Annotated in this window: 75 protein-coding genes, 3 pseudogenes and 1 riboswitch; of the genes and pseudogenes, 40 read left to right on the top strand and 38 right to left on the bottom strand. The window is 72.6% G+C overall.

Features of this window, described 5'->3' with window-relative positions; all coding sequences use genetic code 11:
* The first annotated feature begins 282 nt into the window (after nt 1-282).
* Nucleotides 283-747, top strand: coding sequence for an Asp23/Gls24 family envelope stress response protein (locus V6U90_RS15020; protein ID WP_334435993.1), 465 nt, complete (start codon nt 283-285; stop codon nt 745-747).
* Nucleotides 748-780: 33 nt separating this feature from the next.
* On the opposite strand, the gene V6U90_RS15025 is transcribed toward V6U90_RS15020, so the two are convergent.
* Nucleotides 781-1,485: a CBS domain-containing protein gene (locus V6U90_RS15025; protein ID WP_334435996.1), complete on the bottom strand. Its 705-nt coding sequence runs from the start codon at nt 1,483-1,485 to the stop codon at nt 781-783.
* A gap of 225 nt (nt 1,486-1,710) precedes the next feature.
* Here V6U90_RS15025 and V6U90_RS15030 point away from each other — a divergent pair, with 225 nt between their 5' ends.
* The 3 genes from V6U90_RS15030 (at nt 1,711) to V6U90_RS15040 (ending at nt 4,037) form a co-directional block, all read left to right on the top strand.
* Nucleotides 1,711-2,343, top strand: coding sequence for a hypothetical protein (locus V6U90_RS15030; RefSeq protein ID WP_442933588.1), 633 nt, complete (start codon nt 1,711-1,713; stop codon nt 2,341-2,343).
* A 157-nt stretch (nt 2,344-2,500) separates the two neighbouring features.
* Nucleotides 2,501-2,869: an FKBP-type peptidyl-prolyl cis-trans isomerase gene (locus V6U90_RS15035; protein WP_334436001.1), complete on the top strand. Its 369-nt coding sequence runs from the start codon at nt 2,501-2,503 to the stop codon at nt 2,867-2,869.
* A 136-nt stretch (nt 2,870-3,005) separates the two neighbouring features.
* Nucleotides 3,006-4,037, top strand: a complete 1,032-nt coding sequence (locus V6U90_RS15040) for an SMP-30/gluconolactonase/LRE family protein (protein ID WP_334436003.1) — start codon at nt 3,006-3,008, stop codon at nt 4,035-4,037.
* Between the two features lie 20 nt (nt 4,038-4,057).
* On the opposite strand, the gene V6U90_RS15045 is transcribed toward V6U90_RS15040, so the two are convergent.
* From V6U90_RS15045 to pdhA, 5 genes are all read right to left on the bottom strand, one after another.
* Nucleotides 4,058-5,344, bottom strand: coding sequence for a L,D-transpeptidase (locus V6U90_RS15045; protein ID WP_334436005.1), 1,287 nt, complete (start codon nt 5,342-5,344; stop codon nt 4,058-4,060).
* 184 nt (nt 5,345-5,528) lie between these two features.
* Entirely contained in the window at nt 5,529-7,178 is a 1,650-nt protein-coding gene (locus tag V6U90_RS15050) for a right-handed parallel beta-helix repeat-containing protein (RefSeq protein ID WP_334436171.1), read from the bottom strand.
* A 207-nt stretch (nt 7,179-7,385) separates the two neighbouring features.
* A complete protein-coding gene (locus V6U90_RS15055; RefSeq protein ID WP_334436008.1) occupies nt 7,386-8,831 on the bottom strand; it encodes a dihydrolipoamide acetyltransferase family protein in 1,446 nt (481 codons plus the stop codon).
* Entirely contained in the window at nt 8,828-9,862 is a 1,035-nt protein-coding gene (locus V6U90_RS15060; RefSeq protein WP_334436011.1) for an alpha-ketoacid dehydrogenase subunit beta, read from the bottom strand. Before V6U90_RS15060 ends, V6U90_RS15055 begins: the two co-directional genes overlap by 4 nt.
* Nucleotides 9,862-11,028 carry a pyruvate dehydrogenase (acetyl-transferring) E1 component subunit alpha gene (gene pdhA / locus V6U90_RS15065; RefSeq protein ID WP_334436014.1) on the bottom strand — a complete coding sequence of 389 codons (1,167 nt, stop codon included), beginning with the start codon at nt 11,026-11,028 and terminating at the stop codon, nt 9,862-9,864. The genes V6U90_RS15060 and pdhA overlap by 1 nt, the downstream gene beginning before the upstream one ends.
* A gap of 104 nt (nt 11,029-11,132) precedes the next feature.
* Here pdhA and V6U90_RS15070 point away from each other — a divergent pair, with 104 nt between their 5' ends.
* From V6U90_RS15070 to V6U90_RS15125, 12 genes are all read left to right on the top strand, one after another.
* Nucleotides 11,133-11,639, top strand: coding sequence for an Lrp/AsnC family transcriptional regulator (locus V6U90_RS15070; RefSeq protein ID WP_334436016.1), 507 nt, complete (start codon nt 11,133-11,135; stop codon nt 11,637-11,639).
* 108 nt (nt 11,640-11,747) lie between these two features.
* Complete coding sequence (locus V6U90_RS15075) at nt 11,748-13,025, top strand: MFS transporter (RefSeq protein ID WP_334436018.1); 1,278 nt, start codon at nt 11,748-11,750, stop codon at nt 13,023-13,025.
* A complete protein-coding gene (locus tag V6U90_RS15080) occupies nt 13,022-14,161 on the top strand; it encodes a hypothetical protein (protein ID WP_334436020.1) in 1,140 nt (379 codons plus the stop codon). Before V6U90_RS15075 ends, V6U90_RS15080 begins: the two co-directional genes overlap by 4 nt.
* A gap of 130 nt (nt 14,162-14,291) precedes the next feature.
* The gene (locus V6U90_RS15085; protein WP_334436022.1) at nt 14,292-15,854 is read left to right on the top strand and encodes an MFS transporter; all 1,563 of its coding nucleotides are present in this window, start codon (nt 14,292-14,294) and stop codon (nt 15,852-15,854) included.
* Nucleotides 15,851-18,097 carry an MMPL family transporter gene (locus V6U90_RS15090; protein WP_334436025.1) on the top strand — a complete coding sequence of 749 codons (2,247 nt, stop codon included), beginning with the start codon at nt 15,851-15,853 and terminating at the stop codon, nt 18,095-18,097. Before V6U90_RS15085 ends, V6U90_RS15090 begins: the two co-directional genes overlap by 4 nt.
* A 378-nt stretch (nt 18,098-18,475) precedes the next feature.
* Entirely contained in the window at nt 18,476-20,443 is a 1,968-nt protein-coding gene (locus V6U90_RS15095; RefSeq protein WP_334436027.1) for a CoA transferase, read from the top strand.
* The gene (locus V6U90_RS15100) at nt 20,440-22,152 is read left to right on the top strand and encodes a class I adenylate-forming enzyme family protein (protein WP_334436029.1); all 1,713 of its coding nucleotides are present in this window, start codon (nt 20,440-20,442) and stop codon (nt 22,150-22,152) included. Before V6U90_RS15095 ends, V6U90_RS15100 begins: the two co-directional genes overlap by 4 nt.
* Before the next feature lie 19 nt (nt 22,153-22,171).
* Nucleotides 22,172-23,383 carry an acyl-CoA dehydrogenase family protein gene (locus V6U90_RS15105; protein WP_334436032.1) on the top strand — a complete coding sequence of 404 codons (1,212 nt, stop codon included), beginning with the start codon at nt 22,172-22,174 and terminating at the stop codon, nt 23,381-23,383.
* 104 nt (nt 23,384-23,487) lie between these two features.
* A complete protein-coding gene (locus tag V6U90_RS15110) occupies nt 23,488-25,953 on the top strand; it encodes a hypothetical protein (RefSeq protein WP_334436034.1) in 2,466 nt (821 codons plus the stop codon).
* On the top strand, nt 25,950-28,475 hold the full coding sequence (locus V6U90_RS15115; RefSeq protein ID WP_334436036.1) for an aminotransferase class III-fold pyridoxal phosphate-dependent enzyme: 2,526 nt from the start codon (nt 25,950-25,952) through the stop codon (nt 28,473-28,475). Before V6U90_RS15110 ends, V6U90_RS15115 begins: the two co-directional genes overlap by 4 nt.
* Nucleotides 28,476-28,591: 116 nt before the next feature.
* Complete coding sequence (locus V6U90_RS15120; protein WP_208813523.1) at nt 28,592-28,849, top strand: acyl carrier protein; 258 nt, start codon at nt 28,592-28,594, stop codon at nt 28,847-28,849.
* Nucleotides 28,846-30,081, top strand: coding sequence for a beta-ketoacyl-[acyl-carrier-protein] synthase family protein (locus V6U90_RS15125; RefSeq protein ID WP_334436041.1), 1,236 nt, complete (start codon nt 28,846-28,848; stop codon nt 30,079-30,081). Before V6U90_RS15120 ends, V6U90_RS15125 begins: the two co-directional genes overlap by 4 nt.
* A gap of 13 nt (nt 30,082-30,094) precedes the next feature.
* Here V6U90_RS15125 and V6U90_RS15130 read toward each other — a convergent pair whose 3' ends face one another.
* The 3 genes from V6U90_RS15130 to V6U90_RS15140 all read right to left on the bottom strand — a co-directional run bounded on the left by V6U90_RS15130 (nt 30,095) and on the right by V6U90_RS15140 (nt 33,428).
* Nucleotides 30,095-30,769 carry a TetR/AcrR family transcriptional regulator gene (locus tag V6U90_RS15130; protein WP_334436044.1) on the bottom strand — a complete coding sequence of 225 codons (675 nt, stop codon included), beginning with the start codon at nt 30,767-30,769 and terminating at the stop codon, nt 30,095-30,097.
* Nucleotides 30,770-30,918: 149 nt separating this feature from the next.
* The gene (locus V6U90_RS15135; protein ID WP_334436047.1) at nt 30,919-31,107 is read right to left on the bottom strand and encodes a hypothetical protein; all 189 of its coding nucleotides are present in this window, start codon (nt 31,105-31,107) and stop codon (nt 30,919-30,921) included.
* 347 nt (nt 31,108-31,454) lie between these two features.
* Nucleotides 31,455-33,428 carry a Xaa-Pro dipeptidyl-peptidase gene (locus tag V6U90_RS15140; protein ID WP_334436050.1) on the bottom strand — a complete coding sequence of 658 codons (1,974 nt, stop codon included), beginning with the start codon at nt 33,426-33,428 and terminating at the stop codon, nt 31,455-31,457.
* A gap of 85 nt (nt 33,429-33,513) precedes the next feature.
* On the opposite strand from V6U90_RS15140, the gene V6U90_RS15145 reads away from it, so the two are divergent.
* Nucleotides 33,514-35,766 (top strand): WD40/YVTN/BNR-like repeat-containing protein, encoded by a 2,253-nt coding sequence (locus V6U90_RS15145; protein ID WP_334436053.1) that lies wholly within the window; start codon nt 33,514-33,516, stop codon nt 35,764-35,766.
* Nucleotides 35,767-35,860: 94 nt separating this feature from the next.
* Here the strand turns inward: V6U90_RS15145 and V6U90_RS15150 are convergent, their stop codons facing one another.
* Entirely contained in the window at nt 35,861-36,082 is a 222-nt protein-coding gene (locus tag V6U90_RS15150) for a hypothetical protein (protein ID WP_334436056.1), read from the bottom strand.
* Between the two features lie 80 nt (nt 36,083-36,162).
* Entirely contained in the window at nt 36,163-36,822 is a 660-nt protein-coding gene (locus V6U90_RS15155; protein ID WP_334436059.1) for an AAA family ATPase, read from the bottom strand.
* Between the two features lie 509 nt (nt 36,823-37,331).
* On the opposite strand from V6U90_RS15155, the gene V6U90_RS15160 reads away from it, so the two are divergent.
* The 3 genes and pseudogenes from V6U90_RS15160 (at nt 37,332) to V6U90_RS15170 (ending at nt 40,553) form a co-directional block, all read left to right on the top strand.
* Nucleotides 37,332-38,240: a DUF6891 domain-containing protein gene (locus V6U90_RS15160; protein ID WP_334436061.1), complete on the top strand. Its 909-nt coding sequence runs from the start codon at nt 37,332-37,334 to the stop codon at nt 38,238-38,240.
* A gap of 77 nt (nt 38,241-38,317) precedes the next feature.
* Entirely contained in the window at nt 38,318-38,902 is a 585-nt protein-coding gene (locus tag V6U90_RS15165; RefSeq protein WP_334436063.1) for a histidine phosphatase family protein, read from the top strand.
* Between the two features lie 578 nt (nt 38,903-39,480).
* Nucleotides 39,481-40,553 (top strand): annotated as a pseudogene (locus V6U90_RS15170) (S8 family peptidase).
* Nucleotides 40,554-40,638: 85 nt separating this feature from the next.
* Here V6U90_RS15170 and V6U90_RS15175 read toward each other — a convergent pair.
* The gene (locus V6U90_RS15175; RefSeq protein ID WP_334436066.1) at nt 40,639-41,490 is read right to left on the bottom strand and encodes a metallophosphoesterase family protein; all 852 of its coding nucleotides are present in this window, start codon (nt 41,488-41,490) and stop codon (nt 40,639-40,641) included.
* A gap of 162 nt (nt 41,491-41,652) precedes the next feature.
* A riboswitch (ZMP/ZTP riboswitch) is annotated at nt 41,653-41,742 on the top strand.
* A gap of 18 nt (nt 41,743-41,760) precedes the next feature.
* On the opposite strand from V6U90_RS15175, the gene V6U90_RS15180 reads away from it, so the two are divergent.
* Complete coding sequence (locus tag V6U90_RS15180; RefSeq protein WP_334436068.1) at nt 41,761-43,200, top strand: glycine hydroxymethyltransferase; 1,440 nt, start codon at nt 41,761-41,763, stop codon at nt 43,198-43,200.
* Between the two features lie 68 nt (nt 43,201-43,268).
* Here the strand turns inward: V6U90_RS15180 and V6U90_RS15185 are convergent, their stop codons facing one another.
* The 3 genes from V6U90_RS15185 to V6U90_RS15195 form a co-directional block, all read right to left on the bottom strand.
* Nucleotides 43,269-43,832, bottom strand: coding sequence for a GNAT family N-acetyltransferase (locus V6U90_RS15185; protein WP_334436070.1), 564 nt, complete (start codon nt 43,830-43,832; stop codon nt 43,269-43,271).
* A 112-nt stretch (nt 43,833-43,944) separates the two neighbouring features.
* Nucleotides 43,945-44,460, bottom strand: a complete 516-nt coding sequence (locus V6U90_RS15190) for a serine acetyltransferase (RefSeq protein WP_334436073.1) — start codon at nt 44,458-44,460, stop codon at nt 43,945-43,947.
* An 88-nt stretch (nt 44,461-44,548) separates the two neighbouring features.
* Nucleotides 44,549-45,481: an ADP-ribosylglycohydrolase family protein gene (locus V6U90_RS15195; RefSeq protein WP_334436075.1), complete on the bottom strand. Its 933-nt coding sequence runs from the start codon at nt 45,479-45,481 to the stop codon at nt 44,549-44,551.
* Between the two features lie 158 nt (nt 45,482-45,639).
* On the opposite strand from V6U90_RS15195, the gene V6U90_RS15200 reads away from it, so the two are divergent.
* The gene (locus tag V6U90_RS15200; RefSeq protein ID WP_334436077.1) at nt 45,640-46,749 is read left to right on the top strand and encodes an NAD(P)/FAD-dependent oxidoreductase; all 1,110 of its coding nucleotides are present in this window, start codon (nt 45,640-45,642) and stop codon (nt 46,747-46,749) included.
* Between the two features lie 29 nt (nt 46,750-46,778).
* Here the strand turns inward: V6U90_RS15200 and V6U90_RS15205 are convergent, their stop codons facing one another.
* From V6U90_RS15205 to V6U90_RS15225, 5 genes are all read right to left on the bottom strand, one after another.
* Nucleotides 46,779-47,954: an MFS transporter gene (locus V6U90_RS15205; RefSeq protein ID WP_334436080.1), complete on the bottom strand. Its 1,176-nt coding sequence runs from the start codon at nt 47,952-47,954 to the stop codon at nt 46,779-46,781.
* Nucleotides 47,954-48,823 (bottom strand): family 3 encapsulin nanocompartment shell protein, encoded by an 870-nt coding sequence (locus V6U90_RS15210; RefSeq protein ID WP_334436083.1) that lies wholly within the window; start codon nt 48,821-48,823, stop codon nt 47,954-47,956. The genes V6U90_RS15205 and V6U90_RS15210 overlap by 1 nt, the downstream gene beginning before the upstream one ends.
* Nucleotides 48,820-49,557 carry a hypothetical protein gene (locus tag V6U90_RS15215; protein ID WP_334436086.1) on the bottom strand — a complete coding sequence of 246 codons (738 nt, stop codon included), beginning with the start codon at nt 49,555-49,557 and terminating at the stop codon, nt 48,820-48,822. Before V6U90_RS15215 ends, V6U90_RS15210 begins: the two co-directional genes overlap by 4 nt.
* A gap of 64 nt (nt 49,558-49,621) precedes the next feature.
* Nucleotides 49,622-50,605 (bottom strand): aldo/keto reductase, encoded by a 984-nt coding sequence (locus tag V6U90_RS15220; RefSeq protein ID WP_334436088.1) that lies wholly within the window; start codon nt 50,603-50,605, stop codon nt 49,622-49,624.
* A gap of 29 nt (nt 50,606-50,634) precedes the next feature.
* On the bottom strand, nt 50,635-54,237 hold the full coding sequence (locus tag V6U90_RS15225; RefSeq protein ID WP_334436090.1) for a non-ribosomal peptide synthetase: 3,603 nt from the start codon (nt 54,235-54,237) through the stop codon (nt 50,635-50,637).
* 964 nt (nt 54,238-55,201) lie between these two features.
* On the opposite strand from V6U90_RS15225, the gene V6U90_RS15230 reads away from it, so the two are divergent.
* Nucleotides 55,202-55,408, top strand: a complete 207-nt coding sequence (locus V6U90_RS15230; RefSeq protein WP_334436092.1) for a hypothetical protein — start codon at nt 55,202-55,204, stop codon at nt 55,406-55,408.
* Between the two features lie 54 nt (nt 55,409-55,462).
* Here V6U90_RS15230 and V6U90_RS15235 read toward each other — a convergent pair whose 3' ends face one another.
* From V6U90_RS15235 to V6U90_RS15250, 4 genes and pseudogenes are all read right to left on the bottom strand, one after another.
* Nucleotides 55,463-58,135 (bottom strand): DNA topoisomerase (ATP-hydrolyzing), encoded by a 2,673-nt coding sequence (locus V6U90_RS15235; protein WP_334436174.1) that lies wholly within the window; start codon nt 58,133-58,135, stop codon nt 55,463-55,465.
* 105 nt (nt 58,136-58,240) lie between these two features.
* Nucleotides 58,241-58,861: pseudogene (locus V6U90_RS15240) on the bottom strand (LAGLIDADG family homing endonuclease); the annotation flags it as partial.
* Between the two features lie 121 nt (nt 58,862-58,982).
* Nucleotides 58,983-59,293, bottom strand: a pseudogene (locus V6U90_RS15245) (DNA gyrase subunit A); the annotation flags it as partial.
* A gap of 68 nt (nt 59,294-59,361) precedes the next feature.
* Complete coding sequence (locus V6U90_RS15250; protein WP_442933589.1) at nt 59,362-61,674, bottom strand: DNA gyrase/topoisomerase IV subunit B; 2,313 nt, start codon at nt 61,672-61,674, stop codon at nt 59,362-59,364.
* Between V6U90_RS15250 and V6U90_RS15255 the strand changes: the two genes are divergently transcribed.
* Together V6U90_RS15255 and V6U90_RS15260 are read left to right on the top strand one after the other, a co-directional pair.
* A complete protein-coding gene (locus tag V6U90_RS15255) occupies nt 61,630-62,262 on the top strand; it encodes a class I SAM-dependent methyltransferase (protein ID WP_334436097.1) in 633 nt (210 codons plus the stop codon). The genes V6U90_RS15250 and V6U90_RS15255 overlap by 45 nt on opposite strands.
* A 187-nt stretch (nt 62,263-62,449) precedes the next feature.
* Nucleotides 62,450-63,667 carry a cellulose-binding domain-containing protein gene (locus V6U90_RS15260; RefSeq protein WP_334436100.1) on the top strand — a complete coding sequence of 406 codons (1,218 nt, stop codon included), beginning with the start codon at nt 62,450-62,452 and terminating at the stop codon, nt 63,665-63,667.
* Nucleotides 63,668-63,704: 37 nt separating this feature from the next.
* Here the strand turns inward: V6U90_RS15260 and V6U90_RS15265 are convergent, their stop codons facing one another.
* Nucleotides 63,705-64,469: a thioesterase II family protein gene (locus tag V6U90_RS15265; RefSeq protein ID WP_334436103.1), complete on the bottom strand. Its 765-nt coding sequence runs from the start codon at nt 64,467-64,469 to the stop codon at nt 63,705-63,707.
* A gap of 126 nt (nt 64,470-64,595) precedes the next feature.
* On the opposite strand from V6U90_RS15265, the gene V6U90_RS15270 reads away from it, so the two are divergent.
* Nucleotides 64,596-65,843: a cytochrome P450 gene (locus tag V6U90_RS15270; RefSeq protein WP_334436106.1), complete on the top strand. Its 1,248-nt coding sequence runs from the start codon at nt 64,596-64,598 to the stop codon at nt 65,841-65,843.
* A gap of 47 nt (nt 65,844-65,890) precedes the next feature.
* Here V6U90_RS15270 and V6U90_RS15275 read toward each other — a convergent pair whose 3' ends face one another.
* Nucleotides 65,891-67,072 carry a glycosyltransferase gene (locus tag V6U90_RS15275; RefSeq protein ID WP_334436108.1) on the bottom strand — a complete coding sequence of 394 codons (1,182 nt, stop codon included), beginning with the start codon at nt 67,070-67,072 and terminating at the stop codon, nt 65,891-65,893.
* 13 nt (nt 67,073-67,085) lie between these two features.
* The gene (locus V6U90_RS15280) at nt 67,086-67,958 is read right to left on the bottom strand and encodes a TauD/TfdA dioxygenase family protein (RefSeq protein ID WP_334436110.1); all 873 of its coding nucleotides are present in this window, start codon (nt 67,956-67,958) and stop codon (nt 67,086-67,088) included.
* Between the two features lie 255 nt (nt 67,959-68,213).
* Here V6U90_RS15280 and V6U90_RS15285 point away from each other — a divergent pair, with 255 nt between their 5' ends.
* Nucleotides 68,214-69,236: a methyltransferase gene (locus V6U90_RS15285; protein WP_334436112.1), complete on the top strand. Its 1,023-nt coding sequence runs from the start codon at nt 68,214-68,216 to the stop codon at nt 69,234-69,236.
* A gap of 7 nt (nt 69,237-69,243) precedes the next feature.
* The gene (locus V6U90_RS15290) at nt 69,244-70,449 is read left to right on the top strand and encodes a glycosyltransferase (protein WP_334436115.1); all 1,206 of its coding nucleotides are present in this window, start codon (nt 69,244-69,246) and stop codon (nt 70,447-70,449) included.
* A gap of 376 nt (nt 70,450-70,825) precedes the next feature.
* On the opposite strand, the gene V6U90_RS15295 is transcribed toward V6U90_RS15290, so the two are convergent.
* Nucleotides 70,826-74,806, bottom strand: coding sequence for an amino acid adenylation domain-containing protein (locus V6U90_RS15295; protein WP_334436117.1), 3,981 nt, complete (start codon nt 74,804-74,806; stop codon nt 70,826-70,828).
* A gap of 454 nt (nt 74,807-75,260) precedes the next feature.
* On the opposite strand from V6U90_RS15295, the gene V6U90_RS15300 reads away from it, so the two are divergent.
* The 8 genes from V6U90_RS15300 to V6U90_RS15335 are packed head-to-tail and all read left to right on the top strand — an operon-like array spanning nt 75,261 to nt 85,062.
* Entirely contained in the window at nt 75,261-76,283 is a 1,023-nt protein-coding gene (locus V6U90_RS15300; RefSeq protein WP_334436120.1) for a polyprenyl synthetase family protein, read from the top strand.
* The gene (locus V6U90_RS15305; RefSeq protein ID WP_334436123.1) at nt 76,259-77,317 is read left to right on the top strand and encodes a UbiA family prenyltransferase; all 1,059 of its coding nucleotides are present in this window, start codon (nt 76,259-76,261) and stop codon (nt 77,315-77,317) included. Before V6U90_RS15300 ends, V6U90_RS15305 begins: the two co-directional genes overlap by 25 nt.
* Nucleotides 77,318-77,331: 14 nt before the next feature.
* Nucleotides 77,332-79,005, top strand: a complete 1,674-nt coding sequence (locus V6U90_RS15310; RefSeq protein WP_334436126.1) for a prenyltransferase/squalene oxidase repeat-containing protein — start codon at nt 77,332-77,334, stop codon at nt 79,003-79,005.
* Nucleotides 79,002-80,285, top strand: coding sequence for an NAD(P)/FAD-dependent oxidoreductase (locus V6U90_RS15315; RefSeq protein WP_334436129.1), 1,284 nt, complete (start codon nt 79,002-79,004; stop codon nt 80,283-80,285). Before V6U90_RS15310 ends, V6U90_RS15315 begins: the two co-directional genes overlap by 4 nt.
* The gene (locus tag V6U90_RS15320; protein ID WP_334436132.1) at nt 80,282-81,325 is read left to right on the top strand and encodes a histidinol-phosphate transaminase; all 1,044 of its coding nucleotides are present in this window, start codon (nt 80,282-80,284) and stop codon (nt 81,323-81,325) included. The genes V6U90_RS15315 and V6U90_RS15320 overlap by 4 nt, the downstream gene beginning before the upstream one ends.
* The gene (locus V6U90_RS15325; RefSeq protein WP_334436135.1) at nt 81,322-82,668 is read left to right on the top strand and encodes a glycosyltransferase family 2 protein; all 1,347 of its coding nucleotides are present in this window, start codon (nt 81,322-81,324) and stop codon (nt 82,666-82,668) included. Before V6U90_RS15320 ends, V6U90_RS15325 begins: the two co-directional genes overlap by 4 nt.
* A 25-nt stretch (nt 82,669-82,693) precedes the next feature.
* On the top strand, nt 82,694-83,869 hold the full coding sequence (locus tag V6U90_RS15330; RefSeq protein ID WP_334436137.1) for a nucleotide disphospho-sugar-binding domain-containing protein: 1,176 nt from the start codon (nt 82,694-82,696) through the stop codon (nt 83,867-83,869).
* Nucleotides 83,866-85,062, top strand: coding sequence for a cytochrome P450 (locus tag V6U90_RS15335; protein ID WP_334436140.1), 1,197 nt, complete (start codon nt 83,866-83,868; stop codon nt 85,060-85,062). The genes V6U90_RS15330 and V6U90_RS15335 overlap by 4 nt, the downstream gene beginning before the upstream one ends.
* A 101-nt stretch (nt 85,063-85,163) precedes the next feature.
* Here the strand turns inward: V6U90_RS15335 and V6U90_RS15340 are convergent, their stop codons facing one another.
* Nucleotides 85,164-85,934, bottom strand: coding sequence for a TetR/AcrR family transcriptional regulator (locus tag V6U90_RS15340; RefSeq protein WP_334436142.1), 771 nt, complete (start codon nt 85,932-85,934; stop codon nt 85,164-85,166).
* 202 nt (nt 85,935-86,136) lie between these two features.
* On the opposite strand from V6U90_RS15340, the gene V6U90_RS15345 reads away from it, so the two are divergent.
* From V6U90_RS15345 to V6U90_RS15355, 3 genes are all read left to right on the top strand, one after another.
* Complete coding sequence (locus V6U90_RS15345) at nt 86,137-88,458, top strand: excinuclease ABC subunit UvrA (RefSeq protein ID WP_334436177.1); 2,322 nt, start codon at nt 86,137-86,139, stop codon at nt 88,456-88,458.
* Between the two features lie 44 nt (nt 88,459-88,502).
* Nucleotides 88,503-89,363, top strand: coding sequence for a septum formation family protein (locus V6U90_RS15350; RefSeq protein WP_334436145.1), 861 nt, complete (start codon nt 88,503-88,505; stop codon nt 89,361-89,363).
* A 557-nt stretch (nt 89,364-89,920) separates the two neighbouring features.
* Complete coding sequence (locus V6U90_RS15355; protein ID WP_334436180.1) at nt 89,921-90,355, top strand: DoxX family protein; 435 nt, start codon at nt 89,921-89,923, stop codon at nt 90,353-90,355.
* Between the two features lie 118 nt (nt 90,356-90,473).
* On the opposite strand, the gene V6U90_RS15360 is transcribed toward V6U90_RS15355, so the two are convergent.
* Nucleotides 90,474-91,379 carry an adenosine kinase gene (locus tag V6U90_RS15360; protein ID WP_334436148.1) on the bottom strand — a complete coding sequence of 302 codons (906 nt, stop codon included), beginning with the start codon at nt 91,377-91,379 and terminating at the stop codon, nt 90,474-90,476.
* 168 nt (nt 91,380-91,547) lie between these two features.
* Here V6U90_RS15360 and V6U90_RS15365 point away from each other — a divergent pair, with 168 nt between their 5' ends.
* Nucleotides 91,548-92,771, top strand: a complete 1,224-nt coding sequence (locus V6U90_RS15365; protein ID WP_334436183.1) for a multidrug effflux MFS transporter — start codon at nt 91,548-91,550, stop codon at nt 92,769-92,771.
* A 140-nt stretch (nt 92,772-92,911) separates the two neighbouring features.
* On the opposite strand, the gene V6U90_RS15370 is transcribed toward V6U90_RS15365, so the two are convergent.
* The 8 genes from V6U90_RS15370 to V6U90_RS15405 all read right to left on the bottom strand — a co-directional run.
* Nucleotides 92,912-93,838 (bottom strand): ornithine carbamoyltransferase, encoded by a 927-nt coding sequence (locus V6U90_RS15370; RefSeq protein ID WP_334436151.1) that lies wholly within the window; start codon nt 93,836-93,838, stop codon nt 92,912-92,914.
* A 92-nt stretch (nt 93,839-93,930) separates the two neighbouring features.
* A complete protein-coding gene (locus tag V6U90_RS15375; protein WP_334436153.1) occupies nt 93,931-94,959 on the bottom strand; it encodes an isocitrate/isopropylmalate dehydrogenase family protein in 1,029 nt (342 codons plus the stop codon).
* Between the two features lie 14 nt (nt 94,960-94,973).
* The gene (locus V6U90_RS15380) at nt 94,974-96,161 is read right to left on the bottom strand and encodes a pyridoxal phosphate-dependent aminotransferase (RefSeq protein WP_334436155.1); all 1,188 of its coding nucleotides are present in this window, start codon (nt 96,159-96,161) and stop codon (nt 94,974-94,976) included.
* A complete protein-coding gene (gene leuD, locus V6U90_RS15385) occupies nt 96,158-96,787 on the bottom strand; it encodes a 3-isopropylmalate dehydratase small subunit (protein ID WP_334436157.1) in 630 nt (209 codons plus the stop codon). The genes V6U90_RS15380 and leuD overlap by 4 nt, the downstream gene beginning before the upstream one ends.
* Before the next feature lie 9 nt (nt 96,788-96,796).
* Entirely contained in the window at nt 96,797-98,191 is a 1,395-nt protein-coding gene (gene leuC / locus V6U90_RS15390; protein ID WP_334436159.1) for a 3-isopropylmalate dehydratase large subunit, read from the bottom strand.
* A complete protein-coding gene (locus tag V6U90_RS15395; RefSeq protein WP_334436162.1) occupies nt 98,191-99,402 on the bottom strand; it encodes a LeuA family protein in 1,212 nt (403 codons plus the stop codon). The genes leuC and V6U90_RS15395 overlap by 1 nt, the downstream gene beginning before the upstream one ends.
* 36 nt (nt 99,403-99,438) lie before the next feature.
* Nucleotides 99,439-100,734 carry a diaminobutyrate--2-oxoglutarate transaminase gene (gene ectB, locus V6U90_RS15400; RefSeq protein WP_334436165.1) on the bottom strand — a complete coding sequence of 432 codons (1,296 nt, stop codon included), beginning with the start codon at nt 100,732-100,734 and terminating at the stop codon, nt 99,439-99,441.
* Nucleotides 100,731-104,942: non-ribosomal peptide synthetase (locus tag V6U90_RS15405; RefSeq protein WP_334436168.1), on the bottom strand; the 4,212-nt coding region annotated here is incomplete at its 5' end. The genes V6U90_RS15405 and ectB, both read right to left, overlap by 4 nt.

The raw sequence follows: 104,942 nt of genomic DNA on the forward strand, positions 1-104,942 counted from the left end.
ACGACCCGGCCCGGCCGGTCATTCCCACCGGCCATCGGCCCGCACCGCACCCCGGTGTAGGGGGTTTGTTGGTGCTGCGGTCGTACGGGGGTTACAACGATCCCACCCCGCCGGCCATTCCAGCCGGCGGCCCGGTGGCCCGGCGCACCGGGGACGTCCGGGGACGGAACCGGACATCACACCGACCCACCGCCCCGTGATGTGACCCAGGTCACCTGAGTGGCGAGGTTCCGGGTGCGCCGACGGGTGTATTCAGAGCGGACCCGGCATCTGGAGGGCGCGATGACCGACACCGGCACGGCGATCCGCGACGAGGACCGGCGGGCGACGGGCAGCGAGCTGGCCGAGTACGACCCGACCAGCACCCAGCTGCTCGGCGAGCAGGGGCGGACCCGGATCACCGGTACGGTGGTGGCCAAGATCGCCGGTCATGCCGCCCGCGAGGTGCCGGGCGTATGGGCGATCGGGGAGGTACCGCCCGAGCCGACGGGTACCCCCCGGGGTGCGGTACGGGCGGTGGAGCCCGGGGTGGCGGTGGAGGTCGGCGAGCAGGAGACCACCGTCGACCTGGAGATCGTCACCCGTTACGGGGAGAGCATCGTCGACGTCTCGGACGCCGTCCGGCAGCACGTCATCGACCGGGTGCGGGAGATGACCGGTCTGACCGTCTCCGAGGTCAACATCACCGTCGACGACGTCCACGTCGATGGCATGGATCTCGACATGGACGTCGTCGACGCCGCCTAGACCGCCTCCCCGCCGTCCCGCCCGGCGCAGCGGTCACGCCACCGGGGTGGGGTACGACGGCCAGGCATCGAGCCCGACGACCGGCAGGTCGTCCACGTCGTACCCGATCCCGTTGACCACCGACACCACACCACTGACCTGCCCGGCGAGTTGGCCGGCGGCCTCGGTGGCGGTGCGGTGCGCCAGTTGCCCGCTGAGGGTCACCACCCCGTCGCGCACCTCGACGCGCACCTTGCCGTCCTGGATGGACAGGATCCGGCGCAGCACCTCGTGCACCACGTCGTCGCGGATCTCCGCGTCCGGCCGCAGGTGCACCTTGAGCAGGTCGCTGCGGGTGACGATGCCAACCAGCCGGCCGAGGTCGTCGAGGACCGGGAGCCGCTTGACCTGTTCGGCGTCCATCGTCCGGGCGGCGACGACCAGCGGTGTCGAGGCGTAGGTGGTGACGGCCGGGCTGGTCATCAGGTCGGCCGCCATCGCCGCGTCGGCCTTGCGCCGGGCGGTGCGACGTCGACGACCCTCGAACATCCGCCGTTCCTGTGGCTGACCGGCGGCCTCCACCTTGTGCAGCAGGTCGGCCTCGGAGACCACGCCGAGTACCCGGTCGAAGTCGTCCACCACCGGCACCGCACTCACGCCCCGCTTCATGATCACATTCACGATCTCCCGGTACGGGGTGTCAGCGGCGACCGCCTCCACCTCGGTGGTCATCACGTCGCCCACCTGCCAGGTACGCATCGTCCTCACTCCCTCTCGCTCGCGTACCCACGCTATGGCGGCAGCCTGCGGCCGGGCAGGGGCACAGGACCGGCAGATCCCGGGACCTGTGTCCCCTCCCGGACCCGGACAGGACGGGCCGAAGGTCCCCCGCCCGGCGGGACCGACCGGCCCTGCCCGTCGGCGGGCCGACGGCGTGCAATGGCGTTGTCCCCGGAAGACCCAGGCAGGACACGACGAGAGGACGTGGAGACCATGACCGCCACGACCGAGCGAAACAACACCGCCCGCACCCCCGCCCCGGCGGCCAGGAAGATCCCCGCCCCGGTGGCCAGGAAGACCCCGACCCCGGCAGCCGCACCCGTCCCCGTTCCGACGGCCGAGACCACCCGCGCCCGGGCCACCCGGTACGTCTTCGCCGCGGTCCGGATCGCGCTGGGCTGGACGTTCCTCTGGGCCTTCCTGGACAAGGCCTTCGGTTTCGGTTACGCCACCGAGGCGAAGAACGCCTGGATCAACGGTGGCAGCCCCACCAAGGGCTTCCTCACCTTCGGCGCGGCCGGCCCGTTCAAGGAGCTCTACAACGGGATCGCCGGCGCGGCCTGGGCGGACTGGCTCTTCATGGCCGGCCTCGCCGGCCTCGCGATCGCCCTGCTCCTCGGTATCGGAATGCGGATCGCGGCGGTCGCCGGTGGCCTGCTCTACGTGCTCATGTGGACGGCCGTCCTCCCTCCGGAGAACAACCCCGTCATCGACGAGCACCTGATCAACGCCGCGCTGCTGACCGGACTGGCCCTGATCGGCGCCGGGAACACCCTCGGCCTCGGCCGGGTCTGGGCGAAGCTCCCCATCGTCCAGCGGCTCCCCTGGCTCCGGTAACCCCTCCCCTCCCCGGGGGCACCACCATCCGGTGGTGCCCCCGGGCTCTGTTGCAGGTCCCACCCGGCGTCCCACGGGCGCCGGGTATCGGCGTACCACGATGCGGCAGGATCAACGGTGATCCGTACACGTTCCGCCGCGACAGGAGGGCACCGACATGCAGAAGCCCGAGGTTGGCCCGATCGAGGGCGCCCCGCCCGCCGATCTCGTCATCGAGGACATCACCGTCGGCGAGGGACCGGAGGCCCAGCCGGGACAGCTGGCCAGCGTGCACTACGTCGGGGTCGCGCACTCCACCGGCCGGGAGTTCGACGCCTCGTGGAACCGGGGCCAGGCGTTCGAGTTCTCCCTCGGTGGCGGCCAGGTCATCCAGGGCTGGGACCAGGGCGTGGTGGGCATGCGGGTCGGCGGGCGACGCAGGCTGACCATCCCCCCGCACCTGGGCTACGGCAGCCGGGGTGCCGGTGGGGTCATCAAGCCGGGCGAGACGCTGATCTTCGTGGTGGACCTGCTGGGCGTGCGCTGAACCGTACGGTGCCGGCCGGCCCCACCGGCCGGCACCGTACCGGGTCCACCATGGAGAAGCTGTCGTCACACCTTCTTTGTTGCGGACCTGGCCAGGCCTCATCGGCAGAGCCGTTCCGATCGACCAGAATGAAACCATGTCGATCGGCAGCCGTCCCGCACCCCGTCTGATCCGCCCCGTCCGGGAGCCGGCGACCGTGCCCCCGCCGTTGAGCGGCGCGTGGGCGCCCGATGACCAGCGGCTCGACCGGGCGGACCTCTTCCCCCTCCCCGTCGGATACCGGGGCCCGGAGGACGTGCTGGTGGACCGGGCGGGACGGGTGGTCACCGGCACCGAGGACGGGCGGCTGTGGCGCTGGCCCGCCGACCCGGCACCCGGTACCCCGCCGTCCGTGCTGGCCGACACCGGTGGCCGGCCGCTCGGCATCGAACTCGACCCCACCGACGGCAGCCTGCTGGTCTGCGACGCCGAGCGCGGCCTGCTCCGGGTGACCGACGACGGGCGGGTCAGCGAGTTGACCGGCGCGGGTGCCGGTACCCCGGTCCGGCTGGCCAACAACGCGGCCGTCGCCCGGGACGGCACCGTCTTCTTCTCCGACAGCTCCGACCGGTTCCCGCTGTCGCAGTGGAAGCGGGACATGCTGGAGCACCGGCCCAACGGGCGGCTGCTGGCCTACCAGCCGGGCAGTGGACGGACCACCGAGGTCGCGGGCGGCCTCTACTTCCCCAACGGGGTCGGCCTGTCCCCCGACGAGTCCGCGTTGCTGGTGGCCGAGACCACCACCCACCGGTTGCTGCGGATCAGCCTGCCGGACGGCCGGGTCGAGGTGCTGACCGATCTGCCCGCCTACCCGGACAACCTCTCCGCAGTCGGCGACGGGACGTACTGGGTGGCCCTGCCCAGCCCTCGACTGCCGATCGCCGAGCGGCTGCTGCCGTACCCCCGGTTGCGGCAGGTAGCCGCGCTGCTGCCGGACGCCCTGCGCCCGCAGCCGCGCCGCTACGGCCTGGTCGCGCTGGTCGACGGCGACGGCCGGGTGCTGCGCACGCTGCACGGTCCGCGCGGCACCTACCCGATGGTCACCGGGGTACGTCAGCACGGCGACCTGCTCTGGCTGGGCAGCCTCACCGCGACCGGGCTGAGCCGGGTGCCCCGGGACCGGTCGTGACCGGGGCACCCGGCAGGTAGTCAGCCGCCGCTGCCGGAGGAGGCCGGCGCCGGGGTACGGCCGGTGGGCGGCGCGACAGCGGCCGGGGCCGACGGCGCGGCGCTCGGCGTGGGTGCCGGCTTCAGGTTCGCCGGCACCGGCAGGGCGCTGCCCCGGATGAACTCCTCCCAGCTGATGTTCCAGGCGGTCCAGCCGTTGCCGTGGGTCAGCGGCACCTCGGTACCCCGGACGGTGACCAGGTCACCGACCTGGGTGACCCCCATCAGCCAGTCGGCGCTGGCGCTGGAGACGTTGGCACAGCCGTGTGAGACGTTGGTGTTGCCCTGGTCCCCCTCCGACCAGGGTGCGGCGTGGATGAACTCGCCACCCCAGGTGATGCGCTGGGCGTCCTCGACGTCCACCACGTACCCGCCGTCCGGCTCGCCCCGGGTGTCGAAGGTGGTGAAATCGTGCTTCTCCATGATCACCATCTTGCCGCTGGAGCTGGGTGTGCTCGGCTTGCCCAGGCTGACCGGGATCCGGCGGACCAGCCGACCGTCGCGGAACACCGACATCTGCTTGGTCGCGTTGTCGATGTCCAGGGACACCTGGTTGCCGATCCGGGAGGTGGCGGTCCGCTCCGCGTCACCCAGCCGGTCCTTGCCGATCGGCAACCCCTCCAGCGCCGCCCGCACGCTGATCATGGTGCCCGGCTTCCAGAAGTCCGGCGCCCGGTAGTACGCCTGGGTGCCGTCGTCGAGCCAGTGCCAGGTACCCGGCTGCTTCGGCTCGGTTTTGACAAACAACCGTCGCTGTACGGCGGCCCGGGCCTCCTTGGGAATTCCGGGATCGAATGCGACGGTGACGGGCATGGCCGTTCCGTACGTCCGGTTACCGGCGAAGTAGAGCGTACTGGTTATCGTCTGCCGGGTGGACTTCGCCATTGTGGTGAACGTTGTGTTCTGCGTCGCCGTCTGTCCGGAATCGTTTTTCACGGTCACTTCCGCCCGGTACGACCGCTGATTCTGGAGGGGTTTCGCCGGCACCCAGCCGGTACCGTCCTCCCGCATCGCACCGTCGACCGTCCGTCCCTTGTCGTCACGGACCTTGACCTCGGTGACCTTGCCGTTCTTCGCCTCCGTACCGATCTCGGCACTGATCGGCACGTCCCGCGTGCCGGATGCCGGAGTGAGCGCCAGAGTCGGTGGCACGGATCGGGCCACCGACCGGCCGGCCGACTTCGGACCCGATCCGGTGCAGCCGCCGAGGGCGACCGGCGCAAGCGCCAGAGTCGTCACCAGCAATGCGATTCGGCGCCTGGTATCCATATACTGCCCCCCATTCAGTATCCCCTGCGGCACATTCTGTATCGGCCCGGACAGGTCGGTTCGGGATTCGTGGAACAACGGCTCTCGGCCAGTGGTGGATGACGTTTACTCGCGGCGAACATCCCGATAAACGGAATTGCGGGCGGTGGCGCCCCCGCCGGGCGGCAACCGCCCCGGCGTCCGGTCAGGGCTGGTCCGGTTCGTCCTGGTTACCCGCCCACCGGCCACCGACCGGCGGAGTGTCCAGGCGCCACGCGGCCCGGGCGTTGCCGACCAGGTCGTTGTCCACCACCCGGCAGCCCACGCACCGGCCCCGGTCGCTGATCCAGATGCCGTGACTCTGCGTCCGCTCGTGCTGGTTGTCCCAGATCCGGTTGCCCCGGATGGTGGCCGAGTCGACCGGCGCGGCGATGGTGATGCCGGCCCGCACATCCGGTGCCGCCGGCAACCGGTAGCCGGTCCCCGGGGCGGGCACCGCTCCGCTCCACGCGGTGGTCGCCCCCGGCCGTACCGGGGCCAGGGCGAGAGCCGTGGCGGTGTTGGCGGTCACCACGGCGGTCCGGTCCCCGACCCGCAGGATCTTGCCCCGGTGCCCGTCCGGTGCCCAGTCCGCCGCGGTGTCCACCAGCGTCGTGGCGGTGTAGGCGACGGTGGCTCCGGCGCCCGACGCGGCCGGCTCCCTCCGCCGTCCGTTGTTGCGGATCCGGTTGCCGACCAGCGCGGCGTCGGTCAGGGCCCGGTCCACGCGTACCCCGTCCAGGCTGTTGCCCCAGATCTCGTTGCCGTCGAGGACGATGTCCAGCGCCGGCTCCTGGTAACCCCGGCCGAGGTTGTGCTCCCGGTAGCCGTAGCCGCCGTTACCGCTGATCCGGTTACCCCGGATGACGTACGGACCGGGGGTGTTCCCCACGCTGATCCCGTCGCGGACGTTGCCGTCGATGACGCAGTCCGCGACGATGCCGCCCCGACCGGCGACTCCGGCCCGGCTCTGCGCCGACACGTCGAAGCCGGCCTCCAGGTTGCCGATCACCGTGCAGGCGGAGACGATCAGCCCGTCGGCACCCCAGTCGGAGATGCCGAACCGGTTGCCCTCGGCGTGGCAGCCGACGATCCGGATCCCCCGCGGTGGCGGCCACCAGTCCTTCTGCAACTCGACGAAGATGCCGTTGGTGCCGTTGCCGACCGTGCTGCACCCGGTGATGCAGAGCCGCTCGCTGGCCCCCCAGCCGCCGATGCCGACACCGATACCGGCACCACCCAGGTCGCGGCCGTTGTCCAGCCGTCCGCAGCCGTTGGCGACCACCCCCGAGATGATCGTGTCCTGGAGGAAGTCGCAGCCCAGCCCGGTGGCCGCGGTGTCGTGGATGTAGAGGTCCTGGAACCGGCCCCGGAGCACGTACTGCAGGCCCAGGCCCTTGGCCCGGTGGTCGTACCGGGTCAGGGCGACCCCGGAACCGTCGATCTCGAAGCCGGCGAAGACGCAGTCGGCGAGGTGGTTGTCCCGGCCGGCGCCGTGCTGATCGGTGGTGAAGTGGGCCAGCGGGACCGGATCGGCCCGGTTGTTCGGGTTGCCCAGCACGAACCGGGTGATCCCCGGGCCGGCACCGACCAGCGAGACCCCGCTGCGCCACGCCGTGCCGGCGTCCTGGATCGCGTACACCCCGGGCGGACACCAGATCATCCTCGGGTGCCGGTCGGCGGCGTAACCGCCGCCCAGTTCGTCGACGAGCGCCGCCAGTGCCGGCTGGTCGTTGGTGACCCCGTCGCCGCGCAACCCGCACCGGCGGGCGTCCCGGACCAGGTGGTCGGGCGAGAGCCGGATGGCGTGCGCCAGCCCGGACAGCGGGCCGTGACGGACCTCGTACGGCAGCACCGGCACCTCCTCCACGACGGGTCACCCGACGGGCCGGGTTTCCCGCCGGCCGGAGCGGGAAACGGCCGGTGTCGGGGCGGGGAGGCACGGGGACACCCCGGCCCCGGCCCCGGGCGGGGTCGGGACCGGGGCGACCACCACCGGCGGGTCAGCCGCCGGGCGGCCGGTTCAGAGGTTCGCGATCAGCAGGGCCGGTCGTTCGACGCAGTCGGCGACGTACCGCAGGAAGCCGCCGGCCACCCCTCCGTCGCAGACCCGGTGGTCGAAGGTGAGGCTCAGCTGGGTCACCTTGCGGACCGCCAACTGCCCGTCGACCACCCAGGGCTTGTCCACGATCCGACCCACCCCGAGCAGCGCCGCCTCCGGGTGGTTGATGATCGGCGTGGATCCGTCCACCCCGAAGACCCCGTAGTTGTTGAGGGTGAAGGTGCCGCCGGTCAGCCCGGACGGCGGGAGCGTACCGGCCCGGGCCGCCGCCGTGGTGGCGGCCAGTTCGGCGGCCAGTTCGGTGGCGGTGAGCCGCTGCGCGTCCCGGATGACCGGGACGAGCAGGCCCCGGTCGGTCTGCGCGGCGATGCCCAGATGCACTCCGGCGGACTGGACGATCCGCTGGTTGTCGGTGTCGACCCGGGCGTTGAGCTGCGGGTAGCGGCGCAACGCGGACAGGCAGATCCGGGCCAGCAGGGCGAGGATGCTGACCGGCTGGTCGGGCCGGGCGGCGTTGATCTCGGCGCGGGTGGCCAGCAGGGCGGTCGCGTCCACGTCGACCCAGACGGTCACCTCGGGGATCTCCCGGCGGCTGCGGGAGAGCTTGTCGGCGATCGCCCGGCGGATCCCGGTCAACGGGATGACCAGGTCCTCCCCCGCTGCGGCGACCGGCGCCGGCTCGACCGGCCTTCCGGCCGGCGGGGGCACCGTGGCGGGGGCCGGGGCGAGCGCCGCCTCGACGTCCGCCCGGCGGATCACCCCACCCGGCCCGGTACCGCGCACCGACGCCAGGTCGACGCCGTGGTCACGGGCGAGCCGGCGCACGATCGGTGAGATGACCAGCCCGACCGTCGACGGCGCCGGGGCCGTGGGCGGGGGCGGGACGACCGACGCCGGGGACGGCGGGGCGGCCGGGACCGGCTGCGCCTCGCGCGGGGCCGCTGCCCCGGTCGGCGGAGCCAATCGGGGGCGACGGCGCCGCCGGCCGGAGGTGGCGTGCCCGGTGCCGTACCCGATCAGCACGTTGCCCGAGCCGGCCCGCTCCTCCTCGCGGTAGGTGGCGTGGCCGGCCGGCTCGGTGGTGCCGACGGTGGCTGCCGGCTCGGTGGTGCCGACGGTGGCTGCCGGGTCGGCGGCGGCGGTGGTGGACGTCGGGTCGACCGGGGCGACGGTGATCAGCGGCTGACCCACCGGTCGTACCTCGCCGGGCGCCCCGTGCAGGGCCACCACCCGCCCGGCGTACGGGCAGGGCACGTCGACCACCGCCTTGGCGGTCTCCACCTCGACGACCGTCTGGTCCACGGTCACCAGGTCGCCGACCGCGACCCGCCACTGCACGATCTCCGCCTCGCTGAGCCCTTCGCCGAGGTCGGGCAGGAGGAAGACCCGGGTGGTCGCGGTGCTCATGCCGCCCCCTCCAGCCGGGGCAGCCAGCGCGGGTCCGGCTGGTCGTCCCACTGGAGCCGGGCCACGGTGTCGAGCACCCGGTCCACGCTGGGCAGATGGGTGTGTTCCAGCATCGGCGGCGGGTAGGGGACGTCCAGCCCGCTGACCCGCAGGACCGGGGCGTGCAGCGCGTGGAAGCAGCGTTCCTGTACCCGGGCGGCGATCTCCGCGCCGACCCCGGCGAAGCCCTGTGCCTCGGTGATCACCACGGCCCGCCCGGTCCGGCGTACCTCGGCGGTGACCGTGGCGTCGTCGAACGGCACGATGCTGCGGCAGTCGACCACGCCCAGGTCCCAGCCCTCCTCGCGGCCGGCCTCGGCGGCCTCCAGGGCCACCGGTACGGCCGGGCCGTAGGCAATCAGGGTGGCGTCCCGGCCGGCCCGGCGGACCACCGCCCGGCCGATCGGCTCGGTCCGCGCCGGCAGGACCGCCTCCGCGCTGGAGAAGTAGAGCTTCTTGGGCTCCAGGAAGACCACCGGGTCGTCGTCGTCGATCGCGTCGCGCAGCAACGAGTACGCATCGGCCACGGTCGCCGGGGTGACCACCTTCAGGCCCGGGGTGTGCGCGTAGTACGCCTCGCTGGAGTCGCAGTGGTGCTCGACGCCACCGATGCCCCCGGCGTACGGCACCCGGATCACCATGGGCACGCTCAGTTTGCCCCGGGTCCGGTTGCGCAGCTTCGCCACGTGCGAGGCGATCTGCTCGAAGGCCGGGTAGGCGAACGCGTCGAACTGCATCTCGACCACGGGCCGCAGGCCGGACATGGCCAGCCCGACGGCGAACCCGACGATGCCGGCCTCGGCCAGGGGGGTGTCGAAGCAGCGGCGGTCGCCGAACCGGGCGAGCAGCCCGTCGGTGATCCGGAAGACGCCGCCGAGCTGACCGACGTCCTCCCCGAAGACGACCACCCGGTCGTCGGCGGCGAGCGCGTCGGCCAGTGCCGCGTTGAGCGCCTTGGCCATGGTGGTCTTGACTGCCGGTGTGTCGGCCATCAGGCGTCCCCTTCGGTGTCCCGGGCGGCGGCCAGTTCGGCGCGGACCTGCTCGCGTTGCTCGCGAAGCTGCGGGGTGGGCTCGGCGTAGACGTGGTCGAAGAGGCTGAGCGGGTCGACGGCGGGGGCGAGGTTCATCCGCTCCCGCAGGTCGGCCGCGTACGCCTCGGCCTCGGCCGCGATCGCGGCGACCGCCGCGTCGTCGAGCTCCCCCGCCCCGCGCAGGTACGTCTCCAGCCGGGTGACCGGGTCGCGGTCGCGCCACGCCTCGACCTCGGCGCCGTCGCGGTAGCGGCTGGCGTCGTCGGCGTTGGTGTGCGGTTCCATCCGGTAGGTGTGTGCCTCGACCAGGTAGGGGCCGTTGCCGGCGCGGGCGTGCGCGACCGCTCGGGTCAGCACGGCGAGTACCGCCATCGGGTCGTTGCCGTCGACCTGCTCGGCCGGTACGCCGTAGCCGACGCCCTTGTAGGCCAGCGACGGGGCGGCGGTCTGCCGGGACAGCGGCACGCTGATCGCGTACTTGTTGTTCTGCACGAAGAAGACCACCGGGGCCTTGAACACGGCGGCGAAGTTGACCCCCTCGTGGAAGTCGCCCTCGCTGGTGGCGCCGTCACCGATGAAGACCAGCGCCACGGTGTCCCGGCCCTGGTACGCCTCGCCGTAGGCGAGTCCGGCGGCGTGCACGGTCTGGGTGGCCAGCGGCGTGCACTGCGGCGCGGTGTGCCGGGCAGCGGGGTCGTACCCGCAGTGCCAGTCGCCGCGCAGCAGGGTGAGCACCTCGACCGGGTCGATGCCCCGGGCGGTCAGCGCCATCGACTCCCGGTAGGTCGGGAAGACCCAGTCGGTGTCCCGGACCGCGAGCACCGCGCCGACCTGGCACGCCTCCTGCCCCCGGGAGGACGGGTAGACCGCCAGCCGGCCCTGCTTGGTCAGGGCGGTGGCCTGGACGTCGAACCGCCGGCCGATGACCATGCGCCGGTACAGCTCACGCAGGGCGGCGGTGGGCGGCTCGGGGTGGTCGGGGTGGGCCGGCAGCCGGGTGCCGGTCTCGTCGAGCATGCGGACCGGTTCGGCGGCGGGCAGCAGTGCGTGGGCCGGGTCGGTCGGGGTGGCCGACCGGCGGCTGCGGGGGGCTGCTCTGCGGACCGCCCGGGGTGTGGTGGTCACGGCGGTACCTCCTGGACGTGTGGTGGCCCTATGCTCACGGCTGCGAATAGTTGACTCAAGATCAACGAAAAACGCGGGACGATTGGACGACCGAGGGGGCCGATGTGAACCAGGAAGCCCAACCGGAAGGGGGCGCCCCCGGCGAGCCGGGACGATCGGCCCGACCGCTGGACGAGGTGGATCGGCGGATCCTGGAGGCACTGGTCCACGACGGCCGGCTGTCGATCCGGGCCCTGGCGGAACGGGTGCACGTCTCGCGCACCAACGCGTACGCCCGGGTGGAGCGCCTACTTCGGGAGGGTGTGATCACCGGCTTCCGGGCCCAGGTCGCACCGGAGTCGGCTGGGCTCGGTACATCGGCGTACATCGCATTGAAGATAGAGCAGAACACCTGGCGGGAGGTATCCGCCGAACTGGCCCGGGTGCGCTACATCGAGCACGCCGCACTGCTCGGCGGGGACCACGACGTGCTGGCCCTGGTCCGCGCGCCGGACAACGCGGCGCTGCGCGACGTGGTGCTCGGTCAGGTGCAGAGCATCGCCGGGGTGCTGTCGACCCGGACCTGGCTGGTCTTCGAGGAGTTCGACGGGACACAGAACCCCTGGTTGTGACGGGTACCGGTTACCCCTACCAGGTTAGGGGCCGCCGAAACTAGAGTGCGACACTAGACCGTCACTACGATCAGTGACGCTGGGACACGACGATCGATGGGTGGCACGGTGGCGGAGACAGACGGCCGGCAGACCCGGCGCAGGACCATCGTCGGCCTGCTGACCCTGGGCATGGCGTTCCCGATGCTGGTGCTGTACGCCCTGGGCGTACTCGGGCCGCAGCTCGTCGACGACCTCACGGTGTCCCGTTCCACGCTCGGTTCGCTGGTCTCCGCGTCGTTCGGGGTCGCCGCGGTCGGCTCCCTCTGGGCCGGCGCGGTGGTCGACCGGATCGGCGTACGGGCCGCCCTGGCGTTGCTCTTCGTGGTCTCCGGTACCGCCTCCCTGCTGATGTTCGCCAGCACCGGGGTGGCCCTGCTGGCCGTCGCCGTGTCGGTCTCCGGGCTGGCCCAGGCACTGGCCAACCCGGCCACCAACCGCACCATCGTGGTACAGCTCCCCGCCCCGCACCGGGCGGCGGCCACCGGGCTCAAGCAGTCCGGGGTACAGCTCGCCGCCCTGGCCGCCGGCCTCTGCCTGCCACCCCTGGCGCTGGCCACCAACTGGCGGGTGGCGCTCGGCGCCGCCGCACCGCTGGCCCTGGCCGCCGCCGTGGGCAGCCTGCTGATCCTGCGCCGGCCCGACCGGGACCAGGGCGGGTCCGGCCCGGCGACGAAACCCCCGCCGGCCCGCCTGCTCCCGAAGGCGCCCGGCGCCTTCCTGGCCTGGATCATGGTCGGTCAGCTCTTCCTCGGGTGCGGCCTGGCCACCCTCAACGTCTTCCTCCCGCTCTACGTGCACAGCGATCTCGGCGTCCCCGTCTCCCGCGCGGCGCTGCTGGTCGCCGCGTTCGGCGTGGCCGGCATCATCGCCCGGATCGGCTGGACCCGGCTGGCCGGACGGCAGAAGCTGCTGAGCCCGCTGCTGGCCGGTCTCGGCTCGGCTGCCGCCGCCTCCGCCGTACTGCTGTGGTCCAGCCGGTACGGCGGGATCTGGCTGGCCGTGCTCGGCACGGTCGGCATCGCGGCCACCGCGGTGGCCGCGAACGCGGTGGCCATGCTGCTGGTGGTCCGGGACCGGCGCACCGGCCCGGTCGGGCACGCGTCCGCGCTGGCCTCGCTCGGCTTCTTCGCCGGCTTCGCGATCAGCCCGCCGCTGCTCGGTCTGGTCGCCGACGTCGCCGGGTTCGGCACCATGTGGCTGCTGCTGGCCGCGCAGTTCGCCCTGGCCGGGGTCGCCGCACTGCGGCTGCGGTCGCTGGAGGCCACGCCCGGTCCGGCCGATGCCCCGACAACGCCGACCGCCGTACCGGCCGGGGCGGGCGCGGGCAGCCGGGGCGCGTCGTGACCACCGGTCACCCGCTGCCGGCACCGGCCGCCGGACCGGCGAGCGTGCTCTCCACGGGCGAGATCGGGACCGCGCTGGCGCACCTGACCACCCGGGTGGACCTGATCCACCGGAACGCCCCGGAGCAGGTACCCCTCTTCGCCGACCCGTCGACCGGCGAGTGGACCACCAGCCGTCGGGGTTCCTGGGTCGGTGGGTTCTGGGTGGGCCTGCTCTGGCTGCGGGCCACCCTCACCGACGACCCGTCCGCCGGACCGACCGCGGCGCAGTGGACGGCCCGGCTGCGCGACCGGCTCGACGACGACACGGTGACCCGGGCGATGACCTGCTGGTACGGTGCGGCGCTCGGCGCCCGGCTGCACGACGACCCGGCCGCCACCGGGCTGGCCCGGCTCGGCGCCCGGGTGGTGGCCCGCTGCTACGACCCGGAACTCGACGCGGTGCCCGTGGGTACCGCGTTCGGACTCGGCGAGGTGGGACGGCACCGGATCTCGGTGGACAGCGTCGGTGCGCTGGTCCGGTTGCTCTGCTGGGCCTCGGACGACGGCGCCGACCCGGAGCTGCGCACCGTCGCCGCCCGTCAGGTGGACCGGTTCACCGCCGCCGACCCGACCGGACCGGTGCCGGTGGAGCTGGACCGGGACCCGACGACCGGCACCCTGGTGGACCGGCATCCCGGCGGGTCCTGGGCGCGCGGCGAGGCCTGGGCGCTGCTGGCCACGATCGACGCCCACCTGGCGCTGGGCGAGCGGTACCGGCCGGTGGCACAGGCGGCTGCGGACCGCTGGCTGGCCCGGCACGGCGACCGGGTACCCGCCGACCGACCGGACCAGCCGGACGGTCACCTCGACACGGCTGCGGCGGCCATCGCCGGGTGCGCCCTGCAGAAGCTCGGCACCCTCCGGCTGCCGGACGCCGAGCGGTACACCACGGCTGCGGACCTGCTCCTGGCCCGGCTGGTCCGGGACCACCTGGGCGGTTCCCCCGGCGTACCGGCACCGCCCGGGATGCTGCGCGGCGGCTGTTACGAGGTCCGGCCGGGGCAGCGGCGTGAGGTGGAGACGGTCTGGGGGACGTTCTTCCTCACCGCCGCGCTGGCCGCCGCCGCCGGACGGATCCGCCCGACCGTGTGTTGACCCCGGTCCGGGTCACCACCCGGACCGCACCCCACAAACACCCATCCGGGCCCCGGTCCGGCCACTTTTACTAGAGTGAAGCTCTAGTGTTCGACTACACTGAGAGTTCCACAGACGAGCGGGAGTGCCCGTGCACGAAAAACGTGACCGCTGGCTGATCCTTGGCCTACTGACCGCGGTCGAGTTCCTGGTCTTCCTCGACATCGCGATCGTCAACATCGCGTTGCCGTCGATGCGGTCCGACCTGGGTATGACAGAGGGACAACTGGCCTGGGTGGTCACCGCCTACCAGTTGGTCTTCGGCGGCTTCCTGGTCCTCGGCGGCCGGGCCAGCGACACCCGGGGCCGACGCCGGGTGTACCTGACCGGCCTGGTGCTGTTCACCGTGGGATCGCTGGTCGCCGCGCTGGCCACCGGCCCGCTGGTGCTGATCGCGGCCCGCGGTGTGCAGGGGCTCGGCGCCGCCGCGCTGGTGCCGACCGCGCTGGCCATGATGCAGACGGTCTTCGGTGGCACACCCGAGTACAACCGCGCCTTCGGTATCTGGGGCGCGATGCGCTCCGCCGGGGCGTCCTCCGGCGTTGCCCTGGGCGGCATCCTCACCCAACTGGCCGGCTGGCCCTCGGTCTTCCTCATCAACGTGCCGCTCTGCCTGCTGGTGCTGGTGCTCGGCTGGCGGGTACTGCCCCGGGACGAACCAGGGACCGGACGCCGGCTCGACGCCGGGGGCGCCACCCTGATCACCCTCGGCATGCTGCTGGTGGTGGCCGCGTTCGGCGAGGGCGGCGGCGGTTTCACCTGGCTGCACGCCGGTGCGCTCATCGGCGGTCTGGCCCTGCTCGCGCTCTTCCCGATGGTCGAGTCCCGGGTGGCCGACCCGCTGGTACCGCTGCGGCTGTTCCGCTCCCGGGCGGTCAACGGATCGCTGCTGGCCAGCTTCCTGGTCGGCATCTCCCACCTGGCGCTGTTCTACTTCCTCTCCCTGCACCTGCAACAGGTCGCCGGGTACAACGCCCTGGAGGCCGGGCTGGCCATCCTGCCGATCGGCCTGATGGTGGTCACGGTGGCCACCGTCGTGCTGCCGAGGATGCTGGACCGGTTCGGCCCACGCGGGGTCCTGCTGATCGGGCTGACCAGCCTCACCCTCGCGCTGCTCTACTACGCCCGGGTGCCGGACGACCCGAACTTCCTCATCGACGTCCTGCCCGGTGGCATCCTGGTGGCCTTCGGCATCCCGGCGGCCTTCGTCGGGGTGACCGTCCCGGCCATGCGGGCCGTGCAACCGGCGGACAGCGGTGTCACCTCGGCGCTGGTCAACACGGTGCAGCGGCTCGGCGGCGGGGTCGGGGTGGTGGTGCTGACCGCCCTGGGTACCGCGCTCGCCGGCCAGTCCACCGCACCCGGCGCCCCGATCGACCACGACACGTTCCGGATCGGCCTGGTCGGTGCCGCCGTGGTGAACCTGCTGGCCCTCGTCGCCGCCGCACTGCTGCTGCCCAAGCCGGCGCCGCAGCCGGCCACCGGGCCGGCGGGCGGTACCGACGGGGACGCCACGACCGACCGGGACGCCACACCCCCGGGTGACACCGGGCCCGACGCCACCGTGACCGGCACCGGGGACCCGGCCGACGACGACCACGACCATGCCGCCACGACGGTTCCGGCGGCCCAGCAGACGGGAGGACGGCCGTGACCGCCGTCAGTGAACTCACCCGGCCGGCACCCGACCGCCCGACCGGCGACGACCTTCCGCCGATCCCCGGCGGGCTGCTCGCCCGTCTCGGCGCCACGGTCGTCCGGTACCGCCGCGCCACCCTGGTCCTGTCGTTGCTGTTCACCCTGCTCGCCGCCGGGCTGAGCTGGACCGTCTCGGACCGGTTGGTCAACGGCGGCTACATCCCCCAGGACGCCGAGTCGCAGCGGGCCGCGCGGTTCCTCGCCGACTCGTTCGGCGCCGGCACCGCGGACCTCGTCCTCGTGCTCACCGCCGACCGGCCCGCCGACGACCCCACGGTGGCCGATGCCGGCACCCGACTGACCAGCGAGCTGGACGCCCGCTCCGACACCGCCGCGGTGCAGTCGTGGTGGAACACCGGGGAACCGGCGCTGCGCTCCACCGACGGCCGGTCCGCGCTGATCCTGGTCCGCCTGGTCGGCGCCGAGGACGAACGGCAGGGGCACGCCAAGGAACTGATGGCCGAACTCGACCACCGGGACCTGCCGTTCACCGTGCAGGCCACCGGGGAGAGCCAGGTCAACCGGGAGATCATCGAGCAGAGCGAGCGGGACCTGATCCGCGCCGAACTGATCGTCACCCCGCTGACCCTGGTCATCCTGCTGCTGGTCTTCGGCTCGGTGGTCGCGGCCAGCCTGCCCGCCGTGGTCGGCGCGATCGCCGTGCTGGGCAGCCTGGCTGTGCTCACCCCCCTGGCCGAGATCACCAACGTGTCGGTCTTCGCGCTGAACGTGGCCACGGCGCTCGGCTTCGGCCTCGCCGTCGACTACAGCCTGTTCATCGTCACCCGCTACCGGGAGGAACTGGCCCTGGGTCGGGACAGTCACCAGGCGGTCGTGGTGGCGGTGGCCACCGCCGGGCGGACCGTGCTCTTCTCCGCCTGCACCGTCGCGCTGTCCATGTGCGGGCTGCTGGTCTACCCGCTGTTCTTCCTGCGCTCCCTGGCGTACTCGGGGATCCTGGTCGTCGGGTTCGGCGCGGTCGCCGCGGTCGTGGTGCTGCCGGCCGTGCTCGCCGTGCTCGGCCCGAAGGCGTTCCGCTGGTCGCTGCCGTGGGCCCGGGCGGACCGGGACCTCCGCGCGGCCGGCTTCTGGTCGACGCTGGCCCGGATGGTGATGCGCCGTCCGGTGTTGACCGCCGGTCCGGTGATGCTGCTGCTGGTCGCCCTGGCGCTGCCGTTCACGCAGGTCCGGTTCGGCCTCGCCGACGCCAACGTGCTGCCCGCCGACGCCCCGGCCGCCCGGGCCGCCAACGCGGTGGAGCGCGACTTCGACTCGCACGCCATCGACGCGCTCACCGTCGCCCTGCCCGGCGGTACCGCCGACGCCCGGCTGGACAGCTACGTCCAGCGGATCTCGGCGCTGCCGCACGTGACCCACGTGGACGGACCGACCGGCCGGTACGCCGACGGAACGCAGGCCATGCCGGCCACCCCGGCGCACACCGCGATGGTCAACCCGGACGGCGTACGGCTCAACGTCGTGCTGGACGTGGCCCCGTTCTCCTCCGCCGGTGAGCGGGTCGTCGAACAGGTACGGGACCTGTCCGGCCCGGTACCCGCGCTGGTCGGCGGTCCCAGTGCCACCCTGGTCGACACCAAGGGCGTGGTCGGCGGCATGCTGCCCTGGGCGCTGGCGATCGTCGGCATCAGCACCTTCATCCTGCTGTTCCTGTTCACCGGCGGGCTGCTGGTACCGGTCAAGGCGCTGGTGCTCAACCTGCTCAGCCTGACCGCGACCTTCGGCGTGATGGTCTACGTCTTCCAGGACGGGCACCTGAAGTGGCTGGTCGGGGACTTCACCGCCACCGGCTACCTGGAGGTCACCATCCCGGTGCTGGCCTTCTGCATCGCCTTCGGTCTCTCCATGGACTACGAGGTCTTCATGCTCTCCCGGATGCGGGAGGAGTACGTCCGCCACGGTGACAACGAGCGGGCCGTGGCGGTCGGCCTGGCCCGTACCGGCCGCCTGATCAGCGCGGCGGCGGTCATCGTGGCCAGCGTGATGGTGTCCCTGGCAACCTCCCAGCTCTCCCTGCTGAAACTGCTCGGGGTGGCGCTGGCGCTGGCCGTCATCACCGACGCCCTGCTGGTCCGGGCGGTGCTGGTACCCGCGTTCATGCGGCTGGCCGGTCGGGCGAACTGGTGGGCCCCCGGTCCGCTCGCCCGGCTGCACCGCCGGATCGGTCTTCGCGACTCCTGACCCGTCCCGCGTGACCGCCCGCCCGCTACGGCCTCCCTGCCGGCCGCAGCGGGCGGGCACCCGCATGGTGACGGCCCGTCGGCTGACAACCCTTAACCCGCCACAGAAAAACCCGTGCCGACCACCTCCGGTTAAGGGGTTCCCCGCCCCGCACCCCACATCCGGCTCCGGGACCGTCCACCGGCGTCAGTGAGGGGTGTTCACCTACGGTGGCAACCGATTCACTGCTTCCGAGGCGAGGAGTGACGCCGGTCGCACCAGCACCGGCACGCACCGGCGCGACGTGCCGTCATCCGGCACGTCGACCCTCCACCGGCCGGTGGACCGGGACACGCCGGTGCCTCTTCAGTCGATTCCTGCGAGCGAACGGGTGCGGTGATGATGGGTAGAAACGACCATCGGGGCGTACCGGAAGCGGACGACCCCGACTGTCGGGAAACGGCGCTGACTGGGCACGGCGGCACGACCGCCCCGGATGACGCCACTGTCCCGGGTACACCCCGGCTGCTGGACGGGATGGTCGTCTCCGGTGGCGCCTCGCTGACCGCGACAGCGACACTGATCGGGCACCTGGAGCTGCTCGGCGCGACCCGCAAGCCCGACGAGACCGACGGCATCACCGCCGGCGGGGGCGACGAGCTCCGGCTGACCGGTGAGACCGGCGGAACCGAGCTGGGCTGCGCGGTCTCCTGGGCCGGACCGGTCGACCGGGACCTCACCGACGAGGTGGGCGTCCAGGCAGCCTGCGGCCTGATGGCCGTCCACGGTCGGGCCGAGGGCGGGCCGAGCCGGATCGCGGTCGACTACGCCTCGGTGGCCGCCGGAATCGTCGCCGGTCAGGCGGTCCTGGCCACCGTGCACGCCAACCGGGCCGGAGCGGACATCCGGCGGGTCGAGACCTCGGTGGCGCAGACCGCCCTGCTGACGGTCAGCCAGTACCTCGCGGTGGCCACCACCGACGGCGACGACGACGCCCCACCCGCCTCACCGCTGGCCGGACGGCGTCCGCCGTTCCTCAGCGCCGACGGTGTCCGGTTCGAACTGGAAACCCTCGACGCGGGCCCGTGGCAGCGGTTCTGGTCGCTGCTGGAGGCGCCGGAGTCGGCGATCCGGCGCGGCTGGCGGCCGATGCTGCTGCGCTACGCCAACGCCACCTCGGCAGTACCCCTGGAGCTGCACGACACCCTGCGCCGGTACCCCTGGACCCGGATCGTGGCCGTCGCCGCGGAGTCCGGGGTGAGTCTCTGCCCCATCCGCAGCGAGGCGGACCGTCGCGCCGAGGTCGCCCGGCGGCCGCTGCCACCGTGGTCGGTCCGGCCGCACCCGGGGGTCGCCGCCACCGGCCTGCCGCCCCGTCCGGGTACCCCGACCGCGCACGCCCCGCTGGCCGGGCTCTGCGTGGTGGAGGCCACCCGCCGGGTACAGGGCCCACTCGCCGCGCACCTGCTCGGACTCCTCGGTGCCCGGGTGATCCGGATCGAGCCGCCGGGCGGTGACCCGCTGCGCGGCATGCCCCCCATGCTCGGTGACGTCTCCTCCCGGTTCCTCGCCCTGAACCGGACGAAGGAGACCGTCGAGATCGACATCAAGGATCCCGCCGACCGGGACCGGCTGCGTGACCTGGTCGCCGACGCCGACGTGTTCCTGCACAACTGGCTGCCCGGCCGGGCCGAACGGCTCGGGCTCGGCGCCGCCGACTTCGCCCGGGTCAACCCGGGCATCGTCTACGCGTACGCCTCCGCCTGGGGCGACGAGGTGACCGGCGAACCGCCGCTGGGCACCGACTTCATGGTGCAGGCCTACTCCGGTCTGGCCACCCAGGTCTTCGCCGACGACAACCCGCCCCGGCCGTCGCTGATGACCCTGCTCGACGTGCTCGGCGGGCTGCTCTGCACCGAGGGCGTGCTGGTGGGCCTGCTGGCCCGGCAGCGCGACGGGGTCGGGCAGCTCGTCGACACCTCGCTGCTCGGCGCGGCCACCCAGCTCCAGTCGTACACCGGCCGGCGGGCCGCGGTGGGCGACGAACCGCCGCCCTGGCAGGTCTGGGACCGGCCGTTGACCACGACCGACGGCGCGGTCGCCGTCCGGATCGGTACCAACGCCGACGTGACCGCCCTGTTCACCGCGCTGGGGCTCGACGCGACCCGTCGGGACCCGGCACACCTGGTCAACCGCACCGCCGGGCAGCACAGCGCCGACCTGGCGGCCCGGCTCCGGGCCGCCGGCCTGTCCGCCACCGAGGTCACCACCGAACTCGACCACCTCGGCACCGACCCCCGTTTCACCGCCGCCCTGACCAACGAGGGCGCCTGCTTCGTCCGCGCACCGTGGAGGTTCCTGCCGTGAGTGGTTCCCTCAGCACCCACGACCTCGTCCCGTCGGACCTGCGCCGCGAGTGGGCGGCTCTGGGCCTGTACCCCGACCGGACGCTGTTCGACCTGTTCCGCGAGCGGGTCGCCGCCCACCCGGACCGGGCCGCGGTGATCTGCGACGACGGCACCACCACGTACGCCGAACTGTACGGCGCGGTGCTCTCCTTCGCGGCGGCCCTGCACTCCGCCGGGGTACGCCCCGGTGACGTGGTGGGCAGCCAGCAGCCGAACGGCTGGCGGTCCTGCGTGGTGGACCTGGCGGTCGCCGCGATCGGCGCGGTGGTGCTGCCGTACCCGCCGGGCCGGGGCCGCCGGGAGACCCTCGCCCTGCTCGGCCGGTCCCGGGCCACCGCCACGGTGACCCCGGTGCACTGGGACAACTTCGACTACGCCGCGACCCTCGACTCGCTGCGCGGCGAACTGCCCGCGCTGCGCTCGGTCTTCGTGATCGGCGGCGAGCACCCGGGCTGCCTGCCCGCCGACCCGGTGATGGACCGGGGCAACCGGGTCGACCCGGCCGCCCCGCTGCCGGAGTGGATCGTCGACGGCGACCCGGACGGTCCGGTACGCATCCTGGTCTCCTCCGGCTCCGAGGCCGAGCCCAAGATGATCCTCTACTCGCACAACGCCCTCGCCGGGGGCCGGGGTGCGTTCATGAACGGCATCTCCGGTGGCGTGTCGCCGCTGCGCAACCTGTTCCTGCCGCCGTTGGGCACCTCGTACGGATCGCTCGGCTCGTTCATCACCATCGCCTGTCACGGCGGCACGCTCATCCTGGTCCGCAAGTTCTCCCCGGCCGCTGCGGCCCGGGCGGTCCGGGAGCACCGGCCCACCCACGTCTTCGGGGTACCGGCGGTGTTCCAGCTGATGCTGGGCAGCGCCGAGTTCGCCGAAGTGGACACCGGCAGCATCCGGGCCGTGGTGAGCGGCGGCTCCAAGATCGACACGAGCGCCATCGAGGAGTGCATCGCGCGCTTCGACTGCAACTTCGTCAACCTGTACGGCTCCGCCGACGGGGTCAACTGCTACACCGACCTGGACGACCCGCAGGCCAAGGTACACACCACGGTCGGCAGGCCCGATCCGAGGATCGCCCGGTTCCGGATCGTCGACGGCGACGGCAACGACGTCCCGCAGGGCGAGGAGGGTGAGATGATCTGCCGGGGGCCGCTCTCCCCGATGTGCTACGTCAACGCTCCCGAACTGGACGCCCGCTACCGCACCCAGGGCGGTTGGGTCCGCACCGGTGACCTCGGGTTCATCGACACCGACGGCTACCTGAACGTGGTCCGCCGGATGAAGGACATCATCATCCGGGGCGGCAAGAACATCAGCCCGGTGGAGGTGGAACTGCTCGCCACCCGGCACCCGGCCGTGCGGGCCGCGATCTGTCTCGGCGTACCCGACCCGGTGCTCGGCGAGCGGATCGGCCTGATCGTGGTGCCGGAGGCCGGGAGCACCCCGGCCCTCACCGAGCTGACCACGTTCCTCACCGGACTCGGCCTGGAGCAGGGCAAGCTGCCCGAACGCCTGGTCGTCGTCGACGACCTACCGCTCGGTGCGGCCGGCAAGGTCGACAAACCGAAGCTGGCCCAGCTCTTCACCGACCAGCGGGAGACCGTGCTCAGCCAGCCGGGCGCCCCGGCGGGCGGACCGGCCCACGACGTGCCGGTACCGGCCTGAACCGGCGGGAGGGACACCGATGGACGCCATCATCTCCGACGAGATCCGGACGCTCCGCGACGAGGTGCGCGGATTCCTCGACGAACACCTGCGGCCGGTCGAGCCGGCCCTGCGCACCGCCGGGCCGGACGAGCGCCGCAAGCTCGTCGCCGAGCTGCGGGACCTGGCCGCCGAACACGGCCTCTGGGGCGCCGCCCGGCCGGTCGAACTGGGCGGTCGGGGCCTGCCGTGGGCCGGCTGGGCACACATCGCCGAGGTGGAGGGGAGCTACCTGGAGGGCCCGGCCGTGCTGGGCTCGGCCAGCCTGCTCGACCTGACCATGCTGCACCGGCACGCCGGGCCGTGGCTGCGCGAGCAGTACCTGCAACCACTGCTCACCGGGGCGATCACCCCCTGCTACGGGATGACCGAACCGGGTGTCTCCGGCTCGGACCTGCTCCAGATGCGCACCAACGCCCGCCGGCAGGGCGACGAGTGGGTGATCAACGGCCGGAAGTGGTTCTGCAAGGTCCGGGGCGCCGACTTCATGACGGTGTTCTGCCGGACCGGTCCGGCCGGGGCGTCCAACCGGACCGCCTTCTCGATGATCCTGGTGCCCACCGACGCGCCCGGCTTCGAGATCGTCCGGGATCTGCCGCTGCTCGGGGACACCGGCGGGCACGCCGAGGTCCGGCTGCACGACGTGCGGGTACCCGTCAGCCACCTGCTGGGTCCGGAGGGCGGCGGGTTCGGCATGGCCATGGAACGGCTCTCCCTGGGCCGGCTGCTGCGGGCCCTGACCTGGGTCGGGCAGGCACAGCGGGCGTACGACCTGATGTGCGCCCGGCTGCGCACCCGGCGGACCTCGACGGACCTGCTGGGTGACAAGCAGCTCATGCAGCTACACGTCTTCGACAGCTACACCGAGATCACCTCGGCCCGGCTGATGCTGCACCACGCCGCCGCCCTGCTCGACGCCGACGACCCGCAGGTGGCCACCGCGGTCAGCGCCGCGAAGGTGGTCGCCTCCCGGATGTTCCAGCACGTCACCGACCGGGCGATCCAGGTCTACGGCGCCGAGGGGCTCAGCGACGACACACCGCTGAGCGGGCTGTTCCGCGAGGCGCGGACCACCCGGATCTACGACGGCCCGGACGAGGTGCACATCCAGGCCGTCGCCCGCCGTCTGCTGGCCCGGCCCGAGCCGACGCCGCCGCGCCCGCGCACGGGCCAGGCACCACCCACGTCGTGACCGGGGCCGCGTCGCGGACGCGGTCCACCCACTGACCCCGACCGCTGGTGCCGGCTCAGTGTCGCGCCGGCACCAGCGATGGGAACGCTTCCAGGGGAAGAGCCATGCACAACGAGAACAGCCCGCCCGGACCCGCGTCCGGCCCCCCGGCCCTGCTGGTGGTGACCGTCGGCGGTCGGCCCGGGTTTCTCGCCGGGGTCCGGCAGGGGCTGACCGACCTGACCGTCGGCAGCCCGGTACGCCTGCACCCGCCGGTCCCCGCCGACCCGCCCACACCCGTCACCGACGGTCACACCCCCGCCGAGTACGCCGACATCGTCGGCCGGGCCGGGGACTTCGTCGCCGACGTCCTCGGCGCCGCCGAACTGCACCTGCTGGCCGCGCCGACCCTGGATGACGTGCCGGCGGTGGTGGACGCGGCGCACCGGCGGCAGCCGTGCCGCCTGGCGCTGCTGCTGGTCGACGCCGAGGGCGCCGGCCTGGCCTGCGACGCCTTCCGGGGCGAGGCCGACCGGGCCGTCGAGCGGGTCGTCGCCGCCCTGCCCACCGCCGTCGCGGCGGAGTGCGCGCCCTGCACGGTCCACGTCTACGACGAGCCGGCCAAGCACCACGTCCAGCCGGTCGCCCGGTACACCCTGCGGCAGCTACCCACCGAGACCTGGATCCTGGCCGCAGACACCGCCTGCGCGCTCGCCGACCTGGTGGAGACCCGCTACGCCCGACCGGCGCCGACGGTCGGCGGGACCGCCGAACGCACCCTCGGCGCCGCCCTGCACGCCTTCCTCACCGACCGGGCGGGCAACCGCTGGGGACTGCACTACTACACCGGTTCGGTGGTGGCCGCGCTGATCGAGGACCTCGAACGGCGGGCCCGGGACACCGGCAACCCGGTGCTGCGCGGGCCGAGCGAGCACAGTCTCGCCGCCGGGGCGATGGCCCGCTGGACACTGGACGGCGCGCCGTACCTGATCGTCGTGACCAGCGGCATGGTCGACGAGTTCCGGGGCACCCTGGCCAACCTTCGGCAGGCCGGGGCGCGCGGGTTCATCGTGGTCGCCGACTCCTTCCCGGACCGCTGGTACCCGTTCCAGGGCACCGTGCACACCGACGAGGACACCCGGGAGGTGCTGCGGGCCCGCCGCATCCCGGCGGTCTACCTCAACCGCACCGCCGACCTGGCCACCGATCTCGCCGAGGCGTTCGCCGCGTACGACGCCGCCGAGGGACCGGTCGTCCTGCTGGCCACCCCGTCGGTGCTGGAGAGCAGCGCTCCCCCGCCGCCCGTACCGCCCCGACCGGCACCGGTCACCCGGCCGGTGACCGTGGTCGCCGACGATGCGCTGACCCCGGTGGTCCGGCTGCTCAACGAGACCCCGGCGACCCTGTTCTGGCAGGTCGGAGCGGCCGACCCGGACGAGGTGGAGCTGGTGCACGCGGTCGCCCGTGAGGTCGGCGCGGCACTCGGTGACTCGCTGGCCCGCCCCGGCACCGTGTCGGCGTACCGGGACGGCCGTCCGGTCGAGGAGTACCTGGGCACCCTGGGCATGTACGGCTTCAGCGGCCGGGTCTTCGACTACCTGCACCGCGACGGCCGGCTCAGGCCCCGCGACGAGCAGTACCTGTTCTTCCTCGGCAGCCGGATCTCGGAGGTCTGCTCGCCGTTCTCCGAGCGGGCCCTGACCCGGCAGCTACGTACCGTGCAGGTGACCGCGAACCCGGCGCACCTGGCGCCGTTCGCCACCCACGCGGTACCGGCCCGGGTCGGTGACTTCCTGCGCGCGGTCCGGGACCGGCTCGACGTGGACCCGCAGGTCCTCGCCCTGCGCCGGCAGGCGATCCGGGCGGCGACGGACGTGCCGGACCCGCTGGCCCTGCTGCCCAGCCGGCCGATGTCGGTCAACTACTTCCTGCACCGGCTGAACGCGGTGATCGAGCAGCTCATCCGGTACGAGGACTACCGCTACACCGGGGTGTACGACGTGGGACGGGGCGGGGCGGCGGCGGTGCGCAACCTGGTCCGCACCGGTCCCGGCTTCTCCGGCTGGTACGGCCGGGCGCTGATGGGTGACGCGTTGCAGGCCATCCCCACCATCGCGCTCACCCGGGACGACAACGTGCTGGCCTTCGTCGGGGACGGCGCCGCCGCCCTGGTGCCGGACATCATGCCGTCACTGATCCAGCAACTCTGCGTGGAGGGCCACCGGCTGCGGGGCAACCTGAGCATCTTCCGGCTCTGCAACGGCGGGCACTCGATCATCCGCACCTACCGGGAGGCCCGGGCCGGTGCGCCGACCGGCAACCAGACCACGGTGCTCAACCTCATCGACGACGACTGGTACCGGGTCTTCGGCACCACCCCGGTGACCCACCGTCGCCTGGACGACGTCGACGACGTGCTGCTGCGCGCCGAGCTGACCCGACCCGGCGCGGTGAACCTCTACACGGTCCTGCTGGCCCACAACAACGAGGGTGACGGGCTGAGCCTGCTCTCCGCACGGAGCTGGCACGCCGCCCCGAGCCGGCCGCGCAGCGGCGGCGTACCGGCCACCCATGGACAGGAGAAACGGTGAAGTTCGGATTCCTCGCCCATCCCACCACCACCGGTCAGCGCCACCTGGTGCACGCCGCGGCCCTGGTGACCGACCTGGTCGGGCGGCGGCCCGGTTGGCCGGAACCGGAGCGGCAGCGCGGGTCGCTGCCGGTACCGCTGCTGCGGTCGCTGACCGCACCGACCGGGGCACACTGCACCGGCGACGTGCGGTACCTGCCGTACACCGCCGAACAGATGCTGCGCCAGCACGGCGCGGCGGCGGACCACGTGGTGGAGGAGATCCGCAAGCTGGCCAAGGAGGGCGCGAAGATCGTCGGCCTCGGCGGCGCCAGCTCCATCGTCGGCGACCGGGGCCTGTGGACCGCCGAACGGGTCGGCAACGTCGCGTTGACCAGTGGCAACTCGCTGACCTCGCACTCGGCGCACGAGCTGGTCCGGCACGCGGTGGGGCTGCTGGGGCGCACCCCGGAGCAGACCCGGGTCACCGTCATCGGCTACCCCGGCTCGATCGGGCTGGTCGTCACCAAGCTGCTGCTCGACGACGGTCACCAGGTCGACGTGGTGCACCGGCGCAGCGCGAGCAACCTCGACTCGCTGGTCCGCTACCTCACCGAGGAGCAGCGGGAACGGGTCCGTTTCCTTTCCGACGTGTCGATGTCGTACCCGCGGTCCCGGATCTTCGTGGCCGCCTCGTCCAGCGGCGGCATCATCGACACCGACCGGCTGCTACCCGGCTCGGTGGTGATCGACGTGGCCCTGCCCAGGGACGTGGCCGAACCGCCGCGCGGTCGCAGCGACGTGCTGGTCCTCGACGGTGGCATGGTCTCCGCGCCCGGTGGGCTGTTCGCCACCGAGGGGCCGCTGCCGGCACCCACCCGGCAGCTCAACGGGTGCCTGGCCGAGACCATCGTGCTGGCCCTGGAGGAGCGGGCCGAACACTGGTCGCTCGGGCGGGAGCTGGACCCGGACCGGGTCCGCGAGATCGGCGTCCTGGCCCGCCGGCAGGGGTTCAGCGCGCTACCGGCGGCAAGCTTCGGCCGGCTGGTGTCCGACAAGCAGATCGAGCAGCTCGCGGTCCACCACGGCGACGGCACCACCGGTACCGGCGCCGCCGGGCACCTCGGCGGCCGGGACATCCGGCAGGAGACCACCGAGCGGTTCCGCCGGTACGTCAACCCGCCGATGGCCGACTTCATGCGCGGCCACGGTATCGACCACGTCTTCTCCTCCGCGCGCGGTGCCACGCTGACCACCCCGGAGGGGGTGGACTACCTGGACTTCGTCGCCGGGTACGGCTGCCTGAACCTGGGGCACAACCCGCCGGCCGTGGTGGACCGGCTCCGGGGCTTCCTGGACTCCGGGGCGCCGAGCTTCGTGCAGTACGTCTCGATGCCGGTACACACCTCGGAACTGGCCGAGCGGCTCTGCGAGATCGCCCCGGGACAGCTGGGGCGGGTCTTCTTCAGCAACTCCGGTACCGAGGCGGTGGAGGCGGCCCTCAAGGTCGCCCGCGCCGGCACCGGCCGGAAACGACTGGTGTACGTGGAGAACAGCTACCACGGCAAGACCCTCGGCGCGCTCTCGGTAACCGGCCGGGCCACGCACCGCGACCCGTTCGGTCCGCTGCTGCCCGACTGCGTGGCGGTGCGCTTCGGTGACGAGCAGGCCCTCGCCGACGCGCTCGACGGCGCGGCGGCGTTCATCGTGGAGCCGGTACTCGGCGAGGGCGGGGTCATCCTGCCGCCGACCGGCTACCTGCGGCGGGCCCAGGAGCTGTGCCGCCGGGCCGGCGCGGTGTTCATCCTCGACGAGATCCAGACCGGGCTCGGGCGTACCGGGACGATGTTCGCCGCCGAGCACGACGGCCTGGAACCGGACGTGATCTGCCTGGCCAAGTCCCTCTCCGGCGGTCTGGTCCCGATCGGCGCGACGCTGGTCCGGGCGGACCTGTGGGACGCCGCGTACGGCAGCCCGGACCGGTGCGCGCAGCACAGTTCGACCTTCGGCGGGGGCAACTTCGCCGCCGTCGCCGGACTGGCCACCCTGGACGCGCTGGCCTACTTCGACATTCCGGCCCGGGCCGAACGGATCGGCCGGCTACTACGGGAGAAGCTGACCGAGGCGTGCGCACCGTACTCGTTCGTCCGGGAGGTACGGGGCATCGGCATGATGAACGCGATCGCGTTCGACGCGGACATGTCCGGTGCCGGGCTGGCCCTCGCCGACGACCTGCTCACCCGGCTCCCGGGCGAGCTGCACGAGGTGGCGGCCTGGCTGCCGGTCGACGCCCGCCGGGCGCTGGCGCAGACCGCGTCGGCGCTGGAGGGCATGCTCGGTGACCTGCTCTGCCTGCGGGTGGTGCGGGGCCTGGCGGAGAACCACCGGATCCTCACCTACGTCACCGCGAACCGCAGCCGGGTACTGCGGATCCAACCGCCGCTGATCCTCACCGAGGCCGAGGCGGACCGGTTCGTCGGCGCGGTCGGCGCCGTCGCCGCCGACCTGTCCTTCTTCGCCGACCTGGCCGCCGCACGCGCCTGACCCGGCGTCCTCACCACCGCACGGCGCCTGACCCGGCGTCCTCGCCACCGCACGCCCCGACCTGTCCACCGGTGGGACCACCGGTCCACCGGACGTACACCTGAGAAAGGCACACGATGAACCACGACGACGCCCTCACCCTGGTCCGTGACATCCTCACCGACCACCTCGGCCTCGACGCCGAGCAGATCGTGGCCGGGGCGAACATGCGCGAGGACCTCGGCATGGACTCCCTCGACGCGGTCGAGATGATCAGCGCCCTGGAGAAGCAGATCGGCACCCGGCTCGACCCGGCCGAGATCGAGGCGGTGCAGACCATCGCCGACGTCGTCGACGTCCTGCTGCGGCACAGCCCGGTCGGGGCCCTTCGGTGACCGCGACGCGGGTGCTGGTCACCGGGCTGGGCCCGGTGACCGGCATCGGGGTCGGCGCCGAGGAGTTCCTACGCGGGCAACTCGCCGGACGCAGCGGCGTACGCCGGCTCACCCGGTGCTCCCCGGACGGACTGCCGGTCGGCATCGCCGGTGAGGTGGACCTGCCCGACCATCTCGCGCCGAGCCGGCGCCAACTGGCGGTCACCGACCGGCTGGCGCACCTCACCCTGGCGGCGGCCCGGCTCGCGCTCGACGACGCCGGGCTGGACCCGGCCACCCTGGACCGGACCCGGGTCGGGGTGGTGGTCGGCAGTGGGGTCGGCGGCATGGAGACCTGGAGCGCCACCGGTGAGGCGTACGCCACGGGCGGGCCGGGGGCGGTCAGCGCCCGGTTCATCCCCCGGGCCATGAACAACAGCGCCGCCGCGGTGGTCTCCATCGAGTACGGCTTCACCGGCCCGGTGGGCGCCACCGTCACCGCCTGCGCCTCCGGGGCGGATGCGCTGGTCACCGCGCACCAGATGCTGGTGACCGGGGAGGCCGACGTGGTGCTCGCCGGTGGGGCGGACGCCCCGCTGGCCCGGCAGGTCCTGGCGGGCTTCGGCCGGATGCGGGCGCTGTCCACCCGCGACGGTGACCCGGCCGGGGCGAGCCGGCCGTTCAACGCCGACCGGGACGGGTTCGTCCTGGCCGAGGGGGCGGCGATCCTGGTGCTGGAGACCGAGGAGCACGCGGCGGCCCGGGGCGCGACCGGGCTGGCGGAGTTCGCCGGCTACGGCCGGGCCGCGGACGGTTTCCACATCACCATGCCGCAGCCTGAGGGGGCCGGGGCGGCCCGGGCACTGGACGCGGCGATGCGCCGGGCCCGGCTCACCCCGACCGACGTGTCGTACGTCAACGCGCACGGCACCGGTACCCCGTACAACGACGCGGCCGAGGTGCAGGCGCTGCGTACCGCCCTGGGCGAGTCGGCGGCCCGGGTACCGGTGTCGTCGACGAAGTCGCAGACCGGTCACGCGCTCGGTGCGGCGGGGGCGATCGAGGCGGTGGCGTCGGTGCAGGCGCTGCTCACCTCGACGGTGCCCGCGACGCTCAACCTGGACCGGCCGGATCCGGCGTTCGGGCTGGACTTCGTGACCGGGGAGCCCCGGGAGACCAAGGTGACGGCGGTGCTGTCCAACAGTTTCGCCTTCGGCGGCCACAACGTGGTGCTGGCGTTCACCCGGGCCTGACCGCCACCGGAGGCTACGGTGCCGCCGCCGACGCGGCGGCACCGTCGTGCCGGTCCGCCCGGCCGTCACCCAGCAGTTCGGTACGCAGCATCCGCAGCACCCACCGCTCCCACTCGGCGACCGGCCAGCCCCGCTCGGTGACCATCAGGTGGTACATCTCCGGACCGAGCAGCGCGTACGCGATGTCGGTGGCCCGGGACACCGAGACGCCCTCGGGCAGCGGGTGCTTGCGGGCCAGTGCGGTGACCAGGCGGCGCTGCACGGCCCGCCGCTGCTTCTGGTTGTGGAGCCACAGCTCGCCCACCTCGTCCTCGCTGCCCGCGGTGTCCCGCATGACCTGGAGCAGCGGCGCCACCCGGCGGTAGATCGCCCCGGCGGCCCGGACCTGGATCTCCAGTTGCCGCTGCGGGTCCGGTTCCTCCACGGCCTCCCGCGCCCAGGGGCGTTGCAGGGTCGGGACCGGTTCGTCGTCACCGGCCACGTTCCGGTCGACCAGTTCCTTGAGCAGGGCGCGCTTGTTGCCGAAGGTGAAGTACACGGTCTGCACGGCCACCCCGGCCCCGGCGGCGACCTCCTTGATGGTGGTCGCCCGGTACCCCTGGCTGACGAAGAGTCGCAGCGCCTCGTCGAGGATCTTCTGGCGGGCGGTACCCATCGGCGTCCGCTCCCGCCGCTGCTCGCCAGGCACCCGGTGCCCCTCCCTCGTTCGCCGGTCACCCACACGTCACCCGGCGACTCCCGGCTGCGACTGGCGGTGATCGCGGAAACCTTACCGGGTGGCGGCGCGCCGGGCACGCAGGCGGCCCCGGACGGCTGCCACCGGGCACCGTGCCCCGGTCACTCCAGGCCCATCACCAGGCCCTCGATGGTGTGCTTCTGCCGGATCGGGGTGAGCACGTCCACCACCCGGCAGGTCAGGTGGTCCCGGACGGCGGCCGGCAGGGCCGCGTGGTACTCCCGGGTGACCGCCATGTCGTGCCGCTCGTGGTTGCCCGCCCCGGGCGCGTCCACCCCGAGGACCAGCACCGTCCGGACGGGAGATCGCCTCCCGGAACGCCACCTCGATGTCCTCGGCGACCCGGTCCACCCAGGCCACGCCGAACGCGCCCCGGCAGGCGGTGATGCCGTCGGTGTGGAGCTCGGCGCGGGCGGTGGCGATGCTGGCGTCGGCCGCGCCGAACGCCGTGGACCCTGCCGTCATGTCGTGCTGTCCCATCGCTCCTCCTCGTCCGGCACCGTCCCCAGTATTCCAACGTTGTAAATCAACTGCCACCTTCCCCGGGCTCCGCGAGCCTGCCCGTCCGGCCCCGTTGTGCGGCGTCGATTCGCCAGGTCGGGACCGGACGCGCAGGATCACCAGGGAAGGGGTGCGGTCAGCGGGACGTCGGGATCCGGCGCGGGTCGGCCGGTACCGCGTCGGCGGTCAGCGGCCGGTCGGTCCGCACCTGCGGGGCCACCGCCACCTCCGGCAGGCCCACCGGGCCGGCCACCGGCAGGGCCAACGCGCTGGCCGCCAGGTCGACCCGGACCGTGGCGTCCCGGTCGTCGGTGTTGGTGTACTCTGCATCGCTCTGCCCGAGCACCAGTCCGAGGACGTGCCCGGCCGGTACGACCGTGTCGTAGGCGTCCAACGGCACGGTCACCGTGTACCACCGGCCCGGCAGCAGCGGGCTGGTGAACCGCAACGACCGGTGGTGGGCCGCGTCCAACCAGCCCCGGGTCAGCACCGCGTGGTCGCTGGTCACGGTGATCTCGGCGGTGTCGCGGTAGCAGGCGTCGTCGACCGCGGTCGATTCACCCCAGCACGACTCGGTGGTCAGCGTCCGGACCCCCTCGGAGGTGAAGTGGTCGATCCGCTCGGCGGTGCCGTAGTCGACCAGCCGGGCGGTCAGCTCGGTGGTCGGCCGGTCGACCTGGATGCGCAGCCGCACCGAAGGACTGCCGGAGATCCGCAGATCCTCGCGGAGCGCCCCGGAGAGGAAGACCAGCCGGCCGGCCCGGGGCACGCCCGGCTCGGCGACCAGCTCGGCCTCGGTCAGCGACTCGTCCCGGTAGCTCCACACCGGACCGGTGGCGGTGGCCCGACCGCCGAGGGTGCCGGTGCTGCCGTCCCCGGCGCCCAGCGTCACCCGCACCGGCCGGGTACCGGGAGCGGGCCAGTCCGCCTCCTCCCGCCAGACGCCCGGAGCGCTCTCCCGGGTGACCCGGGGCTCGGCCATGACACCGTTCGGCAGTTCCTGCAACCAGTAGTCGAACCAGCGGTGCAGGGTGGCCACCCACTCCGCCCGGCGGACGTCGAACGGGTCCTCGTGGCCGGCCTGGAACAGCCAGAGCTTGCGGGGCACCCCCTCCTCGGCGAGCGCGTCCCACCACCGGGCGAACTGCGAGGTGGTGACGTTCAGGTCGTTCACCCCGTGGGCGACGAACACACTGGCCCGGACGTTACCGGCCGCCCGCCGGTAGTCCCGCTCCTGCCAGTACGCGTTGTAGTCCCCGGTGGACTCGGCGCTGTCCGCACGCAGCCGGGCGAGCAGGTCGGCGCACTCCTCCACCGGCCGCCCGTTGGTGTACCGGTGCAGGTAGGCGGGATAGTCGCTGGCCCGCAGCACACCGCCGAACCGCATGTAGTCGTACCAGCTGGAGATGGCGCCGATCGGCACGATGGTGGCCAGCCCGGGCACGCCGGTGGCGGCCACCCCGTTGGCCACCGAGCCGTCCCAGGACTTGCCGATCATGCCGACCCGGCCGGTCGACCAGTCGGCGGTGACCGGCCGACCGTCGGCGGTGAACGCCTTCGCACGGCCGTTCAGCCAGTCGACCACGGCCCGGGCGCTGGCCACCTCGACCCGGCCACCGACGTCCCCGCAGCCCAGTGAGCGGGCGGTACCGGCCAGGTCGACGGCGGCGAAGGCATAGCCGCGCGGGACGAAGTAGTTGTCGTAGAACAGCGGGGCCTTGGCGATCACCCCGGCCGCGTCGTACGTCTTGCGCTCGCCCTCGTTGCCCCGGCCACAGCAGAGGTAGTACGGCGAGGCGTCCATGATGACCGGCACCCGGACACCCGCCTGGGCGGCCTCCCGGGGTCGGACCAGGTCGACGGCCACCCGGTCGGGTACCCCGTCGGCGTCGGCGTCGGTGGTCGACTGGACCCAGACGCTCTCCCGGATCGCGTCGGCGTACGAGTAGACGGGAACGGTGGCGTCGGCGACGACGTGCGGCGCCGGTACGGGCTGACCGGGCCCGGCCACGGCCGGGGCGGAGACCCCGACGGTGGCCGGGATGAGCAGCGCCGCGAGCACGGCGGCTCGGCGGGACCGGCGTCTGACCGGTGACGGAACGGGCAGCATGGTTGTCCTTCCCACGGATCAACGGACTCCGCCATTCCATCCCATCGATGGGAGAATTCCCAGACGCATCGACGAAGGGAATTCCATGCCCCGACGACGCCACTTTGCGCTCATCCTGGCCACGGTGCTGCTCGGCAGCGGAACCGCGCTACTCGCCCCCGGTGGCGGGGCCGGCGCCAGCCCGCCGCGGCCCCCGGACGAGTACCGCCCGGTGCGCGGGCCGTCCGCGCCCGCCGAGTTCCGGTACCTGCAGAAGACGATCCCGGGCACCGCGCTGCCGCGACACGCGTACGACACCGCCGCGCAGGCCGCCCGCCGGCTGCCGCAGGTGGGCGGGGCGTGGCGGTCCATCGGGCCGACCAACATCGGCGGCCGGGTCACCTCGCTGGCCCTCGACCCGCACCGACCGGACACCCTCTACGCGGCGGCGGCCAGCGGTGGTGTCTGGGTCAGCCGGGATGCCGGCGGACACTTCGCACCGGCCTGGCCAGACGACTGGACCCAGGCGATGGGTGCGGTGGCGACCGGACCGGACGGCACCCTCTACGCCGGCACCGGTGAGGCCAACCCCGGTGGCGGCAGCGTCACCTACGAGGGCACCGGGTTGTACGCCTCGACCGACGGCGGCCGGCACTGGCGGTTCCTCGGGCTACGCGACTCCGGCGCCATCGGTGCGATCACCGTCGACCCGACCGACCCGAAGCGCATCTTCGTCGCGGCGGCCGGCTCGCTCTACAGCCCCGGCGGTGACCGGGGTGTCTACCGCTCCACCGACGGCGGCGCGAGCTGGCAACGGGTCCTGACCGGGGCGAACGGGTTCACCGGCGCCACCGAGGTACTGCTCGACCCGACCGGCTCCGGCCGGCTCTATGCGGTGCTCTGGGACCACCGCCGCGAACCCGACCTGCGCACCTACGGCGGCGTCGGTTCCGGGGTGTACCGCTCCGACGACGGTGGGCAGACCTGGCGACGACTGGCCGGTGGGCTACCGGCGGCCAGCCCCGAGGTGGGCCGGATCGGGCTCGGCCAGTCCCCGTCGGACCCGGACCGGCTCTACGCCATCGTGAACACCACGGCCGGACCGTTCGAGGGCTTCTACGGCAGCACCGACGGGGGCGAGAACTGGACCCGACTGCCGGCCAACACCGACCTGGCCGACTCCCAGTCCAGCTTCGGCTGGTGGTTCGGGAAGGTCTTCGTCGACCCCGACGACCCCCGCCGGGTACACGTGGCCGGGGTGCCGTTGATGACCACCACCGACGGCGGGGCGACCTGGCGGGCCGACTACGACTCGATGCACGTCGACCACCACGCGATGATCTGGGACCCCCGCCGGCCGGGCCGGGTGTACGTCGGCAACGACGGCGGGGTGTACCGGTCGGACACCGACGGTGAGGGCAACTGGGTCAAGGCGACCCACCAGCCGTTCATGCAGTTCTACAGCGTGGCGATCACTCCGCAGGATGTCAGCCGGGTGTCCGGGGGGACCCAGGACAACGGCTCGCTGCGCTCCTGGGGCGGGCCGGCGTTCAACGAGTACCTCGGCGGGGACGGTGAGGAGAACCAGATCAACCCGACCGACAAGGAGAACGTCTACGCCTGTTACCAGTACGGCAACTGCTTCTGGTCGGTCGACGGCGGCGACACGATGACGTACTTCGCCAACCGGGTCACCGCGGCCCGGCGCAACTGGTTCACCCCGGTGGTCTTCGACCCGGTGGACCCGTCGGTGATGTACTACGGCGCCAACGTGCTCAACCGCTCCACCGACGGTGGTCGTACCTGGACCGCGATCAGCGGTGACCTGACCGGTGGCCCGGGTCGGGACCCGATCTACACCAACTACGGCACGATCACCACGGTCGCGCCGGCCGGCGACGGTCGGACCGTGTACGTCGGCACCGACGACGGTCGGGTCTGGGTGACCCGGGACCTGGGCGCCAACTGGCAGCTACTGCTCAGCGGGCAGCCCTGGGTGACCCGGGTGGTGGTCGACGCGAAGCGGGCCGACCGGGTCTACGTGACGCTGTCGGCGTACCGGTCCGGCTCGGACCGGCCGTACGTGCTCGGCTCCGACGACGGCGGGCGCAGCTTCACCGACCTGACCGGGGTGCTGCCGCAGGCGCCGGTGAACGACCTGGTCATCGGCCGGGGCCGCACCCTGTACGTCGCCACGGACCAGGGTGTCTTCGTCAGCCCGGCCGGCGGCCGGGTCTGGCTGCGGCTCGGGCGTGGCCTGCCGCAGGTCCCGGTGGACGACATCGAGTACGACGGCACCCACCACCGGCTGGTGGCCGGCACCTTCGGCCGGGGCATCTACGAGGTGCGGGTGGTCTGACGCCGGGTAGATAATCCGGACGCCGCCGGTACCGGTATCCGGACGCCGGTACGGGGGCCGGGCGAACCGCCCGGCCCCCGTACCGCTGCGCCGGTCAGCCGTTCTCCCGCTGAAGGCGCATGGCGAGCATCCGCTTACCCTGCTCACCGGCCTTCATGTTGTTGTTCTGGATCAGGCGGAACCACTCGGCGAGTTCGTTGTCGCCGCTCTTCTCGGCGTCCTTGATGTAGTTGTCCACCCGCCAGGCGTTCTCCAGCACCATCTGCACCTCGTGCACGAGGTCGTAGTTCTTGTCCTTCACCGGACTGGCTGGCATCACTCACCTCCACGGACTCTGTGTATGGTCAGCGCGGGTTACCCGGTCCGGCACGTCTCACTCCCCCCGCTCGACTGCATTCAGGAAGTGGTGCAGGCCGGAGGAAGGGTTGTCGTCCGGGAACGTGATTCCGGTACGCCCTGCTCGGGGTGGAGTTCCAGGTTCAGCGAGGTGTTGACGCCGTGGTGCGCTTGAGTGGCCGTGCTCCGCGTCGACGCTGTCCCACCCGCCATCAGCCAATCAGTCCGAGTGCCCGCAGCAGAACAGTCTGATCCACCTGGGGCAGCACGCACCGAACCGACCAACTCATCGAAGACGACGACCGACCCGACCCGCAGCGCGGTCGGTACCGGGCCGATCAGGTGGAACCACGTCCTGGTCCCCTCTGACTCCGCAGAAAAGTCCAGCGGTGCCGAATGTCCGTCCGTCCGGTGGACCAGGCGTAGTCTGTGCTGGGTGCGGGGCTCAGCGGAGCCGGCGAGAGCCACTTCCTGGGCATCGATGATGATGTCCTCGATGCCCAGATCGGCAAGGCGTAGCAGTGCCAGCGCCTGCTCGCGCCGTCCCATACCGGACCAGCCGTACTCGTCGTCGCCAAAGAGCGTCGGCTGGTTGTGCACCTCATCGAACCACCGCATCGCCTCTCGGGCTCCGTCCCGGTCCCGGTCGACCGCGACCATCGACAGCTCGATGTTCTCCGCGATCGACCGGTAGTTGCCAGCTTCGAACCTGATCAGCACGGGCTCACGCTGCCGGACCTCCGGGGCGCCGACACACGCGACTCTTCGTAGGAATCCGACGGAAACTGGCCCTTGTTTGCAATGCAGGCGCAGATGAACGGGCGCGGGTCGCAACCCAGCGGATCAGTATGCCCACGTCCGACAGTCGGTGGCCCAGGCTCGGGCGTCCACCGCGAGCTGCCCACGCTTCGGCCTGCGCCGGGGTGTGACCGGCCCGAGCCGACGACAACGTGATGAGCGGTATACCTCTGCGTCATTTTTATGCCGCGTAGGTATACCGCTCACCAGTACAGGCGTGACTCGGCGAGGGTCAGCCCGACCCCGGGTTCGACATGATCACTTTCCGTGCACGCTGTACGCCCCGGGCGAACGGGGGCGAGGGCGTAGGTGCCGAGGCGAATCGCCGTCTGTGCAGTTTGGACGGTAATGGACCCTGGGGAGGGAATGTGAGCGCGGCACAGCTCATCGCGCGCCGGGTTTGTCGTACGTCGCTCCTAGACTCCCGGCTCATGTCTGGCGCATCCGACGAACTCCGTGACGTCATCCGGCAGCGACTGGTGATCGGCCTGTCCGACTGGCCCACCCTGGTCGCCGAGGCCATCGAGTACGCCGAGGACGAGCAGCTCACCGCCGGCGACGAGGGGACCGGACCGGCGGTGGACGAGGACATCGAGGACCGGGTACGCCGGATCGTGGCCGAGGAGTGGCCACTGCGGCACGCCGTCGAGGCGTCCTGGCCACCGGTGACCGACTGCGACCGGCTGGATGCGGCCTTCGCCGAACTGAACCGGGCCGGGATCGTCGCCCGGCAGGACTTCACCTGCTGCGGTAGCTGCGGCGAGGCGGAGATCGGCGCAGAACTGTCCGACGCCGACGAGGGGTACGTCTTCTTCCACGCCCAGGACACCGAACGGGCCGCCGAGGGCGGTGCGCTGTGGCTCAGGTACGGCACCACCGAGGGGCCGGCCACTCCGGTCGGGCAGCGGGTCGCCGACACCCTGACCCGGCACGGCCTGCCGGTGGACTGGAACGGCGATCCGGGCCGGGCGATCCGGGTACCGCTGACCTGGCAGCGCCGGATCGGCCCGCTGCCGACCCTGCACGCCCGCACCGCCTCCGACGAGCACTACCTGGACCCGTCGGAGGACCTGCTCCGCATCCTGATCGACGACGTGGCCACCGGCGACGAGGAGTTCTTCGTCGTCGAGAGGACCCGGGCCGGCTCGGCGTACTACGCGCAGTCGGCCCTCGACGACCACGACCGCTTCATCGTCGAGTACCGCGACGGCGGGCCGGACCGGCACTGGCAGGCGGTCACCGCCGACCCGGAGGCGGCCCACGCGGCGCTGACCGGTTGGGCGTTCGACCTCGACGGCTGGCGGGCCGGCCTGGACTGGACCCGGCTGGAGCTGGACTGACCGGCCGGGTCACCCGGCTGGAGGAGGACAGGCCGACCAGGGTTACCTGGCAGCGCCGACCGGGTACCGCTGGGCTCATGGCGGAACTGGAACGGCTGTGGATCGTCCGGCACGGGGAGAGCACCGGCAACGTCGCCGCGTCCCGCGCCGAGGCGGACGGCGCGGAGCTGATCGACCTCACCGACCGGGACGCGGACGTCACGCTCTCCCCCACCGGGCGGGAGCAGGCGGTCGCCACCGGCCGCTGGCTGGCCGGGCTGCCGGAGGCCGAACGGCCCCGGATCGCGGTGGTGTCGCCGTACCGGCGGGCCGCGCAGACCGCCGAGCTGGCCCTGGCCGAGGCCGGCATCCCGGCCCATCGGGACGAACGGCTCCGCGACCGGGAACTGGGCATCCTGGACCTGCACACGTCACACGGGGTGCGCACCCGCTTTCCTGAGGAGGCGGCCCGACGGGCCCGGCTGGGCCGGTTCTACTACCGGCCGCCGGGCGGGGAGTCCTGGGCCGACGTCGCCCTGCGGTTACGGGCCCTCCTCGGTGACCTACGCCGGGACCACGCCGACGGACAGGTCGTCCTGTTCGGACACGAGACGTTGGTGCTGCTGCTGCGTTACCTGATCGAAGGGCTCGACGAGGTGCCGCATACCCTGGCAACGGTCTGACCGGAAAGCAACCCGTCGACAGGCCGCTTTAACCCAACGACCGGCGGGTTTGTAACGCCGAGGGGACGTGAAACGCTCTCTGATGGAGGTGGGCATCCGCTCTCCCCCGGGCCGGGCCGCTCCCCTCACCAGGGGCACGGTGCCGGTCGTGACGGGAACGGCCTTTGGGAGTTCTTTTGAGAGCAATCCGTCGCAAGACACTGGCCGCCGCGTCCGCCATGGCGCTCGGTGCCGGCCTCGCGGTAACCGCCGCGGTGGCCCCGGTATCAGCCGCCGGACCGGACACCACCTTCCTCGTCCTCGCCCCCAACGGCGCCTCGACCGGGCCGGCCGCAGCCCGGGTGGCGGCGGCGCAGGGCACCGTGGTGGCCGACTACCCGCAGATCGGTGTCCTGATCGTCCGGTCGACCAACCCGGACTTCGCCTCGGCGGTCGCCGGGGCCGGGGTCGAGTCGGTGGCCGCCACCACCGGGCTGGGCACCGCGCTGGACGAGGGCGAGACCGTGGAGGTGGAGTCCACCGCCGTTCAGGCCGCCACCGACGCCGGCGGTGAGCCGCTGTTCGGCTCGCAGTGGGACATGCCGCAGATCAACGTGCCGCAGGCCCACACGGTGACCACCGGCAGCGCGAACGTCGTGGTCGGCGTGCTGGACAGCGGTATCTCCAGCAGTCACCCCGACCTGGCCAGCCAGATCGCCAAGGACAAGAGCGCGTCCTGCCTGGGCGGCGTGGTCGACACGACCGAGTCGTCCTGGAACCCGACCAACTCCGACCACGGCACCCACGTGGCGGGCACCATCGCCGCCGCGATCAACGGCGTCGGGGTCACCGGGGTGGCCCCGGGGTGAAGGTCGCCGCGGTGAAGGTCGTGAACAACGACGGCCTCATCTACCCGGAGGCGGCGGTCTGCGGGTTCATCTGGGCCGCCGAGCAGGGCATGCAGATCACCAACAACAGCTACTACATCGACCCGTGGGAGTTCAACTGCCGCAACGACGCCCGGCAGCGGCCGGTGTGGCAGGCCGTCCAGCGGGCCATCCGGTACTCCCAGAACCAGGGCGTGCTGAACATCGCGTCCGCCGGCAACTCGAACGTGGACCTGCAGCACACGTTCGTCGACAGCGGTAGCCCGAACGACGGCAGCTACCCGGTCGAGGACCGGACCATCAACGGCGCCTGCGTCGACCTGCCGGCCGAGGCGCCGGGTGTGGTGACGGTGTCGGCGACCGGCCCGACCCGGCAGAAGAGCTACTACTCGTCGTACGGGCAGGGGGTCGTCGACGTCACCGCACCCGGTGGCGACACCCGCTTCCGTACCCAGGGTGTGCGCTCGACCATCACCGACGCGATCCTGTCCACCACGTTCAACGTGGTGACCCGGACCAACGGCTGGGGTTACAAGCAGGGCACCTCGATGTCCGGCCCGCACGCCACCGGTGTCGCGGCGCTGGCCCTGTCGGCCCACCCGGGCCTCACGCCGGGCCAGCTCACGGTCATGCTGGAGCAGACGGCGGACCCGATCGCCTGCCCGGCCGGGGTCTACAACCCGGTGCCGCTGCACCCCACCAACTACGACGCGACCTGCTACGGCGAGCAGCGTAACGGGTTCTACGGTGCCGGGATGGTCAACGCCGAACGGGCGGTGAACTGACCCGCGCGCCTGACGCGGTAGCCACGAACGGGGCCCGGTGGATTCCCTCCACCGGGCCCCTCCGGGTTTCCGGCCTGCCGGGTCCTCAGGCGGGGGCGGGGAGGATCTGCCGGAGCCGGCCCGGTGGGATGCTGCGGCGCCGCCACTCCCGTGGGTACCCGACCGAGACCTCCTCGAAGCGCACCCCGTCGTGGAACGTGGTCCGGGGGATGTGCAGGTGGCCGTAGACCGCCACCGAGGCGTTGTACCGCAGGTGCCAGTCGGCGGTACGCGTGGTACCGCACCACTGCGCGAAGATCGGGAACCGCAGGATCTCGGTCGGCTGGCGCACCATCGGCCAGTGGTTCATCAGGACGCTGGGCAGCTCCGGCGACTCCTCGGCCAACCGCCGGGCGGTCTGCTCGACGCGGGCGTGGCACCAGGCCGCGCGGTCCGGGTACGGGTCGGGATGCAGCAGGAACTCGTCGGTGCAGACGATCCCCTGCTCGTACGCGCGCTTGAGCGCCACCTCCGGGGTGGGCCACTGTGGGTCGAGGAACGAGTAGTCGTAGAGCAGGAACAGCGGCGCCACCCGTACCGGCCCGTCCGGCCCCGCCCAGACCGGATACGGGTCCTCCGGCGTGACCACGCCGAGCTGCCGGCACACCTCGACCAGGTGCCGGTAGCGCTCCTCGCCGCGCAACTGGACCGGATCCCCCGGCGGGGTCCACAGTTCGTGGTTGCCCGGCACCCAGACCACCTTGGCGAACCGCCGGCTCAGCAGCCGCAGCGCCCACTCCACGTGGGCCACGGTCTCACCCACGTCCCCGGCCACCAGCAGCCAGTCCTGCGGGGACTCCGGCCGCATCTCGGCCACCAGGGCACGGTTCTCGGCGTGCCCCACGTGCAGGTCACTGATGGCCAGGAGCTTACCGCCGGACGCCGCCGAATCGACCATCAGTCGATCTTACGGAGCGACCGGCGCCCCGGCGAGGAACCGTTCCGCCGGTTGGAACCGGCTCCTCGGTGGGGTACCCGCCACCGGCCGTGCCGGCGCCGGCACCGACCGCACGGTCACCGGGGCCGGTCCGGGTCCCGACCCTGGTGACCCGGTAGGATCGAAGCGGGCCGTGACTGGCGCGCTGGGATGGATCACCATCGGGAAGCGGTCCCGTCATCTGGACGCATGCCGAGCGCCTGGGCCTCTACCAGATCTACAGGAGGTCGCATGTCGTCGCTGAACGCCGAGTCCACCGCCTTCCGCAACGCCCTGGAGGTCGTCCGCGCCGTCGAGCCCCGGGTGGCCGATGCGATCGCCGCCGAGCTGACCGACCAGCGCGAGTCGCTCAAGCTGATCGCCAGTGAGAACTACGCCTCCCCGGCCGTGCTGCTGGCCATGGGCAACTGGTTCAGCGACAAGTACGCCGAGGGCACGGTGGGCCGCCGGTTCTACGCCGGCTGCCAGAACGTCGACACCGTCGAGGCGCTCGCCGCCGAGCACGCCCGCGAGCTGTTCGGCGCCGCACACGCGTACGCCCAGCCGCACTCCGGCATCGACGCCAACCTGGTGGCGTTCTGGGCCATCCTCGCCGACCGGGTCGAGGCGCCGGCCCTCAGGCGGGCCCAGGCCCGGCAGGTCAACGACCTGACCGAGGAGGACTGGTTCGCGCTCCGCCGTGAGCTGGGCAACCAGCGGATGCTGGGCATGTCGCTGGACGCCGGTGGCCACCTCACCCACGGTTTCCGGCCGAACATCTCCGGCAAGATGTTCGACCAGCGCAGCTACGGCACCGACCCGGCGACCGGGCTGATCGACTACGCCGAGCTACGCCGGGTCGCCCGGGAGTTCAAGCCGCTGGTGCTGGTGGGCGGCTACTCCGCGTACCCCCGCAAGGTGAACTTCCGGATCATGCGGGAGATCGCCGACGAGGTGGGCGCCACCTTCATGGTGGACATGGCCCACTTCGCCGGGCTGGTCGCCGGCAAGGTCTTCACCGGTGACTTCGACCCGGTACCGCACGCGCACATCGTCACCACCACCACGCACAAGTCGCTGCGCGGCCCGCGTGGTGGGATGGTGCTCTGCCAGCCGGAGCTGGCCGACCAGGTCGACCGGGGCTGCCCGATGGTGCTGGGTGGCCCGCTGCCGCACGTGATGGCGGCCAAGGCCGTCGCGCTGGCCGAGGCCCGCCGTCCCGACTTCGCCGACTACGCCCAGCGGATCGTGGCCAACGCGCACGCGCTCGCCGAGGGGCTGCTGCGCCGGGGTGCCAAGCTGGTCACCGGCGGCACCGAGAACCACCTGGTCCTGATCGACGTGCACGGGTACGGCCTGACCGGCCGCCAGGCGGAGCAGGCGCTGCTCGACTCGGGCATCGTCACCAACCGCAACGCCGTCCCGCAGGACCCGAACGGGGCCTGGTACACCTCCGGCATCCGGATCGGCACCCCGGCGCTGACCACTCGCGGCCTGGGTACCGCGCAGATGGACGAGATCGCCGAACTGATGCACACGGTGCTGAGCCAGACCCGGCCGGGTGCGAATCCGGACGGGACCGCGTCGAAGGCGAAGTACATCCTGGACCGGGCGCTGGCCGAGCGGGTCAGCAAGCAGGCCACCGAACTGCTCGCCGACTTCCCGCTCTACCCGACCGTCGACCTCGGCTGAGCCGACCGCCGGTGGCCGGATGACACGACGTCGTCCGGCCACCGGGCAGCGGGGTCCTTCGGTGGTGGTCAGCGGCGGAGGCTCTCCCGGTGCCGGCGCCATTCGGTGGCGAGCACCGACCAGACCTCGCTGTCCTGTCGGCCGTCCGGACCCGGGGCGGCGTCCCGCAGCACCCCGTCCCGGCGCATACCGAGCCGCCGGGCCACGTTCACGCTGCGCACGTTACGGGCCAGGGTGACCCACTCGACCCGGACGATGCCCCGTACGTCGACCGCCCAGTCGATGAGATGGCCGACCGTGCGGGTGATCAGTCCCCGGCCCTCGGCGGCCGGTTCGAGCCAGCAGCCCACCTCGCACACGCCGAGCGCCACGTCGAGCGAGACGAACATGGCTCCCCCGACGAGCGTGCCGGCGCACCAGATGCCGTAGATCCGGGCACCGTCGCGCGCCTGCCCGTCGGCGTACCGTTGCAGCACCGCCCGGGCCGGATCGACACCGTCGACGACGAAACTCGCCCCGACCCAGGGTGTGATGTGCTGCCGCGCCCGGTCGAGGTGGGCGGCGAACTCGGCGGCCCGCCACGGCTCCAACGGGCCGAGTACCGCATCGTCGCCTAACGGGAGGGTGAACATCGTTCTCCGTCCGCTCGTGGTGCTGGACGGCTCCATCCTGCCGCAGCGTCCGACGGGAACGGCCCGCCGCCCCATCCGGCCTCCGGGCCGCCGGTACAGCGGTCCCCGACCCTCAGGCCGCCGGTGGAGCCGGCGCTCGCTCACCCGCCGGTGGCCGCACGTCGGCGCGTGGCCCGACGGCGATCCCGTCGACCGGCACGTCGTCCAGCACGATTGCGCCGGCACCGATCCGGGCCCGGTCGCCGACCACCACCGGACCGAGTACCACGGCACCGGCACCGATGGTCACGTCGTCGCCGATCACCGGTTCCCCGCTGAGGTCCCGACGGCCGATGGTGATCCGGTGGTACATCGTGACGTTCCGGCCGATGCGTACGCCCCGGTGCAGGACCAGACCATAGGGGTGGAACAGCCGCAGCCCCGGGCCGCAGACCAGCTCGCGGGGCAGGTCGCTGTTGGTGCCGAGCCGGAGCACCAGCAGGTTGAGCGCCTTGTAGGGGATCGAGGCGAGCCGACGGGGCAGGGTACGCCGGCCGGCGGTCCACTGCCCGAACCGGAAGACGGCGAGCACGAGTCGGGCCAGCGAATCCCGGTTCCGCCGGAAGTCCCACCGCAGGGCTTCGAACACCTCACGTAGGGTAGTGCCGGCCCGGATGGAAGTGGCCGGGCGACGCGGTGACCGGACGTCGGATAGGCGACAGTCCACCCGCCGGCTGTCAGCCGACCGCCCAGTCGGGCAGTTCCTCCCGGGCTTCCACCCAGTCCGCCGGCACCGCGACGACACCCGGCCGGTCGGTCAACCCGGTGTACGCGGCCACCACCCCACCGACGATCGCCCCGGTGGTGTCCACGTCCCCGCCAGCCTCGACGCAGGCGGTGACCGCGGCCGGATAGTCGGCCAGGTGGGTGGCGGCGACCCAGAGGGCGAACGGGACAGTGTCCTGGGCGGTGACCTGGGCGCCGTTGCCCAGTTCGTACGCCGCCTCGGCGACCGACCGGCCGAGGAGGTGGCGGGCCCGGTGCAACCCGTCGGTCACCTGCCCCGGCGCCAGGTGTCCGGTGACCGCGTCGAGCAGGGCCACCGCGGGTGGGCGTACCCCGGTCGACCGGGCGGCCCCGGCGTGCGCTGCGGCGACCGCGACCGCGACCGCCCCCGCGACGCCCTCCGGGTGGGCGTGGGTGACCCGCGCGGACACGGCGGCCTCGACGGCGGCGCGCTCCGGGTCGTCGGCGTGGTACGCGCCGAGCGGTGCGACCCGCATCGCCGCCCCGTTGCCGCAGGATCCGCCGCCACCGAAGGCGGCCTGCGCGGCCTCCTGCCACGGCCGACCGTCCCGGATCTCGTGCAGGATCACCACCGCGCCGGGGCCGTAGCCCCGGTAGGGGTCGCAGCGGTCGGCGAAGGCGGCGGCCAGCCGGTCGGCGTCGATCGCCCCGGCCCGCTCACGGAGTTCGGTCACCACCGAACAGGCCATGTGGGTGTCGTCGGTCCACTCCCAGGGTGGCGGCGGCACCCGGCCGGCGAGCAGGTCGGCCGGCGAACGGCCCGGTACGAAGAACTGCGCGCCCAGGGCGTCGCCGACGGAGAGCCCGACCAGGCTGTCCTGACACAGACGCAGCCGGGCGGTCTCGGACAGGGTGCGGGTCATCCCGGGCAGTATGCCCGATCCGGCCATCCCGGCCCGGCCGCCTCCCGGCTGCCACCGGCCGCTCATCCGCCCGGCGCCGCCGCACCCCGGCAATAGATCGAGTCATTTCTATCAGTTGCCATTGCCGGCGAACCCGCCCCGCACTACCGTCGATGATGATGAACGTCGATTTCCTCATTATCGGGGCCGGGATCGCCGGGGCGAGCGCGGGTTACCACCTCGCGCCGCACGGCCGGGTCGCGGTGCTGGAGATGGAGCAGGTGCCGGGCCACCACTCGACCGGCCGTTCCGCCGCGCTCTACTCCGAGTACTACGGCGGGCCGGTGGTCCGGGCGCTGACCCGGGCCAGCCGCGACTTCCTCACCGCCCCACCACCCGGGTTCACCGCCCATCCCCTGCTCACCCCCCGGGGGGTGCTGACCCTCTGCCCGCCCGGCGCGGAGAAGGAGTTCGACGACGCCCTCGCCGCCGGCGCGGACGCGTCGGTCCCGGCGTACGAGATCGACCCGGCCGAGGTGCCCCGGCACTGCCCGATCGTGCGCCCCGGGGCGTACCGGCGGGCGATGCGCAAGCCGGCCGCCCAGGACATCGACGTCGACGCGCTGCACCAGGGCTACCTGCGGGGCATCCGCGCGCACGGCGGTCAGGTGCTGCGGTCGGCCCGCGCCGCCACGCTCACCCGGCAGGGCGACACCTGGCAGGTCGCTACCGGCGAGGGCCGGTTCGGCGCGCCGGTGGTGGTCAACGCCGCCGGGGCCTGGGCCGACGAGATCGCCGGGCGGGCCGGGGTACGCCCCCTCGGACTCACCCCGCTGCGCCGTACCGCCTTCCTGGTGGACGCCCCCGCCGACACCGACGTCAGCCGGTGGCCGATGGTGGCCGACGTGACCGGCACCTTCTACTTCAAGCCGGAGTCCGGACACCTGCTGGTCTCCCCGGCCGACGCCACCCCGGTACCGCCCGGGGACGCCCGCCCGGACGACCTCGACGTGGCGATCGGCGCCGAGCGGGTCGAGGCGGCCACCACGTTGACCATCCGCCGCATCCGGCGGGCCTGGGCCGGACTGCGCACCGCCGCCCCGGACGACGTACCGGTGGTCGGGGTGTCACCCGACGCGCCCGGCTTCCTCTGGCTCGCCGGGTTGAGCGGGTACGGGGTGCAGGTCGCCCCGGCCGTCGGCCGGCTGGCCGCCGCCCTGGCCACCGGCACCGCACCGGATCCGGCCGGACCCGACCCCGCCGACCTCGCCCCCGACCGGTTCGCCTGACCGTCCGGGGGCGGATCGAAGACCCGGGTTCAGCCGGAGGAGCGCTGCGTGACCGGTCCGCTCCGGGTCACCGTCCCCAGCGAGGAGAGCAGCGCGGAGGCCACGGCCAGGACCAGCATCGCGTAGAACACCGCCGGGTAGCCCGCAAGGCTGGCGATCAGTCCGGCCAGCGGGCCGCCGGCCGCGATGCCGATGTCCCAGAACGAGGTGAACGCGCCGAGCGCCGCCCCCTGGTGCGCCGGGTCGGTCCGGTTGATCACCAGCAGGGCCAGGGACGGGAAGAGCAGCGAGAGACCGGCGCCCATCACCAGGCCGCCGATGACCGCCACGACCAGGTTCGGCGCGACCGCCACCAGGAGCAGCCCGACCGCCTCCACCAGCGCGGACCAGAACGCCACCCGGCCCGCGCCGAGCCGGTCGGGCAGGCCGCCGGCGAACAGCCGTACCCCGACATAGGTCAGGCCGTACGCGTTGAACGCGGCGATGCCGTTGGTGATGCCCCGTTCCCCCAGGTGCAGAGCCACGAAGGCGGCCAGTGCGGCGTACCCGAGCGCGGCCAGCGAGAGCGCCACCCCGGGCAGTACCGCCGAGGAGGGCAGCAGCCCGGCCGGGCGGCCGGTGGCGGCCGGCTGGACCGGACGTGGCCGGCTGACCACCAGGACCACCCCGACCAGGGCGGCGGCCACGCAGAACAGCCAGACCGCCGGGTACCCGCCCAGACGCAGCGCCACCGTGCCGAACAGGGCACCCAGGGTGATGCCCAGCCACATGTGGATGCCGTACAGGCCGACCACCCGACCCCGCCGCTGCGGTGGGCAGAGCGCGACCAGCCAGGCCGCCCCGGCGGTGTAGACCGCCCCCTCACCGACACCGTGCAGCAGCCGGACCGCCACCAGGACCGGCATGTTCCCGGCGACCAGGTACGCCGCACCGGCGACCACGCAGACCACGGTGCCGGCGAGCATGACGGTCCGGTACCCGTGCCGGTCAGCGAACCGGCCGGCGATCGGCCGGGCGATCACCGCGGAGACCGCGATGGCGGCGATCACCACGCCGACCCCGACCTTGTTGCCGTCCAGTTCGTCGAGCACGTAGAAGGGCAGGGTGGCCAGCGAGGCACCGACCCCGAGCAGGGCGAAGAAGATCGCGCCGAACAGCGGCAGGAAGGGTCGGTAGAAGGCCAGCTTCCCGCTGATCCGGCCCATCACTCGGCGCCCGCCGGGACCACGTGGTAGAAGTGCGTGGGCAGGTGGATGGCGAGTCCCTCGTGGATCTCGGCGCAGACCGCCGGGCCGTCGGTGGCGAAGGTGCCGGCCGGCGGTTGTCCCATCCGGATCGCCGACCGGCCGCCGTCGAGCAGCCGGGCCGCCATCGCGAAGTCACCCACCACGGCGGTACCGGGCGGCACCATCCGGGTACGGCTGATCTGCACCGCGTTGCGGGTCAGGTCGGTCAGCAGCGAACCCTTGCCGAGCAAATGGGCGTAGTAGTCCCGGGGGTTGACGATCATCGCGTGCGGGGTGGCGCCGGTCTGCTCGATCTCGTCACAGGCGTCCAGCAGGCCGGTGACGTAGCTGTCGGTGTACGGCAGCTTCGCGATCTCCGGGTGCCGCAGCAGCCCACCCTCGCCGATCGTCAGCGCCTGGTTCTCGGCGGTGGCCAGCCGGACCAGCAGCCGGTAGTCGATGAAGACGGCCATCGCCTCCGGGTCGTCGGCCAGTTCCTCGGGCAGTTGCACCCAGGCCCGGATCGGGTGCACCTGCGCGGCGGCCATGCCGAACCGGAAGGCCGCCTCCCGGCGCAGGTCCGACTCGTGCACCGCCTTCGCCTCCGCGGCGTCCGGACGGGCCTCGCACCAGAACCGGACCGGCTCGGTGCCCACCGGACGCTTGCGGAACAGGTTACGCACGGTCACCCGGGGGCGTTCCTTGGTGGGCTGGAACGCGTCGGTGACGGTGTAGTCGAAGCGGACTTCGGCGGCGGCCGGGTCGGCGGCGTACGCGCGGGCGAAGAGCTGGCCCGGCGACAGGGTCTCGCTGGCCGTGAAGGTCTCGACGGTGGCGGTGCTGCTCACTGGTCCTCCCCGATGGATATGGCGTGCTGGATGAGGCGCTCGTAGAACGGACGGTGGTAGTCGTAGTAGGACCGCAGGGTCGCGTCGGTCTCCACGGTGGCCTCGAACGACTTGGTCACCGGCTGGAAGCCGGAGCTGTCCCCGACGTCCAGATGCCACTTGCGGGTGCGCTGCCACTCCGGACGGTCCTCGGGCGCCCAGTGCAGGGCCTCCGGCCGGTACGGCAGGCCGACCGCCGCGCACCAGGCGGACACCACCGGCCCGGGAGCACGCAGCAGCGCCTCGGCGGAGACCACCACCGGTGGCCGTTCGGCGGTCCGCCGGACCAGGTCGAACAGGTCCCACTGGTGCTCGAAGCCGATCTCCGGGCAGGTGACGGTCGGTTTGATCGCGTGGTGCGAGCTGATCGTGCGGGCCGGGTGCCGGACGATGAAGGTGTGCACCACGTCGGCGACCCGCTCCGGGTGGTCGAACAGGTGCTGGTACCGGTACTCCAGGGTGTCCTTGACGAAGACCGGCCGGTCCCGGCCCAGCTCCCGCAGGTGGGCGTGCACGTCGTCCGGGGTGGTGACGGTGACGGTGCCCCCGTCGGGCGCGGGCAGCGTGACGCTGCCGGTGTCGAAGAGGGTCACCAGGGGCTCGTGCACCACCGTCACGTCGCCCCGGGCGATCATCATGCGGAGGAAGGCGGTGGACACCGCCCGGGGGTGGGCCCACATCGCGATCACCGTCATGGGCGGACCGCCGGGGACCCGGTCCACCGGGCGGCCGGGTCCGGCCCGCCCGGTCGACCGACGATCACTGCGACCACGCGGTGGGGGTACGGTCCCACCGGTGCGCCCGCAGCCGGTCGCGCAGGGCCGGATCGAGCGGTACGCCGTCACCGGCCCCGAGGTTGGCCCGGACGTGCTCCAGCCGGCGCATACCCGGGATGACCGTGCTCACCGCCGGATGGGCCAGGATGAACTGCAGCGCCAGCTCCGGCATGGTCATCCCGTCCGGTACCTCCGGGGCCAGCCGCTGCGCCCGCTCCACACTGGGCAGCAGGTTCTCCGGGCCGAAGTAGGTGTTGCGCCAGTCCCCCTCCGGCCAGGTGGTGTCGGCGGTCAACGTGCCGGTGAGGGTGCCCTCGTCGAACGGCACCCGGGCGATGATGCCGATGTCGTCGGCCTGCGCCCGGACGAACAGCTCGTCCTCCGGGGCCTGGTCGAAGATGTTGTAGATGACCTGGATGACGTCGATCAGCCCGGTGTCGATCGCCGCGAGACAGTTCGCCGGCTCCCACCGGTTGACGCTGATCCCGACCCCGTCGACCAGTCCCTGCCGCTTGAGGTCGGTGATCACCTCCTGCCACCGCTGGTCACCGGCCCACCGGTCCTCCCAGACGTGGAACTGGAGCAGGTCGATCCGGTCGACGCCCAGGTTCTCCAGGCTCTTCTCGGTGTACTCCCGGATGTGCTCGGCGGGGAAGACGTCGTCGAGGGTGTCGTCGGGGCCGGGCGGCCACTCCCGGTTCTTCGGGGGGATCTTCGTGGCCACGTAGAGCCGCCGGTCCGGGTGGCGACGGAGCAGCCCACCCAGCAACTGCTCACTGATCCCCCGGCCGTACACCCAGGCGGTGTCGAAGAAGTTGCAGCCCAGCTCGACCGCCTCGTCCAGACACTTCGGCGCGGTGTCGTAGTCCCATCCGGTGAAGCCACCCGGGCCACCCCCGATGCCCCACATGCCGTACCCGACCTCGCTGACCTCCCAGCCGAGCCGGCCGATCCTGCGATACCGCATTGCGCTCCCCATTTCCTGTCCTGATCTGTTCACCTGGTCTGCGGACCGGTGGGCAGCAGCAGCCCACCCTCCGGATCCGGGTCGCCCGCCCGCCGGGCCCGCCAGTGCCGGTACGCCTCGATCGAGGCGGCCAACGGGTGCGCGTCGGCCAGTCCCCACCGCCGTTCCAGCCGCTCGCAGCGGTCCCGACGGAACAGCCGCGGATTGTCGGTGAGCAGCGCGGCGAACCCCCGACGCAACTGCTCCTCGTCCCCGGTGGACGCCGCCGGCAGCAGCGACAGCAGCGTGTGCAGCCCGCCGTCGCCGCTCTCCGCGGCCGCCGTATGCGCGACCGCGAGGAACTCCGCGCAGCTGACCCGCTCCGGGCCGGTACCCGCCGGGTCCGGCAGGTCGGCGAAGTCGACGCTCTGCGGGTGGAACAGGTGCACCGGGTCGCCCCACGCGCCGGGGTCGAGTACCGCGGCGACCACCCGGCGGGACACGTAGTCCACCGGGGTGTGGTCGGAGCGGATCGGCACGGCCGGTCGGACGCCCAACCGGTCGAAGGCGGCCAACAGGAGATGGGTCAGCGCCGCCTGGTTCGGCTGCCCGCTGTCCGCGTCGGGCATCACCTCCCCGAGCCGCAGGACAGTCACCGTCGCCCCCCGGCGCCGCGCCTCGCCGAGATACCGTTCGGCGACCCACTTCGACCGGCTGTACCCGCTGACCGGCGGCACGGCGCGGGCCGGGTCGTGGTCCTCCGGTACCGGCTCGTCCCACCGGACGGCCTCGGTGTCGAGCACGCCGAGGGTGGAGATGTAATGCACCGGTTTGGCCCGGTGGTGCATCGCCAGGCGGAGCAGTTCGGCCGTACCGTGCACGTTCGCCGGCCGGTGCGCGCGGTAGTCGAACAGGAAGTTGACCAGGGCACCGTTGTGCAGGACGAGGTCGACGGTACGGCCAAGGTGGTCCCAGAGCCGTGGGCCCAGGCCCAGGTCGGGCCGGCCCAGGTCGGCCGCGTACCCGGTCAGCCGGTCACCGAAGCCGGGCCGCCACAGGCCGCGCCCGGCCAGTGCCCGGACCACCCGGTCGGTGGCGGCGGCATCGTCGGAGGCCCGGGTCAGGCAGCACACCCGGACGTCCGGGTCGGCCAGCAGGTCGTGGACGAGACGGCTGCCGACGAAGCCGGTCCCGCCGGTGAGCAGCACCGTCCGGGGTGGACGGGCCCGGGCCACACCGGCCACCGCCAGTCCGACCGGCAGTTCGACGTCCCGCTCGATCAGCGTGGCCTCCGGCTCGGTCCGGTCGTTCCCGGCGGCCCGCAGTTCGATCAGCGCGGCCATCCCGGCCGGGGTGGGATGGGCGAACAGGTCGGCCACCCCGACCTCCACGCCGCCCTCCCCGGTCAGCGCCACCGCCAGGGACACCGCCTGGATGGAGTCACCGCCGGCCGCACGGAAGTCGGCATCGACGGTCAGCCCGGGGCTGCCGAGCACCCGCCGGAAGATGGCCAGCACCCGGTCCGACCGGGTATCCGAGGCGGTGTCCGCGATGAGCCGGGCGGCGTCCTCGGCCACCTTCCGCTCCACCAGCCGGCGCAGCCGCTCCCGGTCGACCTTGCCGTTGGCGGTCAGGGGCAGGGCGGCCAGGACGAAGATGTGCCGGGGCAGGTTGATCCGGGGCAGTACCCGACGCAGGTGCGCGGCGAGCGCCGCCTCGGTCACCGGTGCGACGTCCGTGCCGGTCGCCGTGCCCACCGGACCGGTACCCGCCGGACCGGTACCCACCGGAGCACTGTCCGCCGGAGCACTGTCCGCCGGCTCGGTGCTCTCGGCGAAGAGCGCCAGCAGGGTGCTGCCGTCCTGCCGCACGGCGATCGCCTTCGCCTGGCGTACCCCGGGGCAGCCCGCCGCCGCCGTCTCGATCTCACCGAGTTCGAGCCGCACCCCGTTGATCTTGACCTGGAAGTCCCGCCGTCCGGCGAAGTAGAGCCGGCCGTCCGGGGCGAAATGGCCCAGGTCACCGGTGCGGTAGAGCCGCGAGCCGGGGATCTCCGGCAGCGGGTTGGGCACGAAGACCTCGGCGGTTCGCCCCGGTGCGGCGAAGTAGCCGGTGCCCAGACAGACCCCACCGACCAGGATCTCCCCGGTCGCACCGGGCGGCAGAGGGCGCAGGTCGGCGTCGGCCACCACCGCGTAGCAGTTGTCGATCGGCCGGCCGATCGGGATCACGTCACCGTCCGCAACGGACACCGGGTGGAAGACCATGCCGATGGAGGTCTCGGTCGGCCCGTACCCGTTGGTGACCCTGATCTGCGGACGGAGTTCCCGTAACCGGCGCACCATCGACGGGTTGATCTCCTCCCCACCGACGATCAGGTGACGTAGCGAGGCCAGCCGGGCGAGCGCCGCCGGATCGCGGTCGACCATGGACACGAGCACATTGAAGATACTCGGTACGAAGTCGGTAATGGTGATCCGTTCGGCCGCGATCGTGTCGATCACCTGCTCCAGGTTGAGGAACTCCCCCTGCGCCGGTACGACCACCCGCCCCCCGGTGGTCAGCGGCCAGAACAGCTGCCACACCGACGAGTCGAAGGTGTGCCGGCTGTTCTGCAGCACCACCTCCGCACCGGTCGCGGCGAAGTACCGCGTCATGAACCGGAACCGGTTGGTCAGTCCGGCGTGCCGGTTCATCGCGCACTTGGGCACGCCGGTGGTGCCGGAGGTGAAGATGCCGTAGATCAGGTCGTCCGGCCCGATCGGCCGCCCCGGTCGTTCCGGATGGGGCGCGATGTCCTCGATGGCCACCGGCACCACGCGGGGCCGCGGATCACCGGGCAGCGGGCGGGCATCGGCGGCCAGCACCACGCGTGGGGCCAGCACCCGCAGTGCGGCCCGCAGCCGGTCGTCCGGCCAGGCGGGATCGAAGGGTACGAACGCCGCGCCGAGCTTCATCAGGGCCAGGTAGGCCACCGGAAGCTCCAGCCCGTCGGCGAGCAGGACCGGCACCACGTCCCCGGCCCGGACCCCCGCGTCGGTCAACCGCAGCGCCAGCCCGTTGGCCACCAGATCCAGCCGGCGGTACGTCAACCGGCGGCCCTGGAAGGAGACCGCCGGCCGGTGCGGGGTCCGGTCGACCTGCTCCTCGATCAGTGTGGGGATGGCCCGGAACGGGCCGTCGTCCACCGCGCGTCCGGCGAACGCCCCGAGCGCCGTGGCCCGGGACGCGGCGCCGATGCCCTCGGCCGCCGCCGGTGCCAGGGTCCGGTCGACGAGCAGGGCGCCGGCCACCTCAGCGAAGACCTCGGCCACCGCAGGCAGACCGGGAAGCCAGGGGTCAGCCGGGCCGCCCCGGGCGGTCACCGTGATTCCGTCGGCCTCGACCTGGCAGATCAGCAGGACGGCCGGGTTGCCGGGCGGCGCCTCCGGGGCCGCCCCGGATTCGAGCAGCACCACCAGGTGTCCGTCGGTGACGCTCCCCGGTGCGGTGAGGAGGTCGCGTACCGCCGACCTGGCCGACTCCCCGCCGAGCCGGCGCAGGTGCTCCGGCCACCCCGGCAGATCCACGGTGACCTCACCGGCGACCACCCGGACCGGCAACTCCCGGCCGAGCCGGACCGCCGTCTCCATCGCCGCCAACGCCAGGTCCACCACGAGGTCCCCGACCGGGACCGGACCGGTGCCCGGCTGTCGGAGCGGCACGGCCGTGCCCGACAGGACGGGCCCCTGCGCACCGGTTGACGGTTGACGGAACGCGTGACGGTATGTCGGAGCGCCCGAGCGGAAAAACGGTGCGGCGGAACCGGTGTCGACCGAGCTCATCAGCGCCCCCAGCGGTTGCCCTCCGGCCCCTCCGGCAGGTTGAGACAAAGACGCCGGTCATTTGGCCGCTGGTCAAGGACCATAGGACAATGATTCACTGTAGGGAATATGTAACTTTACGTTACCGTCCGCCGGCCGGCATTTGCCGACGAATTGTCCGTGCCCACCCGGCGGCCCGCCGGAGACCGGGGGACGGCGTAGCGCGACAGCCGGAGCCCACCCGCACCCGCATCCCACCATCCGGACCGGCCACGCCGGACCCGGTCGGCGGCGAGCCGGAAAGCCCACTACAACAGGGTTTTCCGGACATCCGGCAGGCCCCTTGCGAGGGCCGGATGATCCGACCGACGCCCCCACCCACCAGCACCGGCGCAGCGCCGCCGCGCCCGGCGCCCCACCGACCCACCCCTGCGGCGCCACACCGCGGACCACTGGAGAAACTGCGGAGAAAGCCACCGCCGGCAAATACGGCGCACCATGCCGACCTGCCGGGCGCCAAGTCGGAAAAGCACCGACAAATTGCTGGATCGCGAATTTCCACCCCGTTACCAGCAGGTTCCACGACACCACCGGCAGCGGCTGCGACGCCGACCACCGGGAGCGGGAATCGGCAGGCACCCATTACCGGGGGTAACGTTGACCGTCCCCGGGAGTCACCCCCCCCCCCCCCCCCCCCCGCCCACCCGGCGCGACCCGTACCACACCGGAGCCCGGCGTCACCGACCGTTTGCGCCGACGCCACGACGGGGTACATAGGCGTCCTCACCGACCGACAGCAGACCGGGAGGCGGCCATGCGAGGACCGTCCATATTGGGAATCATCGTGGTGCTCTGGCTGATCGTGGGCGCGATCGCCGCCGGCCAGCGGGGGTACTTCAGCAACGACGACACCAACTGCGCGGAGGCCGGCACCATCCTGGTGACCGTGGCCGCCGGGCCGCTCAACTACGTCGGCGCCAACCCGACGGTCGACTGCGAGCTGCCGCAGCCCTCCGAGTGACCACCGCGTCGGGGTGGGCCGGCACCGCCCGGTGCCGGCCCACCCCGCCCGGACTCAGTCGCGTTCGATCAGGTGCCCGACCAGGTCCGGGACGATCGTGGCCACCCCGGACCCGTCCCGCCGCGGATCGATCTCCGGCAGCTCGATCGGGTCTCCGGTCCCGGTGGCCCCCACCGGGCGCGACCCGATCCACGCCACGTCCAGACCCTCCTCGCCCTTGAGGAACCGGTGCGCCCGCACCCCGCCCGTCGCCCGGCCCTTCGCCGGGTACGCCGCGAAAGCGGTCACCTTGACGCTGCGCCCGGTGGAGGTGACCACCATCGGCTCCCCGTGCTGCGGATCATCGGTCCGGACCGCCCCGAAGAACCGCACCTGCGCCCCGGCGGCCAGGTTGATCCCCGCCATACCACCGCCCTTGAGCCCCTGCGGCCGGACCAGCTTCGCGGGGAAGCGCAGCAGGGACGCGTCCGAACTGACGAAGGCCAGCGTCTCCGCACCGTCGACCAGCCAGGTCGCCCCGACCACCTCGTCACCGTCCCGCAGGCCGATCACCTCGAACTCGTCGGCCCTTACCGGCCACTCCGGTGCGCACACCTTGACCACCCCGAGCCGGGTACCCAGGGCCAACCCCGGTGAGCCCGCATCCGACCCGCCCAGCGGCGCCAACCCGACGACCTGCTCCCCCGGCGCCAACGGCAACAGCTCCGAGGCGGACATCCCACCCCGCAGGGACACCGTGCCGGCCTGCTCGGGCAGTACCGGCAACGGCAGCACGTCGGTCTTGAACGCCCGACCGGTGCTGGTCACCAGCAGCACCTGGCCCCGGGCGGTGGCGTGCACCACCGCGCGTACCGCATCGTGCTTGACCCGGCCGTTACGTCGGCGCCCCTCGGACGCCTCCTCACTCTCCGCCGCCGTCCGGACCACCAGCCCGGTCGCGGAGAGAATCACCTGGCAGGGGTCGTCGGCCACCTCCAGCGGGCCGGCCGGGGCGGAGGCGGCCAGCACCTCCTTCAGGTCGCCGTCGATCAGGGTGGTCCGCCGGGGCGCGGTGAACTCCCTGCCCACCTTGGCCAGCTCGTCCGAGACGACCTTCCGCAGTACCCGCTCGTCGTCCAGAATGGTGGACAGCTCGGCGATCTCGGCCCGCAGCCGGGCCTGCTCGGTCTCCAGCTCGATCCGGTCGAACCGGGTCAGCCGGCGCAGCGGGGTGTCCAGGATGTAGGTCGCCTGGATCTCCGACAGGGAGAACCGGCTCATCAACCCGTCCCGGGCCGCCTGGGCGTTGTCGCTGCCCCGGATCAACCGGACCACCTCGTCGATGTCGATCAGGGCGATGAGTAGACCGTCGACCAGGTGCAGCCGCTCCTCGCGCCGGGTACGCCGGAACAGCGTCCGCCGGGTCACCACCTCGTACCGGTGGGCCAGGAAGACCTCCAGCAGCTCCTTCAGCCCCAGGGTGCGCGGCTGCCCGTCCACCAGGACCAGGTTGTTCACCCCGAACGACTGCTCCAGCGGGGTGAGCCGGTAGAGGTCGGCCAGCAGCGCCTGCGGGTTGACCCCGACCTTGCACTCGATCACCAACCGGGTGCCGTGCTCCCGGTCGGTGAGGTCCTTGACGTCGGCGATGCCCTGCAACCGGGCCGGCTGCCGCTGCCCCTTACGCGGACCCGAGGTGATCGGCTTGCCCCGTACCTCGTCGGTGATCGCCTCGATGACCTTCTCCGCACCGACGCCGTACGGCAGTTCCACGATCGTGATGGCCTGCCGGCCCCGGCTGCCCTCCAGCGGACCGATCTCCGCCCGGCCCCGCATCCGGACCACGCCCCGACCGGTCTCGTACGCCTTGCGCACCTCGTCCAGGCCAAGCAGCAGCCCGCCGGTGGGCAGGTCCGGCCCGGGGACGAACTCCATCAGCCGGTCCAGCGAGGCGTCCGGATTCTTGATCAGCCACCGGGCGGCGGCCACCACCTCGCCCAGGTTGTGCGGGATCATGTTGGTGGCCATCCCGACCGCGATGCCGGAGGTGCCGTTGACCAGCAGGTTGGGGAAGGCGGCCGGCAGCACGGCCGGCTCGGTCAGCGAGCCGTCGTAGTTGGGCCGGAAGTCCACCGTGCCCTCGCCCAGCTCACCGACGAGCAGCATCGCCTCCCGGGACATCCGGGCCTCGGTGTAGCGCGCGGCGGCCGGACCGTCGTCCGGACTGCCGAAGTTGCCGTGCCCGTCGATCAGCGGCGCATTCAGCGAGAAGTCCTGGGCCATCCGGACCATCGCGTCGTAGATGGCGGTGTCGCCGTGCGGATGGTACTTACCCATGCAGTTGTGGACGACATGACCTTCAGCGACAAAGGCATGCTCGGCCGACCCGACCTGAATGTCGTAGGTCGTACCGGGCTCAACCGGCTCGACCGACTCCACTTTCAGGAACGAACTGCCGGACAGCACGTCGAGTCGCTTGGCCAGCGGCGATCCGATCCGTTGCAGGCGGTGGATCCAACCGTCCCGTTCAGCTCGCCACAGCGGAAAGGACCGCTCGGCAAGTGCGACACCTGTACGGTCCCGGCCGTAGCGTACGGCCGTGCCGCCCGATCCCAGGGCGGACCGGAAGGCCACACCGTTGGTGTCCCGGAACCAACCACCGCCCTGGTGCGCTGCGGTGAACTCGGCCATCACCGGCTGGCAGGGCAGCCTGTCGTTGCCCTGTTTCCCGCCGTATCGGTACGTCATCTCAGCGACCCGGCGCAGGTCGTCCTTCTTGTAGCCGATCCGTACCCACTTCAGCAGCGCCGACGCGAGAACGGCAGCCTCCTGACCGGACACGGAGAGACCCAACAGCGTCCGGTGACCGGTCGTGCTCGGCCGCGACCAGTGGTGTCCATGCAGACCCACATCAGCCAGCGTCGAGTAGAGCTGCCGGATGAGACGTTCGCTGACGCTCACGAAGACGATCTCACGGTGGCGCTTACGCACATACCCGTCGCCGTCGAAGAAGCCGGCCAGGAACGGCAGCCACGCTGCCCGATTCGCGAGAACATCAGCCGGTACGTGCTTCGCTTCGCTGCGGGGTCGAGCCGCCTCCAACAGTCCTTCGTGACGGCTGAATGTCACCACATGCTGGTCGCGATGGTGGGGCTGCCTACCGGCCCGTATCCCACGAGAGGCGGAGAGCCCGGTCCCGACGGCCCACGCATGGGCCGTGTCGAGCGGTTCCCGGTCGCACATGTGCATCCGAACCCGGCCGTCAGCCGGTCGGGACCGGTCAACGGCAAAGCCTTCGGCGACGATCAGTCCCCGCACGTAGTCGTAGACGTCCCCGCCATCGACACCCAGGTGATCGCGCCGGCTGGCACCGTAACCCACGGTCAGTCGGTCCTTCAGCTCCCGGGCATCCGTCCAGCCGATCGTGAGGTCGTCCGCCACCGTACGGAAGCGCTGCCCCGGGGTCACCACCATGGTGTGCCCACTGGTCCAGGTCACCCGAACCAGCTCCGACCCGGGGTTGGCGAAGACACCGGTCACCGGCACCGCGCTGCCCCGGCCGTCCAGCACCTGATCGCCCACCTCGATCGTCTCGATCGGAACGAGCCCGGTCGGAGTGGAGACCAGGGTGCCAGCGACGAAGCAGTCCCCGACGACGCGGGCGGACTTGACGTGCGCACGGTCCGGCCGGTGGCCCTGCTCGTACATCGAGTAGAGGATCCGGCGGTGCACCGGCTTGAGCCCGTCCCGGGCGTCCGGCAGCGCCCGGGAGTGGATGACGCTGTAGGCGTACTCCAGGTAGGAGTCCTGGACCTCGGTGGTCAGCGGGTTGTCGAAGACCTGGGCGCCCGCGCGGTCGAAGGCGGTCAGGTCGACCCGGGGCTGGTTGCCCTTGCGGCGTGCCATTGCTCAGTACTCCCTCTTCACGCCACCGGGGCGGACGGCACCGGGGACGGTGCGGCGGATGGCGGACATCAGGCGTCGATCGCTTCCTGGTCGACCCGGCTGGCCGACTCGATCAGCCAGTTCTTCCGGGGCTCGACCTTCTCGCCCATCAGCAGTTCCAGGATCTGCTCGGCGGCCTCGACGTCGTCCAGGGTGATCCGGCGTACCGCCCGGGTGGCCGGGTTCATCGTGGTCTCCCACAACTCGTCGGCGTCCATCTCACCGAGGCCCTTGAAGCGCGGGATCGGGGTGACGATCTGCCGGCCGGCCTTGCGGAGCCGGGCCACCGTGCTCTCCATCTCGGCCTGGGTGTAGGTGTAGATCGTCTCCGGGTTGCGCCCCTTCGTGGTGATCTTGTGCAGGGGTGGCATGGCCGCATACAACCGGCCGGCCTCGATCACCGGGCGCATGTACTTGGCGAAGAGCGTGATCAGCAGGGTCCGGATGTGCGAGCCGTCCACGTCGGCGTCCGCCATGATCAGGACCCGGCCGTACCGCATCGCCGGCAGGTCGAAGGTACGCCCGGAGCCCGCCCCCAGTACCTGCACGATCGCCGAGCACTCGGCGTTGTCCAGCACCTGCTGGAGGTTCGCCTTCTGCACGTTGAGGATCTTGCCCCGGATCGGCAGCAGCGCCTGGTACTCCGAGGACCGCGCGAGACGACTCGTCCCCAATGCGCTGTCCCCTTCGACGATGAACAGCTCGCTGCGCTCGACCCCGGTGGAGCGGCAGTCGACCAGCTTCGCCGGCATCGACGCGCCCTCCAGGGCGGTCTTGCGGCGGGCGGCGTCCTTCTGCTGCTTCTGGGTCAGCCGGACCCGGGCCGCGTCGACGATCTTCTGCAGGACGGTCCGCGCCTCGGTCTTCGTCCGGCGGTCCTCCAGCCAGCTCTTGAGGTGCTGCTCGACCAGGGTCTGCACCACCTTGGTGATGCCGGAGGTGGAAAGCTCGTCCTTGGTCTGCGAGGTGAACTGCGGCTCCGGGATGCGGACGTGGACGACGGCGGTCATCCCCTCCAGCACGTCGTCCAGGGTGGGCGGCTCCTCCTTCGGCCGCAGCAGCCCCCGGGCGTTGCGGATCGCGTCGGCGAGGGTCCGTACCGCCGCCCGCTCGAAACCCTTGCGGTGGGTGCCGCCGTGCGCGTTGCGGATGGTGTTGGTGAAGCACTCCACGGTGCGCTCGTAGCCGGTGCCCCAGCGCAGCGCGATCTCCACCTCGGCGCGGCGCAGGACGTTGGACTGCATGACCCCGTTGGCGTCGGCGGCGTTCTCCTTGTAGCTGCCCTCGCCGGTGATCAGCAGGATGCCGCTGACCGGTTTCTCCCCGCCGGGGGCGAGGAACTCCACCATCTCGGTCAGCCCGTGCGGGAAGTGGAACGTCTCCTCGATGGGGCCGCCCTCGGCACCGGCGTCGCGCAGCAGGTAGCTGACCCCGGGGACGAGGAAGGCGGTGTTGCGCAGCTTGCTGCGGACCGCCTCGACATCCAGCGCCGCCCCGGTCTCGAAGTAGCGCGGGTCGTACCAGTAGCGCACGGAGGTGCCGGTGGACTGGCCCCGGGACATCTTTCCGGTGGCGCGCAGGCCGGAGGCGGCGGTGAACCCGGCGTCCGGGCCGGGGCCGTCGAAGACCCCCGGTACGCCGTGCCGGAAGGACATCTCGTGGATCTTGCCGTCCCGGCGGACGGTCACGTCGAAACGCCGGGACAGTGCGTTGACCGCCGAGGCGCCGACCCCGTGCAGGCCACCGGAGGTCTTGTACCCGGAGCCGCCGAACTTGCCACCGGCGTGCAGCCGGGTCAGCACCAGCTCGACGCCGGAGAGGCCGGAGCGGGCGTGCAGATCGGTGGGGATGCCCCGGCCGTCGTCGTCGACCTGGACGGAGCCGTCGGCGTGCAGGGTCACCTCGACGTGGGTGGCGTGACCGGCGACACCCTCGTCGGTGGAGTTGTCGAGGATCTCGTTGACGAGGTGACCGACGCCACGGCTGTCGGTGGACCCGATGTACATCCCGGGTCGCTTACGGACCGCGTCCAACCCCTCAAGGTGGGTGAGGTCGTCGGCCCCGTAGAGGGTCTCGGGCTCTGCTGTCACCTGGTCGTAATCCCCTGTCTCGGCGGTGCGGTGCCGGTCCCGGCGGACCCGTGGGACACAGATCCGCAGGTACGCCCCGGCGAGCCTAGCCGCACCGGCGGACATCGGCTGCCGACCCCGCCGCCGGGGACGTGCGGTGTCGCTCAAGGTACGCCGGTGGCGGGGTAGCCGTCCGGTGGTGCCGGGACGGGCACTACCGTAGCCATCATGGGTAAGCCGACCCGCTGGGCCACCGATACCGGGCCCGAGCATTCCCGCTGGTACATCGACCGGTTCCGCCGGATGGCCGAGGAGGGTGTCGACCTGGCCGGGGAGGCCCGGCTGCTGGACGCGATGCTCACCCCGGGCTCGCGGGTGCTGGACGCCGGGTGCGGGCCGGGGCGGGTCGGTGCCGAGTTGCACGCCCGGGGTCACCAGGTGGTCGGGGTGGACGCCGACGCCGAGTTGATCGAGGCCGCCCGGGCGGACCATCCGGGGCCGGTGTGGCTGGTCGGGGATCTCGCCGACCTGGATCTGGCGGCGTCCGGTGAACCCGACCCGTTCGACGCCGTGGTGGTCGCCGGCAACGTGATGACCTTCGTCGCACCGGGTACCGAGCGGGACGTCCTGTCCCGGCTCTTCGCCCATCTGCGCCCGGACGGCTTCGCGGTGATCGGGTTCGGGACCGAGCGGGGGTACCCGTTGCCGGACTTCGACGCCGACCTGGCCGCTGCCGGTTTCCGCCTGGAGCACCGCTTCGCCACCTGGGACCTGCGGCCCTGGCTGCCGGGTACCGACTTCGCGGTCAGCGTGCTGCGCCGACCGGCCGGGGCGGTCGGCGAGGGCCCGGCACCACACTGACGGCCAGGGCCCGCGGTCCTGGCCGCGGTGGTCTGCGCCGCCGGGGCGTACCGCCCTACCTGCCATGGTGCACTGCACCGCCTTGCCGGATTCACGACGTCCAATTAGTTTGTATTCACAACTATCAAAGTCCGTCCGGTGGCCGCGCCCACGGTCGCCGGACCGACGACGGACGGAGGACTGGATCATGACACTGTCTCCACGGACCAGGACCCGGCTGGCGGTGGCTGCGGTCGCGGCCATGGCTGGTGCCGCCGGTGCCGTGCCCATGGTCGCCAGCGCCCAGGCGGCTGCCGTCGGCTGCCGGGTCGACTACCAGGTCACCAACCAGTGGTCGGGCGGGTTCGGTGCGAACGTGACGGTGACCAACCTCGGCGACCCGCTGACCGGCTGGACGCTGGCCTGGTCCTACACCACCGGCCAGACGGTCACCCAGGCATGGAACGCCACCGTGGTCCAGGCCGGCACCCGGGTCACCGCGACGAACGTCGGCTACAACGGCAGCCTGCCGACGGGCGGCAACACGTCGTTCGGCTTCAACGGGTCATGGAACGGGGCCAGCAACCCGGCCCCGACGTCGTTCACCCTCAACGGCACGACCTGCTCCGGCACCGTGACCCCCACGCCGACCCCCACCACACCAGCACCCACCACGCCGCCGCCGACCAGCGGGTGGAACCCGCCGGCCAACCTGGTGACCCCGCTGAACGAGGTGTGGACGCACCAGGAGCAGACCTACTCCAACCTGTACGGCTTCCGTAACTACGGCTGGGACCAGGTCTTCGCCAACCGGGGCTACCTCAACTTCTGCGTCCGGTGGGACTCCACCGCCACCGTCACCGCCGCCCAGCGCGACCAGATCCACGCCGCCCTCGCCCGGCAGTACGCCAAGTGGATGAACGTCATGGCCGGACACAACGTTTGGCCCTACACCACCGTACCGATCAAGGTCGTCGGCTGGGCGGTCCGCGACCGCAACCAACTGCAGTGGTCCGACACCTCGGTCGACATCTACGTCAACGACATCCGGGAGAACGCCCCGCAGTGCTCCGAACCGTGCGGACGGTTCTTCAACCAGAACGGCCAGTACCCCAACTGCCCCGGCGGAGCCGACCACCACTACGACCAGTCACTGTGGCTGACCGATGGCTTCGGCGGTGCCGGCGGCGACTGGGGCCAACGGATGGGCCGGGAGTACTTCATGAACAACCTCAACGCCGACAACATGCACATCCTGCTGCACGAGATCGGCCACGCCTTCGGCCTCGACGACTTCTACGACTGGACGCCCACCGGCGTCGGCGGCTTCCTGATGAAAGCCGGCAGCGCCAGCCAGATCACCGAGTTCGACGCGTGGATGTTCCGCGACTGGTGGCGCCACCTGAAGAACCGCTACGGGTACTGACGCACGCCGGACGCGCGGCGCCCGACCGCCGGCCCGGTCAGTCGACCGGGCCGGCGAGCCGGCCGACCCGCTCGGCGAGGTCGGCGGCGAACTGCTCCGGACAGTCGGTGAAGTAGAAGTGGTTACCGGCGAAGGTACGCGTCTCGAACGGGCCGTTGGTCTGCTCCCGCCAGCCGGCGACCACCCGCTCGTCGGCCACTCCGTCCGGGGTGGCGGTGTAACAGACCATCGGGCAGGTCAACGGGGTGCGCGGCTGGTACCGGTAGCCCTCGAAGAGTTTCAGGTCAGCCCGGATGATGGGCAGCACGTACGCCCGCAGCGCCGGGTCGGCCAGCACCTCCGCCGGCACTCCCCCGCCGGTACGCAGCCACTCTCCGAGCGCCTCGTCGGTCAGCTCGGTGAACCGGCGGGTCCGCGCCACCAGCCGGGGTGGCGGGCAGCCGGAGACGACCAGGGTGGCCGGCGGCCGGTCGAGCCGGCTGAGCACCCGGGCCACCTCGAAGGCGAGCAGTGCCCCCATGCTGTGGCCGAACAGGACGTACCGCCCCGGGAAGGCGATGCTGACGTCCGCCGCGACGGTCATCGCCAGGTCGGTGATCGAGGCGGGCACCGGCTCGTCGTAGCGCCGCTCACGCCCCGGCAGCCGGGCCGGGTGGACGGTCAACTCGGCCGGGAGCAGACCGCTCCAGCTACGGTACGCCCGGCTGTCCCCGCCCGCGTACGGGAAGCAGACCAGCGGGACCGCGTCGGATCGGGCGGGCACCCCCGGGTCGAAGGTCACCACCGTCGGTGCGCTGCTCAACCGCTCCCCCTCCCAGTCGGACCAGTCGGCCCGAACAGATCGATGGATCTGGACGCTCCGATCGTATGCTGGACCCCTCCGCCGCCGAAGATCGGCGGCCAGGTGTGGCAAGCCGGAGGCAATCTGATGGACAGCGACGACCTGCCCCGCTATCCGTTCGAGGACTTCCGGGGCGAGTTGCCCACCCGGCTGCTCGCCATGGTGCGCGACGAACCGGTCAGCCGGGTCCGGCTGCCCGACGGTCGTCCCGCCTGGCTGGTCGTCGGCTACGACGAGGTCTGCACCGTACTGTCCGACGCCCGGTTCGTCCGGCACGTCGGCGAGATCGGGACCGACGGGGGCGCCGGAACGGACGCCGACGCCGGGGCGCGTGGGGACATCGGAACGGACGCCCCGGACGTCGGCGGTCAGTGCCCGGTGACCGGCCGGGTGCGGGATCTGGCCATGAACGGCCCGGCACACGCCTCCCTGCGTCGGCTGGCTGCCCGGGCGTTCGCGGCCCGACGGATGGAGGCGTACCGGCCACGGGTGCAGAGGATCGCCGACGACCTGCTCGACGAGATGGTCGCCAAGGGACAGCCCGGTGACCTGATCAGCAGCCTGGTCTTTCCGCTGCCCGCCATGGTGGTCTGCGAGGTGCTCGGCATCCCGGCCGAGGACCGGGAACGGTTCAACGTCTGGATCGCCGACATCACCGCGCTGACCGCGTACGGCACGGCGGAGGCCGCCGAGGCCATGGGGGAGCTGCGGGCGTACCTGGCCGACCGGCTCGCCGCCAAGCGGGCCGCACCCGGCGACGACCTGTTCTCCAGTTGGCTGGCCACCCAGGCCGAGGACGACACGCTCAGCGACGAGGAGATCGTCGGGCTGGCGGTCGGGGTGCTGATCGGCGGTCGGGAGATCAACTCGATCAGCACCGGGATCCGGGCCCTGTTCCAGCATCCCGAGCAGTTGGCCCGGCTGCGGGCGCAGCCGGAACTGCTGCCCTCGGCGGTCGAGGAGATCCTGCGGTACACCTCGGTCAGTCCGATGTTCCTGGTGCAGACCGCACTGGCCGATGTGGAGCTGGGCGGGCAGCCGATCCGGGCCGGCGACGCGGTGATGGCGGTGCCGTGGGCGGCCAACCGGCATCCGGAGACCTTCCCCGGTCCGGACACCTTCGACGTGGCCCGTCCCCACAACCCGCACCTGACCTTCGGCCACGGGCCGCACTTCTGCCTCGGCGCGGCGCTCGGCCGGTTGCAGGTGGAGATCGCCATCGGCACCCTGCTGCGGCGGTTCCCGAACCTGGCCCCGGCGGTGGACCTCGACCGGCTCCCGTGGCGGCACGAGCGGATCAACTGCGGCATCGCCGAGTTCCCCGTGACCTGGTGAAAGGAAGGGCCCCCGGTTAACGCTTCCGGTAGAGGAAGGGCCCCTTGTTAACAGGTGACGCCGGACAGGACGGCTTCGATCGCGTCCGCCGCCCGCTCGGCCCCGCCGGTCCCGGCCACCTCCGGCCGGGCCGGGACCGGCGTGGCGAGCGCCGCCCGGGCCGCCTCGGCCACCGCCTCCGGCGTCCACTCCTGTTCGGGTAGCCAGTGCGCCAGTCCGAGCCGGGCGAGCCGTTCGGCGTTGTCCGGCCGGTCCAACCCGCTGGCCAGGATCACCTGCGGGGTACCGCTGGCCAGGGCCCGGCCGAGCGTGCCGATCCCGCCGTGGTGCACCACCGCGGCCACGTGCGGGGCGACCGCCCGGAACGGCAGCCGCGGGAACCAGCACGTCCCGGGTGGCAGCGGATCGGGTACCAGGTCCCGGTGGCGTACCGCGAGCAGGGCGCGCTGGCCGAGCGAACTGATCGCGGCGACCGCACTGCGGTAGAAGGCGCGGTGCAGCAGCCGGCCGGTACCGCCACTGACCAGCAGTGGCGGTGGCCCGTCAGCGAGCAGCCGGGCCACCTCGGCCGGCACCTCGGCCGGCTGGTCGGCGTCGGCCAGCACGAACCCGGCCAGCGGGGTGCCGGGCGGGCTCGGAATGCCGGCCTGGTCGAACCAGGACGGCCAGAGCCCCACGTACCGCTGCGCGGAGGACATCCAACCCGGCCAGTCGGGTACCGGCGGCAGCCCGACGTCGGCGCGGGCGGTGTCGATCCGGTCGGTGAGCACCTGACTGTAGAGCCAGGCCACCCGGTCCCGGGCGAGCAGTTGGAACGGCGAGTGGGCCAGGCAGACCAGTGGCGCGCCGGTCGCCTCGGCGGCGATCAGCGCGGACTGCCCGGACAGTGGCACGCCGACCAGCACGGTTTCCCCCGGCCGGTGCCGGCGGACCAGCTCACCGACCTCGAACCGCAACTGGGTGAACAGCCCGGTGCGGTCGAAGTGCTCCCGGAACTGCTCGATCCCGGTGGCGTCGGCCTGCTCGGCGGCGTCGGCAAGGTGGTACTCGTACTCGGCGATCGTGTCGACCGGGACGAAGTCGAGGTCGGCGCCGCGCACCGCCGGGCGGTAGTACTCGTGGCTGAGTACCGTCACGTCGTGGCCCCGGGCCCGTAACGCCCGTCCGACCCGGACGAACGGCAGCACGTCACCGTCGGTGCCGTGGACCACCATCAGGACAACGGGCACGGGCGTGGCGTACTCAGTAGTTCTCGACGGCGTTGGTCCGGCTCGGCCAGTACCGCTGGCCCGGCGCCGCCTGGTAGTGCGGCCACCGGGGCGGAGCGCCGGCCGGTTGGTCACCGAGGACGGTGACCCGCTGCCCCAGGCGGCGGCCGACGTAGTCGTTGACCGCGTAGTGCTGGGTGACCCGGTTGTCCCAGACCGCCACGTCCCCGCTGCGCCACCGGTACCGGCAGCTGAACTGCGGCTGCTCGGAGAAGTCGAAGAGGTGGTCGAGCAGGGCGTCGCTCTCGTTGCGGGTCAACTGGGGGATGTGCGAGGTGAACAACCGGTTGACGTAGAGCGAGCGCCGCCCGGTCTCCGGGTGCACCCGCACCACGGGGTGCTCGGCCCGGCTGGTGAACTCGTTGCCGATGCGGATGACGTGGATCGCGGTCAGCCCGTCGAGCAGGTCCCGCATCGGTGCGGACAGCTGCTCGTAGACCAGGTACTGGTTGGTCCACACGGTGTCGCCACCGACCGGCGGGCACTGCACGATCTGCAGGATCGAGGCGAGCGGCGGGCTGGTGTGGAAGGTCATGTCGGTGTGCCAGATGTCGACCTTGCCGCCGTTGTCCGAGTCGATGACCACGATCTCCGGGTGACCGTCCAGGCGGGGCAGGTAGGGGTGCAGCTCCACCTCACCGAACCGGCGGCCGAACGCCACGTGCGCCGCGGGCGGCAGGTCCCGCTGGCCGACGACGAAGATGACGAGGTGCTCCAGGAGCAGCCGGTGCAGCTCGGCGAAGCCGGCGTCGGTCAGGTGGGCGAGGTCGACCCCGTGGACCTCCGCACCGAGCGCGCCGGACACCGGCCGGACGTCGAACAGGGTGCTGCTGGTGGAACCCGGCATCTTCTCCCCCGGCCACGACGACGCGACGGCACACGGCCCCGGGCGGAACCCGACCGCACGCCGCCCGGCCCCGGAAGTATTCCAGAGCCCGTGGGGGTCACCAAACAGTCGGAGCGACATTTCTCGATCACCTGACGTCCGTTGACGCGGCCGGCGCGGGCTGGCGAGAATCGATCACCGCTCGCCCAGACGCCGTACCGGCACCATGGCACCGACCACGAGGGAGCACCGACGGATGAGGGAAGACCCGGCCCGATGAGCGCTCCACTGGGTGCAGAGGACGCCAACACCCGGCTCGGCCGGCTCACCGACCTGGCCACCCCGTTCGCCGTCCGGGTCCTGGCCACCCTGCGGGTACCCGACCTGATCGGGCAGGGCGTGACCGGGCTGACCGCGCTGGCCAGGGAGTGCGGGGCGGATCCCGACGCCCTGGGACGGCTGCTGCGCTACCTGGTGCACCGGGATGTGCTGACCGAACCGGCCCCGGACGAGTTCGCGCTGACCGAGGTGGGGGAACTGCTGCGGGAGACCGGCCCGGCCGGGCAGCGTGGCTGGCTGGACCTGACCGGTCTGGGCACCCGGATGGACCTGGCCTACCAGGGCCTGCTGCACTCCGTCCGCACCGGAGAACCGGCGTACGAGGCGGTGCACGGACGCTCGTTCTGGGCCGAGCTGGACGCCGAGGCGGACCTGCGCCGGTACTTCGACGAGCTGATGATGACCCAGCAGCACCTGACCGCGCCGCAGGTCGCCGAGCTCTACGACTGGAGCGGGGTCGGGCACGTCTACGACGTCGGCGGTGGCAGCGGCGCACTGCTGACCACGCTGCTGCACGCGCACCCGCACCTGCGGGGCACCCTGGTCGACCGGGCACCGGCCGCGCGGGCGGCGGCGGAGCGGATCGCCGCGAGCGGGCTGGCCGACCGGGCCGGTACGGTCGCCGGCGACTTCTTCGCCGAACTGCCCGCCGGCGGCGACGTCTACGTGGTGTCCCGGGCGCTCACCGACTGGGCCGACAGCGAGGCGGCCACCATCCTGCGCCGGTGCGCCGAGGCGGCCGGGGAGACCGGCCGGGTCCTGATCGTCGAGGTACTGCCCACCGAGCCGTACGTGCCGTACCTGGCCCCGTTCGACCTCCAGATGCTCGTGGTGGTGGGTGGCCGGGAGCGGTCGCTGGCCGACTTCGACACGCTGGCCGGTGTCGCCGGGCTGACCGTGTCCCAGGTGCTGCGCGGCCGGGACGGGCTCACCGTCATCGAGTGCGCAAAGGCCGGGTAGCCGACCGGTGCGGCTGCTGCTGACCGGCCAGCCCATCTGGTCGCACCTGGTGCCGGCGCTGGTACCGCTGGCCCGGGCCGCCCGGGCCGCCGGTCACCAGGTGGCCCTGGCCACCGCCGCGTCGATGGCCGGTGAGCTGGCCGACCACGGGGTGGACCACCTGCCGCTGCCGGGCGTGCCGGGTCAGGACGAACTGCGCCACGATCCTGCCCTGGCCGACCGGTTCGGGTTGCCCCGGCAGCTGATGGCCCCGGGCAGCCGTACCGTGGACCCCGGGGTGTGGCGGCAGATCGCCCGCGCCTACGCCGGCCCGGTCGCCGGGGGCTTCGCCGCGGAGCTGCTGCCGGTGGCCCGGCGGTGGCGGCCGGACGTGATCGTGCGGGAGCCGGCCGAGTACGGCGGCTACCTGGTGGCCGAGCGGCTGGGCATTCCGCACGCCACCCTGGACATCGCCCCGTTCGCGGCGCTGGATCTGCCGCTGGTCACCGACGTGCTGGACGGGCAGCGGGTCGTGCTGGGTCTCGACCCGACCGGCGACCCGTTCCACCCGTTCCGCCACCTGCGCGCGGGGCTGCTGCCCGAGCAGTGGTACCCGCCGGCACTGCGCCCCCCGACCGGGCGGTCCTACCGGTTCCCGGAGCCGATCGAGGCGCCCCTGCCGGACCGGTACGCCGATCTGCCGGCCGACCGGCCGCTGATCCTGGCCAGCCTCGGTTCGCTGGTGCTCAGCCTGCCCGGGGTCGCCGACCTGCTCCCGGTCATCGTGGCCGCCCTGGGTGAGCTGCCCGGCACCGCGGTGGTCGCCCTCGGTGGCCGGGCCGACCTCGCCGAGCGGCTCGGCCGGCCGCCGGCCAACGTGCACCTGGTGCCGTTTGCGCCGCAGCGGGCGCTGCTGCCCGGTTGCGAGCTGTTCCTGACCCACGCCGGGTTCAGCTCCACCCGGGAGGCGATCGCCGCCGGGGTACCGATGGTGGCCCTGCCGGTGGTTGCCGATCAGCCGCCCAATGCCGGCCGGATCGCCGAGCTGGGGTTGGGGGTGCGCCTGGGGGTCGAGGGGCTGACCGTGGCGGCCGTGGTGGCGGCCTGCGCCGCCGTGCTCGCCGACCCCGGCTACCGGTGGCGGGTACGGGCCATGCAGCGCCGGCTGCTGGCCAGCCCCGGGGTCGACCAGCTCGTCGCCGACCTGTCCGAACTGGCCGCGAAGGCCCGGTGAGCCGGGCGGGGTCCGTGGGTTTCGTCAAGCGGCAGCCGTGCAGATCTCCGCAGCAGGACTCCGACTCGCCGCCTGTCGAGCTGCACCGTCTGTGCCAGCACACGAGGACCGGCTGTCCCGCCGGATGACACCGGCCCCCGGTCCCCGCCCGGATCGGCCTCGGCCATCACCACGCCCGATCGGTCTTGGCCGCCCGGGGATCCACTCGGTTTCCTGGTAGTCGGGCTGTCGGACGAGCTCGACAGCCCGACCTCCTGGAAACGGGGTGGATCCAGAGGGAACGTCCCCCGACAGGGGCTGGAGCTGGTGGGTACCCGGCTGACGAGGTGCCGCGGGTACGGACGGCCGGTCAGCCGGCAGGCGTAGCGCAGGGAAATCAGGCCGACGGTGCCGGTAGCCGCCGACGCCGGTCGGCGAGGATCGGCCCGACCTGGGCGATCACCGCCGGGCGCATCATGTGCTCGTGCCGGGCGACGATGTCGACGTTCTCGATCCGGCCCCGGACGTGCGGTCGCCAGTCCTCGACGGTCTGTAGGTTGATCGGCTGGCTGAGCGTCGCGGCGAACAGCAGCAGGTCCCCGTCGTACGGGTCGGGCCGGTAGCGCCGGGCGGCGGTGAGGTTGGTGGCCGCGATGCGCAGCAGGGCGGTGACGCGTTCCTCGGGCCAGTCGGCGAGGGCGCCACCGGCGTCCCGGATGATCCGGGCCACCCGCCCGTCGTCGAGTGACTCGCCGTCGAGCAGCTTCGGGTCGTAGCCGAAGTCGGCCAGGACCACGTCGAGCAGCACCCGCCGGTGCTCCTCGGTGTGCAGTTCCGGATCGCTGGGGTACGCGTCGAGGAGCGCGAGCAGGTCGACGCGGGCGCCCCGGCGGGACAGTTCGGTGGCGGTGGCGTACGCGAGGATCCCGCCCAGCGACCAGCCGAGCAGGTGGTACGGGCCGGGGTGCACCGCCTGGATCCGGTCGGCGTAGTCGGCGGCCATCGCCGCCACGGTCGTCAGCGGCGGCTCGGCGCCGACCAGCCCCCGCGACTGGAGGCCGTAGACCGGGTGGTCGGCGTCGATGTGCCGAAGCAGTGCCGAGTAGCACCAGGCCAGGCCGGTGACCGGCGGCAGGCAGAACAGCGGGACGCCGGTACCGGAGGTGCGCAGCGGCAGCACCGGGTCCAGGGCGGACGGCCGCGTACCGGCGGGCGCGCCGGCGCCGGTGGCGAGCCGGTCGGCGAGGCCGGCGACGGTGGGGCACTCGAAGACCGTCCGCAGGTCGAGGTCGGTACCGAGCACGGCCCGGATGCGACTGGCCAGTCGGGCGGCGTGTAGCGAGTGCCCGCCGAGGGCGAAGAAGCTGTCGTCGACCCCGACCAGTGGTACCTCCAGGATCTCGGCGAAGAGTCCACAGAGCACCACCTCGTGGTGGGTACGCGGGGCCCGGCCGGAGACCACGGTGGTCAGCGCCACCGCGGGCAGGGCCGCCCGGTCCACCTTGCCGTTGCTGGTCGACGGCAGGACCGGCAGGACCACCAGCGCGGCCGGGACCATGTGCCCGGGGAGCCGGTCGGCCAGCCAGGCCCGGACCGGTCCCGGCTCCGGTTCGGCCCGCCCCGGCACGGGCGTGAGGTAGCCGACCAGCCGGTGGTCGCCACCGGGGTCGGTGCGCACCACCACCACCGCCTGGCCGACGTCCGGGTGGCCGGCCAGCACCGATTCGATCTCTCCCAGTTCGATCCGGTTACCCCGGATCTTGACCTGACCGTCGGTCCGGCCGATGAACACCAGGCCACCGTCGGCCCGCTGGCGCATCCGGTCCCCGGTGCGGTACATCCGGGAGCCGGGTGGGCCGAACGGGTCGGGCAGGAACCGCTCGGCGGTCAGGGCGGGCCGGTCGTGGTAGCCCCGGGCGAGCTGGTCACCGCCGACGTACAGTTCGCCGACGGTACCCGGTGGGACCGGCTGACCCGCCTGGTCGAGCAGGTAGAGCCGGGTGTTCCAGGCCGGGCCGCCGACCGGTACGCCGTCGCCGGGCCCGCCGGGGGTGCCGTCGATCTCCGCCGGGCCGTCGATCTCCGCCGGGCCGGCGGTCACCGCCACGGCGGTTTCGGTGGGGCCGTAGAGGTTCTCCAGTCCGGGGCCCACCACCTCGGCGTACCGGGTGGCCAGGTCGACCGGGAGCGCCTCGCCGATGCAGAGCGTCCGGCGCAGGGTGGGGCAGTGCGCCGCCGCCGGTTCCTCGACGAACTCCCGCAGCATCGACGGGACGAAGCCAGCCGTGGTGACGCCCCGGCTGCGGATCAGCTCGGCGAGATGGCGCGGGTCGCGGCGCCCGTCGGGTCGGACCAGCACGGCGGTGGCGCCGACCAGCAACGGCCAGAAGAACTCCCACACCGACACGTCGAACCCGGCCGGGGTCTTGACCAGCACCCGGTCCTCGGGGGTGAGCCGGTACCGGTCCTGCATCCAGAGCAGGTGGTTGACCACCGCCTGGTGGCTCACCACGACCCCCTTGGGGTGGCCGGTGGAGCCCGAGGTGTAGAGCAGGTAGACCGGGTGGTCCGGGTCGAGCGGACGGATCCGGTCGGCGTCGCGCGGGTCGGTCGACGGGCGGGCCGCCAGGGCCCGGCCGGTCGCCGGGTCGTCCAGCAGCAGGACCCGGGGACCGGTCCCGGGCAGGTCGACCATGCTGCGCCGGTCGGCCAGCAGCAGGGCCGGTCGGGCGTCGTCGAGGAGGAAGGCGAGCCGGTCGGTCGGGTTGCCGGCGTCCACGGGGAGGTACGCGGCGCCGGCCTTGAGCACCGCCAGCAACGCGACCACCAGGTCGACCGAACGGGGCAGCGCGACCGCGACCACGGTCTCCGGGCCGGCGCCCCGGGCGATCAGCTCGTGGGCCAGCCGGTTGGCGCGCGCGTCCAACTCGGCGTAGGTCAGCCCGGTGCCGTCGGCGGCGGTCAGCGCCGGGGCGTGCGGGGTGGCCGTCACCTGGGCCCGCAGCAGTGCGGGCAGCACGGTACGCGGTACCGGCCGGACGGTGTCGGCCGGTGGTCGCACGGCTGCCGCCTGTTCGGCGGGGGTGAGCAGGGCCACCCGGTCGACGCGGGTCTCCGGGCGCTGGCAGAGGGTCTCCAGCAGCCGGATGAACCGGTCCTGGTGGGCGGTGACGTCGGGCAGGTCGTACCGGGCCGGATTGGCGGTGAAGTCGATGCGGACCTGGCCGCTGTCCAGGTCACCGTAGACGTCGATGGAGAGGTCCTCGACCGGTCCGGACTCCAGTACGTGCCCCACCGTGGACACCCCGGTCATCGGGTGCTGGTAGTCGAAGGGCATCAGGTTGACGCACGGCCCGTAGAGGCGCCGGCCGTCGTCGAGGGCCCGCAGGTCGGTACGGAGATCCTCCAGCCGGTACCGCTGGTGGCGCAGCAGGTGCCGGACCTCCTGGGCGGCCTGGTCGGTCAGCTCGGCGAAGGTGCTGCCGGGGCGGACCGTCAGCCGCAGCGGCAGGATGGTCATCATCATGCCCGGAGTGATCTTGGCGAGCCGTCCCCACCGGCCGGTGACCGGGAAGCCGAGGACCACGTCCGGCGCGCCGGTCAGCCGGTGTACGTAGGCAGCGGCGGCGGCGACCACCGTGGTGTTCCAGCCGCCCCGGGGCACGGCGGCCCGGAGCCGGGCGACGGTGTCGGCAGTCAGGTCGACCCGGCGCCGGAGCACCCGGTGGGACGCGCCGGCGCAGTGGTCGGTCAGCCCGACCACCGGGGGGCGGTCGGCGAAGCGGGCCAGCCAGTAGTCGCGGTCCTCGGCGAACCGGGTCGAGGAGCGGTAGGCGGTCTCCTCGGCCCAGACCCGGGGCAACGAGCCGGGCACGGTCGGCGGGCAGGGCGCCCCGGCCAGGGTGGCGTCGTATATCTGCGCGATGCGGGCGTTGAAGAGGGAGAACGCGTAGGCGTCCAGGACCACGTGGTGGAAACGCAGATAGTAGAGATGATGGTCGGCCGCGATCCGGAACAATGCCGCACCGAGTAATGGTCCTCCGGTCATCGACACCGGGCGCCCCAGGTCCCCGGCCATCCAGGATTGCGCCGCCGCGACCGGATCCGGCTCGGCGCGTACGTCGACAATTGTCGGGGTCCACTCGAATGGCGCGCCGATGGTCTGCCACGGGTCGCCGCCGTCCTCACCGAAACACAGGCGGGTGGCCTCGGCCTCGGCCAGCGCCCGGCCTATCGCATTTTCCAGCACAGCCAGGTCGACCGGTCCACGGATATCCGCGAAACCGCCGATGTTGTATGCCGGACTCGCCGGATCGAGCTGTTGACCGAACCAGACGCCGGACTGGGCGGTCGACAGGGGTCGACGGGAGTCAGCCACGATGATCCACCTCATGCTCGCGGACACCGGAGAGATCGCCGGCTGCCCGAACGGTATGCACGGATACTCGCGATCACCGTCAGCCGCGTCAATCCTACGACCCGGCGGGTCCACCGTCGACGGACGCGACCACCCGGGCCCGACTCCGGGGCGGGCGGCGGGCGGGCGCGCGCCCGGAGGCACGGCGACCGGTCGATCCGTGGCGGCAAATGTCCTTATTGACCTACAGCGATGACTCTGCCCGGCTTCCCGAGATTGGCGCGTTTCGCCGACGCTGGAAGTACTGGGTACCGGATGCCCGGACCCGCCATAATTTCCGCCACACGCCACACGGGAACGATCGTAATAGCCCCGCAAAATCAACGTCTTTACGTTGCGTGGACGCGCTGGTAGCATGCACTCAATCGAAAGCCCGATCAGCGCAAGTCAATTCCGCGAACAAAGGCCAGGAAATATGACCGCCGCTGCCAGGACAGATCCTCGGAATTTTATCAGGGACCTGACACGGAGCCCGTCCGGTCGTCTCCTCCAGAACGCGCTGGAAAACCGCTGGTCGGCCACTCCGGACCGCCTGTCGACAATAGTTCGGTATGCGCTGCTCCCGGCCGGGAAAATGCTCCGGCCGATAATGACACTGGAAAGCGCCGCAGCCGTCGGCGGCGACCCCGATCCGGTGCTGCCGGCCGCACTGGCCATGGAGTACCTGCACGTCGCCACCCTCGTGCACGACGACATCATCGACGCCGACGAGGTCCGCCGCGGCCGGCCGGCGGTACCCACCGCATTCGGCCTGCCGGACGCGATCGTGACCGGTGACCATCTGATCTTCTGCGCCTTCGCCTCCATGGTGGAATGCGGTTCCGGGGGCGTACCGGCCGACCGCATCGCCAGCGCCGTCGCCGCGCTGGCCGCCGCCGGGAACGACCTGTGCCGGGGACAGATGCTGGAGTCCGAACTGGTCGACGACCCGGACACCGGGGTGGAGCGTTACCTGGAGATGGTGCGACTGAAGACTGGTGCCCTCTTCCGGGCGGTCTGCCACGTCGGGGCCGCCCTCGGTGGCGCCGACGAGGAACGCAGCGCCCAGCTCGCCGGGTACGGCGAGCAACTCGGGATCGCCTTCCAGATCCGGGACGACCTGCTCTCCTACACGGCGGTGGCGCAGTCGATCGGGAAGTCGACCACCAGCGACCTGAGCAACGGGCGGCCCACCCTGCCGGTCCTGCTCGCCCACCAGGCCGGCACACCGCAGGTACGGGACCGGCTGACCGCCGCGCTGCGCGGCCACCGGGCCGACCCGGCGACCGTCGGGGAGGTGCAGCGCATCCTCGCCGAGACCGCCGCCCTCGACCGGACCCGGGAGTGCCTGGTCGACCACGCCGGGCAGGCCCGGGACCGGTTGACCGGGCTACCCCCGTCGACCAGCACCGCGCTGCTCGACTCGGTGGCCCGGTGGGCCGCGGCCCACCGATGGTGACCGCCACCGCCGGTCGGCCCGGCGTCCTGCGGGCCCACGTGCAGACGTGGCGGCCGTACACCCTCTGGTACATCGGGCTGGTGGGTCTGGCCGGCGCCGGGCTGGGCGGCGACCGACCCAGCTGGTGGCGACTCCTCGCCTCCTGGGCCACCCCGACGATCGGCTGGATCGGCGGGCACTACCTCAGCGACTGGTTCGACCGGCGGCTCGACGCGGTGAGCAAGCCGCACCGGCCGATCCCCTCCGGCGTGCTGCCGGCCACCACGGCGCTGGTCTGCGGGATCGCCTGCCTGGTCACGGTCGGCACGCTGTCCGCCGCCGCATCCTGGCCGACCGTGGCGGTGGCGGTGCTCGCCGCCGCCGCGATCGTCGCGTACGGCCGCCGGCTCAAGGCCCACGGCCTCGCCGGCAACCTGGTCCGGGGAGCACTCGGGGCGTTGACCCTGCTCTACGGGGCGGCGGTGGTCGCACCCCCGGTGCACTGGTCCCTGCTGCCGTTCGTGGTGGCGTTCTGGGCCCACGACACCTCGTCCAACCTGGTCGGTACGCTGCGCGACATCGCCGGTGACCGGGCCGGTGGCTACCGGACCGTACCGGTCCGCCACGGCACCCCGGCCGCGGTGCACACCGCCCTCGGGATGTACGCGGTGGCACTGGCCGCCGCCGTCCTGGGCGGGTACGCCACCGACGACCCATCCCGGCGGACCGCCTACCTGATCGCGCTGGTACCGGCGGCCGGGCTGGCCGGGGTGGCCTTCCGGTCGCTGCTGCGGCACCGCGACCGGATGCCGATGGCCGTCGCGCTGCGGGCCCACGAACTCCTCGTCCTGGAACGGGTCTGGCTGGCCGCCACGGTGGTCGGCCTCGGGTTCGGGCTGCTTCCCGCCGCACTGCTCGCGGTCCCCGCGCTCGCGGTCACCTGGTGGACCCAGCGGCACCTGCGTACCGGCTACGAGTTCGGTCCGTCCCGGGCCGCACCCGACACGGCCGGGTCCCCCGTCCCGCTCCCCCGCCGCACCTCCGACCTCGGCTGAAAGGCGCACCACCGATGCTGTCCTCCACCCTGGACCGGGTCGACCGGGCCATCTCCGCCGCTGCCGAGGAGCTGCTACGGGGGCAACGGTCGGACGGCGCGTTCACCGACGACCCACCCGCCTCCACGCTCGGTACCGCAGGCGCGATCACCGCCCTGCACACCGCCGACCCGGACGCGCACGCCGACCTGGTCACCCGGGGGGCCGCCTGGCTCCGCACCCAGCAGCGGCCGGACGGCGGCTGGGGCGGGGTGGTCGGCGCCGACAGCGAACCGGTGGCCACCTCCGTGGTCACCGCCGCGCTGCGGATCACCTCGGCCACCGACAGCGCCGAAGCCGTCCAGGCGGGCCGGCGGCGGCTCGCCGCGTTCGGCGGGGTCGCCGCCGTCACCGACCGGGCGGTCAACCACCTGTGCCGGCAGTTCCTCGCCCTGGCCGGGCTGCCCGAGGCGGGCCGGCTGCGCCGGCTGCCGCTGGAGATCGTGCTGCTCGACGACGTCCGCCGCCAGCGGATCTCCTTCCGGACCGCACCGTTCGTCGCACTGGCCCTGCTCCAGACGAAGACGATGCCGCCGGGCCGGATCCGACAGGCCCTCCAGCGCCGGGCCGTACCACAGGCGCTGCGGCTGCTGGACGCCATCGACGCGCACGAGGGACGCACCGGGGTGTTCAGCGAGGACCCGTGGCCGGCGGCCCTGGTCTGCCTCGGGCTGGCCCACGCCGGACTGGCCCCGCACCTGGTCACCTCCACCGCCGGCTTCCTGCGCCGCGCGGTCCGCCCGGACGGCTCGTGGGACGCGGTGACCAACCTGGACCTGACCCGCTCGGCGTTCGCCGCCACCGGGCTGATCGCCGCCGGATACGCCGCCGACCCCCGGCTGACCGCCACCCGGGACCTGTTCCACCGCTGCCAGCAGCAGGAACCCTTCCCGGTCTTCGGCGTACCGGCCGGCGGCTGGAGCTACAACGGGGCGCGCGGCTGGCCGGTCACCCTCGAGTCGGCCGAAATCGTCACCGCGCTCGCCGGCCTGCCCGGGCACGCCGACGACCCGGTACTGCGCCGGGGCGTGGCGTGGCTGGTCGACCGGCAGGACAGCCGGGGTTCCTGGAGCCTGTGGGTACGCGACACCAAGCTGGCCAACGACGGGCCGTGCCCCGGCATCACCAGCCAGGGCATCGTCGCGCTGCTCGACGCCGGGCACGACCCGGACAGCGCACCGGTCGCCGCCGCGGTGCGCTGGCTGCTCACCGCCGCCCGGACGGACGGCAGCTACGACAACCTCTGGTACCGCGACCACACCTCCGGCACCGCGATGGTCCTCGACGCCCTGGCCCACGCCGGTCAGGCCGGGCACCCGGTGGCGGTCCGGGCCCGGGACTGGCTGCTACGGACCCGCTGCGCCGACGGCTCGTGGGGGCCGGGCGACGGTACGGCCGGCACCGTGGAGGAGACCGCCTGGGCGGTACACGCCCTGCTCGCCGCCGGGGCACCGGCCGACGACGAGGCGGTCGGCGCGGGCGTGGCCTGGCTGCTCGCCGCCCAGCGCCCCGACGGGTCCTGGCCGGCGAGCCGGGTCTGCGCCTACATCCGGCACCACATGCACTACCCGAACGGGGCGATCACCCGGGGCCTGGCGCTGCGCGCCCTGGCCGCCTGGCGGCGTACCCACAGCGGAGGGACCACATGACCGACGTCGACGCGGTGGTCTGCGGGGCCGGGGTCGGTGGACTGGCCGCCGCGCACACCCTGTCCCGGTCCGGTCTGGACGTGCTGCTGCTCGACCGGCGCGCCGAACCGGCCGACGTGCCCAAGGGCGAGCTGCTGCAACCCGAGTCGGTGCAGATCCTCGACCAGCTCGGGGCGCTGCCCGCGCTGCACGCCGGGGGCACGGTCGGCGTGGACCGGCTGGCCATCCGGGACCCGGGCGGACGGATGCTGCTGCCCGTGGCGTACACCGACCTGCCCGGGGCGTACCGGCAGATCCTCTGCACCGGATACCGCACGGTGCTGGACGCGCTGGCCGCCGTGCTGCCCGGGGCGGTGGCCGTACGGCGCGGGGTGCTGGTCACCGGGGTGCGCCGCGCCCTGGACGGCCGGGTCACCGGTGTCACGGTCCGCGAGGGCGGCGCGGAACGGGAGATCACCGCCCGGCTGGTGGTGGCCGCCGACGGGGTCTCCTCGAAGCTGCGCGAGGCGGTCGGCATCGACCTGCACCGCCGCACGTACGACCACCGGCTGGTCGCCTTCGACGTGGCCGCCCCGCCGGTCGACGCGGAGGTCTGCGCGTACCTCACCGACCGGGGACTGCGGCTGGTGTACCCGCTGCCGGGCGGCCGGAGCCGGGTGTACGTGCAGATCCGCCCGGACGACCTGCGCGACGGCACGATGGCCGACCTGGACGACTGGTGCGACCGGCTGCTGGCCGAGGTGCCGGCGCTCGGCCCGCTGGCCGGGCCGCTGCGCGACAGCCTGCCCACCCGGCAGGCGCTCACCGTGTACCGGCTGCGTACGCCCCGGCTGACCGTACCCGGGCTCGCGCTGGTCGGCGAGGCCGCGCACGCGGTGCACCCGATGGCCGCCCAGGGCATCAACAGTTCCCTGGCCGACGCGCGGACCCTCGGTGAACGGGTCGCAACCGGTGACCCGGGTCCAGCCGGGCTGGACGCCGCGCTGCACGACTACCAGCGGACCCGGCTGGCCCGGCTGGACCACACGGCGACGGTCAGCCACAACGCCGCCCGGATGCTCACCACCACCGGTGGTCTGGCCCGGCTGCTCGGCCGCCGGATGATGCGGTACACCGCCGGGAACCGGCGACTGCTCCGGCTGACCGCCGGCAACCTGGCCGGGGTGGACCTGCGTCCGCTGCGCCCGGTGGACCGGCTCTACCAGTTCGGCATCCTCACCGACCGGCGGGCGGACGCGGTCGGTACCCAGCCCACGATGAACGAAGGTGCGACCAGTTGAGCCCGGAAGTCCTGCACGACCTGTCCATGAACGAGACGCCGCAACCACCGCTGCCGAGCGTGCGGCGGCTGGTCGAACAGGGGGCCACCGGGCTCAACCGGTACCCGGACAACACCGCCGGGGCGCTGCTCGCCGCGCTGGCCGGCCGGTTGGGCGTACCCGCCGGACGGATCCTGGTCGGCCCCGGCTCGGCCGGGCTGTGCCAGCACCTGCTCCAGGCGCTCGGCCGGCCCGGTGACGGCCCGCCGCGCGGTGAGATCGTGCACGCGGCGCTGTCGTTCGAGGCGTACCCGCTGCTGATCGCCAACGCCGGGGCCCGGCCGGTACCGGTGCCGATGGCCGGGTACGGCCACGACCTGGTCGCGATGGCGGACGCGGTGACCGCCAACACCCGCGCGGTGATCATCTGCAACCCGAACAACCCGACCGGCGCCGTGCTGCGGCGGGCCGAGATCGAGGCGTTCCTGGACCGGATCCCGCCAGAGGTGACGGTCGTCGTCGACGAGGCGTACCGGGAGTTCGTCACCGCCCCGGACGTACCCGACCTGGTCGAGCTGGCCCGGGACCGGGGCAACGTCTGCGTGCTGCGGACCTTCTCCAAGGCGTACGGCCTGGCCACCCTGCGGGTCGGCTACGCGGTGGTGCCGGAGCCGGTCGCCGCGGTGGCCCGGATGGTCGGCGCGGTCTTCTTCCCCGGCGGGCTGGGCCAGGCGGCGGCGGTCGCGTCGCTGGACCCGACCGCCGACGACGAACTGCGGGCCCGGTGCGCGCAGGTGACCGCCGAGCGGGCCCGGCTGGGCCACCGGCTGCGCGGGATCGGCCTGCCGGTGGCGCCGAGCGAGGCGAACTTCGTCTGGCTGCCGCTGGGCGCGGCGGCGCAGGCGTTCACCGACCGGTGCCGGTCCGCCGGCATCCTCGTCCGTGGCTACCCCGACCACGGGGTACGCATCACCGTCGGCACCGCCGAACAGACCGACCGGCTCTGCGCGGCGGTCGGCGACTTCGCGGTCACCCACCTGCCGGCGGCGGTGGCCCGGTGACCGCCACGCCGCACCCGACCGGACCGGCCCCGGAACTGAGCGTCACCCTGCCGGTACTCGACAACGGCCACCTGCTGGTGCTCGCCCTGGACGCGCTGACCCGGCAGACCCTGCCCGCCGACCGGTTCGAGGTGATCGTCGTCGACGACGGATCGGAGCCGTCGCTGGCGCCGGTCGCGGAACGGTTCGCCGACCGGCTGCCCCTGACCTACCTGCGGCACACCCCGAACCGGGGCCGGTCGGTGGCCCGCAACCGGGCGATCGACGCGGCCCGGGGCGACGTGGTGCTCTTCCTCGACGCCGACCAGGCCGCCCACCCGGACCTGCTGCTACGGCACTGGGAGTTCCACGCCGGCCGGGGGCTGCGCCCCGGGGTGCTGCTCGGCCGGGCCGTGCACGCCGACTGGGCCATCCTCGACGCGCTGCACCAGGGCACCACCCCGACCGCCGCGATGGTCGGCGACTACCGGGGCGACGTCCGCGATCCGCTGCTCGCCGCCGCCCACCACCGCCGCGACTTCGTCCGCGCGCCCTGGGTGTACGGCCACACCAACAACGCCTCCGCCGACCGGGCCTCGCTGGTCGCCGTGGACGGCTTCGACGAGGCGATGGTGACCTGGGGCGGCGAGGACAACGAACTGTTCTACCGGCTGTTCCTGCACCACGGGCGCGACCCGGACCTCTTCGCGCTCGGCGACGACGCGGTCAGCTTCGACCTGCCGCACTTCCGGATGGTGCCGCTGCTGATGGCCCAGCTCGCCGAGAACGTCCGGTACATGGGCGCCAAGCACCCCCGGTACGACATCGAGTTCTTCGGCTACCCGGGCCCCTGGCCGGCGTCGGTACGCCGGATCGCCTGGTTCGAGGACGCCCTCGACGCGGCCCGGACCCACGGCCTGGCCCGCGCCGACCGGCTGCCGGACGCCTACCTGGCCGAACTGGCCGGTGAGGACTGCCTGGTCACCGGGTACGGCGCCAGCCGGCTCGACCTGGGCGCCACGTCGGTCACCCTCGACCACGACGCACCGGCGGACGAACGCAACCTGCACCTGGCCGGGCTGCTGACCCCGTTCCCGGAGCACCGGTTCACCCGGGTGGTCAACATCGACATGTGGCGGTTCTGGACCCCGGAGGACCTCAGCGGGCTGCTGTACGAGTCGCTGCGCATCGGTGGCCGGATCGACTTCGTCCGTACCGAGCGGACCATCGGATCGGCGGAGATGCTGCCCCTGCCGTTCGTCACCGACCTGGGCTTCCTGCTCACCACCGTCGAGCGGTACCTGGACGTGCGGCGGGAGCAGGTCGGCGACATCGAGATCGTCTCGGTGCGGGGCGCCCGGTGACCCGCACCACGGTGGGGGACCGACGGTGCGGGTGCTGATGGTCACCTGGGGCTGGCGGTCGCACTTCTACCCGCTCGCCCCGCTGGGCTGGGCGCTGCGCGCCGCCGGACACGAGGTCCACGTGGCCGGCCAGCCCGCGCAGGTACCGGCGATCGTCGGAGCCGGCCTGCCGGCCGTACCGGTCGGTGCCGACCTGGACTTCGCCGAGGTGTTCGGCGGTCAGGTCGGCCCGGTGGCCAGCCCGACCGCCGACCCGGGCACCCCGGACGCCCTCGCCCCGGTGGTCACCCCGGACGGCGGGGTGGTCCGGTTCGCCGACGCGATGCTCGACGAGCTGGTGGCGTACGGCCGTCACCTCCGCCCCGACCTGGTGGTCTACGAACCGTTCAACCTGGCCGGTTCGCTGGCTGCCGCCGCGCTGGGCGTGCCGGACGTCCGGCTGCTGTGGGGGCCGGACTCCAGCACCGAACTCGACCTGGACCAGGCCGCCGTGCTCGGCCCCCGGGCCGCCCGGCTCGGGGTGGACGGGGTACGACTGACCGGCACCCTGACCCTCGACCCGTGCCCCGAGCCGATGCAGGTGGCGGTGCACGGGCCGGCCGAGCCGATGCGGTTCGTGCCGTACAACGGCACGGCGGTGGTGCCGGACTGGCTGCGGACCCCGGCCGACCGGCCCCGGGTCTGTGTCACCTGGGGCACCATGATGGCCGGCCTCGGCCTGACCGACCTGGTCGGCGTGGCCCGGGTGGTGCACGCGCTGGCCGATCTGGACGTCGAGGTGGTCGTCGCGGTGGAGGCCAGCCAGGTCGCCACCCTCGGTGACCTGCCGGCCAACGTCCGGGTGGCCCGCGCCCCGCTCGCGTTGCACCTGGTGCTGCCGACGTGCGCCGTACTGGTCCACCAGGGCGGCGCCGGTACGACCATGACCGGGCTCGCCGCCGGCGTACCGCAACTGGTTCTGCCCCAGGTCAGTGACCAGCACTTCAACGCTGCCCGGCTGGCCGTGACCGGGGCCGGTACCCGGCTCACCGCCGCCGACGCCACGCCGGAGGCGATCCGGGACCGGGTACGGGCCCTGCTCACCGACGACCGGTGGCGCGACGCCGCCCGCGAGATGCGGCGCCGCAACGCGGACCGTCCCACCCCGGCCGATCTCGTGCCCCTGCTGTGCCGGCTCGCGAAAGAAAAGGAAGTCCGATGACCGAGGCACCCCTGCCGTTCCCGCTGGCCGCCCCGCCGACCATCTACCACCCGTCGCCGCAACTGATCGGGTTGCAGGAGAAGTGCCCGGTGGCTCCGGTGGTGATGTCCGACGGCTCACCGGCGTGGCTGGTCAGCCGGTACGCCGATGTGAAGCGGATCCTGACCGACAACCGGTTCAGCCGGGCGGCGGCCGGCGGCGCGGACGGCCCGCCGCAGGAGCTGGGCGCGCTGGAGACCGAGTCGCTGATCGGCATGGACCCGCCCGAGCACACCCGGCTGCGCCGGCTGGTCGCCCGGACCTTCACCGCCCGGCGGGTCGAGGAACTCCGGCCGTGGGTGGCCGGACTGGTCGACCAGCTCATCGACCGGATGACCAGGCTGCCCCGCCCGGTCGACCTGGTCGAGCACTTCTCCACCCCGCTGCCGGTGGAGGTGATCAGCGAGCTACTCGGCATCCCCGAGGCCGACCGGCACAAGTGCAAGACCTGGTCGGACACCATGATGGGCGACTGGCGGCAGGACCCGGAGGGGACCCGGGACGCGCTGGACAGCTTCGCCCGGCTGATCGACGCCCGGCGGGCCGATCCGGGCGACGACCTGATCAGCGCCCTGATCCAGGCCAGCGACGCCGAGGACAAGCTCACCGAACACGAGCTGGTCTCGCTCTGTGTGGGGGTACTCATCGGCGGGCACGAGACCACCACCAACCAGATCAACATGGCGCTGCTGACCCTGTTCCGCCACCCCGACCAGCTCGACCGGCTCCTCGCCGACCTGGACGGCGGGATCGGCCCGGCCGTCGAGGAGCTGACCCGTTTCATCCAACTCGGCGAGACCGGGGTGATGCTGCCCCGGATCACCACCGAGGAGGTCGAGCTGAGCGGGGTCACCCTCCCGGCCGGATCGGCGGTGCTGCCCGCCTTCGTGGCGGCGAACCGGGACCCGGCCGCCTACCCCGACCCGGACCGGCTGGACCTGACCCGCAGCCCCAACCCGCACCTGGGTTTCGGCGCCGGGGTGCACCACTGCCTCGGCGCACAGTTGGCCCGGATGGAGCTCCAGGAGGCGCTGCGCGGCCTGTTCACCCGGCTGCCCGGACTGCGGATCACCGTCGCCGACAGTGAGCTGCGGTTCAAGCAGGGCCTCGCGGTGCGCTGCGTCGAGGCACTGCCCGTCACCTGGAAGGTGTAAGGAAGGGCCCCTTCTTATCGCATTTGGTAGAGGAAGGGCCCCTTATTAACGCGGGTGGGTGGCCGGTGGTGTCCCGGTACGTCGGCTGGTCGGACGGGTGCTCAGGCGTCGGCCGACCGCTGCCCGACCACCACGGCAATCCCGTCGAGCACGCGTTGCAGACCGAACTCGAAGGCGTACTCCGGCGCGTACGGGCCGCCGTGCGCCTGTCCGGCAGCGGTACCCACCCGGGCGGCGAGCGGATAGGTACCCGAGCGCATGAACCTCTCCAACCAGGGGGCGTACGACTGCCACCACTGGTCGTCGGTCATGCCGGTCTCCCGTTCCAGCTCGACGGCCTCCAGGGCGGCCCGGGCCGCGCTGCGGACGTGCCCGAGGACCAGGGTGAGTACCGCGTCCATCTCCACGTCGGTCAGGCCGATGTCGGCGACCGCGCGCAGCTCGTAGTCGTACTTGGCGAGCAGGTTGGGTCCGAGCACCGGTCGGGTGGTCTCGACCCGTAGCAGCCAGGGGTGGTGGCGGTAGAGCGTCCAGTTCTCCCGGGCGACCTGTTCCAGGCGGGCCCGCCAACCGCCGGTCACCTCGGCGGGCCGGTCCATCTCGCCGTAGAGCAGGTCGACGATGACGTCGAGCAACTCGGCCTTGCCGGGTACGTAGGTATAGAGCGACATGGTGCCGACGCCCAGTTCCTCCCCGACCCGGCGCATGGTGACCGCGTCGATCCCGTCCCGGTCGGCGATGCCGATCGCGGTCCGGGCGATCCGGTCGACGCTCAGTTCCGGCCCGCCGCCCCGGCTCGCCGGCTCCCGGGTACGCCACAGGATTGCCAGGCTACGGGCCGGATCGACCCTGGGTCTGCGCTCGCTCGCCATAGTCCGCCCATGCTACTCGGGCGCAAGGAGGGGCCCCGCTTGTCGCTCGGCGACCTCGGCCCGAGCAGCGCGCACACCGTGCCGGCGGCGACGTCGAGATCGGCTCCGGCCAACGCCTCCCGGTCCCCGTAGCCCATACGGCGCGACCGCGCCACTCGGCGTCCTACCCTGTACGCGGACCCGGCCCGAGGAGAGCAGAGCCATCGGCGAGAAGATCGAGATCAGGGGCGCCCGCCAGCACAACCTGAGGAACATCTCCCTGGACGTCCCGAAGCGGAAGATCACGGTGTTCACCGGGGTCTCCGGATCGGGCAAGTCCTCACTGGTCTTCGGCACCATCGCCGCCGAGTCCCGGCGCCTGGTCAACGAGACCTACACGGCGTTCATCCAGGGGCTGATGCCGCACTACGCCCAGCCGGACGTCGACGAGTTGCGTAACCTCTCCGCAGCGATCGTCGTCGACCAGAAGCGGCTGGGCGGCAACTCCCGCTCCACCGTCGGTACGGTGACCGACACGTACGCGATGCTCCGGCTGCTCTACTCCCGCGCCGGTGAGCCCCGCGTCGGACCGGCCCACTTCTTCTCCTTCAACGATCCGGAGGGCATGTGCGGCGACTGCGACGGTCTCGGCTGGGCCACCCGGGTCGCACTGGACGAACTACTCGACCGGGACCGGTCGCTCAACGAGGGGGCGATCCGGTTCCCCGCCTTCGAGGTGGACTCCTGGTACTGGAACCTCTACGCCCAGTCCGGTCTCTTCGACAACGACAGGAAGCTGCGCGACTACACCGACGAGGAGTGGCACCACCTGATCAACGGGCCGGCCCGGAAGCTCAAGGTGAAGCTGCCGACCGTCGGCGGCACCATGAACTCCACCTACGAGGGTCTGCTGCCCCGGTTCAAGCGCCTCTACCTGAGTAAGGAGATCGACCAGGTCCCGGCGCAGCTCCGCGCCGACGTGGCCCGGATCGCGACCAGCGGCCCCTGCACCAGCTGCGCCGGCACCCGGCTCAACGAGGCCGCCCGCACCTGCCGGGTCCAGGGTCGAACCATCACCGAGTGCACCGCGATGCAGGTCAGCGACCTGGCCCCGGTCGTCCATGGGATCACCGACCGGTCGGTGGCCCCGCTGGTCACCGCGCTCGCCGCCCGGCTGGAGAGCCTGGTCCACATCGGCCTGGGCTACCTCAGCCTGGACCGGGAGAGCGCCACCCTCTCCGGCGGCGAGGCGCAACGGGTGCGGATGGTCCGCCACCTCGGCAGCAGCCTGACCGACATCGCCTACGTCCTCGACGAGCCCAGCGTCGGCCTGCACCCGCACGACGTGCACCGGCTCAACGATCTGCTCATCGCGCTCCGGGACAAGGGGAACACCATCCTGGTGGTCGAGCACGAGCCGGAGGTCATCGCGATCGCCGACCACGTCGTCGACATGGGCCCCGGCGCCGGCGAGCAGGGCGGCGAGATCGTCTACACCGGCGACCTGGCCGGGCTCCGGTCCTCCGGTACGCTCACCGGCCGGCACCTGGACCGCCGGCAGCCGCTGCGGACGCAGGTCCGGCCGGCGACCGGCTGGCTGCACATCGACCATGCCGACCTGCACAACCTGCGGGACGTCAGCGTCCGCATCCCGACCGGGGTACTCACCGTGGTGACCGGGGTGGCCGGCTCCGGCAAGAGCGCGCTGATCCGGGGCTGCCTACCGAGGCACCACCCGGAGTCCATCATCGTCGACCAGACCCTGCCCCGGGGTTCGAAGCGGTCCAACCCGGCCACCTACACCGGGCTGCTGGACCTGATCCGGCGCAGCTTCGCCTCGGCCAACGGGGTCAGCGCCGCGTTGTTCAGCGCCAACTCGGAGGGGGCCTGCCCGAAGTGCCAGGGACTCGGGATGATCTACACCGACCTGGCCTTCCTGGAGACCGTGGCCACCGTCTGTGAGGCGTGCGGCGGCCAGCGGTACCGGGACGAGGTGCTGCGGTACCGGCTGCGGGGCCGCACCATCAGCGAGGTACTGGCCATGTCGGTCACCGAGGCGCGGACCTTCTTCACCGAACCGGCCCTCGCCGCCCGGCTGGCCGCGTTGGACGACGTCGGCCTCGGGTACCTCACCCTCGGCCAGCCGCTGGACACCCTCTCCGGCGGCGAGCGGCAACGGATCAAGCTCGCCAGTGAACTGGGGCGCACCTCGCAGGTGTACGTCCTGGACGAACCCACCACCGGGCTGCACCCGCACGACGTGGCGAAGCTGATCGTCCTGCTGGACCGGCTGGTCGACGGCGGCAGCACGGTCGTCACCATCGAGCACAACCTGGACGTGGTCGGACGCGCCGACTGGATCATCGACCTGGGGCCGGGGGCCGGGCACGACGGCGGCACCGTCGTGTTCGAGGGCACCCCGGCGGACCTGGTCACCCACTCCGACTCGCTCACCGGGCGGCACCTGGCCGCGTACCACCGGACCGACCGGCCGTCCACAGGGGAACATGGCCGGCGGGCCGACGCGGTCGAGGACTTCCGGTAACCTGCGCGGGCGACCCCGACCCGGGTCGCGGACGGGGAGAGCTGATGCGACGCCGGTCTAGTCGGACGCTGCTGGGTGGACTGGTGCTGGTGGCGGTGCTGGCGGGCTGCGCACCGCCGGCCGGCACCGACGGTGACCTGACCGACGACTGGGGTGCGTTCGCGCAGCCGGAACCGTTCGTGCCACAGGTTGGTGTGTGCCACAAGCTCCGGGAGAAGAACGGCTATCTGACCAGCTACATTCCGATGGAGTGTGCCCGGCCGCACCAGACCGAGACCTTCCACGTCGGCACCTTCACCGGCTCTTCGGCCGACCGTCCCACCCCACCCGGCCCGGGCTCGCCCGCGTTGCGTACCGCCTTCACCGACTGCGACCGGCAGGCGACCCGGTTCGTCGGCGCCGACTGGCGGGGCGGACGGCTGTCGGTGGAGGTGGTCCCGCCGTCACCGGCCAACTGGGCCGGCGGTGGGCGCTGGTACCGGTGTGACCTCTTCGTCCTGGCCAGCCTCGAAACCGGGAGCGATCGCGACCTGTCGACCGACTGGGCCGGCAGCCTGCGGGACGCGTTGAAGCAGCCCTCGTCGTTGCGGTACGACTGCTTCACCGAGGACCGGTGGAACGGCCTGAAGCCGGTCGACTGCACCCGGCCGCACCGGTTCGAGTACGTCGGGATCTGGACCGCACCGTTCCCGACGTACGAGTTCGACGGAAACCCTGCCCGGGTGCACGCCCAGTGCCGTTCGGTGGTCGCCGACTTCGTCGGCACCCGTAACCACCGAATGGGCACCAGCTTCCGACCGCCGTCGGAGGCCGGGTGGGAGCGCGGCGACCGGGGTGTGCGCTGCCTCCTCTGGTCCGACCGCAAGGACCAGACCCGCTCGCTGCGCGGTACCGGCTCCCGCTAGCCGTCCGACACCGAGTCCCGACAGCCTTCCCGGCCCGACAGCCGAGTCCCGACAGCCTTTCCGGCCCGGCAACCGAGTCCGACAGCCTTTCCGGCCCGACAGCCGCCGGTCGCGCCTGCCCCGGGCGCGGACCGCCGTGCGTCCGTGGCCCCACCCTCTTGAGCCGGAATCGACGTCACCCACCCCACGTCGAGCCGATGGCGCATCCTCCGTCCGACCCTGCCGCTGACGGTGGCGGTGACGTCTCCGCTACTCCACTCCGGTCACTGTGGGTCATGTGTCTGACACCTTTCACGGCCGACGCCATGGAGTTCATTGACAATTCCCTACACAACAGCATATAAAACTCAGAGCGGACTCCTTGCGGCGTCAACTAACTTGCCGCTCAGTGGATGTGACACCTGGTAGACCGGAACACCTACTACAGCGCCATCCCACCGGACGGGTGTTACAGCAGTGGTACCGAGCGGTGACGCAGCAGGATCAAGAACGGAAGGATCCGTGGTCCTGTCGATGACAGGGCGGTCCGCCTCCTACCAATGAAGGGTCGATCTGTGATGGTCAATCGCCTCACCGAGCCGGTACTCAGCCTGTTCCGAGCGGTCGTCGGGCTGCTGTTCCTGCTGCACGGCACGGCCTCGCTCTTCGGAGTCTTCGGTGGTAACCGGGGCAGCGGGCAGGCCATCGAGTTCGGCATCTGGCCGGGCTGGTGGGCGGCTGTGATCCAGTTCGTCGGGGGCCTGCTGGTCCTGGTCGGACTCGGTACCCGGATCGCCGCCGTCATCTGCTCCGGCTCGATGGCCTACGCCTACTTCGTGGTACACCAGCCGAGCTCGCTGCTGCCGATGAACAACGGCGGTGAACTGGCCACCCTGTTCTGCTGGTCGTTCCTGCTCATCGCCGTCGTCGGCCCCGGCCGCTGGGCACTCGACACGGCGTGGCAGCTCCGCAGCCGACCGGCGCAGAAGCCGGAACTGGCCACCGCGTCCTGACCCACAGGTCTTCCGCCGGGGACGGCAGGGCAGGGACACCTGCCGTCCCCGGCCCCGCGAGCGCCACCGGACCGGGAACGGGCGGCTACGCTCCGGATCGCGATGCGGTCGGTCGGTCTCAGCCCGGTGACCCGACCCGCGCCCGCAGGGTGGGCAGGTCGATCGGGTCGACCCGGGTCGCGGGCACGGTACAGGCGTGCGCCCCGGCGACCGCGCCGTACCGCAGACAGGTGTCCAGCGGCTCCCCGGCAAGCTGCCCGTAGAGGAATCCGGAGATGAAGGCGTCGCCGGCCCCGTTGGAGTCGACCACCGGGGCAGCCGGGGGGACGGCGTCGAACCGGCGTACCCGGTCCTCGCCGCGCACCAGAACGTACCCGCCCTCCGCCCCGGCGGTGGCGACCACCAGCCGGGCCCGGCCCCGGTCGAGGATCCGCCGCAGGGTGGCCGGGCAGTCGGCCAGCGCGGTGGCGGAGAGGAAGACCAGGTCGGCCCGGTACGCGAACGCCTCGTGGTACGGGTTCTCGCCGTCCCAGTTGTGCAGGTCGGTGGAGACGGTCACCGTGTCGGGCAGGTCGTCGAGGACGTACCCGCAGGGCTGGGTGATCGAGACGTGGACCAGCCGGGCCGCCGCCACGTGCGCCGCCACCAGGTCGGCCGGGAACCGCTCGTCGCCCTCGCTCCGGCTGCCGTCGTAGAGCGACAACCGCTGGCCGGACGGGTCGACCAGGTTCACCGCACGCTTGGTACCGGCGGCGGTGGGCACCGTGACCAGCGGCACCCCGTACGCCTCGTGCAGCGCCCGGACCAGATCGCCCTCCCGGTCGTCACCGAGCACGTCGAGGTGGGTGGTGGACAGGCCGAGCGCCCGCAGGCCGAGCGCCACGTTGTCCCCGGTCTGCCCGGCACGGGTCTCGATCGCGGGTACCAGGTAGCTGTCCCGCACCGGCAGGGGCAGCTCGGGAACGTGGATGATGGTGTCCACGCCGGCACCGCCGAGCACCAGTACCGTGCTGTCGCCGTTCACCGTTCCTCCTCCACCTGGGCCGACTGGTGACCGTACTACCGTCCCCGACATGCGGTGTGAGCTGGGGCACCTCTGGCCGGATCGGGAATGCCCGGCGACTCTGGTGGTTTGCTGGCAGGCATGACCGCCGTGATCGAACCGTCCGCCGCACCCACTCCCGGAGAGCTGATGAGCCGCCGGCAACGGCTCTACCTCGTCCTCGTCCTCGGCTCGCTCATCGCGGTCGGGCCGTTGACCATCGACATGTACCTGCCGGCGCTGCCGTCGATCGTGACCGACCTGTCGACCACCCCGGCGGCCGTCCAGCTCACCCTGACCGGCACCCTGGCCGGACTCGCCCTCGGTCAGCTACTGATCGGTCCGGTGTCCGACGCGGTGGGCCGGCGGACGCCCCTGCTGGCCGGGGTCGGCCTGCACGTCGTCGCCTCGCTGCTCTGCGTCGTCGCGCCGGGCATCGGCACCCTCGGCGTGCTGCGGGTGCTCCAGGGGCTCGGCATCGCCGCCGCTTCCGTGGTGGCGACCGCCGTGGTCCGGGACCTGTTCGCCGGGGCGGCGTTCGCCCGGCTCTTCTCCCGGCTGATGCTGGTGATGGGCGCCGCGCCGATCCTCGCCCCGACGCTGGGCAGCGCGGTGCTGGGCTGGACGAACTGGCGTGGCGTGTTCGTGACCCTCGCGGCCTTCGGCGTACTGCTGATCGCCGTGGCGGCCTTCGGGCTCCCGGAGACCCTGCCGGTGGAACGCCGCCGGCACGACGGGATCGCGGGTACCGGCCGGGTCTACCGATCGCTGTTGGGCGACCGCCCGTTCGTGGGGCTGGTGCTGGTCACCGGGCTGGCCATGGCGGCGCTGTTCGCGTACGTGTCGGGCTCGTCGTTCGTCCTGCAGGACGGGTACGGGCTCGACGAGCAGGAGTTCGGGCTGGCGTTCGGCGCGGGGGCGCTCGGGCTGATCGCCGCCACCCAGCTCAACGTCCGGCTGCTGCGCCGGTACACCCCGCAGCGCATCCTGGTCACCGCCCTGGCCGTCGGTACGGCGGCCGGGCTGCTGCTGATCGTCCTCGCCGCCACCGGGATCGGGGGCCTGGCCGGGCTGCTGGCGGCCCTGTGGGTGGTGCTCGCCGCATCGGGTCTGGCCCTGCCGAACGCGCCGGCGCTGGCCCTGTCCCGGCACGGTGAGGCGGCCGGCACCGCCGCCGCGCTGCTCGGTGCGGTCCAGTTCGGGGTCGGCGCGCTCGCGGCACCGCTGGTCGGGGTGCTCGGTACCGGCAGCGTGGCGATGGCGCTGGTGGTGGCCGGCGGGATGGCCTCGGCGCTGGTGGTCCTGCTCGTCGTGGTCCGTCCCGCGCGGCTGGCCGCCGTCGATCCGGAGCTGGCCGCCGGGATGGCGCACTGAGCGGAACCGGCGGCCCGGCACAGGTCGAAGGGGTCCGTCCGGGTGGTGTACCGCACCGCACACCACCCGGACGGACGTCTACCGGCCGGCGGGCTCGACCCACGGAGGCCAGCGGGCTCAGCCCACGCCGGCCGGCGGGCTCAGCCGGCGCACCACTCCAGCGCGGCCTGGGCGCTGAACAGCTTGTGTCCGGCCTGGTCGAAGGCGATGCTGCGGGGACCGTCGAGCACCTCGGCGGTCACCTCCTCGCCCCGGTGTGCCGGCAGGTCGTGCATGAACACCGCCTGCGGACTGGTCGCCAGCACCGCGTCGTCGACCTGGAACGGCGCGAAGATGCGACGCCAGTCGGCGTCCGGTTTGCTGGTGCCGGTGGTCTGCCAGCGGGTGGTGTAGACGACGTCGACCTCCGGCAGGTCGGTCATGTGGTGGGCCCCGACGACCGCCGAGCCGGTCTGCTTGGCCGCCACCTCGGCAGTGGCCAGGATGTCCGGATCCAGCCCGTACCCGGGCGGGGTACGCAGGTACAGCCGGGTGTCGGTGAACCGGCTGAGGGCGAGCGCGAGCGCGGCAGCGCTGTTGTTGCCCTCCCCCACGTAGAGCACCCGCAGGCCGTCGACCCGGCCGAACCGCTGGGTCATGGTGCTCAGGTCGGCCAGGGCCTGGGTGGGGTGTTCCTCGGCGCTCATCGCGTTGATCACGCCCATCCGGTCCTGCGCCGCGAGGGCCCGCAGCTCGGCGACCGGGTCGGCGGTCCGGGCGACGAACAGGTCGACCATCCGGGACAGCACCCGGGCGGTGTCCTCGATCGTCTCGCCGGTGTTGAGTTGCAGGTCCCCCGGGCCGTAGCTGATCAGCTGCGAGCCGAGCCGCAGGGCGCCGCTGGAGAAGGCGGTCCGGGTGCGGGTCGAGGTACGGCGGAAGTAGACCGCGGTGACCAGACCACGCAACTGGTCGGCGGGGCGGACCCGACCGGCGGCGAAGTCGGCGCTGCGGGTGACCAGGTGCCGCAGGTCGGCGTCGCTCAGGTCACGGATCGACAGCAGGTGACGGCGGGGACGGTGGTCCATCGGGATCCTCCAGGATCGGTCACGGTACGGCGCGGGTGGCGGCGGTCGGGTCGGTCAGCCGAGCGCCGCGCGGGTGGCGGCGGTCGGGTCGGTCAGCCGAGCGCCGCGCGGATGGCGGCGCCGGCCCCGGTGGTGGTGAGGGTGCCGCCGAGATCGGGGGTGCACCGTCCATCGTCGATGGTGGTGCGGACCGCGACCCGGACCGCTTCGGCCGCGTCGGGGTGACCGAGATGTTCGACGAGCAGGGCGGCGCTGAGCACCGCACCGACCGGGTTGGCGGTTCCCTGACCGGCGATGTCCGGGGCACTGCCGTGCACCGGCTCGTAGAGCCCGAACCCGGTGGCCGGGTTGAGGTTGCCGGAGGCCGCCGCGCCGAGTCCGCCGCCGAGCGTCGCGGCGAGGTCGCTGAGAATGTCGCCGTAGGAGTTGTTGGTGACGATGACGTCGAACGTCTCCGGTTGCGCAACCAGGTTCATCGCCGCCACGTCGACGTACAGGTGACGGGCCGGCACCTGCGGGTGCCGGGCCAGCGCATCCCGCCAGCACCGCTGCCAGAGCCGGCCGCCGGCGGGTACGGCGTTGGACTTGTCGACCATGCAGACCCCACGCCGGGCGATACCGAAGGCGTGGTCGATGACCCGGGAGACCCCGAGCCAGGTGCTCACGTCGGCGTCGACAGCCACCTCGTCCCGGGTACCGGCCCGCAGGGTGCCGCCGATGCCGGTGTACAGACCCTCGGTGTTCTCCCGGACGATCACGCAGTCCAGGTCGCGGCGGCGGCCGTCCCGCAGCGGACTGAGCCGCTCGTGCAGCAACCGGACCGGCCGGAGGTTGACGTAGAGGTCCAGCTCGGCGCGCAGCCGCAGCAGCACCCCCCGGGCGTACTCGGGCGAGGTGACCCGGGGGTTGCCGACCGCGCCGAGCAGGGTGGCCGCGCTGTCGCGGACCCGGGTGACGTCGTCGTCGGTCAGTGCCGTCCCGGTGGCCAGGAAACGTCCGGCGTTGACGTGGTCGAGGACGTCGAAGGTGAGGCCGAGACCGAGCGTGTCGAGGATGGCGACGGCCTCCCGGGTCACCTCGGGGCCGATGCCGTCGCCCGGGATGACGGTGATGGTGGGCACGGGTCTCCTCCGGGTCAGGGTCGGGTGACGGCGGGCGCGAACCGGGCGGTCAGCTGCTCCGCCGCAGCGAGCAGGGTCTCCCGGGGACGGTTGAAGGCGACCCGGATGAACCGGTCCCCCCGGGCCCGGTCGGTGAAGAACGGGAAGCCGGGTACCAGCAGCACCCCGGACTCCACCAGGACCCGTTCGACGAAGGAGGCGCTGTCGCTGTCGGTGACCGGGCTGATGTCGGCGAAGAGGAAGCAGCCCCCCTCGGCCGGATGGAAGGTCAGGCCGAGCCCGGACAGCAGGTCCTGGGCCAGGTCCCGGCGGGCGGCCAGTTCGGGTACCGGCTGCCAGGAGGCACCGTCGAGCAGCCCGGCCCGGGCGGTGGCGACCTGGAGCGGAGCGGCGGTGCCGTTGGTGGTGACCTCGTGCACCCGGCGCAGCACCCGCGTGTAGTCCGGGTTGGCGCGCAGGTAGCCCATCCGCCAGCCGCTGACCGCGTGGCTCTTGGAGAGCGAGCCGATGACGATGCTGCGCTCGGCGAGCCCGGGTACGTCGGCGACGGACAGGTGCCGCCGGCCGTCGAAGACCAGGTTGGCGTAGACCTCGTCGGAGATGACCGTGACGTCCCAGCGCTGGCACAGCTCGGCGATGCCGGCCAGTTCGTCCGCGTCGAGGACCCGACCGGTCGGGTTGCTGGGCGAGTTGAGGATGACCGCGCGGGTACGCGGACCGAACGCGGCGGCCAGTTCCGCCGGGTCGTACCGCCAGTCGGGGGTGCGCAGCGGCACGAACCGGGGCACTCCGCCGGCCACCGCCACGGCGTTGCGGAAGTTCTCGTAGAACGGTTCGAGGAGCACCACCTCGTCACCGGGGTCGACGGCGGCGAGCATCGCGACCCCGAGCGCCTCGGTGCCCCCGGCGGTGACGGTGATCTCGGTGTCCGGGTCGGCCGGGGAGGGGAAGGAGGCGGCGATCCGGGCGCGCAGCGTCGCGTCGCCGCTCGGGTCGGCGTACTGGTTGTGCCCGCCCCGCAGCGCGGCCACCGCCTCGGAGATCATGGCGGGCGGGGTGTGCGGGAAGCCGGGGGTGCCCACCGCGAGGTCGATGGCCTGCCGCTGCCGGGCCAGCACCAGCAGCCGTACCAGGGCACTGCCGGCCAGGTCGCGGGTCCGGGCCGCGCCGAACCGTCCGGCGGTACCCACCGGCGCGGTCACCGCCGGCCCCCCACGGTCGCGGCCGTGGAGAACATGCCCCGGCGCAGCGTCGGCAGCCAGGGCCGGCGATCGCGCTCGTAGGCGCTGATCGCCTCGTCCCGGCCCAGGGTCAGGCCGATGTCGTCGAGCCCGTTGAGCAGCAACCAGCGGGCCCGCTCGTCCACCTCGAACGGCCAGCGCGACCCGCCGGCGCGTACCTCGGTGTGCACCACGTCGACGGTGACCGTGAAGCCGGGGTCGGCGTCGCACCCGTCGGCCAGGTCGGCCACCGCCGGTTCCGGCAGGACCACCGCGAGCAGCCCGTTCTTCCAGGCGTTACGGAGGAAGATGTCGCCGAAGCTGGTGGCGATGACCGCCCGGAAGCCCCAGTCCCGCAGCGCCCACACGGCGTGTTCGCGGGAGCTGCCGGTACCGAAGTTGTGCCCGGCGACCAGGACCGAGGCGCCGGCCCGCGCCGGCTGGTTGAGCACGAACTCCGGGTCGGTGAACCAGTTGGCGAAAAGGGTGTCGGCGTACCCGCTCTTGGTCAGCCGCTTGCAGAACTCCGCCGGGATGATCTGGTCGGTGTCGACGTCGTCCCGGCGCAGCGCGACCCCCCGGCCGGTGTGTTCGCTCACTGCTCGCATCGGTTGCTCCTAAAGCTCACTGGGGGCGGCCAGCCGGCCGGCGACGGCGGTGGCCGCGGCGACGGCGGGTGACACCAGGTGGGTACGGGCCCGGTCCCCCTGGCGGCCCTCGTAGTTGCGGTTGGAGGTGGAGGCGATCCGCTCGCTGCCCTGCGCCCGGTCGGCGTTCATGCCCATGCACATCGAGCAGCCGGGAAGCCGCCACTCGGCACCGGCCCGCTGGAAGACCTCGTGCAGCCCCTCCGCCTCGGCCCGGCGGCGCACGTCCATCGATCCAGGCACCACCAGCATCCGGACCTGGGGGTCGACCCTGCGGTCCCGGAGCACCTCGGCGGCGGCGCGCAGGTCGTCCAGCCGGCCGTTGGTGCAGGAACCGAGGAAGACCGTGTCGATGCCGATGTCGCGCATCGGGGTGTGCGGGGCCAGCCCCATGTAGTCCAGGGCGCGTTCGGCGGCGGACCGCTGCCCCGGGTCGGTGAAGGACGCCGGGTCGGGTACGGCGGCACCGAGCGGCACCGACTGGCCCGGGTTGGTGCCCCAGCTGACGAACGGGGTGAGCGCGGTGACGTCGATGTCGACGGTCCGGTCGAAGACCGCGTCGGGGTCGCTGCGCAGGGTCCGCCACCAGGCGACGGCATCGTCCCAGGCGGCGCCGGTGGGGTGGGCCGGCCGGTCGGCCAGGTAGGCGAAGGTGGTCTCGTCCGGGGCGATCACCCCGACCCGGGCGCCGGCCTCCACGCTCATGTTGCACATGGTCATCCGGCCGGCCATGGACAGGGCGGTCACCGCCTCACCCCGGTACTGCAGGGCGTGGCCGTGGGCGCCGTTCGCGCCGATCCGCGCGATGACGGCGAGGATCAGGTCCTTGGCGGTGACGTCGGCCGACGGCCGGCCGACGAAGTCCACCGCCATGGTCCTCGGCCGGCGCATCGGCAGGGTCTGGGTGGCCAGTACGTGTTCCACGTCGCTGGTGCCGACCCCGAAGGCCAGCGCACCGAAGGCGCCGTGGGTGGAGGTGTGGCTGTCCCCGCAGATCACCGTCATGCCGGGCTGCACCAGGCCCAGTTCCGGGGCGACCACGTGCACCACGCCCTGGTGGGCGGTGCCGTGCCGGAGGTGTTCGATGCCGTACTCGGCACAGTTGGTGGCGAGCTGCTCGACCTGGGCCCGGCCCATCGGGTCGCGGATCAGCAGGCTGTCGGTGGGGACGTTGTGGTCCTCGACGGCGAGGGTCAGGTCGGGGCGGCGGACCCGCCGGCCGGTCTGCCGCAGCCCGTCGAAGGCCTGCGGGGAACTTGCCTCGTGCACCAGGTGCAGGTCGACGTAGAGCAGGTCCGGCTCGCCGTCGGCCCGGTGCACCAGGTGGTCGTCCCAGACCTTCTCGACCAGGGTACGGCCGCCCATCAGGCCACCGCCGGACCGGACGTCGGGCCGGCCGGGTTCCCGGCGGCGGCCTTGGCCAGCACCAGGTGCCGCAGGTCGTCGGTGGAGACGCACTCCCCGTTGGTCCGGTTGGCCACGTAGTCCTCGTAGAGGTGCTCCACCAGCGCCTCGTCGACCGGTACGCCGGCCTGCTCGATGACGTGCCGGACCACGTTGCGCCCGGAGTGCCGCCCGACCAGCAGCAGCCGTTCCCGGCCGAAGCGGTGCGGTTCGACGTACTCGTAGGTGATCGGGGCGCGCAGCATGCCGGCCTGGTGGATGCCGGCCTGGGTGGCGAAGGCGTTGTCCCCGAAGATCGCCTTGTTTCGGGGCGGGGTGAGCCCGATGAACCCGCAGAGCAGCCGGAAGGCCGGGTAGAGCCGGTCGGCGTGGACGGTGCTGGTGGCACCGAGCTGCTCGCCCTTGTACGCCAGTACCACGGCCAGCTCCTCCAGCGGGGTGTTGCCGGAGCGTTCCCCGATCCCGGCCAGGGTCACCTGCACCTCGTCGGCACCGGCGGCGATCCCGGCCAGCGCGTTGGCCAGGGAGAGGCCCATGTCGTGGTGGCAGTGGCAGGAGAGCACGATGTCGTCGGGGATCCAGGAGCGGACCCGGGCGATCAGGTCCCCGTACTCGGCGGGGATCAGGCACCCGGTGGTGTCGGCGATGACCACCGTGTCGGCGCCCTCGGCGACACCCGCCTCGATCAGCGGACGCAGGTACGCCTCGCCGCCCCGGCTGGCGTCCTCGATGGCCAGGCTGACCGTGTGGAAGCCGAGGCTACGGGCGAACCGGAAGCTCTCCACGATCTCCCGGATGCCCTCGGCGCGGGTCAGCCCACGCTTGTGTTCCAGGTGGATGTCGCTGCCGGTGGCCATCAGCTGCAACTGGTGGTTCGGGCCGACACCGCCGGCCTCGGCGGCGAGGCTGATGTCGGCCGGGTCGGCCCGGTTCAGGGTGGCGAACCGGGCGGTGGTCAGCGACTCGGCGATCAGCCGGGTGGCCTTGAAGTCACTCGGCGACGAGCTGGGGAAGCCGGTCTCGATCACGTCGACCCCGATCGCCTCCAGGGCGAGGGCGATCTCCAGCTTCTGCTCGGGGGTCATCGCGTTGCCGGGTGCCTGCTCCCCGTCGCGCAGGGTGGAGTCGAAGATGGAGATGCGTCGCGGTTGTGGACCCTGCTCAACTGTCATGTCCCACTCACCTCACGGAGATTTGTCACGGCGGTGTCAGCTGGCCTGGATGGCCTGGTGCAGCAGGGTGAGCCCCCGCTCCAGCCGGGCGAGGTCGATGGTGAGCGGCGGCATCACCTTGACCACCTCGTCGGCCCGGCCGCAGAGTTCGACGATCAGCCCGGCGTCGAAGCAGCGCCGCTGGATGCGGTCCGCCCGCTCGGCGCCGCCGGCCGCCCCGAAGTCGATGCCGAGGACCATGCCCAGTCCCCGGACGACCAGGGCCGGGTCGGTCCCGCGCAGGTCGGTGCCGAAGCGCTCCAGCCGCCGGGCGGCGACCGCGGCGGTGGTGCGGAAGCCGTCCTGGCCCCAGAGTTCGCAGGCGGCGGCGCCGGCGACGAAGGCGAGCTGGTTGCCCCGGAAGGTGCCGGTGTGCTCCCCCGGCGACCAGACGTCGAGTTCGGGGCGGAACAGCACCATCGACAGCGGCAGCCCGTACCCGCCGATCGATTTGGACAGGGTGATGATGTCCGGCACCACCCCGGCGTGCTCGAAGCAGAAGAACGTGCCGGTCCGGCCGCACCCGGACTGGATCTCGTCGAAGATCAGCAGGATGCCGTACCGGGTGGTCAGCTCACGCAACCGGCGCAGCCAGTCGGCCGAGGCCGGGTACACCCCGCCCTCCATCTGCAACGGTTCGACGATGACCGCGGCCGGGATGTCCATCCCCGACGACGGGTCGGCCAGCATCCGCTCCAGGTAGCCGATCGAGTCGAACGGTCCCGCCGGGCCGTCCTCGTACGGCACGAACGTCACGTCCGCCGTGCCGGCCTGCCCGGCGGCGCGGGCCCGGCGGCTGCCGGTGACCGCCAGCGACCCCCGGGACATGCCGTGGTACGCCCCGGTGAAGGAGACGATGCCGCGCCGGCCGGTGGCCTTGCGGGCCACCTTCAAGGCGGCCTCCACCGCGTCGGTACCGGTCGGCCCGCAGAACTGCACCTTGTGGTCCAGTCCCCGGGGGGCCAGCACGTGTTCCCGGAGCCGGTGCAGGAAGGTCCGCTTCGCCACGGTGTACATGTCCAGGCCGTGCATCACGCCGTCGTCGGCGAGGTACTCGGTGAGCCGGCGCTTGAGGTACGGGTGGTTGTGGCCGTAGTTCAGGGTGCCGGCGCCGCAGAAGAAGTCGGTGAACATCCGGCCGTCCTCGGCGTACAGCTCGGCGCCGCGGGCCCGGCCGAACACCACCGGGAACTTGCGGCAGTAGTAGCGGACCTCCGACTCCATCTCCTCGAACAGGGAGAAGTCGTAGGCCGCCTGGTGCGGCGGTACCGTCTCGTCCACCAGCATGCTCATCGGTCTGCGGTCCCCTCGGTCGTGGTTGCGTCGTGGTCAGTTGCCTCGTCGCCGGCCAGCAGGCGGTCGAGCAGGCCGGTCAGACGGGCGATGTGCGGGGGCCGCATGACGGAGAAGTGGTCGCCGGGGATCCGGTGCACGGTCACCCCGGCACCGGTCAGCTCCCGCCACCGGCCCAGGTACTCGTCGAAGCTCTGCCCCTCGGCCACCTCGTGCTCGCCCCGGGCCAGTTCGTCACTGACCACCAGGTGCAGGCCCCCGGGTACCGGCCGGTGCCGGTAGGCGAGGTCCAGTTCCATGACCTCCCGCCAGATCCGTACCGCGCCCGGCCAGACCTCACCGGCACCCCGCTCCGGCAGGGTGATGCCGGTTTCCGGGTCGACGTCGTCGACCAGGTGGTCCAGCAGCCGCAGCGCCTCGGCCCGGGCGGCCGGCAGGTCCGCGCCGGCCGGCTCGGTGGCCAGTACGTCGAGCAGCTCGCCGCAGCGGCGGATCAGGGCCAGCTCGTTCCAGGCATCCGGCCGGTCGTGCAGGTCGACGGCCGGGTCGAGCAGGACGAAGAGCACCTCCTCGCCGGCCGCACGCAGCCGGTGGGCCATCTCCGCCGCGATGCCACTGCCGCCGCACCAGCTGAACAACCGGTACGGCCCGTGCGGGCGGGCCTGTCGCAGTTCGGCGAGGTACCGCTCGGCCATCTGCTCGGCGGTCGGTGACCCGCTGTCGTCGGGGTGCGGTCCGGGCCACTCGAAGGCGGCCACCGGCTGGTCGGCGGGCAGGTACTCGGCCAGCCGCACGTACCAGTGGGCGCTGCCGCCGCCGGGATGCACGCAGAACAGCGGTACCCGGTCGCCGGTGCGGCGGATCCACATCATCGACCGGCCCGGCTCGGGCCCGTCCCCGTCGGGGGCGAGCGCCGCCGCCAGGGCGGCCACCGTGCGGTGCTCCACGAACGACCGGAAGGTCAGGGTGAGCTGGTGCCGCTCCCGCAGGGCGGCGATGACCCGCATCATGGCCAGCGAGTGCCCGCCGAGGTCGAAGAAGTCGTCGTACGCGCCGACCTGGCGTACCCCGAGCGCCTCCCGCCACGCCTCGGCCACCGCCAGCTCGGTCGGGGTACGCGGCGGTACGTACTCCCGGTCGGACTCCGGGCGGCTGCCGTCCGGCGCCGGTAGGGCGGCCCGGTCGATCTTGCCGGACGGGTTGAGCGGGAACTCCGCCACGGTCACGAAGTGCGCCGGCACCATGTAGTCCGGTAGCTGCTGGCGCAGGTGGGCGCGGAGTTCGGCGGTCGGTACCGGCTGTCCGTCGGCGCCGGTGCGCAGGTAGGCGACCAGGACCGCGTCCCCGGAGGTACCCCGCCGGGCGGTCACCAGCACCCCGTTGACCCCGGGGTGGCTGGCCAGGGCGTGCTCGATCTCGCCCGGTTCGATCCGGTAGCCCCGGACCTTCACCTGGTGGTCCTGGCGGGCCAGGTACTGCACCGAACCGTCGGCGTTGCGGTGCACCACGTCACCCGTGCGGTAGAGCCGGCCACCGGGCGCGCCGTACGGGTCGGGCAGGAAGCGCTCGGCGGTCAGGGCGGGCCGGTTCAGGTAGCCCCGGGTGATGCCGGTGCCGCCCAGGTACAGCTCCCCCTTGGCGCCGACCGGTACCGGCCGCAGGTCCGCGTCGAGGACGTACGCCTGGTAGTTGGCGATCGGGTGGCCGATCGGCGGCGAACCGGGCGGGGCGTCCGCCGGTACCGGGGTGAGCAGCGCGGCGATCGACGTCTCGGTCGGGCCGTAGCCGTTGAGGAAGGTGGTGTGTCCGACCCACTTCGCCGGCAGGTCGGCGGGGCACGCCTCACCGCCGGACATCAGCATCCGCAGCCGGGGGAAGTCGGCCGGGGAGAGCCGCTCCAGCATGGACGGCGGCAGGGTCAGGTGGGTGACCAGCGGGGCCTGCCGGCTCAGGTCGGTGGCGTCGGCACCGGGCGGTGGCAGCACCAGCACGGCGTCGTTGGTCAACGCCATCACCATCTCCCAGATCGACGCGTCGAAGCTGGGCGAGAAGAACTGGAGGATGTGGTCGCCCGGCCGGATGTCCAGGTGTTCCCGCTGGGCGTGGCGCAGGTTGACCACGCCCCGGTGGGTGGCGGCGACGCCCTTGGGCCGGCCGGTCGAGCCGGAGGTGTAGATGACGTAGGCCAGGTTGTCCGGGTCGACGGGTACCTGCGGGTCCGGCGTGGTCGCCGGGACCTCGGTCACCGGCTCCACCAGCTCCACCGCCACGTCGAGCCCGGCGGGTAGGCCGGCCCGGAACTCCCCGGCGGTGAGCAGCACGGACACCCCGGCGTCGGCGAGCATGTGCCGGACCCGGTCGGTCGGGTACTCCGGATCGATCGGCAGGAACGCGCCGCCGGCCCGGAGCACGCCCCAGATCGCCGCGATCAGTTCCGGGGTCCGGCCCAGGTACAGGCCGACCACCCGCTCCGGGCCGGCACCGAGGGCGGTCAGCCGGTGGGCGATCCGGTTGGCGTGCTCGTCGAGCGCGGCGTAGCTGACCGTGTCGTCGCCCCGGCGCAGCGCGGTCGCCTGCGGGGTCCGCGCCACCTGCTGCGCGAACAGGTCGTGCAGCCGCTCACCGGTCGGGAACTCCCGCGTGGTGTCGTTCCACCGGCGCAGCACCTCGTCCCGGTCGGCCGGCGGCAGGGTCAGCCACCGGGCGTCGCCGTCCGGGTCGGCGGCCATCGCGGCCAGCACGTGCCGGTGGGTACGGGCCACCAACTCCAGCCGGGCCCGGCTGATCCGGCCCGGCCGGGCACCGAGGCGTACCTCGCCGGGGAAGGTCCACACCTCCAGGGCCAGGTCGCTGGGGCTGTAGTCGACCACCATGTCGACCGCGAGGTCGTCCGGGTCGAGCATGTGGAAGTCCAGGTACCCGAAGGCGACCTCGATGAAGGGCACCGACGGCTGGCCCCACTCGCGGTGCATCAGCGGCATCGGGTAGCGGCGGTGCGGCCAGAGTTGCACCTCACCGGCGAAGGTCGACCGGACCAGCTCCCGCCAGGTACCGGCGGTCAGATCCGGGGTGAACGGCACCGAGTTCAGGTGCATGCCGAAGACCTCGTCGGCCCGTTCCCGTTCCGGGCGGCCGTTGCAGATCAGTCCACTGTAGAAGCGTTGCTGGCCGGTGACGATGCTCATCGCCTTGAGGTGGGCGGTGAACAGCACGCTCTTGAGCGAGGTACCGGCCAGCGAGGCGAGCCGGCGTAGCTGCGGCTCGATGTCGTCGTACGGCACGTGGATGATCGAGGCGTACTCGTCGGGGTCGTCGGTGGCCCAGGTCTCGGGGATCTCCAACCGGTCCCGGTCGCGGATCCGTTCCCACCAGAACCGGCGGTCGTCGCCGGCCTCGATTGCCCGGCGCTCCAGCGCGATGAAGTCGGCGAACCGCACCTCGGGCAGCGGCGGCAGGTCCGGCTCCTTGCCGATCCGCAGCTTCTCGTAGCAGTCGAGCAACTCGGCGACGGTGAAGGTGTGACTCCAACCGTCCAGGATGGCGTGACACTCGATGTGGGTCAGCCACCATTCCTCGTCGCTGATCACGTGTACCTGGTAGCGCAGCAGCGGGGCCCGGGTCAGGTCGAACGGCGCCCGGCGGGCCTGCGCGTTGCACCCGTCCACGATGGCCTGCTGCTCGGCGTGGTCCCGGCCGCGCAGGTCGTCGCAGTCGATGGCGAGTTCCGCGTCGGCGTGGACCAGTTGCAGCGGCTCGCTGAACCGGCTCAACTCGAACGCGGTACGCAGGATCTCGTGCCGCGCGATGACCAGCGCACCGGCCCGGCGCAACGCGTCCAGGGAGAACGACTCGCGGTGCCGTACCCGGTAGGTGCTGACGTTCTGATAGAGCGGCGCGTCGGGGTGGGCGAGCTGCTCGTAGACCATGCCGGCCTGGCCCTGGGACAGCGGGTACGCGTCGACCACGCCCTCGGGCAGGCGGGCCCGGTCGGTGTCGGAGATCAACGCGAACCGACCGACCAGTTCGGTCGCCTCCCCGGTCGCGGCGGTACCCGCGTCGGCGAGCCGGGCGAGGTCCGCGACGGTCTGGTGGGCGAAGAGGTCCGCGACGGTGAGATTGATCCCCTGGCTGCGCAGGCTCCCCACGACGCGGATGGCGCGGATGCTGTCGCCGCCGATGTCGAAGAAGCGGTCGTGGATGCCGACGGG

It is taken from the genome of Micromonospora sp. CPCC 206060, from assembly GCF_036906895.1.
GTDB lineage: Bacteria > Actinomycetota > Actinomycetes > Mycobacteriales > Micromonosporaceae > Micromonospora.

What these genes read in the sequence shown, in the direction of transcription:
- V6U90_RS15355 (WP_334436180.1), top strand. Translation starts at nt 89,921, where the DNA reads ATGGTCAATCGCCTCACCGAGCCGGTACTCAGCCTGTTCCGAGCGGTC.
- V6U90_RS15140 (WP_334436050.1), bottom strand. Translation starts at nt 33,428, where the DNA reads ATGCTGCCCGTTCCGTCACCGGTCAGACGCCGGTCCCGCCGAGCCGCC.
- V6U90_RS15060 (WP_334436011.1), bottom strand. Translation starts at nt 9,862, where the DNA reads ATGGCCGACACACCGGCAGTCAAGACCACCATGGCCAAGGCGCTCAAC.
- V6U90_RS15145 (WP_334436053.1), top strand. Translation starts at nt 33,514, where the DNA reads ATGCCCCGACGACGCCACTTTGCGCTCATCCTGGCCACGGTGCTGCTC.
- V6U90_RS15105 (WP_334436032.1), top strand. Translation starts at nt 22,172, where the DNA reads ATGGACGCCATCATCTCCGACGAGATCCGGACGCTCCGCGACGAGGTG.
- V6U90_RS15235 (WP_334436174.1), bottom strand. Translation starts at nt 58,135, where the DNA reads ATGACGTACCGATACGGCGGGAAACAGGGCAACGACAGGCTGCCCTGC.
- V6U90_RS15035 (WP_334436001.1), top strand. Translation starts at nt 2,501, where the DNA reads ATGCAGAAGCCCGAGGTTGGCCCGATCGAGGGCGCCCCGCCCGCCGAT.
- V6U90_RS15165 (WP_334436063.1), top strand. Translation starts at nt 38,318, where the DNA reads ATGGCGGAACTGGAACGGCTGTGGATCGTCCGGCACGGGGAGAGCACC.
- V6U90_RS15020 (WP_334435993.1), top strand. Translation starts at nt 283, where the DNA reads ATGACCGACACCGGCACGGCGATCCGCGACGAGGACCGGCGGGCGACG.
- V6U90_RS15335 (WP_334436140.1), top strand. Translation starts at nt 83,866, where the DNA reads ATGACCGAGGCACCCCTGCCGTTCCCGCTGGCCGCCCCGCCGACCATC.
- V6U90_RS15205 (WP_334436080.1), bottom strand. Translation starts at nt 47,954, where the DNA reads ATGGGCCGGATCAGCGGGAAGCTGGCCTTCTACCGACCCTTCCTGCCG.
- V6U90_RS15120 (WP_208813523.1), top strand. Translation starts at nt 28,592, where the DNA reads ATGAACCACGACGACGCCCTCACCCTGGTCCGTGACATCCTCACCGAC.
- V6U90_RS15255 (WP_334436097.1), top strand. Translation starts at nt 61,630, where the DNA reads ATGGGTAAGCCGACCCGCTGGGCCACCGATACCGGGCCCGAGCATTCC.
- V6U90_RS15095 (WP_334436027.1), top strand. Translation starts at nt 18,476, where the DNA reads ATGATGGGTAGAAACGACCATCGGGGCGTACCGGAAGCGGACGACCCC.
- V6U90_RS15230 (WP_334436092.1), top strand. Translation starts at nt 55,202, where the DNA reads ATGCGAGGACCGTCCATATTGGGAATCATCGTGGTGCTCTGGCTGATC.
- leuC (WP_334436159.1), bottom strand. Translation starts at nt 98,191, where the DNA reads ATGGGCGGCCGTACCCTGGTCGAGAAGGTCTGGGACGACCACCTGGTG.
- V6U90_RS15285 (WP_334436112.1), top strand. Translation starts at nt 68,214, where the DNA reads ATGAGCGCTCCACTGGGTGCAGAGGACGCCAACACCCGGCTCGGCCGG.
- V6U90_RS15280 (WP_334436110.1), bottom strand. Translation starts at nt 67,958, where the DNA reads ATGCCGGGTTCCACCAGCAGCACCCTGTTCGACGTCCGGCCGGTGTCC.
- V6U90_RS15185 (WP_334436070.1), bottom strand. Translation starts at nt 43,832, where the DNA reads ATGTTCACCCTCCCGTTAGGCGACGATGCGGTACTCGGCCCGTTGGAG.
- V6U90_RS15365 (WP_334436183.1), top strand. Translation starts at nt 91,548, where the DNA reads ATGAGCCGCCGGCAACGGCTCTACCTCGTCCTCGTCCTCGGCTCGCTC.
- V6U90_RS15150 (WP_334436056.1), bottom strand. Translation starts at nt 36,082, where the DNA reads ATGCCAGCCAGTCCGGTGAAGGACAAGAACTACGACCTCGTGCACGAG.
- V6U90_RS15110 (WP_334436034.1), top strand. Translation starts at nt 23,488, where the DNA reads ATGCACAACGAGAACAGCCCGCCCGGACCCGCGTCCGGCCCCCCGGCC.
- V6U90_RS15045 (WP_334436005.1), bottom strand. Translation starts at nt 5,344, where the DNA reads ATGGATACCAGGCGCCGAATCGCATTGCTGGTGACGACTCTGGCGCTT.
- V6U90_RS15055 (WP_334436008.1), bottom strand. Translation starts at nt 8,831, where the DNA reads ATGAGCACCGCGACCACCCGGGTCTTCCTCCTGCCCGACCTCGGCGAA.
- V6U90_RS15200 (WP_334436077.1), top strand. Translation starts at nt 45,640, where the DNA reads ATGAACGTCGATTTCCTCATTATCGGGGCCGGGATCGCCGGGGCGAGC.
- ectB (WP_334436165.1), bottom strand. Translation starts at nt 100,734, where the DNA reads ATGAGCATGCTGGTGGACGAGACGGTACCGCCGCACCAGGCGGCCTAC.
- V6U90_RS15350 (WP_334436145.1), top strand. Translation starts at nt 88,503, where the DNA reads ATGCGACGCCGGTCTAGTCGGACGCTGCTGGGTGGACTGGTGCTGGTG.
- V6U90_RS15340 (WP_334436142.1), bottom strand. Translation starts at nt 85,934, where the DNA reads ATGGCGAGCGAGCGCAGACCCAGGGTCGATCCGGCCCGTAGCCTGGCA.
- V6U90_RS15315 (WP_334436129.1), top strand. Translation starts at nt 79,002, where the DNA reads ATGACCGACGTCGACGCGGTGGTCTGCGGGGCCGGGGTCGGTGGACTG.
- V6U90_RS15175 (WP_334436066.1), bottom strand. Translation starts at nt 41,490, where the DNA reads ATGGTCGATTCGGCGGCGTCCGGCGGTAAGCTCCTGGCCATCAGTGAC.
- leuD (WP_334436157.1), bottom strand. Translation starts at nt 96,787, where the DNA reads ATGCGAGCAGTGAGCGAACACACCGGCCGGGGGGTCGCGCTGCGCCGG.
- V6U90_RS15180 (WP_334436068.1), top strand. Translation starts at nt 41,761, where the DNA reads ATGTCGTCGCTGAACGCCGAGTCCACCGCCTTCCGCAACGCCCTGGAG.
- V6U90_RS15270 (WP_334436106.1), top strand. Translation starts at nt 64,596, where the DNA reads ATGGACAGCGACGACCTGCCCCGCTATCCGTTCGAGGACTTCCGGGGC.
- V6U90_RS15160 (WP_334436061.1), top strand. Translation starts at nt 37,332, where the DNA reads ATGTCTGGCGCATCCGACGAACTCCGTGACGTCATCCGGCAGCGACTG.
- V6U90_RS15040 (WP_334436003.1), top strand. Translation starts at nt 3,006, where the DNA reads ATGTCGATCGGCAGCCGTCCCGCACCCCGTCTGATCCGCCCCGTCCGG.
- V6U90_RS15250 (WP_442933589.1), bottom strand. Translation starts at nt 61,674, where the DNA reads ATGCTCGGGCCCGGTATCGGTGGCCCAGCGGGTCGGCTTACCCATGAT.
- V6U90_RS15215 (WP_334436086.1), bottom strand. Translation starts at nt 49,557, where the DNA reads ATGACGGTGATCGCGATGTGGGCCCACCCCCGGGCGGTGTCCACCGCC.
- V6U90_RS15195 (WP_334436075.1), bottom strand. Translation starts at nt 45,481, where the DNA reads ATGACCCGCACCCTGTCCGAGACCGCCCGGCTGCGTCTGTGTCAGGAC.
- V6U90_RS15220 (WP_334436088.1), bottom strand. Translation starts at nt 50,605, where the DNA reads ATGCGGTATCGCAGGATCGGCCGGCTCGGCTGGGAGGTCAGCGAGGTC.
- V6U90_RS15300 (WP_334436120.1), top strand. Translation starts at nt 75,261, where the DNA reads ATGACCGCCGCTGCCAGGACAGATCCTCGGAATTTTATCAGGGACCTG.
- V6U90_RS15310 (WP_334436126.1), top strand. Translation starts at nt 77,332, where the DNA reads ATGCTGTCCTCCACCCTGGACCGGGTCGACCGGGCCATCTCCGCCGCT.
- V6U90_RS15395 (WP_334436162.1), bottom strand. Translation starts at nt 99,402, where the DNA reads ATGACAGTTGAGCAGGGTCCACAACCGCGACGCATCTCCATCTTCGAC.
- V6U90_RS15025 (WP_334435996.1), bottom strand. Translation starts at nt 1,485, where the DNA reads ATGCGTACCTGGCAGGTGGGCGACGTGATGACCACCGAGGTGGAGGCG.
- V6U90_RS15370 (WP_334436151.1), bottom strand. Translation starts at nt 93,838, where the DNA reads ATGGACCACCGTCCCCGCCGTCACCTGCTGTCGATCCGTGACCTGAGC.
- V6U90_RS15260 (WP_334436100.1), top strand. Translation starts at nt 62,450, where the DNA reads ATGACACTGTCTCCACGGACCAGGACCCGGCTGGCGGTGGCTGCGGTC.